Origin of the sequence: Brevundimonas balnearis, assembly GCF_042434805.1 — a bacterium.
Taxonomy (GTDB): Bacteria; Pseudomonadota; Alphaproteobacteria; order Caulobacterales; family Caulobacteraceae; genus Brevundimonas; species Brevundimonas balnearis.
This window is the reverse complement of sequence record NZ_JBHLSW010000001.1, coordinates 1-110368: the sequence shown is the minus strand read 5'-3', so window position 1 is coordinate 110368 and position 110368 is coordinate 1. Positions and strand designations below refer to the sequence as shown.

At 69.5% G+C, this 110368-nt stretch carries 114 protein-coding genes and 2 tRNA genes (1 of these 116 cut by a window edge); 76 read left to right on the top strand and 40 right to left on the bottom strand.

Going from position 1 to position 110368, the window contains the following annotated elements; translation table 11 throughout:
- From glmU to gor, 3 genes are all read left to right on the top strand, one after another.
- Nucleotides 1-280, top strand: partial view of a bifunctional UDP-N-acetylglucosamine diphosphorylase/glucosamine-1-phosphate N-acetyltransferase GlmU gene (glmU, locus tag ACFFGE_RS00580; protein ID WP_376833253.1) — the final stretch only. It extends 1064 nt beyond the left edge of the window; only the last 280 of its 1344 coding nucleotides appear in the window; the start codon falls outside the window, past its left edge; its stop codon occupies nucleotides 278-280.
- Between the two features lie 141 nt (nucleotides 281-421).
- Complete coding sequence (rpiA, locus tag ACFFGE_RS00575) at nucleotides 422-1105, top strand: ribose-5-phosphate isomerase RpiA (protein ID WP_376833251.1); 684 nt, start codon at nucleotides 422-424, stop codon at nucleotides 1103-1105.
- A 29-nt stretch (nucleotides 1106-1134) separates the two neighbouring features.
- A complete protein-coding gene (gor, locus tag ACFFGE_RS00570; RefSeq protein ID WP_376833249.1) occupies nucleotides 1135-2514 on the top strand; it encodes a glutathione-disulfide reductase in 1380 nt (459 codons plus the stop codon).
- A gap of 9 nt (nucleotides 2515-2523) precedes the next feature.
- On the opposite strand, the gene ACFFGE_RS00565 is transcribed toward gor, so the two are convergent.
- Nucleotides 2524-3780 (bottom strand): DNA polymerase IV, encoded by a 1257-nt coding sequence (locus ACFFGE_RS00565; protein ID WP_376833329.1) that lies wholly within the window; start codon nucleotides 3778-3780, stop codon nucleotides 2524-2526.
- Between the two features lie 121 nt (nucleotides 3781-3901).
- Between ACFFGE_RS00565 and ACFFGE_RS00560 the strand changes: the two genes are divergently transcribed.
- On the top strand, nucleotides 3902-4267 hold the full coding sequence (locus ACFFGE_RS00560) for a response regulator (RefSeq protein WP_446680604.1): 366 nt from the start codon (nucleotides 3902-3904) through the stop codon (nucleotides 4265-4267).
- A 3-nt stretch (nucleotides 4268-4270) separates the two neighbouring features.
- Entirely contained in the window at nucleotides 4271-5632 is a 1362-nt protein-coding gene (locus ACFFGE_RS00555; protein ID WP_376833247.1) for a PleD family two-component system response regulator, read from the top strand.
- A 74-nt stretch (nucleotides 5633-5706) separates the two neighbouring features.
- On the opposite strand, the gene rpmG is transcribed toward ACFFGE_RS00555, so the two are convergent.
- Nucleotides 5707-5874 (bottom strand): 50S ribosomal protein L33, encoded by a 168-nt coding sequence (gene rpmG, locus ACFFGE_RS00550; RefSeq protein ID WP_376833245.1) that lies wholly within the window; start codon nucleotides 5872-5874, stop codon nucleotides 5707-5709.
- A gap of 129 nt (nucleotides 5875-6003) precedes the next feature.
- On the opposite strand from rpmG, the gene ACFFGE_RS00545 reads away from it, so the two are divergent.
- Nucleotides 6004-6567 carry a hypothetical protein gene (locus ACFFGE_RS00545; RefSeq protein ID WP_376833243.1) on the top strand — a complete coding sequence of 188 codons (564 nt, stop codon included), beginning with the start codon at nucleotides 6004-6006 and terminating at the stop codon, nucleotides 6565-6567.
- Here ACFFGE_RS00545 and ACFFGE_RS00540 read toward each other — a convergent pair whose 3' ends face one another.
- A complete protein-coding gene (locus ACFFGE_RS00540; RefSeq protein WP_376833241.1) occupies nucleotides 6568-7272 on the bottom strand; it encodes an NUDIX hydrolase in 705 nt (234 codons plus the stop codon).
- A gap of 51 nt (nucleotides 7273-7323) precedes the next feature.
- On the opposite strand from ACFFGE_RS00540, the gene ACFFGE_RS00535 reads away from it, so the two are divergent.
- Nucleotides 7324-8346 carry a cupin-like domain-containing protein gene (locus ACFFGE_RS00535; RefSeq protein WP_376833239.1) on the top strand — a complete coding sequence of 341 codons (1023 nt, stop codon included), beginning with the start codon at nucleotides 7324-7326 and terminating at the stop codon, nucleotides 8344-8346.
- Between the two features lie 15 nt (nucleotides 8347-8361).
- On the opposite strand, the gene gltB is transcribed toward ACFFGE_RS00535, so the two are convergent.
- Nucleotides 8362-12855 (bottom strand): glutamate synthase large subunit, encoded by a 4494-nt coding sequence (gltB, locus tag ACFFGE_RS00530; protein ID WP_376833237.1) that lies wholly within the window; start codon nucleotides 12853-12855, stop codon nucleotides 8362-8364.
- The gene (locus tag ACFFGE_RS00525; protein ID WP_376833235.1) at nucleotides 12852-14291 is read right to left on the bottom strand and encodes an NAD(P)-dependent oxidoreductase; all 1440 of its coding nucleotides are present in this window, start codon (nucleotides 14289-14291) and stop codon (nucleotides 12852-12854) included. Before ACFFGE_RS00525 ends, gltB begins: the two co-directional genes overlap by 4 nt.
- A gap of 204 nt (nucleotides 14292-14495) precedes the next feature.
- Here ACFFGE_RS00525 and ACFFGE_RS00520 point away from each other — a divergent pair, with 204 nt between their 5' ends.
- The 4 genes from ACFFGE_RS00520 (at nucleotide 14496) to ACFFGE_RS00505 (ending at nucleotide 18473) form a co-directional block, all read left to right on the top strand.
- Nucleotides 14496-15938: an ammonium transporter gene (locus tag ACFFGE_RS00520; protein ID WP_376833233.1), complete on the top strand. Its 1443-nt coding sequence runs from the start codon at nucleotides 14496-14498 to the stop codon at nucleotides 15936-15938.
- A 93-nt stretch (nucleotides 15939-16031) separates the two neighbouring features.
- Nucleotides 16032-16712 carry a TorF family putative porin gene (locus tag ACFFGE_RS00515; protein WP_376833231.1) on the top strand — a complete coding sequence of 227 codons (681 nt, stop codon included), beginning with the start codon at nucleotides 16032-16034 and terminating at the stop codon, nucleotides 16710-16712.
- Between the two features lie 101 nt (nucleotides 16713-16813).
- Nucleotides 16814-17119, top strand: a complete 306-nt coding sequence (locus tag ACFFGE_RS00510) for an SCP2 sterol-binding domain-containing protein (RefSeq protein ID WP_376833229.1) — start codon at nucleotides 16814-16816, stop codon at nucleotides 17117-17119.
- Between the two features lie 139 nt (nucleotides 17120-17258).
- Nucleotides 17259-18473, top strand: coding sequence for an acyl-CoA dehydrogenase family protein (locus ACFFGE_RS00505; RefSeq protein ID WP_376833227.1), 1215 nt, complete (start codon nucleotides 17259-17261; stop codon nucleotides 18471-18473).
- 77 nt (nucleotides 18474-18550) lie between these two features.
- Here the strand turns inward: ACFFGE_RS00505 and ACFFGE_RS00500 are convergent, their stop codons facing one another.
- Both ACFFGE_RS00500 and ACFFGE_RS00495 read right to left on the bottom strand, forming a co-directional pair.
- Nucleotides 18551-19393: a hypothetical protein gene (locus ACFFGE_RS00500; RefSeq protein ID WP_376833225.1), complete on the bottom strand. Its 843-nt coding sequence runs from the start codon at nucleotides 19391-19393 to the stop codon at nucleotides 18551-18553.
- Nucleotides 19394-19697: 304 nt separating this feature from the next.
- Nucleotides 19698-20258, bottom strand: coding sequence for a sigma-70 family RNA polymerase sigma factor (locus ACFFGE_RS00495; protein WP_376833223.1), 561 nt, complete (start codon nucleotides 20256-20258; stop codon nucleotides 19698-19700).
- Between the two features lie 175 nt (nucleotides 20259-20433).
- Here ACFFGE_RS00495 and egtB point away from each other — a divergent pair, with 175 nt between their 5' ends.
- Nucleotides 20434-22575 (top strand): ergothioneine biosynthesis protein EgtB, encoded by a 2142-nt coding sequence (gene egtB, locus ACFFGE_RS00490; protein ID WP_376833221.1) that lies wholly within the window; start codon nucleotides 20434-20436, stop codon nucleotides 22573-22575.
- Nucleotides 22576-22635: 60 nt separating this feature from the next.
- On the opposite strand, the gene ACFFGE_RS00485 is transcribed toward egtB, so the two are convergent.
- The gene (locus ACFFGE_RS00485) at nucleotides 22636-22866 is read right to left on the bottom strand and encodes a con-10 family general stress protein (protein ID WP_376833219.1); all 231 of its coding nucleotides are present in this window, start codon (nucleotides 22864-22866) and stop codon (nucleotides 22636-22638) included.
- A 99-nt stretch (nucleotides 22867-22965) separates the two neighbouring features.
- A complete protein-coding gene (locus ACFFGE_RS00480) occupies nucleotides 22966-23127 on the bottom strand; it encodes a hypothetical protein (RefSeq protein ID WP_376833217.1) in 162 nt (53 codons plus the stop codon).
- 79 nt (nucleotides 23128-23206) lie between these two features.
- On the opposite strand from ACFFGE_RS00480, the gene ACFFGE_RS00475 reads away from it, so the two are divergent.
- Nucleotides 23207-23524, top strand: a complete 318-nt coding sequence (locus tag ACFFGE_RS00475; RefSeq protein WP_376833215.1) for a hypothetical protein — start codon at nucleotides 23207-23209, stop codon at nucleotides 23522-23524.
- Here ACFFGE_RS00475 and ACFFGE_RS00470 read toward each other — a convergent pair.
- A complete protein-coding gene (locus ACFFGE_RS00470; protein WP_376833213.1) occupies nucleotides 23521-24198 on the bottom strand; it encodes an MBL fold metallo-hydrolase in 678 nt (225 codons plus the stop codon). The genes ACFFGE_RS00475 and ACFFGE_RS00470 overlap by 4 nt on opposite strands.
- A gap of 167 nt (nucleotides 24199-24365) precedes the next feature.
- Here ACFFGE_RS00470 and tig point away from each other — a divergent pair, with 167 nt between their 5' ends.
- From tig to ACFFGE_RS00455, 3 genes are all read left to right on the top strand, one after another.
- Nucleotides 24366-25709, top strand: coding sequence for a trigger factor (gene tig, locus ACFFGE_RS00465; RefSeq protein WP_376833210.1), 1344 nt, complete (start codon nucleotides 24366-24368; stop codon nucleotides 25707-25709).
- A gap of 30 nt (nucleotides 25710-25739) precedes the next feature.
- On the top strand, nucleotides 25740-26627 hold the full coding sequence (locus tag ACFFGE_RS00460) for a hypothetical protein (protein ID WP_376833208.1): 888 nt from the start codon (nucleotides 25740-25742) through the stop codon (nucleotides 26625-26627).
- 113 nt (nucleotides 26628-26740) lie between these two features.
- Complete coding sequence (locus ACFFGE_RS00455) at nucleotides 26741-27382, top strand: ATP-dependent Clp protease proteolytic subunit (protein WP_376833206.1); 642 nt, start codon at nucleotides 26741-26743, stop codon at nucleotides 27380-27382.
- Nucleotides 27383-27389: 7 nt separating this feature from the next.
- On the opposite strand, the gene ACFFGE_RS00450 is transcribed toward ACFFGE_RS00455, so the two are convergent.
- Nucleotides 27390-28037 (bottom strand): HAD-IB family hydrolase, encoded by a 648-nt coding sequence (locus ACFFGE_RS00450; RefSeq protein ID WP_376833203.1) that lies wholly within the window; start codon nucleotides 28035-28037, stop codon nucleotides 27390-27392.
- A 189-nt stretch (nucleotides 28038-28226) separates the two neighbouring features.
- Here ACFFGE_RS00450 and clpX point away from each other — a divergent pair, with 189 nt between their 5' ends.
- From clpX to ACFFGE_RS00435, 3 genes are all read left to right on the top strand, one after another.
- Nucleotides 28227-29492 (top strand): ATP-dependent Clp protease ATP-binding subunit ClpX, encoded by a 1266-nt coding sequence (gene clpX, locus ACFFGE_RS00445; RefSeq protein WP_376833202.1) that lies wholly within the window; start codon nucleotides 28227-28229, stop codon nucleotides 29490-29492.
- A gap of 302 nt (nucleotides 29493-29794) precedes the next feature.
- Nucleotides 29795-32191, top strand: a complete 2397-nt coding sequence (lon, locus tag ACFFGE_RS00440; RefSeq protein WP_376833200.1) for an endopeptidase La — start codon at nucleotides 29795-29797, stop codon at nucleotides 32189-32191.
- Nucleotides 32192-32287: 96 nt separating this feature from the next.
- Nucleotides 32288-32364, top strand: a tRNA-Val gene (locus tag ACFFGE_RS00435).
- Nucleotides 32365-32410: 46 nt separating this feature from the next.
- On the opposite strand, the gene ACFFGE_RS00430 is transcribed toward ACFFGE_RS00435, so the two are convergent.
- On the bottom strand, nucleotides 32411-35797 hold the full coding sequence (locus ACFFGE_RS00430; protein WP_376833198.1) for an autotransporter outer membrane beta-barrel domain-containing protein: 3387 nt from the start codon (nucleotides 35795-35797) through the stop codon (nucleotides 32411-32413).
- Between the two features lie 269 nt (nucleotides 35798-36066).
- Between ACFFGE_RS00430 and ACFFGE_RS00425 the strand changes: the two genes are divergently transcribed.
- Nucleotides 36067-37311 carry a glycosyltransferase gene (locus ACFFGE_RS00425; RefSeq protein ID WP_376833196.1) on the top strand — a complete coding sequence of 415 codons (1245 nt, stop codon included), beginning with the start codon at nucleotides 36067-36069 and terminating at the stop codon, nucleotides 37309-37311.
- Between the two features lie 163 nt (nucleotides 37312-37474).
- Here ACFFGE_RS00425 and ACFFGE_RS00420 read toward each other — a convergent pair whose 3' ends face one another.
- The 4 genes from ACFFGE_RS00420 to ACFFGE_RS00405 form a co-directional block, all read right to left on the bottom strand.
- Nucleotides 37475-39196 (bottom strand): M56 family metallopeptidase, encoded by a 1722-nt coding sequence (locus ACFFGE_RS00420; protein ID WP_376833194.1) that lies wholly within the window; start codon nucleotides 39194-39196, stop codon nucleotides 37475-37477.
- On the bottom strand, nucleotides 39193-39567 hold the full coding sequence (locus ACFFGE_RS00415; protein ID WP_376833192.1) for a BlaI/MecI/CopY family transcriptional regulator: 375 nt from the start codon (nucleotides 39565-39567) through the stop codon (nucleotides 39193-39195). The genes ACFFGE_RS00420 and ACFFGE_RS00415 overlap by 4 nt, the downstream gene beginning before the upstream one ends.
- Before the next feature lie 175 nt (nucleotides 39568-39742).
- Nucleotides 39743-39819 (bottom strand) — tRNA-Asp (locus tag ACFFGE_RS00410).
- 88 nt (nucleotides 39820-39907) lie between these two features.
- On the bottom strand, nucleotides 39908-41467 hold the full coding sequence (locus ACFFGE_RS00405) for an AbgT family transporter (protein WP_376833190.1): 1560 nt from the start codon (nucleotides 41465-41467) through the stop codon (nucleotides 39908-39910).
- A gap of 192 nt (nucleotides 41468-41659) precedes the next feature.
- On the opposite strand from ACFFGE_RS00405, the gene ACFFGE_RS00400 reads away from it, so the two are divergent.
- The 29 genes from ACFFGE_RS00400 to ACFFGE_RS00260 all read left to right on the top strand — a co-directional run bounded on the left by ACFFGE_RS00400 (nucleotide 41660) and on the right by ACFFGE_RS00260 (nucleotide 64494).
- A complete protein-coding gene (locus ACFFGE_RS00400) occupies nucleotides 41660-42037 on the top strand; it encodes an NADH-quinone oxidoreductase subunit A (protein WP_376833188.1) in 378 nt (125 codons plus the stop codon).
- Nucleotides 42007-42621 (top strand): NuoB/complex I 20 kDa subunit family protein, encoded by a 615-nt coding sequence (locus ACFFGE_RS00395; RefSeq protein ID WP_376833186.1) that lies wholly within the window; start codon nucleotides 42007-42009, stop codon nucleotides 42619-42621. Before ACFFGE_RS00400 ends, ACFFGE_RS00395 begins: the two co-directional genes overlap by 31 nt.
- Nucleotides 42618-43265: an NADH-quinone oxidoreductase subunit C gene (locus tag ACFFGE_RS00390; RefSeq protein ID WP_376833184.1), complete on the top strand. Its 648-nt coding sequence runs from the start codon at nucleotides 42618-42620 to the stop codon at nucleotides 43263-43265. The genes ACFFGE_RS00395 and ACFFGE_RS00390 overlap by 4 nt, the downstream gene beginning before the upstream one ends.
- Nucleotides 43266-43271: 6 nt before the next feature.
- Nucleotides 43272-43676 carry a hypothetical protein gene (locus ACFFGE_RS00385; protein WP_376833182.1) on the top strand — a complete coding sequence of 135 codons (405 nt, stop codon included), beginning with the start codon at nucleotides 43272-43274 and terminating at the stop codon, nucleotides 43674-43676.
- A 52-nt stretch (nucleotides 43677-43728) separates the two neighbouring features.
- Complete coding sequence (locus tag ACFFGE_RS00380; protein ID WP_376833326.1) at nucleotides 43729-44943, top strand: NADH-quinone oxidoreductase subunit D; 1215 nt, start codon at nucleotides 43729-43731, stop codon at nucleotides 44941-44943.
- Nucleotides 44940-45284: a hypothetical protein gene (locus ACFFGE_RS00375; protein ID WP_376833180.1), complete on the top strand. Its 345-nt coding sequence runs from the start codon at nucleotides 44940-44942 to the stop codon at nucleotides 45282-45284. Before ACFFGE_RS00380 ends, ACFFGE_RS00375 begins: the two co-directional genes overlap by 4 nt.
- Nucleotides 45281-45943 carry an NADH-quinone oxidoreductase subunit NuoE gene (nuoE, locus tag ACFFGE_RS00370; protein WP_376833178.1) on the top strand — a complete coding sequence of 221 codons (663 nt, stop codon included), beginning with the start codon at nucleotides 45281-45283 and terminating at the stop codon, nucleotides 45941-45943. The genes ACFFGE_RS00375 and nuoE overlap by 4 nt, the downstream gene beginning before the upstream one ends.
- Nucleotides 45940-46221: a hypothetical protein gene (locus tag ACFFGE_RS00365; RefSeq protein WP_376833176.1), complete on the top strand. Its 282-nt coding sequence runs from the start codon at nucleotides 45940-45942 to the stop codon at nucleotides 46219-46221. The genes nuoE and ACFFGE_RS00365 overlap by 4 nt, the downstream gene beginning before the upstream one ends.
- Nucleotides 46222-46653: 432 nt before the next feature.
- Entirely contained in the window at nucleotides 46654-47967 is a 1314-nt protein-coding gene (gene nuoF / locus ACFFGE_RS00360) for an NADH-quinone oxidoreductase subunit NuoF (RefSeq protein ID WP_376833324.1), read from the top strand.
- A 2-nt stretch (nucleotides 47968-47969) separates the two neighbouring features.
- Nucleotides 47970-48464, top strand: coding sequence for a hypothetical protein (locus tag ACFFGE_RS00355; RefSeq protein WP_376833174.1), 495 nt, complete (start codon nucleotides 47970-47972; stop codon nucleotides 48462-48464).
- The gene (nuoG, locus tag ACFFGE_RS00350; RefSeq protein WP_376833172.1) at nucleotides 48464-50509 is read left to right on the top strand and encodes an NADH-quinone oxidoreductase subunit NuoG; all 2046 of its coding nucleotides are present in this window, start codon (nucleotides 48464-48466) and stop codon (nucleotides 50507-50509) included. Before ACFFGE_RS00355 ends, nuoG begins: the two co-directional genes overlap by 1 nt.
- Nucleotides 50510-50512: 3 nt before the next feature.
- Nucleotides 50513-51577 (top strand): NADH-quinone oxidoreductase subunit NuoH, encoded by a 1065-nt coding sequence (nuoH, locus tag ACFFGE_RS00345; protein WP_376833170.1) that lies wholly within the window; start codon nucleotides 50513-50515, stop codon nucleotides 51575-51577.
- On the top strand, nucleotides 51577-51786 hold the full coding sequence (locus ACFFGE_RS00340; RefSeq protein WP_376833168.1) for a hypothetical protein: 210 nt from the start codon (nucleotides 51577-51579) through the stop codon (nucleotides 51784-51786). The genes nuoH and ACFFGE_RS00340 overlap by 1 nt, the downstream gene beginning before the upstream one ends.
- Complete coding sequence (gene nuoI / locus ACFFGE_RS00335; RefSeq protein WP_376833166.1) at nucleotides 51786-52277, top strand: NADH-quinone oxidoreductase subunit NuoI; 492 nt, start codon at nucleotides 51786-51788, stop codon at nucleotides 52275-52277. Before ACFFGE_RS00340 ends, nuoI begins: the two co-directional genes overlap by 1 nt.
- A 239-nt stretch (nucleotides 52278-52516) precedes the next feature.
- A complete protein-coding gene (locus tag ACFFGE_RS00330; protein ID WP_376833164.1) occupies nucleotides 52517-53143 on the top strand; it encodes an NADH-quinone oxidoreductase subunit J in 627 nt (208 codons plus the stop codon).
- A complete protein-coding gene (gene nuoK / locus ACFFGE_RS00325; protein WP_376833162.1) occupies nucleotides 53143-53451 on the top strand; it encodes an NADH-quinone oxidoreductase subunit NuoK in 309 nt (102 codons plus the stop codon). The genes ACFFGE_RS00330 and nuoK overlap by 1 nt, the downstream gene beginning before the upstream one ends.
- Before the next feature lie 8 nt (nucleotides 53452-53459).
- On the top strand, nucleotides 53460-55541 hold the full coding sequence (nuoL, locus tag ACFFGE_RS00320; protein WP_376833322.1) for an NADH-quinone oxidoreductase subunit L: 2082 nt from the start codon (nucleotides 53460-53462) through the stop codon (nucleotides 55539-55541).
- Nucleotides 55542-55545: 4 nt separating this feature from the next.
- Entirely contained in the window at nucleotides 55546-57024 is a 1479-nt protein-coding gene (locus ACFFGE_RS00315; protein WP_376833160.1) for an NADH-quinone oxidoreductase subunit M, read from the top strand.
- A gap of 6 nt (nucleotides 57025-57030) precedes the next feature.
- Nucleotides 57031-58470: an NADH-quinone oxidoreductase subunit NuoN gene (gene nuoN / locus ACFFGE_RS00310; protein WP_376833158.1), complete on the top strand. Its 1440-nt coding sequence runs from the start codon at nucleotides 57031-57033 to the stop codon at nucleotides 58468-58470.
- Nucleotides 58471-58481: 11 nt separating this feature from the next.
- Entirely contained in the window at nucleotides 58482-59225 is a 744-nt protein-coding gene (locus tag ACFFGE_RS00305) for a biotin--[acetyl-CoA-carboxylase] ligase (RefSeq protein WP_376833156.1), read from the top strand.
- Between the two features lie 66 nt (nucleotides 59226-59291).
- A complete protein-coding gene (locus ACFFGE_RS00300; RefSeq protein WP_376833154.1) occupies nucleotides 59292-59504 on the top strand; it encodes an AbrB/MazE/SpoVT family DNA-binding domain-containing protein in 213 nt (70 codons plus the stop codon).
- Nucleotides 59504-59875, top strand: a complete 372-nt coding sequence (locus ACFFGE_RS00295) for a type II toxin-antitoxin system VapC family toxin (protein WP_376833152.1) — start codon at nucleotides 59504-59506, stop codon at nucleotides 59873-59875. The genes ACFFGE_RS00300 and ACFFGE_RS00295 overlap by 1 nt, the downstream gene beginning before the upstream one ends.
- Nucleotides 59876-59895: 20 nt before the next feature.
- On the top strand, nucleotides 59896-60675 hold the full coding sequence (locus tag ACFFGE_RS00290) for a type III pantothenate kinase (RefSeq protein ID WP_376833150.1): 780 nt from the start codon (nucleotides 59896-59898) through the stop codon (nucleotides 60673-60675).
- On the top strand, nucleotides 60672-62345 hold the full coding sequence (locus tag ACFFGE_RS00285; RefSeq protein WP_376833148.1) for a ribonuclease J: 1674 nt from the start codon (nucleotides 60672-60674) through the stop codon (nucleotides 62343-62345). Before ACFFGE_RS00290 ends, ACFFGE_RS00285 begins: the two co-directional genes overlap by 4 nt.
- Before the next feature lie 3 nt (nucleotides 62346-62348).
- Entirely contained in the window at nucleotides 62349-63260 is a 912-nt protein-coding gene (locus ACFFGE_RS00280; protein WP_376833146.1) for a hypothetical protein, read from the top strand.
- Between the two features lie 43 nt (nucleotides 63261-63303).
- Nucleotides 63304-63729, top strand: coding sequence for a methylmalonyl-CoA epimerase (gene mce / locus ACFFGE_RS00275; protein WP_376833144.1), 426 nt, complete (start codon nucleotides 63304-63306; stop codon nucleotides 63727-63729).
- The gene (locus tag ACFFGE_RS00270; RefSeq protein WP_376833142.1) at nucleotides 63726-63980 is read left to right on the top strand and encodes a DUF1467 family protein; all 255 of its coding nucleotides are present in this window, start codon (nucleotides 63726-63728) and stop codon (nucleotides 63978-63980) included. The genes mce and ACFFGE_RS00270 overlap by 4 nt, the downstream gene beginning before the upstream one ends.
- A gap of 91 nt (nucleotides 63981-64071) precedes the next feature.
- The gene (locus tag ACFFGE_RS00265) at nucleotides 64072-64308 is read left to right on the top strand and encodes a hypothetical protein (RefSeq protein ID WP_376833140.1); all 237 of its coding nucleotides are present in this window, start codon (nucleotides 64072-64074) and stop codon (nucleotides 64306-64308) included.
- A 9-nt stretch (nucleotides 64309-64317) separates the two neighbouring features.
- Complete coding sequence (locus ACFFGE_RS00260) at nucleotides 64318-64494, top strand: hypothetical protein (protein WP_376833138.1); 177 nt, start codon at nucleotides 64318-64320, stop codon at nucleotides 64492-64494.
- 16 nt (nucleotides 64495-64510) lie between these two features.
- Here the strand turns inward: ACFFGE_RS00260 and gatB are convergent, their stop codons facing one another.
- On the bottom strand, nucleotides 64511-66013 hold the full coding sequence (gene gatB / locus ACFFGE_RS00255) for an Asp-tRNA(Asn)/Glu-tRNA(Gln) amidotransferase subunit GatB (protein ID WP_376833136.1): 1503 nt from the start codon (nucleotides 66011-66013) through the stop codon (nucleotides 64511-64513).
- A 97-nt stretch (nucleotides 66014-66110) separates the two neighbouring features.
- Here gatB and ACFFGE_RS00250 point away from each other — a divergent pair, with 97 nt between their 5' ends.
- Nucleotides 66111-66455 carry a hypothetical protein gene (locus ACFFGE_RS00250; RefSeq protein WP_376833134.1) on the top strand — a complete coding sequence of 115 codons (345 nt, stop codon included), beginning with the start codon at nucleotides 66111-66113 and terminating at the stop codon, nucleotides 66453-66455.
- A 38-nt stretch (nucleotides 66456-66493) separates the two neighbouring features.
- Here ACFFGE_RS00250 and gatA read toward each other — a convergent pair whose 3' ends face one another.
- The 3 genes from gatA to ACFFGE_RS00235 form a co-directional block, all read right to left on the bottom strand.
- Nucleotides 66494-67972 (bottom strand): Asp-tRNA(Asn)/Glu-tRNA(Gln) amidotransferase subunit GatA, encoded by a 1479-nt coding sequence (gene gatA / locus ACFFGE_RS00245; RefSeq protein WP_376833132.1) that lies wholly within the window; start codon nucleotides 67970-67972, stop codon nucleotides 66494-66496.
- Entirely contained in the window at nucleotides 67969-68256 is a 288-nt protein-coding gene (gatC, locus tag ACFFGE_RS00240) for an Asp-tRNA(Asn)/Glu-tRNA(Gln) amidotransferase subunit GatC (protein WP_376833131.1), read from the bottom strand. The genes gatA and gatC overlap by 4 nt, the downstream gene beginning before the upstream one ends.
- 78 nt (nucleotides 68257-68334) lie before the next feature.
- Complete coding sequence (locus ACFFGE_RS00235; RefSeq protein ID WP_376833130.1) at nucleotides 68335-68859, bottom strand: hypothetical protein; 525 nt, start codon at nucleotides 68857-68859, stop codon at nucleotides 68335-68337.
- Nucleotides 68860-68937: 78 nt separating this feature from the next.
- Between ACFFGE_RS00235 and ruvX the strand changes: the two genes are divergently transcribed.
- The 4 genes from ruvX to pyrC all read left to right on the top strand — a co-directional run bounded on the left by ruvX (nucleotide 68938) and on the right by pyrC (nucleotide 72768).
- Nucleotides 68938-69402 (top strand): Holliday junction resolvase RuvX, encoded by a 465-nt coding sequence (gene ruvX / locus ACFFGE_RS00230; protein WP_376833129.1) that lies wholly within the window; start codon nucleotides 68938-68940, stop codon nucleotides 69400-69402.
- Nucleotides 69399-70319: an AEC family transporter gene (locus ACFFGE_RS00225; protein ID WP_376833128.1), complete on the top strand. Its 921-nt coding sequence runs from the start codon at nucleotides 69399-69401 to the stop codon at nucleotides 70317-70319. The genes ruvX and ACFFGE_RS00225 overlap by 4 nt, the downstream gene beginning before the upstream one ends.
- A 42-nt stretch (nucleotides 70320-70361) precedes the next feature.
- On the top strand, nucleotides 70362-71345 hold the full coding sequence (locus ACFFGE_RS00220) for an aspartate carbamoyltransferase catalytic subunit (RefSeq protein WP_376833127.1): 984 nt from the start codon (nucleotides 70362-70364) through the stop codon (nucleotides 71343-71345).
- Between the two features lie 139 nt (nucleotides 71346-71484).
- Nucleotides 71485-72768: a dihydroorotase gene (gene pyrC, locus ACFFGE_RS00215; protein WP_376833126.1), complete on the top strand. Its 1284-nt coding sequence runs from the start codon at nucleotides 71485-71487 to the stop codon at nucleotides 72766-72768.
- A 122-nt stretch (nucleotides 72769-72890) separates the two neighbouring features.
- On the opposite strand, the gene ACFFGE_RS00210 is transcribed toward pyrC, so the two are convergent.
- The gene (locus tag ACFFGE_RS00210; protein WP_376833125.1) at nucleotides 72891-73118 is read right to left on the bottom strand and encodes a hypothetical protein; all 228 of its coding nucleotides are present in this window, start codon (nucleotides 73116-73118) and stop codon (nucleotides 72891-72893) included.
- A 79-nt stretch (nucleotides 73119-73197) separates the two neighbouring features.
- Between ACFFGE_RS00210 and ACFFGE_RS00205 the strand changes: the two genes are divergently transcribed.
- The 10 genes from ACFFGE_RS00205 (at nucleotide 73198) to ACFFGE_RS00160 (ending at nucleotide 82060) form a co-directional block, all read left to right on the top strand.
- Nucleotides 73198-74196 carry a helix-turn-helix transcriptional regulator gene (locus ACFFGE_RS00205; protein WP_376833124.1) on the top strand — a complete coding sequence of 333 codons (999 nt, stop codon included), beginning with the start codon at nucleotides 73198-73200 and terminating at the stop codon, nucleotides 74194-74196.
- Nucleotides 74197-74248: 52 nt separating this feature from the next.
- Complete coding sequence (locus tag ACFFGE_RS00200) at nucleotides 74249-75694, top strand: DUF4932 domain-containing protein (RefSeq protein ID WP_376833123.1); 1446 nt, start codon at nucleotides 74249-74251, stop codon at nucleotides 75692-75694.
- A gap of 188 nt (nucleotides 75695-75882) precedes the next feature.
- Nucleotides 75883-77193 carry a replication-associated recombination protein A gene (locus ACFFGE_RS00195; protein WP_376833122.1) on the top strand — a complete coding sequence of 437 codons (1311 nt, stop codon included), beginning with the start codon at nucleotides 75883-75885 and terminating at the stop codon, nucleotides 77191-77193.
- Nucleotides 77194-77248: 55 nt separating this feature from the next.
- Entirely contained in the window at nucleotides 77249-77536 is a 288-nt protein-coding gene (locus tag ACFFGE_RS00190) for a type II toxin-antitoxin system RelE/ParE family toxin (protein ID WP_376833320.1), read from the top strand.
- On the top strand, nucleotides 77536-77832 hold the full coding sequence (locus ACFFGE_RS00185) for a HigA family addiction module antitoxin (protein ID WP_376833120.1): 297 nt from the start codon (nucleotides 77536-77538) through the stop codon (nucleotides 77830-77832). The genes ACFFGE_RS00190 and ACFFGE_RS00185 overlap by 1 nt, the downstream gene beginning before the upstream one ends.
- A 70-nt stretch (nucleotides 77833-77902) precedes the next feature.
- Nucleotides 77903-78355: a hypothetical protein gene (locus tag ACFFGE_RS00180; protein WP_376833118.1), complete on the top strand. Its 453-nt coding sequence runs from the start codon at nucleotides 77903-77905 to the stop codon at nucleotides 78353-78355.
- A 9-nt stretch (nucleotides 78356-78364) separates the two neighbouring features.
- On the top strand, nucleotides 78365-79117 hold the full coding sequence (locus ACFFGE_RS00175) for an RluA family pseudouridine synthase (RefSeq protein ID WP_376833116.1): 753 nt from the start codon (nucleotides 78365-78367) through the stop codon (nucleotides 79115-79117).
- A gap of 21 nt (nucleotides 79118-79138) precedes the next feature.
- Nucleotides 79139-79618, top strand: a complete 480-nt coding sequence (locus ACFFGE_RS00170; protein ID WP_376833114.1) for a CC0125/CC1285 family lipoprotein — start codon at nucleotides 79139-79141, stop codon at nucleotides 79616-79618.
- Nucleotides 79619-79633: 15 nt separating this feature from the next.
- A complete protein-coding gene (locus ACFFGE_RS00165; RefSeq protein ID WP_376833112.1) occupies nucleotides 79634-80374 on the top strand; it encodes an ATP12 family chaperone protein in 741 nt (246 codons plus the stop codon).
- A gap of 153 nt (nucleotides 80375-80527) precedes the next feature.
- Nucleotides 80528-82060: an acyl-CoA carboxylase subunit beta gene (locus tag ACFFGE_RS00160; protein WP_376833110.1), complete on the top strand. Its 1533-nt coding sequence runs from the start codon at nucleotides 80528-80530 to the stop codon at nucleotides 82058-82060.
- Nucleotides 82061-82221: 161 nt separating this feature from the next.
- Here the strand turns inward: ACFFGE_RS00160 and ACFFGE_RS00155 are convergent, their stop codons facing one another.
- Complete coding sequence (locus ACFFGE_RS00155; RefSeq protein ID WP_376833108.1) at nucleotides 82222-83292, bottom strand: S41 family peptidase; 1071 nt, start codon at nucleotides 83290-83292, stop codon at nucleotides 82222-82224.
- A gap of 259 nt (nucleotides 83293-83551) precedes the next feature.
- Here ACFFGE_RS00155 and ACFFGE_RS00150 point away from each other — a divergent pair, with 259 nt between their 5' ends.
- Together ACFFGE_RS00150 and ACFFGE_RS00145 are read left to right on the top strand one after the other, a co-directional pair.
- Nucleotides 83552-85219, top strand: a complete 1668-nt coding sequence (locus ACFFGE_RS00150) for a lysine--tRNA ligase (RefSeq protein WP_376833106.1) — start codon at nucleotides 83552-83554, stop codon at nucleotides 85217-85219.
- A 92-nt stretch (nucleotides 85220-85311) separates the two neighbouring features.
- Entirely contained in the window at nucleotides 85312-85785 is a 474-nt protein-coding gene (locus tag ACFFGE_RS00145) for an SH3 domain-containing protein (protein ID WP_376833104.1), read from the top strand.
- Nucleotides 85786-85828: 43 nt separating this feature from the next.
- Here the strand turns inward: ACFFGE_RS00145 and ACFFGE_RS00140 are convergent, their stop codons facing one another.
- The 6 genes from ACFFGE_RS00140 to ACFFGE_RS00115 form a co-directional block, all read right to left on the bottom strand.
- A complete protein-coding gene (locus ACFFGE_RS00140) occupies nucleotides 85829-86458 on the bottom strand; it encodes a S24 family peptidase (protein ID WP_376833102.1) in 630 nt (209 codons plus the stop codon).
- A 41-nt stretch (nucleotides 86459-86499) separates the two neighbouring features.
- The gene (locus ACFFGE_RS00135) at nucleotides 86500-86928 is read right to left on the bottom strand and encodes a hypothetical protein (RefSeq protein WP_376833100.1); all 429 of its coding nucleotides are present in this window, start codon (nucleotides 86926-86928) and stop codon (nucleotides 86500-86502) included.
- An 88-nt stretch (nucleotides 86929-87016) separates the two neighbouring features.
- Nucleotides 87017-87358 (bottom strand): hypothetical protein, encoded by a 342-nt coding sequence (locus ACFFGE_RS00130; protein ID WP_376833098.1) that lies wholly within the window; start codon nucleotides 87356-87358, stop codon nucleotides 87017-87019.
- 64 nt (nucleotides 87359-87422) lie between these two features.
- Nucleotides 87423-87770 (bottom strand): hypothetical protein, encoded by a 348-nt coding sequence (locus tag ACFFGE_RS00125; RefSeq protein WP_376833096.1) that lies wholly within the window; start codon nucleotides 87768-87770, stop codon nucleotides 87423-87425.
- Nucleotides 87771-87824: 54 nt separating this feature from the next.
- Nucleotides 87825-88223, bottom strand: coding sequence for a PaaI family thioesterase (locus ACFFGE_RS00120; RefSeq protein ID WP_376833094.1), 399 nt, complete (start codon nucleotides 88221-88223; stop codon nucleotides 87825-87827).
- Nucleotides 88220-88687 (bottom strand): PaaI family thioesterase, encoded by a 468-nt coding sequence (locus ACFFGE_RS00115; RefSeq protein ID WP_376833092.1) that lies wholly within the window; start codon nucleotides 88685-88687, stop codon nucleotides 88220-88222. The genes ACFFGE_RS00120 and ACFFGE_RS00115 overlap by 4 nt, the downstream gene beginning before the upstream one ends.
- A gap of 58 nt (nucleotides 88688-88745) precedes the next feature.
- Between ACFFGE_RS00115 and ACFFGE_RS00110 the strand changes: the two genes are divergently transcribed.
- Complete coding sequence (locus ACFFGE_RS00110; RefSeq protein WP_376833318.1) at nucleotides 88746-89777, top strand: ligase-associated DNA damage response exonuclease; 1032 nt, start codon at nucleotides 88746-88748, stop codon at nucleotides 89775-89777.
- Nucleotides 89778-89789: 12 nt separating this feature from the next.
- Here the strand turns inward: ACFFGE_RS00110 and ACFFGE_RS00105 are convergent, their stop codons facing one another.
- Nucleotides 89790-91421 carry a response regulator gene (locus ACFFGE_RS00105; protein ID WP_376833090.1) on the bottom strand — a complete coding sequence of 544 codons (1632 nt, stop codon included), beginning with the start codon at nucleotides 91419-91421 and terminating at the stop codon, nucleotides 89790-89792.
- 197 nt (nucleotides 91422-91618) lie between these two features.
- On the opposite strand from ACFFGE_RS00105, the gene queC reads away from it, so the two are divergent.
- Genes queC through ACFFGE_RS00085 form a run of 4 tightly spaced genes read left to right on the top strand, consistent with a single transcriptional unit; the run spans nucleotide 91619 to nucleotide 93802 of the window.
- A complete protein-coding gene (gene queC, locus ACFFGE_RS00100; RefSeq protein ID WP_376833088.1) occupies nucleotides 91619-92338 on the top strand; it encodes a 7-cyano-7-deazaguanine synthase QueC in 720 nt (239 codons plus the stop codon).
- Nucleotides 92335-92970: a 7-carboxy-7-deazaguanine synthase gene (queE, locus tag ACFFGE_RS00095; protein WP_376833086.1), complete on the top strand. Its 636-nt coding sequence runs from the start codon at nucleotides 92335-92337 to the stop codon at nucleotides 92968-92970. Before queC ends, queE begins: the two co-directional genes overlap by 4 nt.
- Nucleotides 92970-93338, top strand: coding sequence for a 6-pyruvoyl trahydropterin synthase family protein (locus ACFFGE_RS00090; protein WP_376833084.1), 369 nt, complete (start codon nucleotides 92970-92972; stop codon nucleotides 93336-93338). Before queE ends, ACFFGE_RS00090 begins: the two co-directional genes overlap by 1 nt.
- Before the next feature lie 35 nt (nucleotides 93339-93373).
- Nucleotides 93374-93802 carry a GNAT family N-acetyltransferase gene (locus ACFFGE_RS00085; RefSeq protein WP_376833082.1) on the top strand — a complete coding sequence of 143 codons (429 nt, stop codon included), beginning with the start codon at nucleotides 93374-93376 and terminating at the stop codon, nucleotides 93800-93802.
- Here the strand turns inward: ACFFGE_RS00085 and ACFFGE_RS00080 are convergent.
- Entirely contained in the window at nucleotides 93799-94071 is a 273-nt protein-coding gene (locus tag ACFFGE_RS00080) for a hypothetical protein (protein WP_376833080.1), read from the bottom strand. The two genes, ACFFGE_RS00085 and ACFFGE_RS00080, sit on opposite strands and share 4 nt — an antisense overlap.
- Before the next feature lie 126 nt (nucleotides 94072-94197).
- Here ACFFGE_RS00080 and ACFFGE_RS00075 point away from each other — a divergent pair, with 126 nt between their 5' ends.
- From ACFFGE_RS00075 to ACFFGE_RS00065, 3 genes are all read left to right on the top strand, one after another.
- Nucleotides 94198-95844: a M28 family metallopeptidase gene (locus ACFFGE_RS00075; protein ID WP_376833078.1), complete on the top strand. Its 1647-nt coding sequence runs from the start codon at nucleotides 94198-94200 to the stop codon at nucleotides 95842-95844.
- Between the two features lie 87 nt (nucleotides 95845-95931).
- Entirely contained in the window at nucleotides 95932-97545 is a 1614-nt protein-coding gene (locus ACFFGE_RS00070) for a M28 family peptidase (protein WP_376833076.1), read from the top strand.
- Nucleotides 97546-97582: 37 nt separating this feature from the next.
- Entirely contained in the window at nucleotides 97583-98038 is a 456-nt protein-coding gene (locus ACFFGE_RS00065) for a hypothetical protein (protein WP_376833074.1), read from the top strand.
- Nucleotides 98039-98044: 6 nt separating this feature from the next.
- On the opposite strand, the gene ychF is transcribed toward ACFFGE_RS00065, so the two are convergent.
- From ychF to ACFFGE_RS00015, 10 genes are all read right to left on the bottom strand, one after another.
- Nucleotides 98045-99139, bottom strand: a complete 1095-nt coding sequence (ychF, locus tag ACFFGE_RS00060) for a redox-regulated ATPase YchF (RefSeq protein WP_376833072.1) — start codon at nucleotides 99137-99139, stop codon at nucleotides 98045-98047.
- A gap of 58 nt (nucleotides 99140-99197) precedes the next feature.
- Nucleotides 99198-99584, bottom strand: coding sequence for a hypothetical protein (locus ACFFGE_RS00055; protein ID WP_376833070.1), 387 nt, complete (start codon nucleotides 99582-99584; stop codon nucleotides 99198-99200).
- A 56-nt stretch (nucleotides 99585-99640) separates the two neighbouring features.
- Nucleotides 99641-100105 (bottom strand): copper chaperone PCu(A)C, encoded by a 465-nt coding sequence (locus ACFFGE_RS00050; protein WP_376833068.1) that lies wholly within the window; start codon nucleotides 100103-100105, stop codon nucleotides 99641-99643.
- A gap of 11 nt (nucleotides 100106-100116) precedes the next feature.
- Complete coding sequence (locus ACFFGE_RS00045) at nucleotides 100117-101427, bottom strand: PepSY-associated TM helix domain-containing protein (protein ID WP_376833066.1); 1311 nt, start codon at nucleotides 101425-101427, stop codon at nucleotides 100117-100119.
- Nucleotides 101427-103505, bottom strand: coding sequence for a TonB-dependent receptor family protein (locus tag ACFFGE_RS00040; RefSeq protein ID WP_376833065.1), 2079 nt, complete (start codon nucleotides 103503-103505; stop codon nucleotides 101427-101429). The genes ACFFGE_RS00045 and ACFFGE_RS00040 overlap by 1 nt, the downstream gene beginning before the upstream one ends.
- Before the next feature lie 71 nt (nucleotides 103506-103576).
- A complete protein-coding gene (locus ACFFGE_RS00035) occupies nucleotides 103577-103963 on the bottom strand; it encodes a hypothetical protein (RefSeq protein WP_376833064.1) in 387 nt (128 codons plus the stop codon).
- A 55-nt stretch (nucleotides 103964-104018) separates the two neighbouring features.
- Complete coding sequence (pth, locus tag ACFFGE_RS00030; protein ID WP_376833062.1) at nucleotides 104019-104639, bottom strand: aminoacyl-tRNA hydrolase; 621 nt, start codon at nucleotides 104637-104639, stop codon at nucleotides 104019-104021.
- Nucleotides 104640-104732: 93 nt separating this feature from the next.
- A complete protein-coding gene (locus ACFFGE_RS00025; RefSeq protein ID WP_376833060.1) occupies nucleotides 104733-105365 on the bottom strand; it encodes a 50S ribosomal protein L25/general stress protein Ctc in 633 nt (210 codons plus the stop codon).
- 134 nt (nucleotides 105366-105499) lie between these two features.
- On the bottom strand, nucleotides 105500-106603 hold the full coding sequence (locus tag ACFFGE_RS00020) for a hypothetical protein (RefSeq protein ID WP_376833058.1): 1104 nt from the start codon (nucleotides 106601-106603) through the stop codon (nucleotides 105500-105502).
- An 84-nt stretch (nucleotides 106604-106687) separates the two neighbouring features.
- Nucleotides 106688-107623, bottom strand: coding sequence for a ribose-phosphate pyrophosphokinase (locus ACFFGE_RS00015; RefSeq protein ID WP_376833056.1), 936 nt, complete (start codon nucleotides 107621-107623; stop codon nucleotides 106688-106690).
- A gap of 162 nt (nucleotides 107624-107785) precedes the next feature.
- Between ACFFGE_RS00015 and ACFFGE_RS00010 the strand changes: the two genes are divergently transcribed.
- Both ACFFGE_RS00010 and recN read left to right on the top strand, forming a co-directional pair.
- Entirely contained in the window at nucleotides 107786-108640 is an 855-nt protein-coding gene (locus ACFFGE_RS00010; protein ID WP_376833317.1) for an outer membrane protein assembly factor BamD, read from the top strand.
- 39 nt (nucleotides 108641-108679) lie between these two features.
- Nucleotides 108680-110368, top strand: a 1689-nt coding sequence (gene recN / locus ACFFGE_RS00005) for a DNA repair protein RecN (RefSeq protein WP_376833054.1), incomplete at its 3' end; no start/stop codon positions are given.

The following is a 110368-nucleotide window of genomic DNA, read 5'->3' as shown; positions in this document are numbered from 1 at the left end:
GGAGGGGGCCAACGTCGGCGCCGGCACGATCTTCTGCAACTACGACGGCTTCAACAAGCACAGGACCGAGGTGGGCGCGGGGGCCTTCATCGGCTCCAACACGGCTCTGGTGGCGCCGGTGACGGTGGGGGCGGGGGCGATGACGGGCTCCGGCTCTGTGATCACCGAGGACGTGCCCGACGGCGCCCTGGCGCTGGGTCGGGCGCGGCAGGAGCTGCGACCCGGCTGGGCCGAGCGCTTCATGCAGGCGATGCGCGCCCGGAAGGCGGCAAAGCCATGATCCTCCCCCGACGCGCAGCTTCGGGGGAGGGGGACCACGCGAAGCGTGGTGGAGGGGGCGACCGCAACCTCCCGTGCTTCCGGTTTGCCCCCTCCACCCCTTCGGGGTCTCCCTCCCCCGCTGCGCCGGGGAGGAATGGACATGTCTGACCTCCAGAAAAAGCACGCCGGCGAGGCCGCCGCCGCGCGGGTCGAGCCCGGCATGATCGTCGGCCTGGGCACCGGCTCGACGGCCGCCTGGTTCGTGAAGGCGCTGGCGGCGCGGGGCCTGGCGGACCTGCGCTGCGTGCCGACGTCGGAGGCGACGGCGGATCTGGCGCGCGAGCTTGGGCTGACGCTGTCGACGCTGGAGGACACGCCGCGTATCGACCTGACGATCGACGGCGCCGACGAGGTCGGGCCGGGGCTGGCCCTGATCAAGGGCGGCGGCGCGGCCCTGCTGCGCGAGAAGCTGGTGTGGGAGGCCTCGGCGCGCTGCATCGTCATCGCCGACAGCGCCAAGGTGGTGAAGACGCTCGGCGCCTTCCCCCTGCCGATCGAGGTGGTGGCGTTCGGGCACAAGACCACCGCCAACCGCATCGCCGACGTCCTGGCCGACCATGAGATCGCCATGCCCGCGCGCCTGCGCCAGGCCGAGCGCGGCATCGTCCGCACCGACGGCGGCAATGTCATCTATGACGCCAGGTGCGGGGCCATACACGACCCGGTCCGTCTGGCCGACGACCTGAAACTGATCACCGGCGTCGTCGAGCACGGCCTGTTCCTCGACCTGGCCGACGAGGCGATCATCGGCTTGGATTCCGGCGTCGACGTTCTACATCCCTGAGCCCGATCACCGCCCAAGCGGAGCCCGCCATGGCCGACTACGACTACGATCTCTTCGTCATCGGCGCGGGTTCGGGGGGCGTGCGGGCGGCGCGGCTGACGGCGCTGGACGGCAAGCGGGTGGCCATCGCCGAGGAGCACCGGGTCGGCGGCACCTGCGTGATCCGCGGCTGCGTGCCCAAGAAGTTCATGGTCATGGCCTCGGACTTCGCCCACCAGTTCGAGACGGCCAAGGGCTACGGCTGGACCGTCGACGCCAGCTTCGACTGGAAGGGCTTCATCGAGACCAAGGACGTGGAGATCGCCCGGCTGTCGGGCATCTACGCCGCCAACCTCGGCAAGGCGGGGGTCGAGCTGATCCACGGCCGCGCGGTGCTGAAGGACGCCCACACCGTCGAGATCGTGGGCAAGGACCCGACGATCACCGCCGAGCGCATCCTCATCGCCACCGGCGGGCGTCCCTGGATCCCCGAGGGCCTGCCGGGGATCGAGCACGCGATCACCTCGGAGGAAGCCTTCCACCTGCCGGAACTGCCGAAGCGCATCCTGATCGCCGGCGGCGGCTATATCGCCGTGGAGTTCGCCGGCATTTTCGCCGGGCTGGGGGTCGAGACGACCCTGGTCTATCGCGGGCCGAACATCCTGCGCGGCTTCGACGACGACGTGCGCGCGCATCTGGCCGACGAGATCGAGAAGCGCGGCATCCGCGTGGTGCTGGCCACCCAGCATGACCGGATCGAGAAGACCGAGGCCGGGCTGCTGAACGTGCTCGACAACGGCCTGGAGATCGAGACCGACGTGGTGATGTTCGCCACCGGCCGCGTGCCGCACGTGAAGGGCCTGGGCCTCGAGACCGCCGGCGTCGAGCTGACGGAGCAGGGGGCGATCAAGGTCGACGAGTTCTCGCGGACGACGGCGGAGAACATCTGGGCCATCGGCGACGTCACCGACCGGATGAACCTGACGCCCGTCGCCATCCGCGAGGCCGTGGCGTTCCACCAGACCGTCTATCGCGACACCCCGACCAGCTTCGACTACGAGGCCGTGGCCACCGCCGTGTTCAGCCAGCCGCCGGTCGGCACGGTCGGGCTGTCCGAGGCCGAGGCGCGCCGCGCGTGCCGCAAGGGGGTCGACGTCTATCTGACCCGCTTCCGCCCGATGAAGTACGCCTTCACCGGCTCCGACGAGCGGATGCTGATGAAGCTGGTGGTGGACGCGGACACCCAGAGGGTGGTGGGCGTACACATCGTGGGGCCGGACGCGCCGGAGATCATCCAGGTCGCCGCGATCGCCGTGAAGGCGGGCCTGACCAAACAGCAGTGGGACGCCACCTGCGCGGTGCATCCCACGGTCGCCGAGGAGCTGGTCACCCTGCGCGAGAAGCAGAGGCCGACCGAGATGGCGGGCTAGCGCTTCAGGCTAGCGCTTGAGGGCCCGCCCCGACACCACGGCCGCGTCGCCAAATCGGGCGCGCAGGGCGTCGATGGCGGTCTCGGTCTTCAGCGCCCGGGCTTCCTCGCTCTCGAACAGGCTAAAGGGCGCGTCCTCGGCGTCCATCACATCCATCATGCCGACGCCGATCAGGCGGTAGGGGCGGCCCAGTTCAGGCTTCAGCAGGCCGGCCGCGGCGGCGAACAGGCCGCGCGCCGTCTGCACGGGTTCGGCCAGGGTCTGGCGCCGGGTGACGATGCGGAAGTCGGTGCGCCGCAGCTTCAGCTGCACGGTGCGGGACGCCAGACCGGAGCGGCGCGCCTTGGCCGCCAGCTTCTCGCACAGCCGCCAGAGCTCGGCCTCGAGCGCCGTCTGCTCGGTCAGGTCCTCGTTGAAGGTGGTCTCGGCGCTCATGCCGCGCCGGTCATGGTCCGGATCGACCGCGCGGCCGTCGCGACCGTGGGCGAGGTCCCACAGGCGCAGGCCCCATTCGCCATAGCGGCGCACCAGGTCCTTGGGATCGGCGCGGGCCAGGTCTCCGACCGTGTCGAAGCCGTCGCTGCGGAGCGCCTTGCCGAAGACCGGGCCGACCCCCGGCAGGATCGTGACGGCTTTCGGGGCCAGGAAGCCTTTCGCCTCGGCCGCGCCGATGACCGAGAAGCCGCGCGGCTTGTCCAGTTCCGAGGCCACCTTCGCCAGGAAGCGGTTCGGCGCCAGCCCGATGGAGACGGTCAGGCCGGTCTCCTGTTCAATGTGCTTCTGGAACCGGATCAGCTGCAGCGCCGCCGGCCCGCCGTTCAGGCGCTCGGTGCCCGACAGGTCCGCCCACGCCTCGTCCAGCGACAGCGGCTGGATCAGGGGGGTCAGCCGCCCCAGCGCCCCGAGGATGCGCCGGCTCTCGGCCGAGTACTTGGCGAAATCCGGCTTGACCACCACCGCGTCCGGACAGGCCTTGAGCGCCTTGAACATCGGCTGGGCCGACCCGACGCCGTACAGGCGCGCGATGTAGCAGGCGGTGGTCACCACCCCCCGACGTCCGCCGCCCACGATCACCGGCTTGTCGCGCAGCTCCGGCCGGTCGCGCTTCTCCACCGAGGCGTAGAAGGCGTCGCAGTCCATGTGGGCGATGGCGAGCGTGTCGAGCTCGTCGTGGGCGACGACCCGCGGCGACCCGCACGCGGGGCAGCGCAGGGGCGACGGTCGTTCCGGCGCCGTCCAGAAGCACTCCATGCAGATGGCCTTCATGCCGGGCGCGGCCATGCTTCACGTCAACTTAAAGAATGTCGGTCCATGTTCCGACGCAACGAACAGGTGAGAGCCCGGCCGGCGGCGTGAAAGCCCCTGTCGTCGGGCGGTCCAGGTGATGATGTCGAAGAAGGTCCTCATCGTCGAGGATAACGAGCTGAACATGAAGCTCTTTCATGATCTGCTCGACTCGCAGGGCTACGAGACCCTTCAGACCCGCGAGGGCATGCAGGCGCTCGCCCTGGCGCGCCAGCACCGGCCGGACCTGATCCTGATGGACATCCAGCTGCCCGAGATCTCCGGCCTGGAGGTCACGCGCTGGCTGAAGGAGGACGAGGAACTGTCGCACATTCCCGTCGTCGCTGTGACCGCCTTCGCCATGAAGGGCGACGAGGAGCGCATCCGTCAGGGGGGCTGCGAGGCCTACATCTCCAAGCCGATCTCGATCAGCTATTTCCTGGACACGGTTCGTAAGCACCTGGGGTAGGCCATGACCGCGCGTATCCTTGTGGTCGACGATGTTCCGGCGAACGTCCGCCTGCTCGAGGCGAAGCTGACGCTGGACTACTACGACGTCCTGACCGCCGCGGACGGACCCACGGCGCTGCGGATCGCCAAGGCCGAGCTGCCCGACATCGTGCTGCTGGACGTCATGATGCCCGGCATGGACGGCTTCGAGGTGTCGCGCCGGTTGAAGGCCGATCCCGTGACCCGGCATATCCCGGTCATCCTGGTGACGGCGCTCGACGGCCGCGAGGACCGGATCCAGGGGCTGGAGGCCGGGGCCGACGACTTCCTGACCAAGCCCATCGACGACGTGGTGCTGATGGCGCGCGTGCGTTCGATGATCCGGCTCAAGGCGGCGATGGACGAGCTGCGCGAACGCGAGGAGAGCGGTCGCCGGCTGGGACTGGCCGAGGGGGTGGGGCGGCTCCGCTCGTCGGGCGCGCGGGTGCTGGTGGTGGACGACAATCCGCAACAGGCCAACCGCCTTCTCGCCGAGCTGGGCGGCGAACACCGGGTGGTTCACGAGTCCGATCCCAATGCGGCCCTGATGACCTGCCGCGGCCCGGTGGACCTGCTGATCGTCAACGCGGCGGCCGACAGCTTCGACGGCCTGAGGCTGGCGGCGCAGGTGCGGTCGCAGGAGGCGTCGCGAAACCTCGCGATCCTGGCCATCGTCGATCCGGGCGAGCGCGCGCGGATGCTGAAGGCGCTGGAGCTCGGCGTGAACGACATCCTGTCGCGCCCGGTCGATCAGCAGGAGCTGGCCGCGCGGGTGCGGACCCAGGTCAAGCGCAAGCGCTACGCCGACTTCCTGCGGGAGAAGCTGGACTTCAGCCTGGAGATGGCGGTCACCGACCCGCTGACCGGGCTGCACAACCGCCGCTACATGACCAGCCAGCTGCAGGCCCTGCTGCAGCGGGCCAACCACGGTGGCGAGCCGGTGGCGGCGCTGCTGCTGGACATCGACCACTTCAAGGGCGTGAACGACGGCTTCGGCCACGACGCGGGCGACGAGGTCCTGCGCGAGTTCGGGGTTCGGCTGGCGACCAATGTCCGGGCGGTCGATCTGCCCTGTCGCCTGGGCGGCGAGGAGTTCGTCGTCCTCATGCCGGGCATCCGGCTGGAGGACGCCGGCCGAATCGCCGAGCGCATCCGCATGAACGTGGAGGCCGCGCCGTTCCGCATCCTGGGCGGACAGGAGCTCCTGCCGATCACCGTCTCGATCGGCGTGGCGGCCTCGGTCGCGCCGCACGAGACGCCGGAAAGCCTGCTCAAGCGCGCCGACGACGGGGTCTATGAGGCCAAGTCGCGCGGCCGCAACGTGGTCGTCGCCCGCGCGGCCTGAGCCAAAGCCTTAGCCTGAAACGCAAAACGCCCGGCCGAGGCCGGGCGTCGGATCGGTCAGGCGGTTGAAACGCCTTACTTGATCTTGCCTTCCTTGAACTCGACGTGCTTGCGCGCGACCGGGTCGTACTTCCGCACGACCATCTTCTCGGTCATGGTCCGGGCGTTCTTCTTGGTGACGTAGAAGAAGCCGGTGTCGGCCGTGGAGTTCAGACGGATCTTGATGGAAGCCGGTTTGGCCATCGGAATTGCCTTTGCGACGGCGAAAGCCGCTTGAAACGAGAGGCCGGGAAAATACTCAGGACGCCCGTGAAGTCAACGGGCGACGCACAGACTTGCGCGCGGCCGCTCGGACTGGGTTAGGCTCCGGGCATGAACCGTACGCTCGTCAGCCTTGTCGCCGCCGCCGCCGTCACCTCGGCCTGCGTCTCGACGCCGAGGGTCGCCCCATCCCACGACGCCTTCATGGCCAACCTCAACGCCCTGTGCGGGCAGCGATTCGAGGGGCGGGTCACCACGACCGACCCCGCCGACGCCGCCTTCGCCTCGTCGCGGCTGCTCATGCATGTTCGCGACTGTTCGCCCACGGAGGTGCGGATCCCGTTCTGGGTCGGCGAGGACCGCAGCCGCACCTGGGTGATCACCCGCGAGCCCCACGGCCTGACGCTGAAGCACGATCACCGGGACCCGCAGGGTCAGCCGACGGGCCTGCACTGGTATGGCGGCGACACCGAGGGGCCCGGCGCCGCTGAGCGGCAGACCTTTCCGGTCGACGACTTCTCGGTGGAGCTGTTCACCGCCAATGACGCCGCCGTCTCGGTGACGAACGTCTGGGCGATGGAGGTGCGGCCGGGCGAGACCTTCGTCTACGAACTGACGCGGCCGAACCGCCACTTCCGCGTGGAGTTTGACCTGACGCGGCCGGTGGCGGAGTGATCAGTCGTAGCTGACCTGGTGCCGGCCGTGCAGCCAGCGCACGAAGGGCAGGGGCCGGTCGGCCGACTCGTGCCGCGCCGCGACCTCCTTCAGCACGAAGCGGGTGATGGCCGGCAGGTCCTGCCCCGCCGCCTGGTCCAGGGGCAGCCAGGCGATCTCGTCCAGCTCGCCCGACGCTTCGCCCCGCGCCATCAGACTCTCGCCGTCGGCCATGAAGAAGCGGGCGTCGAACCGGCGCGGGCGGCCCGGCGGAGTGATGGCGCGGGCGATATAGGACAGGGCCGCCAGGTCGGGCAGGGCGCCCGCCCGCCGGAACTCGCGCCACGGCCCCGCGACGGACGCGGCGGGCGCGGGCCGGCCCAGGATCAGCCCGGTCTCCTCGAAGGTCTCGCGCACCGCCGCCAGCGCCAGGGCGCGGGCGCGCCGGGCCGGAAGCTCCCGCTCCAGCCGCTCGGCGGTGGCGGCGCTCAGTTCCGTGGCGGCCGCGGCCCCTAAGTCCGCCCGCTCCACCCGCCCGCCGGGAAAGACCCACTTCGAGGCCATGAAGACATGCCCCGGCGCGCGGCGGCCCATCAGCACCTCGGCCGAACCGGACCGGCGGCGGACCAGGATCAGCGTCGCGGCGTCCTTCGGTCGCGCGCGGGCGCCGGTGCGCGGGGCGTCCTCAAGGTCCTGGCGGGCGTCGAAGGGCGAGGGATCGCGCATGCGTCCACCTATGTCGTGACGGTGGGGCGGGTCCAGCCTAGACTCGCCGTCATGACGTCGCTTCCTCCGCCCAAGCCCTTGCCGCGCCTGAAGGGCGTCGACCGCGCCCGGTTCGAAGCCGAGGTGGTTCCGGCCGGCCGGCCGGTGGTGCTGGAGGGGCTGGTCGCCGACTGGCCGGCCGTGGCGGCGGCGCGGACGCCGGGGGGCTTGCGCGACTATCTGTCGGGACTGGACGCCGGCCGCCCGGTCAACGCCTTCCGGGCGTCGCCGGAGATCGAGGGGCGCTACGGCTACTCCGAGGACCTGAAGGGGCGCAACCACACGCCGGTACAGGTGCCGCTGAAGGCGCTGCTGGACGAGCTGCTGGCGCTCGCCGAGGTCGAGCGGCCCGCCTCGATCTATGCGGGCGGCGTGCCGGCGCCCAGCCATCTCCCGGGATTGGTCGAGGCCAACCCCATGCTGCTGCTGGACCCCGCCGCGGAGCGGCTGACGTCGCTCTGGATCGGCAACCGGTCGACGACGGCCACCCATTGGGACCTGCCCCAGAATCTGGCCTGCGTGGTCGCCGGGCGGCGGAGGTTCACCCTCTTCCCGACCGGACAGGTCGCGAACCTCTATGTCGGACCGCTGGACTTCACCCTGGCGGGCCAGCCGATCAGCCTTGTGGACATCGATGCGCCGGACCTCGAGCGCTTCCCCCGCTTCGCCGAAGCCTGGGCGGAGGCCGAGCAGGCGGTGCTGGAGCCCGGCGACGCCGTCTATGTGCCCAGCCTGTGGTTCCACAATGTGAAGTCGCTGGATCCGATCGGGGCGATGGTGAACTTCTGGTGGCGCGACGGGCCGGAGTGGCTGACCACGCCGATGTTCACCCTGTTCCACGCGCTCCTGACCCTGCGCGATCTGCCCGAGCGCGAGCGGGCGGCGTGGCGGGTCTTCTTCGACCACTACATCTTCCAGACCGGCGGCGAGCCGATGGCGCATATCCCGGAGGACGCGCGGGGCGTGTTCGGCGCCTCGACGCCGGAGCGGCGGGCGCAGCTGAAGGCCATGCTGGCCCGGCCGCTGAGCCGATAAGCTCAGGTCCGCGGCTCAGGCCCGCTTGAGCGCCTGCGCCTCGGCGGCTTCCCTCGGCAGGATGCGCACGAAGCGGCGCTGGGCCTCGGTCCATCCCTCCAGCAGGCGCCGCGCGAGGGGAGAGCCCGTCGCGTCCGCATGTCGCTCCAGAAGCGCGCGCAGCCGGGCCGCCGCCTCGCCATGGACCGGCAGGCTCGTCACCGCCTCGGCGTTCAGGTGCGTCTCCAGGTCCGGCTGGTCCGCCAGGATGAAGGCCTCGCCGCCTGACATGCCCGCGCCGAAATTCCATCCGACCCGGCCCAGCACCACGACCGCGCCGCCGGTCATGTATTCGCAGCCGTGGGCCCCCACGCCCTCGACAACGGCCTCAGCGCCCGAGTTGCGGACGGCGAACCGCTCGCCCGCCACGCCCGAGGCGAACAGCACGCCCGAGGTCGCGCCATAGAGCGCGGTATTGCCGACGATCGCCTGACCCGGCCGCCAGGTCGTGGGCCGGATGATCAGATGCGCCCCCGACAGGCCCTTGCCGACATAGTCGTTGGCCTCGCCGTCGAGCTCGATCCGCAGCCCCTTCATGCCCCAGGCGGCCATCGACTGGCCGGCCGAGCCCCGGAGCGCCAGGGTCAGCTGGCCGTCGGGCAGCGTGTTCCCGAAACGGCGCACGATATGGGACGAGGTCCGCGTGCCGATCGCACGCTGGGTGTTCCTGACCGAATAGGTCAGCTGCATCTTCTCGCCGCGTTCCAGCAGCGGCGCGGCGTCGCGCACGATCAGGGCGTCCAGGGTGTCGGGCACGGCGTTGCGCGCCGTCTCCGGTCCGCGCTGGGCGTTCAGTTGGCCGCCGACCCGAACCAGCAGGGGGTTCAGGTCCAGGTCGTCCAGATGCGACGAGCCGCGCGAGACCTGACGTAACAGGTCGGTCCGCCCGACCGCCTCGTCCAGCGACTTCAGGCCCAGCGAGGCCAGCACCTCGCGCGTCTCCTCGGCGATGAAGGTGAACAGGTTCACCACCTTGTCGGGCGTGCCCGTGAACATGGCGCGCAGCCGCTCGTCCTGCACGCAGACGCCGACGGGGCAGGTGTTGGAATGGCACTGGCGCACCATCAGGCAGCCGACGGCGATCAGGCTGGCGGTTCCGATGCCGAACTCCTCGGCGCCCAGAAGCGCCGCGATCACCACGTCGCGCCCGGTGCGGATGCCGCCGTCGGTGCGCAGGCGCACATGGTTCCTCAGGCCGTTCAGGCTGAGCACCTGATGGGCCTCGGCCAGACCCATCTCCCACGGCATGCCGGCGTGCTTGATCGAGCCCATGGCCGAGGCCCCGGTGCCGCCGTTGTGGCCGGAGATCAGGATCACGTCCGCCTTGGCCTTGGCCACGCCCGCGGCCACCGCGCCGATGCCGGAGGAGGCGACCAGCTTCACCGTCACCCGCGCGTCCGGGTTGATCTGCTTCAGGTCGTAGATGAGCTGGGCCAGATCCTCGATCGAATAGATGTCGTGGTGCGGCGGCGGGCTGATCAGGCCCACGCCCGGCGTCGAGTGACGCATGCGGGCGATGAACTCGGTGACCTTGAAGCCGGGCAGCTGGCCGCCTTCGCCGGGCTTGGCGCCCTGGGCCACCTTGATCTCGATCTCGCGGCACTGGTTCAGATACTCGGCCGTGACGCCGAAGCGGCCGGACGCCACCTGCTTGACCGCGCTGTTCGGATTGTCGCCGTTGGCGCGGGTGACGTAGCGCTCGGGGTCCTCGCCGCCCTCGCCGGAGACCGAGCGGGCGCCGATCCGGTTCATGGCGATGTTCAGCGTCTCGTGCGCCTCGGGGCTCAACGCGCCCAGGCTCATGCCCGGCGTGACGAAGCGCTTGCGGATTTCGTTGACGCTCTCGACCTCGTCGATCTGGGCCGGCTGGGCGACCTCGCGGAAGTCCAGCAGATCGCGCAGGAAGGTCGACGGCTGCTCGCGGACGCGGCGGGAATAGGCCTTGAAGCGCTTGTAGTCGTTGCGGGTCGTGGCGTCCTGCAAGCGGTGGATGGTCTCGGCGTCCCAGGCGTGGCTCTCCTGCCCCGCGCGGATGCGGTGCGCGCCGCCGATCGGCAGACGGACCCGGTCCTCGGCCCAGGCGCGGGCGTTCTGGCGCACCGCCTTCTCCTCCAGCCCGGTCAGGCCGATGCCGGAGATGCGCGAGGTCATGCCGGGGAAGAACTCCGCCGCCAGCGAACGCGACAGGCCCAGCGCCTCGAACTCATAGCCCCCGCGATAGGCCGAGATGACCGAGATGCCCTTCTTGGCCAGGATCTTCATCAGGCCCGCCTCGATGGCGTGCTTGTAGTTCAGGCAGACGTCGCGAAGCGTGAGTCCCGGATAGCGCCCGGCCTCCAGCCGCGCCTGGAAGGTCTCCTGCGCCAGCCAGGCGTTGACCGCCGTCGCGCCGCAGCCGACCAGAACCGCGAAGCCGTGCGAATCCAGCGTCTCCGACGTCCGCACCACGATGGACACGAACGACCGCAGGCCTTCGTCCACCAATCGCGAATGCACCGCCGCCACCGCCAGGATCATCGGGATCAGGGGCTTGCCGGGCCCCGACCGCTCGTCGGTCAGGACCAGCAGCCCGGCGCCGGCGCGCGCCTGCTCCGACGCCTCGCGCCCGATGCGGTCCAGCGCCGCCTCCAGCGTCCGGCCCGGAGGGGCCGCGGGCTCGGGCGCGTCGAAGGCGCAGTCGATGACGGCGACGCCCCCCGCGCCCACCTGATCCAGCATGCGCTCGTACATGCCGGTCGTCAGCACCGGGCTGTCCAGCACGAAGACCCGCGTCTGGGTCTCGTCCTGGGCCAGGATGTTGCCGAGGTTCTTGAACCGGGTCTTCAGGCTCATCGCCCCGGCTTCGCGGAGCGAGTCGATGGGCGGGTTGGTCACCTGGGCGAAGGCCTGGCGGAAGTAATGGCTGAACGGGCGGTCGATCTCCGACAGCACGGTCGGGGGGGCGTCGTCGCCCATGGAGCCGACGGCTTCCTTGCCGGAGGTCGCCATCGGGTCCAGCAGGGACTCTATGTCCTCCTCGGTCCAGCCGACGGCTAGCTGGGCGCGGGTCAGGGCCTCGCCCGACAGGCGGCGCGGCTCGTCGCCGGGGCCGACGCGGGCCTCCAGCTCGACCATGTTGCCGAGCCATTCGCGATAGGGGTGATCCTCCGCCAGACGGTCGACCAGCTCGAACTCGTCGTAGAAGCGGCCGGCCTCCAGATCGACGGCGACCATGCGTCCGGGGCCGATGTGCAGGCGCTGCTCGATGCGCTCCTCGGCGACGCCGGTCATGCCGGCCTCCGAGCCGCAGATCAGCAGGCCGTCGACGGTGCGCGCCAGCCGGAGGGGACGCAGGCCGTTGCGATCCTTGCCCGCCACCACCCAGCGGCCGTCGGTGGCGCAGACCGCCGCCGGACCGTCCCACGGCTCCATCACGGCGTTGCAGTACTCATAGAGCGCCTGATGCTCGGGCTTCATCACCCCTTCGACCCGCGCCTCGGGGATCAGCAGCGCCTTGACCATGGGGGCGGGGCGGCCGGCGTGGACCAGCACCTCGAACACGTTGTCGAGCGCCGCCGAATCCGAGCCGGAGGCCTGGATCACCGGCTTCACGGACGCCTGGTCCTCGCCAAAGGCGTCGGCGGCCATGCGGATCTCGTGGCTCTTCATCCAGTTCGCGTTGCCGCGCAGCGTGTTGATCTCGCCGTTGTGGGCCAACATCCGGAACGGCTGGGCCAGGCGCCACTCGGGGAAGGTGTTCGTCGAATAGCGCTGGTGGAACAGCGCCACGTTGGCCGTCACCCGCGGGTCCAGCAGGTCGGGGTAATACTCGTCCAGCGCCTCGGCGAGCATCATGCCCTTGTAGATCACCGACCGGGCCGACAGGGAGCAGATGTAGAAATCCGACAGGCCCTTGGCCTGGGCGCGCTTCTCGATCCGGCGGCGCACCAGATAGAGCCGGCGCTCCAGCGCCTCGCCGGTCAGGCCTTCGGGCGCGGCCAGCATGACCTGCTCGACCTCCGGACGCGTGGCGGCGGCGCGCGCGCCCAGCGCTTCGATATGGTGGGGCACCTGGCGCCAGCCGTAGAGGTAGAAGCCCGCCTTCAGCACCTCGCCCTCGACGATGGTGCGGGCCCGCTCCTGCGCGCCCAGGTCGAGGCGGGGCAGGAAGACCATGCCGACGCAGATCGGCGTGGCGCGCGGCTCATGGCCGGTGTCGCGCACCTGGGCCTCGAAGAAGGCCTGGGGCAGGCCGATCAGGATGCCGGCCCCGTCGCCGGACTTGCCGTCGGCGTCGACCGCCCCCCGGTGGAAGATGGCCTTCAAAGCCTTCAGCGCCAGCTCGACCACTTCGCGGCGCGGCGCGCCGTCGATGGCGGCGACCAGGCCGACCCCGCAGGCGTCGTGCTCCGAGGCCGGGTCATAGGCGTGGGCGTCGATCAGGGTCTGGCGCGCGGCCGCGTAGGCGGCGGGGTCGAAGGCGTCGGTCATGCCGCGACCCTTCCAGAAGCGCGCGCGCGAAGCCAGGCGTCGATCTCGGCCGCAGCGTCCTGACCGTCGCGCACGGCCCAGACCACCAGGGACGCGCCGCGCACGATGTCGCCGGCGGCGAACACGCCTTCGAGCGTGGTGGCCTTGGTGCGGCGCGCGGTGCGGATCGTGCCCCATTCGGTCAGGGCCAGGTCGGAGCTGTCGAACAGGGCCGGCAGGTCCTCCGGCTCGAAGCCCAGCGCCTCGATCACCAGGTCGGCCGGCGTCTCGAAGTCGCCCCCCTGCACCTCCTCGACCGTCCAGCGGCCGTCCGCGTCCTGGGCGGCCAGGGCCATGCGCGCGGCGCGCACTCCGGTCACGCCGTCCGCGCCGCCCAGCACCGCGCGGGGGGCGGCCAGCCATTCGAAGCGGACGCCTTCCTCCTCGGCGTTGGCGACCTCGCGGGCGCTGCCGGGCATGTTGGCGCGGTCGCGGCGATAGAGGCAGGTGACCGTGGCCGCGCCCTGGCGCACGGCGGTGCGGACGCAGTCCATGGCCGTGTCCCCGCCGCCGATGACCACCACGCGCTTGCCCTGGGCATTCAGCCGCCCGTCGTCGAAGGCGGGCACGGCGTCGCCGAAGCCCTTGCGATTGGAGGCGATCAGATAGTCGAGCGCCGGAATCACCCCCTGCGAGCCGCAGCCGGGGGCCGTCAGCCGCCGGGCCTGGTAGACGCCGGTGGCGACCAGCACCGCGTCGTGCCGCGCGCGCAACTCGGCGAAGGCGAGGTCGCGCCCGATCTCGACGCCCAGTTCGAACGTCACGCCGCCGGCGGCCAGCCGGTCCAGCCGCCTCTGCACGACGTGCTTCTCCAGCTTGAAGCCGGGGATGCCGTAGGTCAGCAGCCCGCCCGCGCGATCGTGTCGATCATAGACGGTCACCGCATAGCCGGCGGCGCGCAGCCGGTCGGCGGCCGCCAGCCCTGCCGGTCCCGCGCCGACGACGCCCACCGACTGTCCCCGCTCGACCCTCGGCGCGATCGGCGTGACCCAGCCGTTCTCGAACGCCATGTCGCCGAGCCAGCGTTCTACCGAACCGATCGTGACGGTGTCCCAGCCGGACTGCTCCAGGGTGCACGACCCTTCGCACAGACGATCCTGGGGGCACACCCGGCCGCAGATCTCGGGCATGGCGCTGGTCGCCTCGGCCTGGGCCCAGGCTTCCTCGGCGCGTCCCTCGGCGGCGAGGCGCAGCCAATCGGGAATGTTGTTCTCCAGCGGACAGCCCGACTGGCAGAAGGGCACCCCGCACTGGGCGCAGCGGCTGGACTGGCTCTGGGCGACCTGTTCCGCGAAGCCGCTGTAGATCTCCCCGAAGTCGGCCACGCGCTCGGCCGCCGACGCCTTGACGGGGCCTGCGTGCGGCACGAGCACGAACTTCTGGTTGGCGTCGGCCAAGGCGGCGCCCCTTCTGCGGACGGACGAAAATGCGGGGACGATGACCTTAGGGCCTTCGCGCGCGCGGCGCAAGAAACTTGCCCTTGATGGGGCGGCGGAGACGCTCCGTGCACGAAAAATGCGTCGAACCACGTTCTGGGACTTGCCAGTCACGAAAATGAGGTAAACAGTTCGCAACTGCGAGATAGCAAGGGGGATACGTGCATGTCGCAGTTCTTGAACCGACTTCCAGGCGCGCTGGCGCTCTGTCTTCTCACCCTGGCGCTGTTCTGGGCGGGCGGGGCCTTCGCCCAGGAGGCGCCGGCCGCGCCGACGGTGGCGGAGGCGGCGCCTGCCGAAGCCGCTGCCGCACCGCCCGCGGAACCCGAGGCGGCGCCTGAGCCGGCGCTTCTGGCCCATCAGGCGGTCGCCGAGGTGGACGGCGCCGCGAGCGCCTGGATCCTGACCTCGACCGCGCTGGTCCTGCTGATGACGCTGCCGGGCCTGGCGCTGTTCTACGGCGGCATGGTGCGGCGCAAGAACGTGATCGCCACCATCACCCAGTCTCTGGGCGTCGCCTCCGTCGTCACGCTCGCCTGGTTCGCCGTCGGCTACAGCCTGTCGTTCGGCGTGGGCGAGGCGGCTTTCGGCTTCTCCGACGAACAGGTGCAGTCGGTCATCGGCAGCCTGGACGCCGCCTTCCTGAACGGCGTGACGATGGAGACGGCCTATGCGGCCGCGCCGGGCCTGCCGGAGTATCTCTGGATCGCCTTCCAGCTGACCTTCGCCATCATCACGCCCGCCCTGGTCACCGGCGCCTTCGCCGAGCGGATCAAATATTCGGCCCTGCTGCTGTTCACCGCGCTGTGGTCGGTCTTCGTCTACGCGCCCATCTGCCACTGGGTGTGGGGCGGGGGCTTCCTGGGGTCGGCCGGCGTGCTGGACTTCGCGGGCGGCGCCGTCGTGCACGTCAACTCCGGCGTGGCGGGGCTGGTCTGCGCCATCTTCCTGGGCGCCCGCAAGGGTTACGGGGCCGAGCCGATCGTGGCGCACAACCCCGTCCTGACCATGATCGGCGCCAGCTTGCTGCTGGTCGGGTGGATCGGCTTCAACGCCGGCTCGGCCTGGGCGGCGGACGCCGTCGCCGGGGTGGCGCTGCTGAACACCATCATCGCCGCCATGGCCGCCTCCCTGACCTGGAAGATCGTCGAGGTAATCGAGAAGCGGAAGCCTTCGCTGATCGGCGTCCTGTCGGGTCTGGTCGCGGGTCTGGTGGCCATCACCCCCGCCGCCGGATTCGTCGATCCCAAGGGCGCGATCATCATCGGCGCGGCGGCCGGTCCGGTCTGCTACGCCGCCTCGGTCTGGATCAAGAAGCTGCTGCGCTACGACGACAGCCTGGACGCCTTCGGGATCCACGGCGCGGGCGGCCTGCTGGGCGCCCTGCTGACCGGCGTCTTCGCCACCACCGCCATCAACGGCGTGTCGGAAGGCGCCAACGTCGGGAACCAGGCGCTCGGTCTGGCCTTCACCGTGGCGTGGAGCGCGGTCGCCACCTTCGTCATCCTGGTGATCTGCAAGTTCACCACGGGCCTGCGCGTCAGCGAGGCCCAGGAGGAGGACGGCCTGGACACCCACCTGCACGGCGAGGCGCTGGAGCACGCCTGACATCGAAACCCCGGCGGCGGCCGGTCGCGCCGCTCCCGGATCAACCGGACCCCGGTCCTCCCCGACGCGGGGTCATCAAGAGGGGATAAGCTGATGAAGTTCTTCAAGTACGCCGCCGTGACGGCCGGCGCTCTCATGACGATGGCCGGCGCCGCCGCCGCCCAGGACGTGGACGTGGCGTTCAACGTCGCCGCCACCACCGACTATGTGTTCCGGGGGTTCAGCCAGACCGACAGCGAGCCGGCGATCCAGGGCGGCGTCGACGCCACCATCGGCTCCTTCTACGTCGGGGCCTGGGCCTCGAACGTCGAGTTCTTCGACGACACCGACGGCGAGATCGACCTCTACGGCGGCTATCGCACGGAAGCCGCGGGCTACGCCCTGGACTTCGGCGTGGTCGGCTACTTCTACCCCGGCGGGCCGGGCGCTTCCGACTACGACTATCTGGAGTTCAAGGCGGCCGCGTCGCGCGCGGTCGGCCCGGCCACGTTCGGGGCGGTGGTGTTCTACTCGCCCGACTTCTTCGGCGCGGCGGACGAGGAGGCGGTCTATGTCGAGGGCAACCTCGCCTGGGCCCTCGACTCCAAGTGGACCGTGTCGGGGGCGCTGGGCCACCAGACGCTGGACGTTTCGGACGACTACACCACCTGGAACGTCGGGGCCGGCTACGCCTTCACCGACAATCTCGTCGGCGACCTGCGGTATCACGACACCGACGTCGACACGCCGTTCAGCGACGAGCGCGTCGTGGCCACCCTGAAGGTCCTGTTCTGATCGACCGTCGCGGCGCCGAGGTTTCCGCAAGGTGATCTTGGCGCCGTCCGACGACCGGGTTAGGCGTTCGCTCCCACCTTCCTCCCTCAGGAGAGACGCGAATGGCCGACCTGGCTTCCGTGACCGACCACATCCGCAGCGCCGTCGGCGACAACTCCGGTCTGGGCAAGACCGTGAAGATCGACCTGGGCGACACCGGCAAGATCTTCATCGACGGCGCGTCCGTCCCGAACTCGGTGACCAACGAGGACAAGCCGGCCGACGCCACCGTGCGGATCAGCTGGGATGACTTCATCGCCCTGTCCGAGGGTCGGCTGGACCCGATGATGGCCTTCATGCAGGGCAAGCTGAAGATCGACGGCGACATGATGATCGCCCAGAAGCTCGCGCCGCTGCTCAAGCGCTGACGATCATTCCTCCCCCTACCGGGGGAGGTGGCGCGACGCAGAGCGTCGCGACGGAGGGGGCTCTTTGCGGGCTCGGTGCATGAGGGATCCCCCTCCACCGCTTCGCGGTCCCCCTCCCCCTATGGGGGAGGATTACACGATGGAATTCCAGCACTCCGACCGCGGCCTTCACTGGCAGGAGCGGGTCACGCGTTTCCTGGAGGACAAGGTCCTGCCGCGCGCGGCGGACTATCACGCCGAGGTCCACGCCGATCCGTCCCGCCAGCCCCCAACCATGGAGGCGATGAAGGCCGAGGCGCGCGAGGCGGGTCTGTGGAACATGTTCCTGCCTGGGGATCACGGCGCCGGGCTGACGAACCTGGAATACGCGCCGCTGGCCGAGGCCATGGGCAAGGCGGGCCTGTGGACGCCCGAGGTGTTCAACTGCAACGCGCCCGACACCGGCAATATGGAAGTGCTCCATATGTACGGGAACGCCGAGCAGCAGGCGCGCTGGCTGACGCCGCTGATGGCCGGCGAAATCCGCTCCGCCTTCCTGATGACCGAGCCGGAGGTGGCCTCGTCCGACGCCACCAACATCCAGACCCGCATAGAGCGCGACGGCGACCACTACGTCATCAACGGCCGCAAGTGGTGGTCGACCAACATGGCGCATCCGAACGTCGCGGTGACCATCGTCATGGGCAAGACCGATCCGGACGCGGCGACCCACCAGCAGCAGAGCCAGATCATCGTGCCGGTGGACACGCCCGGCTTCCGCGTCGAGCGCATGCTGAAGGTGTTCGGCTACGATGAACTGCCGATCGGCCATGCCGAGGTCGTGCTCGACAATGTCCGGGTGCCGGTGGAGAACCTGATCGCGGGCGAGGGCCGGGGCTTCGAGATCGCGCAGGGTCGCCTTGGGCCGGGCCGCATCCACCACTGCATGCGCGTGATCGGCTGCGCCGAGCGGGCGTTGGAGCTGATGTGCCAGAGGCTGCTGAGCCGCACGGCCTTCAGGAAGCAGATCGCCGAGCATTCGGTCTGGGAGCAGCGCGTCGCCGAGGCGCGCACCAACATCGAGATGTGCCGCCTGATGGTGCTGAAGGCCGCCTGGATGATCGACCAGGCCGGGGCCAAGAACGCCAAGTCCGAGATCGCCCAGATCAAGGTGGCGGCGCCCCGCATGGCGCTGCGGGTCATCGACGACGCGATCCAGGCCTTCGGCGGCGCGGGCGTGTCGCCGGACACGCCGCTCGCCGAGCTCTACGCCACGGTGCGGACGCTGCGCATCGCGGACGGCCCCGACGAGGTCCACAACCGCACCATCGCGCGTCTGGAGTACGCCAAGCACGGCGGCCGGCCGGTGCGCTGAAAGCGCAAAACGGGGCCGGCGAGAACCGACCCCGTTCCGCATGATCCGGCGCTGAAGGTCGCCGGAGGCCGTCGACGTCAGCGCTTCTTGTCGCCCGCCGTGTCCGTGTCGTCGTCGCGCGCCGCCTCGTTCAGGTCCGACTTGCCCTTGCCACCGTCCGCCACGTCCTGCACGCCCGAGGCGGACAGATTGTTGCGGGCCGCGTCGCCGCCGCGGCTGCTGCGCCAGGTGTCGAAATCCGACGAGAACCGCTGACGGCGCTCATCACGCCAGCTGCGGTAGTCGTCGTCGAAGCCGCGCATCTGGTTCTCGCGCCAGTGCAGATAGTCCGGTTCGAACTCGTGGTGGCGGCCGTGCTGCTGATCCCGGGGGCCCTGAGAATAGGTGCCGCCGGAGCCCTGGCGGATGGAGCGCTGGTCTTGTTGGCTCCAGATTTGCGAACCCGGCGCGGCGCCGGCGGAGCCGCCCTGACTGTACTGGCCATAGCCTTCGCCAAGACCCTGGCTGTAGCTCTGATCATATCCGCCCCGGCTGTAACCGCCGTCGCGGTACCCTTGGCCGAAGCGGCCCTGCTGTTGGCGATCGTCGTCGCCATAGCTGCGGCCCATGCTGGATGACTGTCCGCCGTAACCGCTGTAGCCGCCGTAGTCGGACTGGCCCTGCATCCCGCCATAGCCGCCGTGCGAGGGGCCGCCGTAAAGTTGCGACCCCTGGGCCGTCTGGCCGTAGCCGGCGGAGCCCCACTCGCCCTGTCGGCCGCCGCTCATGGCCGGGTGCACGCCGCCGCGACCGCGGTCCTGATCCTGCCAGCTGCGACGCTCCTGGTCGCGGTCGTGGCTTGGGTCACGCGACATCTGGCGATCGTCGTTCCAGTCACGCTCGCGATCGTGTTCGGACCGGTTTCGAAAGGGATTCTGCATTGAAGCCTCCTTGCAAAAGACCGAAATCCAACCCGGCCCCGATCGCGGTCGTTCCGCCTTCACGCCTTCGTGTCGCAGGTGTGTGTCCGTGACAGACGCAGAGCCGGGCGCGAGCTAAGGTGAGCAACGGGAGACCTCGCGCCGTGGCCAGAAAATCCGCCCAGACCCGCTCCGGATCGCCGCCGCCGAGGTCGGTCGACGAGGCGTTGCGCGTCGGGTTTGAAGCCGTCGAGCAAGCGCCGGCGCCGGATCATCTGGTGCAGCTGGTCAATCGGCTCTCGGGGCGGCTCGGGGATCCGCGCAGTTAGGCGCGATCCGACGGGCGCTCCACGTCCAGGACCCGCGCCAGGCGGTTGCGCGCGCGGTTCACGCGGCTCTTGATCGTCCCCAAGGCGCAGCCGGAAATCTCGGCCGCCTCCTCGTAGGAAAGTCCTGCGGCGCCGACCATGACGATCGCTTCGCGGTGATCGGGGGGCAGCTCGTTCAGGGCGGCCTGGAGCGACGACAGTTCGCAGGTCCACTCCTGGTTGGGCTGCGAGGTCAGCGTCTCGGCGTAGTGGCCGTCCTCATCCGAGACCTCGCGCTTGCGCTTGCCGACGGCGGTGTACCAGGTGTTGCGCAGGATGGTGAAAAGCCAGGCCCGCAGGTTCGTGCCGGGGGTGAACTTGTCGCGGTTCGACCAGGCCTTGATCAAGGTTTCCTGCACCAGATCATCGGCGTCGGACGCATTGCGCGACAGCGACCAGGCGAAGGCGCGAAGCGGGGGGATCATCTCCACCACGTCGTTGCGCCACTGGCGGTCCGAAATCCGGATCACCTCGCCGTCTTCGCGCGTCATGGCGGGCACGGCTTGAGGGGTACGCATACGGGTCTCGCGATTGAGGGAAGTGCGGCGATCAGCCCCACGCCCTCAGGTCAACGCGAGCATCAATCGGCCGTTCCTAAGTCGCTTGGCCGACACAGGGCCGCCTTCACGAAACCGTCAGCCAAGCTTGGCGTTCTATCCGATAGTCTTTGTGAGGGTCGTCGAAGGGGGCGTCATGAACCATCTGGCCAAGGTGGAGGCGCTGCCTTCCCGGGAGGCGATGCGCTACCGCGACGTACGCGCGGCGATGCCCAGGCTGGCCGAAACGCTGTCGCCCGAGGACCTTCTGGCGCAATCCATGCCCGACGCCAGCCCAGGCAAGTGGCACCTGGGGCATACGAGCTGGTTCTTCGAGGCGATGATCCTGGCGCGGCAGGACGGCTATGAGCCGGTCGATCCCCGGCTGCAGACGCTGTTCAACTCCTACTACGAAGCGCTGGGCGAGCGGGTGGCGCGGCCGGAGCGCAGACTGATCACGCGGCCCTCGGTCGCCGAGGTGTTGGCGTATCGCGCGGAGATCGACCGCCGGATGCTCAAGCGGTTGGAGGAGGGACTCGAGCCGGGAGTCGAGACCTACCTGTTCGAGCTCGGCCTGCACCACGACCAGCAGCATCAGGAGCTGTTCCTGTCGGACCTGCTCCACCTGATGTCCCGCTCGCCGCTCGACCCGGCGGCCTATCCCGAGGAGCCGCGTCCGGCGGGCCGACGCCCGCCCCGTGAAGGCCTGTCCGACTGGGTCGCGTTCGACGGAGGTCTGGTGGATGTCGGGGCGGACGACGCCGGCTTCGCGTTCGACAACGAAGGTCCGCGACATCGCGTCTGGCTGGAGCCCTACGAGCTGGCGTCGGGTCTGGTCACGAACGGCGACTGGCTGCGCTTCATCGACGACGCCGGCTACGAGAGGCATGAGCTCTGGCTGTCCGACGGCTGGGCGGCGGTGAAGGCGGAGGGCTGGACCGCGCCGGCGTACTGGCGCCGGGAGGCCGACGGCTGGAGCGTGATGACGCTGGCCGGCCGCGTGTCCGTCGATCCCGACCGGCCCGTGCGCCACGTCAGCTTCTACGAGGCGGACGCCTACGCCCGCTGGGCCGGGGCCCGGCTGCCGACCGAAGCGGAGTGGGAGCACGCCGCGACCGCCGCCGGCGACCGCGTCGCCGACCTGTTCGGCGAAGTCTGGCAATGGACGGCCAGCGCCTATGCGCCTTACCCGGGTTTCGCGCCCACCCCGGGCACGGCGTCGGAGTACAACGGCAAGTTCATGGCCAATCAGGTGGTGCTGCGCGGCTCCGCCTTCGCGACGCCGCGCGGGCACGAGCGGGCCAGCTATCGCAACTTCTACTATCCTCACCAGCGCTGGGCCTTCACGGGGGTCAGGCTGGCTCGCAACGCCGCGGCCGGCGACGCCGCCTTCGCGCGTGAACTGCGCGACGGACTGACCCGGACACCGAAGCGGACCTCGCCGAAGTGGTTCTACGATGCGCGGGGTTCGGAGCTGTTCGAGCAGATCACCCGCCTGCCGGAGTACTATCCGACCCGTCAGGAGCTGGGCCTGCTGCGCGCGGCGGCGCCGGCGCTGGCGGAGGCCATGGGCCCCGGCGCGGTGCTCGTCGAATACGGCTCCGGCGCCAGCGAGAAAACGCGCCTGGTCCTCGACGCGGCGCGCGACCTCGCCGCCTATGTGCCGATCGACATCAGCCCCAGCGCTCTGGAAGGCGCGGAGACGCGGCTGGCGGCGGCCTATCCGGGGCTGAAGGTGCTGCCGGTGGTCGGAGACTTCCTGTCGCTGGAGTGGCTGCCGGACGACACGCCGGCGGGCCGCCGCGTCGGATTCTTCCCCGGCTCCACCATCGGCAATCTGGAGGCGGACGAGCAGGTCGCCTTCATGCGTTCCGCGCGCGCGCTGCTGGGGGAGGGGGCGATGTTCATCCTCGGCGTCGATCTGATCAAGGATGAGCGCACCCTGGTGGCGGCCTATGACGACGCCCAGGGCGTCACCGCGGCTTTCAACCTCAACCTGATCGCCCGCATGCGCGACGACCTCGGTCTCGCGGTCGATCCCGCCGATTTCCGTCATGTGGCGTTGTGGAACCCCGACAGGGCGCGGATCGAGATGCATCTCGAGGCCGTCCGGCCGCTGGCCTTCCGGATCGACGGCGCCGAGGTGCGGTTCGAGGCGGGCGAACGACTGCACACCGAAAGCTCGCACAAGTTCGACGGGGCCATGATCGAGCGCCTGGCCCAGGCGTCGGGCTGGCGGCTGGACCGCGTGATCGAAAGCGAGGCGCCCAAGGTCGCGCTGGCGCTGCTCAGGGCCTGATCCGGACAAGCGAAAGGCGGCCGGGGCGTCCCCGACCGCCTTTCCCGGTTTCGGTAGCGATCAGCCGCGGGCTTCGCCGTCTGTATCCGTCTTTCCGCGAGCGCCGTGAGAGGCTTCGCCGCCCTTGCGCCCCGCCTGGGCCGCCAGGTTGCGGTCCTGGGAGAAGCTGCGCTTCTCGCTCGGCACGCTGGCGCCGCCCTTTCGGGCGATCTCGCGCTGACGCGCCGGATCCATCGAGGCGAAGCCCCGTTTCGACACGCCGGACGCACGGGGAGTTTGGCTGTCGGCCATTCCTGGACCCTTTCCTCGGCCACTGTTGCATTGATCAGCAAACCCCCTGAAACGGCGCCGGTTCCGCAGATGCCGCCGTTTCACAAGGGGTTGAGCGGATCAGCCGGGATCCTGGGGCGAGCGGATCGGGGAGGTCGGGTCCGGGGTGGGCGGCGGCAGCTCGTCCGGCGCCTCGGACGGCACGGCTTCGGGCGCGCCGGGATCCGGTTCGTCGATTTCGGGGCTCTCGAGCGGCGGCGCGAAAGGGTCGGTGTGGGTCATGTCGATGGCCTCCTGTGGGAGGGCAACGGCCCACGCGCTCGGGCGTTCACCGCAGGCCCCCACCCTGTACGGAGTTCCCATGACCTACACCGATCCCACCGCCACCCCCTATGATCGCGACGACATCGTCGAGGCCGACGATCTGGCCCGTCCGTCGCCCGAACCCGCGAGCTTCGAGCGCGACGTCTATGAAGAGGACGTGGCCATTCAGCCGGCCGCGGGCGCCGAAACGCCGCGCTCGGTCCGGGCCGCCCTGCGCGAGGACGCCCGCAGGGGCTTCGACTGGGCCGACATGAAGGTCGAGAGCGCGCGCGAGCGCATCCGCGAGAAGCCGGAGAAGGCCCTGCTCTATGGTCTGGGTCTCGGCCTGATCGTCGGGCTTTACCTGCGGCGCTAGCCCCGGCCCAGGACGCGGTCGGCGACGAAGGCGTTGTCGCGCCGCTCCTGGCCGAAGGTCGAGGCCGGCCCGTGGCCCGGCACGAACGTCACATCGTCGCCGAGCGGCCACAGCTTTGTGACGATGGCGTTCAGCAGGGCCGCGTGGTCGCTCCGCGGGAAGTCCGTGCGGCCGATCGAGCCGCGGAACAGCACGTCTCCGACCTGGGCGAAGCGGTTGGCGGCGTTGAAGAAGATCACATGGCCCGGCGTGTGCCCGGGACAGTGCCGCACCCGCCACTCCGTCTCGCCCAGAGTGAGCGTGTCCCCCTCATCCAGCCAGCGGGTCGGGGTGAAGCCCCGCGCCTCGGGCATCCCGTAGGTCCTGCCCTGGGCCTCGATGCCGTCGATCCAGAACTGGTCGGCGGGATGCGGCCCGATGATGTCGACGCCGGTCTTCTCCTGCATCTCGGCGGCGCCGCCCGCGTGGTCGAGGTGGCCGTGGGTGATCCAGATCGCGTCGATCGTCAGACCCCGCCGCCCGACCTCAGCGAGGATCGCGTCGACCCCGCCGCCCGGATCGATCACCGCGCACCGGTTCGTGGTTTTGCACCAGACAACGGTGCAGTTCTGCTGAAGCGGCGTGACGGGCGTGACGAAGACGCCGAGCGAGGCGGGTGAGGCGGTCATGGGCATGAGATAGCCGCTGCCGCCGTCGCGCGGAACCTCGCGTTGACCTTCGCGGTCGTTCTCGACATAAGGGCGGGCTTCGAGGCGCCGCCTCCCCGCCGGGGGCGGCCCTTGTGCTTTCTTGAAATCCGCGCGCCGCCGAGATGGCCGCCCCAGAGCGTCAGACCCCCACCATGCAAGTCGTCGAAAAGTCGAACGAAGGCCTGAGCCGCGTGATCGCGGTCACCATCCCCGCGGACGAGTTGAACGCCAAGCTCGAGACCCGGCTGAAGGAAGTGGCCCCGCAGGTGCGTCTGAAGGGCTTCCGCCCGGGCAAGGTGCCGGTCTCGCACGTCAAGAAGACCTTCGGCCGCGATCTGATGGGCGAGATCGTCAACGCCGAGCTCAACGCCTCCAGCCAGAAGGCGCTGGACGAGGCCAAGGTGCGTCCTGCGGCGCCGGCGGAGATGAAGATGGTCAGCGACCTGGACAAGGTCGTCGCCGGCGAAGCGGACCTCGCCTACGAGATGTCGCTGGAGGTGATGCCGGACTTCACGCCCGTCGACCCGAAGACGCTGAAGCTGATCCGCCCGACCTACGAGGCGTCGGACGCCGACCTTGACGAGGCGCTGAAGGAACTGGCCGGTCAGGCCAAGTCCTACGAGGACAAGGGCGGCAAGGCCCCCAAGGCCGCCGACGGCGACCAGGTCGTGATCGATTTCGTGGGCAAGATCGACGGCGAGGCGTTCGAGGGCGGCTCGGCCGAGGACGCCGCCGTGGTCATCGGCTCCAACACCTTCATCCCGGGCTTCGAAGAGCAGCTGAAGGGCGTGAAGGTCGGCGAGGAGAAGACGCTCGAGGTCACCTTCCCGGAAAACTACCAGGCCGCGCATCTGGCCGGTAAGGCCGCGACCTTCGACGTCAAGGTCAAGGCCGTGAAGGTCGCCAAGGACGCCGAGATCAACGACGAGTTCGCCACGCGTCTGGGCCTGGAATCGCTGGACAAGCTGAAGGACCTGCTGCGCCAGAACCTGAACCAGCAGTACGCCGGCGCCGCCCGCTTCAAGCTGAAGCGCGCCCTGCTGGACCAGCTTGACGAGAAGCACGACTTCCCCCTGCCGCCCAAGATGGTCGAGGCCGAGTTCGAGGGCATCTGGCGCCAGGTCGAGGCCGACAAGGCCGCCGGCCGCCTGCCTGAGGAGGACGCCAAGAAGTCCGAGAAGAAGCTGAAGGAAGAGTACCGCAAGATCGCCGAGCGCCGCGTGCGCCTGGGTCTGGTGCTCGCCGAGATCGGCCGCGCCAACAACGTCGGCGTGTCGGACCAGGAACTGAACCAGGCCATCATGGCCGAGGCCCGCAACTATCCGGGTCAGGAGCGGGCGGTGCTGGACTTCTACCGCCAGAACCCGGGCGCCGCCGCCCAGATGCGCGCCCCGATCTATGAGGAGAAGGTCTGCGAGATGATCTTCGGCATGGCCGAGGTCACCGAGACGCCGATCTCCAAGGAAGACCTCCTCAGGGACGAAGACGAGGCTTAAGGTCGTCGCGTCGCCAAGGGAGATCGGGGCATGAATGGACTGCTGGTCGCGGCCGTAATGGCCGCCATGGCCTCTGGATCCGGTCAGGAGGCCGCCCCGCAGGAGCCGCAGACGCCGGCGACCAGCGTCGAGGAGGTGGTCGTCGAGGGGCGCCGACTTGAAGAGACCGTCCGCGCGTTCGTCGACGAGGTCGCCGCGCCGCCGCCCGGACGACGGCTGGCGCGCTGGGACCGCGAGATCTGCGTCGGCGCCGCCAATCTGCAACCCGCCTACGCCCAGTTCATGATCGACCGGATCGCGACGGCGGCGGTCCAGGTGGGCCTGACCTCCGGTGAGCCCGGGTGTCGCCCCGACATCATGGTGATCGGTTCGGACGACGCGGACGCCCTGGCGACGCGACTGGTGGCGGACAATCCCCAGGGCTTCCGGCCCGCCCGCAGCGGGACCGACATGGGCGAGGAGGCGCTGGAGGCCTTCGTCAACTCGGACGCGCCCGTCCGGTGGTGGCACATCAGCCTTCCGGTGTCGGTGGACACCGGCGATCCGGCGATCACCCTGCAGGGCGAGGACATCGCCACCGTCACGGTGCGCGACGCCTCGCGTCTGCGGTCCAACGTGCGCGAGGACCTGGCGCGCGTCGTGGTCATCCTGGACGTCACGCGGATCGGGCGGGTCAACTTCGGCGCGCTCAGCGACTATGTGGCGATGGTGGCCCTGGCCCAGCTGGACCCCCAGGCGGAGACGACCGGCTACGACACGGTGCTGAACCTCTTCGCCCAGCCGACGCTGACGGGGATGACCGCCTGGGACCGGGACTATCTGACGGCGCTCTACGCCGCGCCCAGGGACCGGCTGCGCGCCAACCAGCAGATTCGCGACCTCATCCGCGGCATGGCGGTCCCGTCCGAGACGGACTGAGCCGGGCCGCCCGGGACCGGCGCTTGCGCCGGCCGCGTCGGGACGCGATATCAGGACGAGGCGGTCGGCCGACAGAGTCGGCGCGCCGCATTTTCGCATTCCGAGAAGGCCTCATGCGCGATCCGATCGACAACCTGACCATGAACCTCGTGCCGATGGTGGTGGAGCAATCCAGCCGCGGCGAGCGGGCCTTCGACATCTTCTCGCGGCTGCTGCGCGAGCGGATCATCTTCCTGACCGGCCCGGTCGAGGACGGCATGGCGTCGCTGATCTGCGCCCAGCTGCTGTTCCTGGAGTCGGAGAACCCGAAGAAGGAAATCTCCATGTACATCAACAGCCCGGGCGGCGTGGTGACGTCCGGGCTCGCGATCTACGACACCATGCAGTACATCAAGTCGCCGGTGACGACGGTGTGCATGGGCATGGCCGCGTCCATGGGCTCGCTGCTGCTGACCGCCGGCGCGGAGGGCCAGCGCGTCGCCCTGCCGAACGCGCGGATCATGGTGCACCAGCCTTCGGGCGGCTTCCGGGGTCAGGCCTCCGACATCGAGCGGCATGCCGAGGACATCATCAAGACCAAGCGCCGCCTGAACGAGATTTACGTCAAGCACACCGGCCGGACGTATGAGGAGGTCGAGCGGACGCTGGACCGCGACTACTTCATGAACGCCGACGAGGCGAAGGCCTGGGGCATCGTCGATCACGTCTACGACAAGCGTGAGCAGGCCGACGACGACGGCGTGAAGACGGTCTGATCAGGCTCTAGGGCTTCTCTCGAAACACCCTGAATCCCGGCTGGTCCGCGATCGCCAGCATCTCCGTATCGCCGGAGGTGTCGCCGTAGGCCGCGACCAGCCGGACGTCCGGTCCGTAGACCGCGCGCAGGCGACGCACCTTCTCCTCGCCCCGGCAGTTGGGGCCGGCGAAGGCGCCGGTGACCCGCCCGGCCCCATCGAACACCAGCGGCGTGCCGAGCAGGGCCTCGGCGCCCAGCCGTCGGGCGAAGGGCGCCACGGTGGTTTCGGGGCTCGCCGTGACGATCACCCGGTGCGCGCCCTCGGCCCCCCAGCGGGCCCAGGCCTCGAGGGCGTCCGGCCGCATCAGCTTCGCCCACCGCTTCGCCGCGAAGGCCTCGGCCTCGCGTTCCAGTTCGGAGCGCTCGATCCCGGAAAGGAACTCCCGCACCGCGGCCGCCTTGATCCGCTCTCGGTCCCGGTCCCGCGCATAGGTCGCGAGCGCCGGGGTCAGCCGCGCCAACCCTCTGGCCCAGCGCCGCTTTCCCGCATGCCAGCGCAGGAAGGCGGTGAAGCTGTCCCGGACCGTCAGGGTGCCGTCGAAGTCGAAGGCGACGATGGCGCCCTCCTTGCTCGGGCTCTGGCGAAGTTCCTTCTCAGCCCCCATGTCAGCCATTCGCCGCAATCCACATCCAACCTTCAGATCTCCCGCCCGAGGTCCCGAGTCGCAGGACATCGGGGTTGTGGTCGCGGGATGGATGGGTGATTGTCATTTTTTGAAGACCTGTGCGCCCAGTATGGGAAGGAAACGCACGGGAAGCGCGTTCCGCTTCGTTGGAATCGGGCGCGGGAGTGAGAAGGGTCGATGACCAAAGCAGCCGGCACGGACGCCAAGAGCACCCTCTACTGCAGCTTCTGCGGCAAGAGCCAGCATGAGGTGCGCAAGCTCATCGCCGGACCGACGGTGTTCATCTGCGATGAATGCGTCGAGCTGTGCATGGACATCATCCGCGAGGAGCACAAGATCTCCTTCAAGGCGTCCAAGGACGGGGTCCCCACGCCCAAGGAGATCCGCGAGGTCCTGGACGACTATGTGATCGGTCAGCACCACGCCAAGAAGGTCCTCTCGGTCGCGGTCCACAACCACTACAAGCGCCTGAACCACGCGACGAAGAACAACGACGTCGAGCTGGCCAAGTCGAACATCATGCTGATCGGGCCGACCGGCTCGGGCAAGACGCTGCTGGCCCAGACGCTCGCGCGCATCATCGACGTGCCCTTCACCATGGCCGACGCCACGACCCTGACCGAGGCCGGTTATGTGGGCGAGGACGTCGAGAACATCATCCTGAAGCTGCTCCAGGCGTCGGACTACAACGTCGAGCGGGCCCAGCGCGGCATCGTCTACATCGATGAGATCGATAAGATCAGCCGCAAGTCCGACAACCCCTCGATCACCCGCGACGTCTCGGGCGAGGGCGTGCAGCAGGCGCTGCTGAAGATCATGGAGGGCACCGTCGCCTCCGTGCCGCCCCAGGGCGGACGTAAGCACCCGCAGCAGGAGTTCCTGCAGGTCGACACCTCCAACATCCTGTTCATCGTCGGCGGCGCCTTCGCGGGCCTCGAGAAGGTGATCTCCGCGCGCGGCGTGGGGGCCTCCATCGGCTTCGGCGCCAAGGTCAAGGACGTGGACGAGCGCCGCACCGGCGAAATCCTCAAGGGCGTGGAGCCCGACGACCTGATGCGATTCGGCCTGATCCCGGAGTTCATCGGCCGTCTGCCCGTCCTGGCGACGCTTGAGGACCTGGACGAGGTGGCGCTGGTCAAGATCCTGACCGAGCCGAAGAACGCCCTGGTCAAGCAGTACAAGCGCCTGTTCGAGATGGAGAACGTCGGCCTGACGTTCACCGACGACGCCCTGTCGGCGATCGCCAAGAAGGCGATCACGAGGAAGACCGGCGCGCGCGGCCTGCGTTCGATCATGGAGGGCATCCTGCTCGAGACCATGTTCGAACTGCCCAGCTACGAGGGCGTCGAGGAAGTGGTGGTCAACGCCGAGGTGGTGGAAGGCCGCGCCCAGCCGCTGGTCATCTACTCCGAGAACAAGAAGAAGGCCGACGGCGCCGCCTGACGCGGTCGGGTGCGACGATCCGGTCACAGGTCATCAGGGGTCGGAACGTGCGCCTTCCGGCCCCTTCTTCACGCCTCAGCGCGTCGCGCCTGGCGGTGACGCTGGCCGATCGTTGCGGCGTTCGTCCGTCCACCGGTGTTTTCAGCCCCCGGGACCGTGACGCTTGAACGTCCCGGGCGACGCGCCACATAGTCCTTAACAAGGCCGCCGAAGAGGCGGGCGTGGCGGAAGTTCCGGGCCAGGTGTCCGACGCGACCGCTCATGCGGGCCGGCGATCCCCAATGGCCCCGGAGATACGCATCATGTCCGAGTCCCGTACCCTTCCCGTCCTGCCCCTTCGCGACATCGTCGTCTTCCCGCACATGGTCGTGCCGTTGTTCGTCGGTCGCGAGAAGTCGGTGAAGGCGCTCGACGAGATCATGCGCGGCGAGAAGCAGATCCTGCTGGCCACGCAGAAGAACAGCGTCGACGACGATCCCGCGCCGGGCGACATCTACACCACCGGCGTCCTGGCCACCGTGCTGCAGCTGCTGAAGCTGCCCGACGGCACCGTGAAGGTGCTGGTCGAGGGCAAGGAGCGCGCCCGGCTGCTGCGCTTCACCGACCGCGCCGACTATTTCGAGGCCGAGGCCGAACCCATCGCCGACGAGGACGGCGACGCGTCGGAGGCCGAGGCGATGATGCGCGCGGTCGTCGAGCAGTTCGAGAACTACGTCAAGCTGAACAAGAAGGTGCCGCCCGAAGCCCTGTCGGCGATCCCCCAGATCACCGACGCGTCCAAGCTCGCCGACTCCGTCGCCGCGCACCTGTCGGTCAAGATCGCCGACAAGCAGGGGCTGCTGGAGACCATCGCCGTGCCGCGCCGGCTGGAGAAGGTCTACGGCCTGATGGAGGGCGAGATCAGCGTCCTGCAGGTCGAGAAGAAGATCCGCAGCCGCGTGAAGCGGCAGATGGAGAAGACCCAGCGCGAGTACTATCTGAACGAGCAGATGAAGGCGATCCAGCGCGAGCTGGGCGAGCAGGACGATCAGCGCGACGAGCTGATGGAGCTCGAAAAGCGCATCCGCAAGACGAAGCTCTCCAAGGAAGCCCGCACCAAGGCCGAGGCGGAGCTGAAGAAGCTGCGCAACATGAGCCCGATGTCGGCCGAGTCGACGGTGGTGCGGAACTATCTGGACTGGCTGCTGTCGATCCCCTGGGGCAAGGCCAAGTCCAAGCCCATCGACCTCAGCAAGGCCGAGGACATCCTCGAGGAGGATCACTTCGGGCTGGAGAAGGTCAAGGAGCGGATCATCGAGTATCTGGCCGTCCAGGCGCGGACCAACTCGCTGAAAGGCCCGATCCTGTGCCTCGTCGGACCGCCCGGCGTGGGCAAGACGTCGCTGGCCAAGTCCATCGCCAAGGCCACCGGACGGGAATACGTGCGCATGTCCCTGGGCGGGGTGCGTGACGAGGCCGAGATCCGCGGTCACCGCCGGACCTACATCGGCTCCATGCCCGGCAAGATCATCCAGTCGATGAAGAAGGCGAAGACCACCAACGCCTTCGTGCTGCTGGACGAGATCGACAAGCTGGGCGCCGACTGGCGTGGCGACCCGTCCTCGGCCCTGTTGGAGGTGCTGGATCCCGCCCAGAACTCGACCTTCGGCGACCACTATCTGGAGGTCGACTACGACCTGTCCCAGGTGATGTTCGTGACCACGGCCAACAGCCTGAACATGCCCCAGCCGCTCTTGGACCGCATGGAGATCATCCAGGTCTCGGGCTACACCGAGGATGAGAAGGTCGAGATCGCCAAGCGGCACGTCCTGCCCAAGCTCTTGAAGGATCATGGGCTGAAGGACGGCGAGCTGGTCGTGCCGGACGACATGATCCGCGACCTGATCCGCTACTACACCCGCGAAGCCGGCGTTCGTTCGCTGGAGCGGGCGCTGGGCGGGCTGGCGCGGAAAGCCGTGCGCGAGATGGCCAAGACCGGCGAGACCGCGATCACGGTCGATGAGGCCAAGCTGGCTGAGTACGCGGGCGTGCGGAAGTACCGTTACGGCGAGACGGACGCCGAGGACCAGGTCGGCATCGTCACCGGCTTGGCCTGGACCCAGTTCGGCGGCGACATCCTGACCATCGAGGCGATCAAGATGCCGGGCCGCGGCCGTATGACCGTGACCGGCAACCTGAAGGAGGTGATGAAGGAGTCGATCTCCGCCGCCGCCTCCTACGTCCGGGCCCGCTCGCTGGCGTTCGGTGTGAAGCCGCCGGTGTTCGAGAAGACCGACATCCACGTGCACGTGCCGGACGGCGCGACGCCCAAGGACGGTCCCTCGGCCGGCGTGGCCATGACGGTGGCCATGGTCTCGGTCCTGACCGGGATCCCGGTGCGCAAGGACATCGCCATGACCGGCGAGATCACCCTGCGCGGCCGCGTCACCGCCATCGGCGGCCTGAAGGAAAAGCTGCTCGCGGCGCTCCGCTCGGGCGTGAAGACGGTGCTGATCCCGCAGGAGAACGAGAAGGACCTCGCGGACGTGCCCGACAACGTCAAGGAGGGGCTGGAGATCGTGCCGGTCTCCACCGCCGACGAGGCGCTGAAGTGGGCCCTGACCGGCTCGTTGACGCCGGTGGAATGGGACGAGGCCGCCGAACCTCTGCCCGCGCCGCCGCCGATCGAGGACAGCGGCACGGTCCCGGCCACGCACTGAGGCCGGAGGCCGAAATGAGAAACGGCCGGGGCTCGCCCCGGCCGTTTTGCTTTGCGCCTTGATCAGCTCGGCGGGGGAGGGCACACCGGCCGTCGCGGGCGGCTAGCTCAGCTGGTCAGAGCACCTCGTTTACACCGAGGGGGTCGGGGGTTCGAACCCCTCGCCGCCCACCATCCTCCTTCGCGACTGGCGGCGCTTCGGAGGACAGTCCTCAGGACGTTAGAAGCGGAAGGTGGCGCGCAGCAGCAGGCTGTAGCGGACGTAGTCCTCGATCGACTCGGCGTCGGCCTGGATGGTCAGCAGGCCCAGGTCGTTGCCGATGCCCAGTCGGAAGCCGAGGATCGGCCCGCCGCCCTCGATGGCGCCGTTGGCCAGCAGGAACTGCTGCGTGCCGCCCGAGAACCGGCCGACGGTCTCGCCGGAGTCCACCGACAGATACTGACGCCAGCCGACGCGCAGCTCCGGACGGATCCAGCCGTCGCGGCCCAGGCGCGTTCCGATGTTCATCGCCGCGGTGGCCGAGAAGATGTGTCCCGAGCGGTCGTCCACGATCAGGTCGAAGCCGTCGCCGGCGCCGTCCTCCTCGTAGCCGTCCTCCTGCAGCCAGAAGTACTCGGCGTAGACCTCCGGACGCAGCTCGAACCGGCCGATGTCGCGGCGGTAGGAGAAGCCCCCGGCGGCCGCCAGGGTGTAGCCGTTCCAGTCGGCTTCGGTCTCGAGGTTCAGGCCCTCGCCCACGATCTCGCGGGTGGAGTCCATGAAGGCGTATCCCGCCGCCGCCCGGGCCCAGGTCGTCCAGTACTGGCCCTGCGCGCGCCAGTAGAGTCCGAGCTCGATCAGGCTCGCCGCCAGGTTCTCTTCGGCGGCCGCCTCCGGGTCTTCGATGTCCGAGGACGTGAAGGCGACGCTGACGCCGACGTTGCCGAAGCCGGTGCCGCGCTCATAGCCGCCGGCGACGCCGAAGCCCTCGGACCGGAAGCCGTAGCTGTCGGTCTTGTCCTTGTCGGCGTAGAAGTTGATCTCCTGCAGCCAGGCGCTGCTCTCACCGGCCGAGAGCACCTCGTTGCGGCCGGTCAGCGCGCGGGTGACGGCGTCGACGCCGCTGGCCAGCGACATCAGGGCGCCGCCGCCGTGTTCGGGCAGCATCTGCTCGTAAAGGTCGATCAGACCTTCTCGGTCGGTCTGGTCGAGGAAGGCCGCCTGCAGGGACTCGTTCAGGCCCAGCGCTTCATAGAGGGCATCGTAGATTCCCGCCTCGGAGCCGATCAGTTCGAGCTCTTCGGCGGTCTTGCGCCGTACGTCGACGAAGATCTGGTCTGCCGTGGTCGAGACGCCCGTCTCGATGTTGTAGATGTAGGACGAGTTGCTCTCCACATCGCCGAAGTCGATGGCTCCGGCCTGCAGATCGGTCGCCTGCACCAGAACCAGGCGCTGGGTGCCCTGGACCAGCGAGCTGAATCGCGCGCCGAGCTGGGCGCCGCTCGCGAACTGAGCCGTGCCGGACACGTTCAGACCGCCGCTGCTGGTGGCGGGATCCACCGTCACGAGCAGCGTCCCGTCGGCGCCGACGTTCAGGTTGCTGAGGTTGAGCGTGGTGCTCTGGCGGGCGTCGAGCACGCCGTCGGCGATGGTGATGTCCAGCAGGGCGTCGCTGTCGGACAGGGCTCCGCTGACGGTCGCGCCGCCGCTGATCAGCAGCCGATCCAGACCGGCGCCGAAGCTGATGTCGCCGTTGACCGACCCGTCGCGCACGTCCAGCGTGTCCGCGCCCGAGCCGAACAGGATGGCGCCGCTGATGATCGGCTCGCGATCGTTCGGCACGCCGTCGTTGTCGTCGTCGTTGTCGTCGTCGTCTTCCGCGTCGGGGATGCCGTCGCCGTCGTCGTCGGTGTCCTCGAAGTCCGGCGTACCGTCGCCGTCGAAGTCGGTCAGATAGTCGACGCTGGCGTCGCCGATCTGGAGCACCGAGACCCCGGCGGTCGATGCCGAGACGTCGATCGCCACCGCTTGGCCCGTCACTTCCTCGTCGCCTGGGTCCAGATTGTCGTCATCGTCGTCGAGATCGTCGTCGTTCGCCACGATCTGCGCGAAGATGATGCCCGAGTTGGTGATCTGTCCGAGGCTGCCGCTCAAATCGCGAATGCCGTAGGCGTTGGACGCCTCGCCGGACACGCCGCCGCCGATGGTGCCCCTGTTCTCGACGGCGGGCAGGGCGGCCCCCGACTGGATCAGCAGGCCGGTGGCGTTGAAGGCCCCTTCCGAAATGGTGGTCGCGTTGATCGTCTGGGTGTTGACCAGCCGCGGCGTGGCGGCCCCTGTCGTCAGGCGCAGCGCCGCCGCGTCCGCCTCGTAGGCCGTGCTGGAGATCGAGCCTTCGTTGAGGACCCCTCCGGCGATCTGGACCGCTTGGCCGGCGCCCAGCTGCACCGCCGTCGCGGCCACGCCGTCATAGACGCCCAGCGCGGTGACCGAGCCTCGGTTGATCAGGCCGTAGTCGAGGTCGCCCGTCCCCACCGTGCCGACGTTCGTGGCCTCGGTGCTGGAGCCGATCAGCAGGGCGGGAGCGCCGCCGTAGGTCGTGATCGAGGCGTTGCGTTCCTCGGTGTCGATGACCCCGTCGCCGTCGCGGTCGGTATCCTCGGAATTGATGGTCCCGTCGCCGTCGTCGTCTTCGTCGCCGTTCTCGACGCCGTCGCCGTCGGCGTCCGCCTCGATCCCGCCGAGGTAGGTGGGAGCGATGTCGAGCAGGATGCCGCCGCCGACATCGCCGGCGATCCGCACGGCGGGCCCGCCCTGCAACAGGTCGTCCTCGTCCAGATCCTCGAGGTAGAGATCCTCGTCCCGCACCTCGAAGTCGAGCGCGGCGATCGGCCGTTGCGTGTAGCGATACCCCGTTGAGGCGACGGAGCCCTGGATGGTGACGCGTCCGGTCACGTCCCCGTCGATGGCCGCGCCCACCGCGTTTCGGCCGTTGGCAGAGGTGTTGGCCCCGATCGTCACGGACTCGACGCGCCCCGTGGTGCGGATGCCGAAGCTGTCGTCGCCGATGACCGACACGGAGCCGCGCGTCTCGAGGCGGCCGTCCAGATCGCGGTCGATCAGGATGCCGGCGGAATTGTTGCCCTCGACGGAGATCGAGCCGCTGTTCTCGACGATCACGTCGCCGACATAGGTCCCGGTCCCGGCGATGCGCACGCCGTAGCGGTTCTGCCCCTGGGCGAGCGGACCGTCGAGGTCGCCGTCGTCGTCGGTGTCCTCGTAGCTGTCGAGAGTGTCGGTGATGCGGATCGTGCCGCCGACCGTGATGTCGCCCGCGCCGCCGGCCACCGCGTCGATGCCGACGGCGCCGTCGGCCGCCCGCTCCATGACGATCTGCGAGCCGCTGTCGAGGTCGACCGAGTTGGCCGAGTCGATCGTGATGGCGGAGCCGGTGTTAAGCGTGATCGTGCCGCCGCTGGCGAGCCGGATGTTGTCCGGCGTGGATCCGGTCGCGTTCGAGGTACGGATCGCCGTCGTACGGTTCGTCGAGATGACCACCTCGGCGTGCGCCCCGGCGGCGGCCATGAGCGGAGCGAGCGCCGCCGCGGTCGCGAGGAGGATACGCATTCGGAAACAACCCTTCAGGTGACATGCACGCCGGGCGTCGACGGCCCTCCCGGAGCGTCAGCCGACCTGACCCAACTTTCGCGAATTTGAGGCGAATGCAAGGCCAAACCCCACCTACCGTCGCTCACCGGAGCTGTCCACACCGAGCTTGAGCTTAACGTGGCGGGGGCGTAGGGGCGTGGACGATGGCCGCCCGCAAATCCGCTTCTCGCATCCGATCCCGCGCTTCGACCGTTAGGGAGCGCGACGACGCCATCACGACCGAACGCATGTTGACCTACGAAGCGCTGGAAACCGAACTCTGGCCCATCCCCGGCCGCGCCGAGGAGGTGGCGACCACGCTGCGCGCCGTGACCGCCTCGCATGACGAGTCGCGCCCTCGTCTGGTCGACACGACGATGCTCTACGCGCCCCGCTCCGGCGGGGTGAAGCGGTACCTGACCTCCAAGAAGGCCTGGCTGACCGCCCACAGGCCCGGCGTGAGCCACGGGCTGATCGTCCCGGGCGCCCGGCACCGCGTCGCGGCGGACGGCACTCTGCACCTGCACGCGGCCAAGCTGCCGTTCGGCGACGGCTATCGCTGGCCGACGTCCGTGCGCCGCTGGAGCGCCTGGGTGTCGGCCATGCGCCCGGCGGTGATCGAGGCGGGCGATCCCTACACCCCCGGGCAGGCGGCGCTGGAGGCCGGGCAGCGCGTCGGCTGTCCGGTGGTCGGTTTCTGCCATTCCGATCCGGCGGCGCTGGCGGCGCTGCATCTGGGCGAGTGGGCCAAAAAGCCGGTCGAGAAGCGCTGGGCGAAACTTTTCAAGCAGTTCGACCGCGTCGTGTCGCCCAGCCGCTACATCGCGCGACGCCTGGAGGAAGCGGGCGTGGCCGACATCGTCATCCGTCCGCTGGGGGTGGAGGTCGACACCTTCCGCCCGGACCGCGCGGACCGAGAGGGCCTGCGGCGCCAGCTGAACCTGCCGTCCGACGCGCGCCTGCTCTGCTTCGCGGGGCGGCCGGCGCGGGAGAAGAACGTCGACGTCCTGATCGACGCCGTTCAGAAGCTGGGCGCGCCGTACCATCTCGTGCTTGTGGGGGCGGGGCAGGGCCTGCCCCAGGAAGACCGGGTGATCAGCCTTCCCTACGAACGCGATCCGAAGGCCGTGGCGCGCATCATCGCCAGCTGCGACGCCTTCGTGCACGCCAACGACAAGGAGCCGTTCGGCCTCATCGTCCTGGAGGCGATGGCCTGCGGCGTGCCCGTGGTCGGCGTCAACGCCGGCGGGGTGGCCGAGACGGTCGACGACGGCGTCGGGCAGCTGGCGGTCAGCGCCGACCCTGACGATTACGCGGAGGCGATCAGCGCCCTCTTCGAGCGGGACCTCGCGTCGCTCGGCGCGGCCGCGCGGGTCAAGACCCTCGAACAGTTCGCCTGGAACCGCGTGTTCGAGGGCCTTTGCATGGTCTATGGCGAGGTTTCGGGACAGCGCGCCTTCGTCGAACCGACCGAGGCCCTCGCGGTGCATTGAGCGAACGGGGGCCTAGACCGAAATCGGTTTAGTTGGACGCAGTCCAACTGGGCTCAGATTTCGGTCCAGTTTTGAGTGAGAGCCTGATTCACGACTCAAGTGGATTCGCTTCGCGATTCCACTTGAGTCGATCAGGCTCTAAGCCCCCGCCGCCGGGACAGGCTCAGCCCGCCCGGCGCGCCTCCGCCCGCATCTGAGCGGCGCCCCGCTCCATCTGGTCGGCGCCGTCGAGCATCCGGGGAATCGCGTCCAGCAGCTGGTCGTCCGTCACGGTCCGGCCCTCGTCCCGCGCACGCTCGATCTGACGGGCGCGATAGGCGGGATCGCGCAGACGCTCCGCTTCCGATCGCATCTGCCGGGCTCCGCGCTCCATCTCGTCGGCGCCTCGGGTCATCTGGACGCGGGCGTCCGCCATGGCGCGCCGGGCCTGCTCGCGGGCCGCGATGGCGTCGGCGCGGGCCGCGACGCCTCGGGCGCGCGCCTCGGCGGCGGCGGCGTGGAGGCGGCCGGCCTCGCGATAGGCCTCGCCGTGCCCGGCGGCGCGGTGGGCGTGAGCGGCGCGGGCCTGGGCCCTGGCCTCCGCGGCGGACGCCCGCGCCTGACTCCGGGCGAGGCTCGCATCGGCCTGGGCCTGCCGTGCGAGTTCCCTCGCCTCGCGAGCCGCCTGCCGGGCGGCCTCCATCTCGCGCCGTTCGTCTTCGGTCATCGGACGCCGCACGCCGTCCTGTTCCACGACATAGGCTCCGCCCTCGTCCACGAAGTAGCGCACGGCGCCGCCGTCAGGCGCGCTCGGCGGCGCGGGCGGCGCGGGCGGCGCGGGCGGCGCCGGAGGGCCCTGGGGCCGCGGCGGCGCGGGCGGGGCGACGGGGGCCAGCGCGGCGATGACGGCGGCGGAGGGGGGCGCCGGGGGCGCGGGCGGCGCGAATCCGCCCGGCCCCCGCGACAACTCCAGGGCGGCCAGAGGGGTGGCGACGACCAGCAGGGCGCCGACGGCGGCGGCGACGGCCCAGGGCCGGGACGGGGCGGGAGATGCGTTCGACATGACGACCTTGATCCTTTCAGCGAGAGAGCGGGCCGGGCCGGTCATGCCGGCGGCGGCGCCATGGGCGGGGTGAGGGCGGGCGAGGCGGGCGGCGCCGAGCAGGGTGCGGGCGTAGAGTTCGCGATCGATCCGGCGCACGACCATCTCGTCGACCGCCTGCTCCGACAGCGCCTCCAGCCGGCGCGCCAGGCTCCAGACCAGCGGGTGGAACCAGAAGAGGGCCAGGACCAGCCGGGCCAGGACCAGGAACGGCCAGTCGCCCCGCCGGATGTGCGCGAGTTCGTGCGCGAGGATGGCCTCGGCCTGTTCCGGCCGCGCCAGCTGCGCCGGTCCGATCAGGATCCGGCCGGGCGACAGGCCCCAGCTCAGCGGCGTCGCGACATCGGCCGACACGCGCAGGCTGGGCCGGCGGCGAAGCGAAAGGCGCCGCAGCGCGGCCAGCCAGGCCGGGTCCCGCACCCGCGCCGCGCGCCGGTCCCAGCGGCCGAGCGCGGCCACGCCGAGGGCGAACCGGCCCGCAAGCGCAAGAGCGCCCAGGGCCCAGACACCGAGCACCAGCTCCGACCTTGAGCTCGGCACGACGACGTCGGAGGGGTCCACCGCCACCCGGATGTCCGTGGACGGCACCTCGAAGGTGTGGGGCCGTCCCGCCGCCGGGACCTCGAGCCGGAGGTCCGGCCCGACCAGCGCGACCGCCGGCAGGGCCAGAAGGACGAGCACGGCCGCGCGCAGGACGATCACCCGCTCGGCCGCGGGGCGCCCGCGCGCCAGGGCGACGATCCCAAGCGCGAAGCCCAGGATCGCGGTCGCCTTGGCCACCAGCATGATCAGGGCCGGGATCACGACGCCCGCTCCTTGGCTTCATCGATGGCCCGCTCCAGAGCGGCGAGCTCCTCGGGCTTGAGGGCGCGGGTCATGCCGAGCAGCGCGGTCGCCGCGCTCGCCGCCGATCCGTTGAAGAATGTGTCGATCACGCGTGACAGGGCCCCGGCGGCGACGGTCTCGGCGTCCTGGACCGGCGCGTAGAGGTTGGAGCCGGCGCCCGGGCGGCGACGCACCAGACCCTTGGCCTCCAGCCGCGACAGCAGCGTTCTTACGGCGGAATCGCTCAGAGGGTCGGGCAGGGCTTGGCGGACATCCCCGGCGGACGCCTCGCCCAGACGGCACAGCACCTCGAACACGTCGCGTTCGCGACGGGGCAGAGTCTCGATCATGACGGCCCTCGCTACAAATGTAGCGCTACGTTTGTAGCGAATGAGGGCGGGAATGTGGCTGGATTGATGAAATCGCGGAAAGGCGGCGTGCCGATCGAGACAGCGGCCCAGGGCGTTTCAGCTTGCTTTCGAGGGGGAAAGGCGGTGCGCCACCTCTTCGATCCGACGAAGACGGTGGCGCGAGTGACGGGGCTCGAACCCGCGACCTCCGGCGTGACAGGCCGGCACTCTAACCAACTGAGCTACACCCGCGTTTCCCGTGGCGGAGCGGCGAACCGGCCCGCAGCGAGGGGCGTCGTTTAGGCGGGGGCGCCTGAGCCTGTCAAGCGCCCCCGACCAACTATTGCGCTGGCGCCGCCTGAACCGCGGCGCGGGCCTCGTTCAGGTCGTAGTGAACCGTCTCGCCGCCGCCCAGCGGCAGGTCGAGGAACACCCACGCGCCGGTCATGATGGCCCCGCCGATCAGGAAGAAGAAGGAGTAGGGCAGCATCGTCGCCATCAGATTGCCGACCCCGAAGCCCGGCACCCAGCGCTGGCAGAAGCCGAGGATCAGCGGGAAGTAGACCATCAGCGGCGTGATGATGTTCGTGACCGAGTCGCCCATGCGATAGGCGGCGGTCGCCATCTCGGGGCTGATGCCCAGCAGCATCAGCATCGGCACCATGACGGGCGCCATCGCCGCCCACTTGGCCGAGGCCGAGCCGATGAAAATGTTCACCGTCGCCGCCAGCAGCACGATCGCGATCAGCAACTGCCAAGCCGGCAGGCCGCTCGCGCTCAGTTGCTCCGCGCCGAGGATGGCCAGGATCACGCCCAGATTCGACCAGTTGAACATGGCCACGAAGTGCGCCGCGACGAAGGCCAGTACGATGTAGGGCGCCATCACCGCCATGGATTCGGTGAGCATCTTCACCAGGTGCCGGTGATCCTTGAGCGTCCTCGCCGCCACGCCGAAGGCGACCCCGGTCGCCAGGAACAGCACGAAGAAGCCGGCCACCAGCGACTGGTAGAACGGGGTCATCCGCTCGGTCGGTTCCGCGGTCAGATCGACCAGTGGCGGATTCGGCGAAACGCTCATCGCGGTCCAGGCGCCGATGACCAGCAGCGCCGCCAGACCGGCCCACCACAGGCCGCGCTTCTCCTCGCGCGACAGCTCGGAATCGCTCAGCTGGACCGGCGCGTCCGCCGTCGGCTGCCAAGGGCCCAGGCGCGGCTCGATGATCCGGTCGGTCACGAACCAGGCCAACGGCACGAATACGACCGTCATGGCGACGATGAAGTACCAGTTGCCGGCGATGTTCGCGGTCCAGTCCGGCTGAATCAGCCGCGCGGCCGGTTCGGTCAGGCCAAGGAGCAGCGCATCGAGGTGACCGGGGAACAGGTTGGCCGAGAATCCGCCCGACACCGCCGCGAAGCCGGCGGCGATGCCCGCGACCGGGTGACGGCCGGCGGCCGCGAAGACCAGGCCCGCCAGCGGGACCAGCACCACATAGCCGGCGTCCGAAGCGTGGTTCGAGACGATGCCCACGAAGACGACGATCGGGGTCAGCAGCGCCTTGGGAGCCCGACGGATGCCGGCGCGCATGGCGGCGGAGAACAGGCCGGTGCGTTCCGCGACCCCGGCTCCCAGCATGACGACGAGCACATAGCCCAGCGGGGCGAACCCGGTCAGCGTCTTGGGCATGTCGACGAACAGTCGCCGCAGGTTCTCGCTGGACAGCAGGCTCTGCGCCGCCACCGCTTGGCCGTCCACCGGGTTGACGGCGCTCAGCCCATAGGCCGCCGCCGCCACGCTGCCGATCACCAGGAAGCCGATGAACCAGACGAAGATGAAGACCGGATCGGGCAGACGGTTGCCCGCCTTCTCCACGAATCCCAGAATCCCGTTGCCGATCCCCACACGCCTCTCCCGCGCTTTTTGCTGACCAGCTCGTATAAGGAGCCACGACGGCTCGGCTTTGCAAGCGGCAAGGCGCCGAAACTTGCGAGCGGATCGCAAGAAAAACCTTTCGACGCATGGGTTTGAACGGGGCGGGGAGTAGGTCTAGAAAGCGCCGAATCCGCCGCCTCCCCGGCGGCTCAAGGCATCCCGATGACCGAATTCCTGCTCGACTATCTGCCGATCGTGATCTTCCTGGGGATCGCGGCGGTTCTGGGTCTGCTGTTCGTGGTCGCCGCCTTCGTGCTGGCCCCGAAGAACCCGGACACCGAAAAGCTGTCCGCCTACGAGTGCGGCTTCAACGCCTTCGACGACGCGCGGATGAAGTTCGACGTGCGGTTCTATCTGGTCTCGATCCTCTTCATCATCTTCGACCTCGAGGTCGCCTTCCTGTTCCCCTGGGCCGTGTCGATGTTCGACCTGAGCCGTGAAGGCATGGTCTTCGCCTTCTGGTCGATGATGGCGTTCCTGGGCGTGCTGACGGTCGGGTTCCTCTACGAGTGGAAGAAGGGCGCGCTGGAATGGGAGTGATCACCCCCAAGATCGAGGGGCCGACCTCGGCGCTGACGCCCTACGGCGAGGGCGCGCGCTCGACGGTCCAGGGCTATGACCCCGCCGTCCACGACAAGTTCTTCGAGGCGGTCAACACCGAGCTGGCCGAGCACGGCTTCCTGACGGCGGCGCTGGACGACGTCATCACCTGGGCGCGCACGGGCTCCTTGATGTGGATGACGTTCGGCCTGGCCTGCTGCGCGGTGGAGATGATCCAGGCCTCGATGCCGCGCTTCGACCTGGAGCGCTTCGGCATGGCCCCGCGCGCCAGCCCGCGCCAGTCCGACCTGATGATCGTCGCCGGCACCCTGACCAACAAGATGGCTCCGGCGCTGCGCAAGGTCTATGACCAGATGCCCGACCCGCGCTATGTCGTGTCGATGGGCAGCTGCGCCAACGGCGGCGGCTACTACCACTACAGCTACAGCGTCGTGCGCGGCTGCGACCGGGTCGTGCCGGTCGACGTCTATGTGCCCGGCTGTCCGCCGACCGCCGAGGCGCTGATCTACGGCCTGCTGCAGCTGCAGAAGAAGATCCGTCGCACGGGGACCATCGAGCGATGAACGCGCTGGAGCGGATCGCGGCGACCGAGGCCGCGCTGACCCCGCTGGGGACCGAGATGGTGGCCGAGCTGGGCGTCGAGGCCCAGGTGGCGTTCGGCGAACTGACGTTGGTCGCGCCGCGCGAGCGGATCGTCGAGGTTCTGGGCGCGCTGAAGGACCGCTTCGGCTTCCAGCAGCTGCTGGACGTGTGCGGCGCCGACTATCCCGACCGCGCCGAGCGGTTCGAGGTGGTCTACCACCTGCTGTCGCTGACCCGGAACGTGCGGGTGCGGGTCAAGGTGGCGACCGACGAGGTCCAGCCGGTGCCCAGCGTCATCGGCGTCTATCCGTCCGCCGAATGGTTCGAGCGCGAGGCGTTCGACATGTACGGCATGCTGTTCTCCGGCCATCCGGACCTGCGCCGCCTGCTGACCGACTACGGCTTCGAGGGGCATCCGCTGCGCAAGGACTTCCCGATGACCGGCTATGTCGAGGTCCGCTACGACGAGGAGCAGAAGCGCGTGGTCTATGAGCCCGTGCGTCTGCAGCAGGAGTTCCGCAACTTCGATTTCCTGTCCCCCTGGGAAGGGGCTGAGTACCCGGCGCCGGTGTTGCCGGGCGATGAGAAGGCTCAGCCGGGCGAACCGCCCAAGCACAAGGGATGATCGGCCATGAACCGCACCGCCGCCCGGTCCGCCGCCTCGTTCTTCCTGGTGACCTTCTCGACGGCCTTTCTGTTCACGCTGGGCGCGCGGCTGACCGGCTGGTTCACGCGCGCGCCGGAGGTGGAGCAGGGGCAGCTGCAGGCGCTGGGCGTGGCGATCATGATCGCGGTGGTGTGCCTGGCGGTCGGCGCGGGCATCCGCAGGCTGTCGGCGGGGGAGCTTCAGAGCGCGCTGCTGGGGGCGTCGGCGGTGCTCCTGTCGACGCCGCTGGCGATCGCGGTGCTGACGGGCGACTGGGAGATTTCGACGGCGGCCGTCTCCGGCATGGGCGTCCTGACGCTCGCGCTCGGCTGGCTGGTGGCGCTGACGCGGCGCAAGGCGTCGCTGGACGAGGACCTCGCTGATGGCTGACGGCGCCAAGACCCCCGTGACCCCGACCACCGACGTCGACGCCTTCGCCGACATGCCGCTGGACACGCGCAGCGAGCACGCCCGCGCGCTCGACGACCGCAAGTTCACCATCAACTTCGGCCCCCAGCACCCGGCCGCCCACGGCGTGCTGCGGCTGGTGCTGGAGCTCGACGGCGAGGTCGTGACCCGCGTCGATCCGCATATCGGCCTGCTGCATCGCGGCACCGAGAAGCTGATGGAGGCGCGCACCTACCTCCAGAACGTGCCGTACTTCGACCGGCTGGACTACGTCTCGCCGATGAACCAGGAGCACGCCTTCTGCCTGGCCATCGAGCGCCTGCTGGGCATCGACGTGCCTTATCGGGCCCAGCTGATCCGCGTGCTCTACAGCGAGATCGGGCGGATCCTGTCGCACCTGCTGAACGTGACGACCCAGGCCATGGACGTCGGCGCCCTGACACCGCCGCTCTGGGGCTTCGAGGAGCGCGAGAAGCTGATGGTGTTCTACGAGCGCGCCTCGGGCGCTCGCCTGCACGCCAACTATTTCCGGCCGGGCGGCGTGCACCAGGATCTGTCCGCCGACCTGATCGACGACATCGACCGGTGGTGCAAGACCTTCCCGGCGGCGCTCAAGGACATCGAGAGCCTCGTCACCGAGAACCGCATCTTCAAGCAGCGCAACGTCGACATCGGCGTGGTGTCCAAGGAGCAGGCGCTGGCCTGGGGCTTCTCGGGCGTGATGCTGCGCGGCTCCGACATCGCCTGGGACCTGCGCAAGTCGCAGCCCTACGAGTGCTACGCCGACCTGGAGTTCGACGTCATCGTCGGCAAGAACGGCGACTGCTGGGACCGCTACCTCGTCCGCGTCGAGGAGATGAAGCAGTCGGTGCGGATCATGGAGCAGTGCATCCACCGGCTGCGCAACTACGTCGGCGCGCCCGTGATGGTCGAGGACAACAAGATCGTCCCGCCGCGCCGGGCCGAGATGAAGCGCTCGATGGAGGCGCTGATCCATCACTTCAAGCTCTATACCGAGGGCTTCCGCACGCCCGAGGGCGAGGTCTATGCGGCCGTCGAGGCGCCGAAGGGCGAGTTCGGCGTCTATCTGGTGTCCGACGGCACCAACAAGCCGTACCGCTGCAAGATCTCCGCGCCCGGCTTCCGCCACCTGCAGGCGATGGACTGGATGAACCGCGGCCACATGCTGGCCGACGTCTCCGCCATCCTGGGGTCGCTCGACATCGTGTTCGGGGAGGTGGACCGGTGACGGCGCTGCTGGCCGACATCCTGTTCTGGGCCGTGGTGGCGATCGTCGTGGCCGCGTTCGTCGGCGTTCTCCTGCTCGCCGCGATCACGGGTCCGAGGGCTCGCCGCCACCCCGAGGGCTGGCGAGGCGCGGTCCGCGACGACCTGATCGTCACGGGGCCCATCGCGCCGTTCCTCGTCATCGTGGTGATCGGGGCCCTCGAGCCCGCGCTGCGGGATCAGGCCTGGTGGACCGGCGCGATGTTCTCCATCGCCGGCGCGGGGCTCCTGGCCCAATGGCTGCCGGTCGTTCGCCGCGCGCGCGCGCGCATCGTCGCCCTTCAGAGGTATCCGTCGCAATGAGCGTCCGTCGTCTCGCCAAGGAACAGCCGGCGACCTTCGCCTTCTCGAAGGCGACCAGGGCCAAGGCCGACTGGTGGATCGCCAAGTATCCGGCCGACCGCCGCCAGTCGGCGGTGATCCCGATCCTGTGGCTGGTGCAGAAGCAGGAGGGCTGGGTCTCCGAGCCCGCGATCCGCGCGATCGCCGAACTCTTGGGCATGCCCTACATCCGGGTGCTGGAGGTGGCGACCTTCTACACCATGTTCATGCTGGAGCCGGTCGGCACGACCGCCCTGATCCAGGTGTGCGGCACCACCCCGTGCATGCTGCGGGGCTCGGGCGACCTGATGAAGGTCTGCAAGGACAAGATCGGGCCGAAGGACAGGCTCAGCGCCGACGGCCGCTTCACCTGGCAGGAGGTCGAGTGCCTGGGCGCCTGCGTCAACGCGCCGATGGCCCAGATCAACGACTACTATTTCGAGGACCTGACGCCGGAAACGCTGGCCCAGATCATCGACGACTTCGCGGCGGGCAAGACGCCGAAGCCGGGCACCTACGTCGAACGCACCAATTCGGCGCCGGCCGGCGGTCCGCTGACCCTGACCGATCCGAAGCTCTATGACGGCTCGGCGGCCAAGCCGATCAAGAAGCTCCCGAACGCGGAGCCGGTGACGGGATGACGCCTCCCGACCTCAGCACCGAGGACGGCCGCGCCGCCTATCGGCGCGAGCTGCGCCGCGTCGGCTGGCGCTGGCGCTGGGGCGGGCTCGCCCTGATCGTGATCGCCGCCCTGTGGGTCGCGGCGGCGCGCGACGGCGGCCAGGCCTGGGCCGAGCAGGGCGTCGTGGTCGCCTACGGCCTCTTGGCCGCGGGCTGGGTCTTGGTCATCTCGTCGATCGCCATGCGCACCCGCCATCACCGTCGCCGTATGGCGGAGCTCGACGGAGCGGCGCGATGATCGGTTCAGGCGAAACGTCGCGCGCCCTTCGCACGCGCGCGGCATCATCTGCGGGTCTGACGGAAACCGGACGTTGGGGGCGGCGTCATGAGTTCGGATTCAAGGCGGCGAGGGGCCGGACGTCTGGCCCAGGCGGCGCGCCAGGCGGGCGTGTTCCTGGCCAATCTGGCGGGGGCCACGTCCCTGTCGCTCGGCGGGGCCCAGGCGCAAGCCCAGCAGCCGCCGCAACCTTCGTCCCGGGCGCCCGCCGCGCCCCTGTCGCCGACCCCGTCCTCCGGATCGCCTGATGCGCCAAGCCAAGCTCCCCAGAAACCCAGCCCCGGCGACCGGACGCCGGTCGTCAACGAACGCGAGACCCGCGACCGTCGAAGCGAGCTGTCTCGCCCGCGTGGCCGCGGCCTGGGCGGCGGCGGACGTTCAGGAGACGGCCCGATGATCGGCATGCTGGAAGACAAGGACCGCATCTTCACCAACCTCTACGGCCTGCACGACTGGAGCCTGGAGGGCGCCCGCAAGCGCGGCTGCTGGAACGCCACGCCGGACATGCTGGCCATGGGCCGCGACTGGATCATCGCCCAGGTGAAGAACTCCGGGCTGCGCGGACGCGGCGGCGCGGGCTTCTCGACCGGTCTGAAGTGGTCCTTCATGCCCAAGGAGGTGAAGGACCGGCCGCACTACCTCGTGGTCAACGCCGACGAGTCCGAGCCCGGCACCTGCAAGGACCGGGAGATCATGCGCCATGATCCCCACCTGCTGATCGAGGGCTGCCTGATCGCCAGCTTCGCCATGCAGGCCCACGCCTGCTACATCTATCTGCGCGGCGAGTACGTTCGCGAGCGCGAGGTGCTCGAGGAGGCGGTCAAACAGGCCTATGAGGCCCGCCTGATCGGCAAGAACAACATCCACGGCTGGGATTTCGACGTCTACGTCCACCACGGCGCCGGCGCCTACATCTGCGGCGAGGAGACGGCGCTGCTGGAAAGCCTGGAGGGCAAGAAGGGCCAGCCGCGCCTGAAGCCGCCGTTCCCGGCGGGCGCGGGCCTGTACGGCTGTCCGACCACGGTGAACAACGTCGAGTCGATCGCGGTCGTGGGCACGATCCTGCGGCGCGGGGCGGACTGGTTCGCGGGCTTCGGCCGGCCGAACAACACCGGCACCAAGCTGATGTGCATCTCGGGCCACGTGAACACGCCCTGCAACGTGGAAGAGTCCATGTCGATTCCGCTGCGTCAGCTGCTGGAGGAGCACTGCGGCGGCGTGCGGGGCGGCTGGGGCAACCTGAAGGCCGTGATCCCGGGCGGCTCGTCGGTGCCGCTGATCACGGCCGAGATGGCCGAGACGGCGCTGATGGACTTCGACTCCTTGCGCGAGATGCGCTCGGGGCTGGGCACCGCGGCGGTCATCGTCATGGACCAGTCGACCGACCTGGTGAAGGCGATCGCCCGCATCAGCTACTTCTACAAGCACGAGAGCTGCGGCCAGTGCACCCCGTGCCGCGAGGGCACCGGCTGGATGTGGCGCGTGCTGGAGCGGATGGCGGTGGGCGAGGCGGATCCGTCGGAGATCGACCTCCTGCTGGACGTCGCCGGCCAGGTCGAGGGCCACACCATCTGCGCGCTGGGCGACGCCGCCGCCTGGCCGGTGCAGGGCCTGATCCGGCACTTCCGCCACGAGATCGAGGACCGCATCGCCCAGTACCGCAGCCGCCGCGCCAACTTCGCCGGCCACGCGATCGCGGCGGAGTGAGCATGAGTCTGCGCCTGTCCCTCATCGGTCTGTCCGCCCTGGCGCTCGCCGCCTGCGGCCAGGGCGCGCCTCAGCCGGACGCGTCGGAGGCGGCCAGCGCCGGCCAGCCGACGTCGGACGCGGTCGCGGTCGCGCCGGCCGAGCTGACGGCGGCGGACCTGCGCCGGGTCTGCCGCGCGGGGCTGGCGGCCATTCACGGCCAGCAGGTCGCGGACGTGCAGATCGAGGGGCTGGACGGCCGGGTGGTGCGCGCCTCCTGGCGGGCGCCGGTCGACGGCGGACGCATGTTCGCAGAGTGCCGCGTCGAGGGCGACGTGATCAGCTGGCGGCCCACCGGCCTGCCGGACCCGGCGCAGGAGCGCTGGATGGACACCGCCGAGGACCCGGTCGTGCGCTATGTGCTGCGCGGCGAAGAGATCGAAGTGAACCAGACGTTCCCCGACGGGACGAGCGAACAGGCGATGCTCGCCGTTCGCGCTGACGAAGAGGCCCGCTGATGCCCATCGCCAAGGTCAACGGCGTCGAGACCGAGTTCGAGCCCGGCATGACCGTGCTGCAGGTCGCCGAGCGCGCGGGCCATGAGATTCCGCGCTTCTGCTATCACGAGCGCCTGTCGATCGCCGGCAACTGCCGCATGTGCCTGGTCGAGGTGAAGCCGGGGCCGCCCAAGCCGCAGGCCAGCTGTGCGCTTCCGGCCGCCGAGGGCCAGGAGATCTTCACCGACACGCCCATGGTGAAGAAGGCCCGCGAAGGGGTGATGGAGTTCCTGCTCATCAACCACCCGCTGGACTGCCCGATCTGTGACCAGGGCGGCGAGTGCGACCTGCAGGACCAGGCCATGGGCTATGGCCGCGACGGCTCGCGCTACGCCGAGAACAAGCGCGCCGTCGAAGAAAAGAACATGGGCCCGACGGTGAAGACCTTCATGACGCGATGCATCCAGTGCACGCGCTGCGTTCGCTTCATCTCGGAGGTCGCGGGCGTTCCGGACATCGGCATGATCTCCCGCGGCGAGGACGCTGAGATCACGACCTACCTCGAGAAGAACATCGATTCCGAGCTGTCCGGCAACGTCAACGACCTGTGCCCGGTGGGCGCCCTGACCCACCGGCCGTGGCAGTTCCACTATCGCCCGTGGGAGCTGAAGAAGACCGAGACCATCGACGTGATGGACGCGCTGGGCTCCAACATCCGCGCCGACAGCCGGGGCGCGGAGGTGATGCGGATCCTGCCGCGGGTGCACGAGGGCATCAATGAGGAGTGGCTGGCCGACCGCAGCCGCTATGTGGTGGACGGGCTGAACGTGCGTCGCCTCGACCGCCCGTGGCTGCGCGAGGACGGCAAGCTGCGCCCCGCCACCTGGGCCGAGGCGCTGGACGCCGTGGCCGCGAAGCTGAAGGCGGCGAGCCCTGACCGGATCGGCGTCGTCGCCGGCGACCTGCAGGACGCGGAATCGATGAAGGCGGCGCTGGACCTGTTCCGGGCGCTGGGCTCGCCCAACACCGACTGCCGCCAGGACGGCTCGATCCTCGGCGCCGGCCCGCGCGAGGGCTGGCTGTTCAACAGCGGCCTCGCCGGCGTGGAGCAGGCGGACGCCATCCTGCTGATCGGCACGAACCCGCGTCTGGAGGCGCCGCTGCTGAACGCGCGCATCCGCAAGGCCTGGCTGACCGGGAAGACGCGGGTCGGCCTGATCGGCGAGCGGGCGGAGCTGACCTACGACTATGACTTCCTGGGTCACGGCTCGAAGACCCTGTCGCGCCTTCCCAAGGCCGCGGCCGACGCGCTTGGTCAGGCCGAGCGGCCGATGATCATCGTCGGCGCGGGCGTCCTGGCGGGGCCGGACGGTCCCGCGACCCTCAACGCCGTCGCGCGCCTGGCGGCCAAGCTCGGCGTGGTCAAGGACGGCTGGAACGGCTTCAACGTGCTGCATACGGCCGCCAGCCGCGTCGGCGGCCTGGACATGGGCTTCGTCCCCAGCGAGGGCGGCCTGTCGGCCGTCGACATGGTCAAGAAGGGCGCGCTGGACGTGCTGTTCCTGATGGGGGCCGACGAGATCGACGCCTCGGCGTCGGGCGCGTTCAAGATCTATCTGGGCAGCCACGGCGACCGGGGCGCACACGGCGCGGACGTCATCCTGCCGGCCGCGGCCTGGACCGAGAAGCCAGGCCTCTACGTCAACACCGAGGGCCGGGTGCAGATGGCCGAGCGGGTGGTCTTCCCCAAGGGCGATGCCAAGGAGGACTGGGCCATCCTGCGCGCCCTGTCCGAACGCGTCGGCCACACGCTGCCCTACGACAACCTGGACCAGCTGCGGACCCGGCTGATGGCGGATCACCCGACCTTCGGCCGCGTCGACTATCTGGCGCCGGCCCAGGGCTTCAAGGTCGAAGCCCTTGGACAGAAAGGCGAACTGGGCGATGTGGCGTTCCGCTCGCCGATCACCGACCCCTACCTGATGAACCCGATCCAGCGCGCCAGCGCGACGATGGCCGAGCTGAGCGCCCAGCGCTCGCAGCCGGCCCTGCTGGCGGCGGAGTAAGCCATGGACTTCTGGACCACCCCCCTCGGCTGGACCCTGATCACCACCGGCGGCATCCTGCTGGTGACGGTCGGCATCCTGATCTCGCTGGCCTTCCTGCTGCTCGCGGACCGCAAGATCTGGGCGGGCGTGCAGCTGCGCAAAGGGCCGAACGTCGTCGGCCCCTTCGGCCTGCTTCAGTCGTTCGCGGACTTCTTCAAGTTCGTGCTGAAGGAGGTCGTGATCCCGGCCGGGGCCGACAAGGCGGTGTTCCTCCTGGCGCCGCTGATCACCTTCATCCTGGCCTTCATCGCGTGGGCGGTGGTGCCGTTCGCGCCGGGCTGGGTCATCTCCGACCTGAACGTCGGCATCCTCTACATCTTCGCGATCAGCTCGCTGGGCGTCTACGGCATCATCATGGGCGGGTGGGCTTCGAACTCGAAGTACCCGTTCCTGGGGTCGCTGCGGTCCGCCGCGCAGATGGTGTCGTACGAGGTCTCCATCGGCCTGGTGATCATCAATGTGATCCTGCTCGCCGGCACCATGAACCTGACCGCCATCGTGACGGAGCAGGGGGGCTGGATCTGGAACTGGTTCGCCTTCGGCGGCGGGGCCGACACCTGGCCCACCGTGCTGATCATGTTCCCGATGGCGATCATCTTCTTCATCTCGGCGCTGGCCGAGACGAACCGCCCGCCGTTCGACCTGCCCGAGGCCGAGTCCGAGCTCGTGGCCGGCTATCAGGTGGAGTACAGCTCCACCCCGTACCTGCTGTTCATGATCGGCGAATACGCCAACATCGTCTTCATGTGCGCCATGATCAGCCTGCTGTTCTTCGGCGGCTGGCATCCGGGCTTCCCCACCGACTTCCTCGAAGCCTGGCCGGAATTCTGGGCCAACCTGTTCTATTTCCTGGTGTTCGCCTCCAAGATCGTCTTCTGGTTCGTGATGATCGCGATGGTGAAGGCCTTCGTGCCCCGCTACCGCTACGACCAGCTGATGCGACTGGGCTGGAAGATCTTCCTGCCGACCTCGCTGGTGGCCGTGGCCGCGGTCTCGGCCTGGCGCGTGTTCGTGGTGGGGGCGTGATGCGCGTCGTCGCCCTCCTGATCGCCGCTCTTTCGCTCACGGCCTGCGCGCCGGCCTATGAGGCCATGCCGCAGAGCTCCTACCAGTGGGAGCGCCGCCAGCAGGAAATCGAGTACCGCGAGGCCGAGCGCCGGCGCCTGTGCGCCATGATGGACAAGACCACCGAACGCTACGAGCGCGACTGCACGCGCCCCGGAGACCCCGACTGATGTTCACCCGTATCGTCCAGGCGACCAAGGGCGCGATGATGCTGGACGTCATCGGCGCCATCGGCCTGTCCGTGAAGTACATGCTCAGGCCCAAGGCCACCGTGAACTATCCGTTCGAGCGCAACCCCCTGTCGCCGCGCTTCCGCGGCGAGCACGCGCTGCGCCGCTATCCGAACGGCGAGGAGCGCTGCATCGCCTGCAAGCTGTGCGAGGCCATCTGCCCGGCCCAGGCGATCACCATCGAGTCCGAGCCGCGCCCGGACGGCAGCCGCCGCACGACCCGCTACGACATCGACATGGTCAAGTGCATCTACTGCGGCCTGTGCCAGGAGGCCTGCCCGGTGGACGCGATCGTCGAGGGGCCGAACCAGGAGTTCTCCACCGACACGCGTGAGGAGCTCTACTACAACAAGGAGCGCCTGCTCGCGAACGGCGATCGCTGGGAGCGGGTGATCGCGAAGAATCTGGAACTCGACGCGCCGTATCGGTGAGGAACCCTCTCCCGGCGGGAGAGGGCTTGAGGCTCGCAGAGCGCAGCGATGCGCGAAGCCGAAAGGGTGAGGGGTTGCCCTCCGAAGGCCTTTCGACCTAGCCCCTCACCCTTTCGCGCAGGTCCGATCGCCCGGGCGGGCTCTCGGGCGCTCAAGCCCTCTCCCACAGGGAGAGGGAAGTGGCTAATAAGCGCGGCGATCGCGTCGCGAGGACGAAAAAAGGGGGCTTGGTCCCGGACATGTTGCAAGGCCTGGCCTTCTATCTGCTGGCGGCGACCGCCGTCCTGTCGGCCTTCCTCGTCGTCATGGCGCGGAACCCGGTGCACAGCGTGCTGTGGTTGATCCTGGCGTTCTTCTCGTCGGCGGGGCTGTTCGTCCTGCTGGGCGCTGAGTTCCTGGCGATGCTGCTGGTCGTGGTCTACGTCGGCGCGGTCGCGGTGCTGTTCCTGTTCGTGGTCATGATGCTGGACGTCGACTTCGTGCGGCTGCGCGAGGGCTTCGCCAAATACCTGCCGTTCGGCGGGATCATCGCCGGGGTGCTGCTGGCCGAGATGATCGTGGTATCCTTGGCGGTGGTGCAGGGCGGGGCGGCCCGCGACGCGGTCGGCCCGGTCGCGCCGACGCCGGAGATGACCAACATCGAGGCCATCGGCCGGGTGCTCTACACGGACTACGTCTACTTCTTCCAGGCGGCCGGGATCGTTCTGCTGATCGCCATGATCGGCGCCATCACCCTGACGCTGCGCCACAAGCCGCACATCCGTCGCCAGAACCCGGGCGACCAGGTCAACCGCGACCGCAAGAAGGCCATCGAGGTGCGCACCCCCGCGATCGGCTCCGGCGTCCGTCCCGAGGAGCTGCTCTGATGGAAATCGGCCTCGCCCACTATCTGGCGGTCGGCGCCATGCTGTTCACCATCGGGGTGTTCGGCATCTTCGTGAACCGCAAGAACGTCATCATCATCCTGATGTCGATCGAGCTGATCCTGCTCGCGGTGAACATCAACTTCGTCGCCTTTTCGGCCTACCTCAACGAGGTGTCCGGTCAGATCATGGCGATGTTCGTCCTGACCGTCGCGGCGGCCGAGGCCGCGATCGGCCTGGCCATCCTCGTGACCTTCTTCAGGAACCGCGGCGACATCGCGGTTGACGACGCCTCGGTGATGAAGGGCTGACCGTGACCATCGAACTTCTCGTCACCCTCGGGGTCTTCGCGCCGCTTCTGGGCGCGGCCGTCGCCGGCCTGACCGGCCGCCGGATCGGGAACATCGCCAGCCAGGCGGTGACCACGGGCCTCCTGTTCTTCTCGTGCGCGGTCGCCTGGACCGTCTTCAGCCAGTGGACCTGGGGCGGGCTGGAGCCCTTCACCGTGACGCTGGCGCCCTTCATCAACGTCGGCGACTTCCAGTCGAACTGGGCCATCCGCATCGACGGCCTGTCGGCGGTGATGCTGATCGTGGTGACGACGGTCTCGGCGCTCGTCCACCTGTATTCCTGGGGCTACATGGCCGAGGACGACAGCCGGCCGCGCTTCTTCGCCTATCTGTCGCTGTTCACCTTCGCCATGCTGGCGCTGGTCACGGCCGCGGACTTCATGCAGCTGTTCTTCGGCTGGGAGGGCGTGGGCCTGGCGTCCTATCTGCTGATCGGCTTCTGGTACAAGAAGCCGACCGCGTCCGCCGCCGCCATCAAGGCCTTCGTCGTCAACCGGGTCGGCGACTTCGGCTTCGCGCTCGGCATCATGACGGTCTTCTGGATGTTCGGCACGATCCAGTTCGCCGAGCTGTTCCCGCTGATCGCCGACCGCGCGGGCGAGGGCTGGAGCTTCCTGGGCCAGACCTGGTCGGCGCTGGATCTGGCGGCGTTCCTGCTGTTCATCGGCGCCATGGGCAAGTCGGCCCAGTTCTTCCTGCACACCTGGCTGCCGGACGCGATGGAGGGCCCGACGCCGGTGTCGGCCCTGATCCACGCGGCCACCATGGTGACGGCGGGCGTCTACATGGTCTGCCTGCTCAGCCCGCTGTTCGAATACGCCCCGGTGGCGGCCCAGATCGTGGCCATCGTGGGCGCGGTGACGGCCCTGTTCGCCGCGACCGTCGGCCTGACCCAGAACGACATCAAGCGGGTCATCGCCTATTCGACCTGTTCGCAGCTCGGCTACATGTTCTTCGCCGCCGGCGTCGGCGCCTATCAGGCGGCGATGTTCCACCTGTTCACCCACGCCTTCTTCAAGGCCCTCTTGTTCCTGGGCGCCGGCTCGGTGATCCACGGCATGCACCACGAGCAGGACATGCGGAACATGGGCGGCCTGGCCAAGCTGCTGCCCGTCACCTACGCGGTCATGATGATCGGCACGATCGCCATCACCGGCCTGGGCGTGCCCGAGCTGAAGTGGGGCTTCGCCGGCTTCTATTCGAAGGACTCGATCCTGGAGAGCGCCTTCGCCGCCGGCGCCGACAATCCGGTGGGCATGTTCGCCTTCTTCGTCGGCCTCTTCGCCGCGGGCCTGACCGCCTACTATTCGTGGCGGCTGATCTTCATGACCTTCCACAACAAGCCGGTGTGGAAGGACGGCCATGCCCACGCCCACGACGACCACGCGTCGGACGCCCAGCTGGAGACCCATTCCGAGCCGGACGTCTCCCATGCCCATCATGACGCGCATCACGACGACCACGGCCACCACCACGGCCCGCTGAAGCCGCACGAGAGCCCGTGGGTGATGCTGGTCCCGCTGCTGATCCTGTCGGTGGGCGCGATCGCCTCGGGCTTCGCCTTCTACGATCAGTTCGTCGGCTACCACGAGCACGAGTTCTGGCGCGGGGCGATCTACACCGCCGAGCACAACCACGTGCTGCACGACAGCCACGAGGTCCCGACCTGGGTGCTGTGGGCGCCGCTGTTCGTCTCGACGGCGGGCACGCTCATCGCGATCTGGTTCTATGTGGTGAAGGAAGGGCTGGCGCGGCGCATGGCCGAGCGCGGCGGGCCGCTGCACACTTTCCTCTACAACAAGTGGTACTTCGACGAGGTCTACGACTTCGTGTTCGTGCGGGGCGCCAAGGCGCTGGGCGACTTGTTCTGGAAGGTCGGCGACGTGAAGATCATCGACGGCCTGGGGCCGAACGGCGCGGCCTGGACCTCGCTGAAGTCCGCCGGCTGGCTGTCGAAGCTGCAGTCCGGCTACGTCTATCACTATGCGTTCGTGATGCTGCTGGGGGTGGCGGGTCTGCTCGCCTTCGCCATCACCACGTGGGGAGCCTGATCCCGTGCCTCACATCCTGAGCATCGTCACCTTCCTGCCGCTGGTCGGGGCCGCGCTGGTCCTGGCCGCCCGGTTGGCCTCCAAGGGCGGGGCCGACGGCGCGGCGCGCTGGATCACCCTGATCACGACCCTGGCCACCCTGGCCGTCTCGGTCGTCATGCTGGCCGGCTTCGACGCCTCGAACCCGGGCTACCAGTTCGTCGAGCGCTACCTGTGGTTCGCCGGCGCCCAGTATCACCTGGGCGTGGACGGCATCTCGATCCTGTTCGTGGTGCTGACCGCCTTCCTGATGCCGCTGTGCATCCTGGCCAGCTGGACCACCATCAAGGACCGGGTGGTCGAATACATGATCGCCTTCCTGGTGCTGGAGACGCTGGTGATCGGCGTCTTCACGGCGCTGGACCTGTTCCTGTTTTACATCTTCTTCGAGGGCACCCTCGTCCCGATGTTCATCATCATCGGGGTGTGGGGCGGGGCGAACCGCATCTACGCGGCCTACAAGTTCTTCCTCTACACCCTGCTGGGAAGCGTGCTCATGCTGCTGGCCATGCTGTGGATGGCCTATGAGACCGGCACCACCAGCATCCCGGCGCTGAAGACCTACGCCTTCGACCCCTATGTGCAGCCCTTCCTGTGGCTGGCCTTCTTCGCCTCCTTCGCGGTGAAGATGCCGATGTGGCCGGTGCACACCTGGCTGCCGGACGCCCACGTGCAGGCGCCCACGGCGGGCTCGGTCATCCTGGCGGGCATCCTGCTGAAGCTCGGCGGCTACGGCTTCCTGCTGTTCAACGTGCCGATGTTCCCGGACGCGTCCGAGACCTTCCGGCCGCTGGTGTTCGCCCTGTCGGTGATCGCCATCGTCTACACCTCGCTGGTCGCGTTCCGGCAGACGGACATCAAGAAGCTGATCGCCTATTCGTCGGTGGCGCACATGGGCTTCGTCACCATGGGCATCTTCGCCGGCAACGACACCGGCGTGCAGGGCGCGGTGTTCCAGATGATCAGCCACGGCCTGATCTCGGGCGCGCTCTTCCTGTGCGTCGGCGTCGTCTACGACCGGATGCACACCCGCGAGATCGCCTTCTACGGCGGCCTGACCAGCCGGATGCCCTGGTACGCGGCGATCTTCCTGCTGTTCACCATGGCCAATGTGGGCCTGCCCGGCACCTCGGGCTTCATCGGCGAGATCCTGACGATGACGGGCGCCTATGAGGTCTCCACCTGGACCGCCTTCGTCGCGGCCCTGGGGGTGATCGTCTCGGCCGTCTATGCGCTGACGCTCTATCGCAACGTCATGTTCGGCGAGATCGTGAACCCGAAGCTCAAGACCATCGCCGACATCGACACGCGGGAGCTGGTGACCTTCCTGCCCCTGATCGTCGGCACCGTCTGGCTGGGCGTGCAGCCCGGCGTGGTGCTGGACGTGACCGCCGCCTCGGTCGAGGCCCTGACGACCACCTATCGCGCCGCGATCGGCGGGTGAGAGACCATGCCTGACCTGTCCCAAGCCCTCCCGCTCGCCGCCTCGGAGCTGACGCTCGCCCTCGGGGCCATGGTGCTGCTGATGCTCGGCGCCTTCATCGGCGAGAAGTCCGCGCGGCTGATCTCGATCCTGTCGGTGGCGCTGCTGATCGCGGCCGCCGCCATCGCCGCCTATGTGCCGCTCGGCTCGGCCTTCGACGGCGCCTTCGTGTCCGACCGGTTCGCGATCTACGCCAAGGTGCTGATCTATCTGGCCAGCGCGGTCGCCGTGGTGCTGGGCGGCGGCTGGATGCAGCGCGAGCGCATCGCCCGCTTCGAGTTCCCGATCCTGATCGTGCTGGCGGCCGTCGGCATGGCGATGATGGCGTCCTCCGGCGACCTGATCTCGCTCTACATCGGCGTGGAGCTCCACTCGCTGGCGCTCTATGTGCTCGCCGCCTTCCACCGCGACGACGCGCGCGCGTCCGAGGCGGGTCTGAAGTATTTCGTCCTGGGCGCCCTGTCGTCGGGCCTGCTGCTCTACGGCTCCAGCCTGATCTACGGCTTCGCGGGCTCCATGCGGTTCGAGGACATCGCTGCGGTCGCCACCGCCGATCCGGCCCCCGGGCTGGTGTTCGGCCTGGTGTTCCTGATCTGCGGCCTGGCGTTCAAGGTCTCGGCCGCGCCGTTCCACATGTGGACGCCGGACGTCTACGAGGGCGCGCCGACGCCGGTCGTGGCCCTGTTCGCCACCGCGCCCAAGGTCGCGGCCATGGTCCTGTTCGCCCGCGCCATGCAGCTGGGCTTCGGCGAGGCCCAGAGCGCCTGGTCCCAGGTTCTGATCCTGATCTGCCTGGCCAGCTTCGCGGTCGGCGCGATCGGGGGCCTGGCGCAGCGGGACATCCAGCGCCTGCTCGCCTATTCGTCCATCGCCAACATCGGCTACGCCCTGCTCGGCATCGTCGCGGGCACCGAAGCGGGCCTGCAGGCCATGCTGATCTTCATGACGCTGTACGTCGTCGACCAGTTCGGCTTCTTCGCCGTGCTGCTCAGCCTGTCGAGGAACGGCAGGCCGATCCGCACGATCCAGGATCTGGCGGGGCTGAAGAAGACCCGGCCGGTGACCGCCATCGCCCTGACGGTGCTGTCGCTGTCGGTGCTGGGGATGCCGCCGTTCTCGGGCTTCTGGGGCAAGTACTACGTCTTCGGCGCCGCCGCCGACGCCGGCTACTGGCAGGTCGCCGCGGCCGGTCTGGTCGCCTCGGTCGTGGCCGCCTTCTACTATCTGCGCATCATCAAGGTGATGTGGTTCGACCCGGCGCCCGAGGACCAGGCCGCGACCGACCAGAGCCCGGTCGAGGCCCGCTTCACCGCATGGGCCGCCGCCGCCTTCGCCTTCCCGCTGGTGATCGTCGGCCTGACCTGGCTCGAGCCCCTGGCGCGCACCGCCGCTTCGGGCCTGGGTTGACGGTCGAGGTCGTGACCGAAGGCGTCTGGTTCGACGAGATCGATTCGACCAACGCCGAGGCGCGGCGTCGCGCCGAGGGCGGCGAGACCGGCCCGCTCTGGCTGGCGGCGCGGCGGCAGACCGCCGGGCGCGGTCGGCGCGGCCGGGCCTGGGAGAGCGACACGGGCAATCTGTTCGCCACCCTGCTGACCACCACGCGGCGTCCGGCCGGGGAGGCGGCGCAGGCCAGCTTCCTGGCGGCCCTGGCGGTGGCGGAGCTGCTGGACGCCTTCGCCGCCGAGGGCGCGGTGACGATCAAATGGCCCAACGACGTCCTGCTGGCCGGGCGGAAGGCTTCGGGCATCCTGCTGGAATCCGGCGGGCGCGCCGACGGCGGCCTGTGGCTGGCGGTCGGCATCGGCGTGAACCTGGCCCATGCGCCGGAGGGGACGGAGCGACCGGCGACCGCGCTGGCGCGGCATCTGCGCCCCGACATCGCCTATCCCCCGCCCCCGGAGATCGCGCTGGAGCTGCTCGCCGAGCGGTTCGCCGCCTGGAGCGAGCGCTGGGACCGGTACGGCTTCGAGCCGGTGCTGGACGCCTGGCGTCGCCGTGCGCCGGGACTGGACGGCCCGTGCGTGGCGCGGCTGTCGACCGAGACCCTCAGCGGCGTCGCCGACGGGGTCGAGCCGGACGGGTCGCTGCGTCTGAGGCTGCCGGACGGCTCCCTGAAGCTTATATCGGCGGGCGACGTGTTCTTCGGGGAGGCCGCTTGAGGCCTTGCGACCGCCGGCCATGAGGCGCATCTTACGATCTGCCGATCGATCGAACCGAGTAAGGCGATGTCCAGCACCACGACCCTGTCGTCCAAGTTCCAGATTTCCGTTCCCAAGGAAGTTCGTGAAGAGCTGGGTTGGAAGGCGGGTCAGAGGTTCGCCTTCATTCCGAAAGGCAAGAGCGTCGTCCTGGTGCCGGTGCCGGAGTTGAAGGATCTGTTCGGCATGGCCAAGGGCGCCGACCCGAGCGGCTATCGAGATCGTAACGACCGCTACTGATGCGGCTTGTCGATACGTCCGCCTGGATCGAGTTCCTGATCGGCACGCCGACGGGGGCTCGAGTGCGACCTGCCATGCCGGAGGTGGAAGACTGGCTAGCTCCCACCATGGTCCAGCTCGAGTTGACGAAATGGCTTATGCGGAATCGGCCAGAGTTGCTGGAGCCGACAATCGCGCTCAGCCGCATCTGTGTGATCGCGCCGATGACGATGCGGATCGCGCTGATCGCCGCAGAGACTTGCGTCAAGCACAAGCTGGCCACGGCGGACGCGGTGATCTATGCCACCGCCCAGGAGCACGGGGCCGAGTTGCTGACCTGCGACGCCCATTTCCGCGATCTGCCGGGCGTGATCCTGATCGATAAGGCCTGACGAGACCCACGGACCACCGCATGCTTCTGGCCATCGAGCAGGGCAACACCAACACGCTGTTCGCCGTCCACGACGGCGCCGACTGGATCGCCCAGTGGCGCACGGCGACGGAGTCGAGCCGCACCGCCGACGAATACGCCGTCTGGCTGACCCAGCTTCTGTCGATGCGGGGGCTGGAGCTCGGCGCCCTGGACAGCTGCATCATCTCCAGCGTGGTGCCGCAGTCGATCTTCAACCTCAGGAACCTGTCGCGGCGCTATCTGAACGTCGAGCCCCTGGTGATCGGCGAGAACGTCGAGCTGGGCATCCCCGTGCGGATCGCCAAGCCGAGCGAGGCCGGCGCCGACCGGCTGGTCAACGCCGTCGGCGCGCACCTGGCCTATCCGGGCGACCTGATCGTGATCGATTCCGGCACGGCCACGACCTTCGACGTGGTCGCCGCCGACGGCGCCTTCGAGGGCGGGATCATCGCGCCGGGCGTCAACCTCAGCCTTCAGGCTCTGCACGAGGCCGCCGCCATGCTGCCGCGCATCGCCATCCAGCGCCCGCCGACCGTGATCGGCAAGGATACGGTGACGAACATGCAGTCCGGCGTCTTCTGGGGCTACATCGCCCTGATCGAGGGGCTGGTGGCGCGCATCAAGGCCGAATGGGGCAAGCCCATGACGGTGATCGGAACCGGCGGCGTGGTCAGCCTGTTCGAAGGCGCCACCGACAGCATCGACCGGTTCGATCCGGACCTGACCATCCGCGGCCTGCTCGAAATCCGGCGCCGCAATCCCCACATCGGGCGGACATGACAAAGCAAACGAACGACGAACTCGTCTTCCTGCCGCTGGGCGGGTCGGACGAGGTCGGTATGAACCTGAATCTCTACGGTTTCGGGCCGCGGCACGCGCGCCAGTGGATCGTGGTCGACGTGGGCGTGACCTTCGGCGACCTGTCGACGCCGGGCGTCGACGTGATCACGCCGGACCCGGCCTTCCTGGAGGGCGAGGACCTTCTGGGCATCGTCCTGACCCACGCGCATGAAGACCACATCGGGGCGCTGGCCTGGCTTTGGCCGCGCATGAAGGCGCCGGTCTATGCGACGCCCTTCACCGCCTTCCTGATCCGCGAGAAGCTGCGTGATCAGAACCTCCTGGACGAGGTGGAGATCATCGAGGTCCCGCTGGGCGGCCGCATCGAGCTGGGGCCGTTCCAGATCGATCTGGTCAGCCTGACCCACTCGATCCCTGAGCCGAACGGCCTGGCGATCCGCACCCCCGCCGGCCTGGTGCTGCACACCGGCGACTGGAAGCTGGACCCCGATCCGATCACCGGAGAGGTCACGGATGCGGCGGCCCTGACGGCGCTCGGCGACGAGGGCGTCCTGGCGATGGTGTGCGATTCCACAAACGTCTTCGTCGAGGGCCGCGCCGGCTCCGAGGGCACGGTGCGCGAGGCGCTGGCCGAGCTGATCGGCTCGCTGAAGGGCCGGGTCGCCGTGGGCTGTTTCGCCTCCAACGTGGCGCGGATGGACAGCGTCTGCCGCGCCGCGGAAGCCGCCGGGCGGCGCGTGGCCCTGGCGGGCCGGTCGATGCACCGCATCACCTCCGCGGCCAAGTCGGTCGGCCTGATGAAGGATCTTCAGCCGTTCCTGACCGATCAGGAGGCGCGCGACTGGCCGGCCGACCAGATCCTGTATCTCTGCACCGGCAGCCAGGGCGAGCCGCGCGCGGCGCTGTCGCGGGTGGCCGACGGCACCCACCCCTATGTGAAGCTGGGACGCGGCGACCACTGTATCTTCTCGTCGCGCCAGATCCCGGGCAACGAACTGGCCATCGGCGCGCTGCAGGACCGGCTGTCGGATCGCGGGGTGCGCATCTACACCGAGAAGGACCATCCGGGCATCCACGTCTCGGGCCACCCGTGCCGCGAGGAGCTGCGCGAGATGTACCGCTGGATCCGGCCGCGCATCGCGGTGCCGACCCACGGGGTGCGCCGCTTCCTGGTGGAGCACGCCAATCTGGCGCAGGACCTGGGAATCACCGAGACGGTCGCCCCGCGCAACGGCGACATGGTGCGCCTGTGGCCCGGCAAGGCGTCGGTGATCGACGAGGTTCCGGCCGGGCGCCTCTACGTCGACGGCGGCCGCCTTGTGACCGAGGAGGGCGAGGCGATCCGCGAGCGGCGCCACGCCTCAACCAACGGGGTGCTGGTGGTCAGCTTCGCCATGGACCGGCGCGGCAAGATCGTGTCGGACATCGACGTGCGCGGCATCGGCCTGCCGGGCGACGACGAAAGCCCGCTCGGCGATGCGCTGGACGAACTCGCAGAGCGCGTGGAACAGGCGGTCCGCAACCTCAAGGGCGAGGCGCTGGAGGACGAGCTGGTCATCGAACAGGCCGTCGCCCGCGCGCTGAAGAAGGCCAGCCAGCGCATCTGGGACCGCCGCCCGATCGTCGAGACCATCGTGCTTAGGCTGTAGGTCATGGCCGGGCGCGAGCGGTTCGGCCGCATTCTCCATCGCGTCCGTCACGCCAAGCATCCCTGGACGGGGTGGCGCCGTCTCGCGGTCATCGCGGCGGAGGGCCTCGCCGGGCTCGTGCTGCTGTTCGCCGTGGTGAACCTGGCGCTCAGCCTGTCCACCTTCCGGGGCGACGATCCCGCAGGACGCATGGCGCACGAGCTGAAGGCGCTGTGGCACAGTCCGCTGGACGGCGAGCGCGTGAGCGCCGACGCCTTCGCCGACATCTATCCGGAGCTCGGCCCGCGCCCGAGCGCCGAGCGGATCCGCGCCTATCTGGCGGCCGAGGCCGAGGACGGGGAGTTCCTGTTCGACCACGCCATGGCCGACCACATCCTGCAGCGGTTCGGCCGCATCGACGCGCGCACCGTGCCGCCGGGCGTGTACGTCGGGGCCCACGCGCTGGGACCGGACGGACCGCCGTTCGTCCCCGTGACCAAATATCTGGCGCACTACCTGCTGTTTCCCCGTCACGCCTACATCCTGGTGGTGCCCGAGGCGGGCGGGGCGGTGGCCTATTCGGCCAGCACGGCGGGCAAGCTGCGACACCGCATCGACCGGCCCAATCTGCTGCGGGCGGAGGCGCGGCCCTACGACTACGCGGCCTACGACTTCCCAAGCTCGGGACAGGCGCTGCACGAGATGACGCTGGTGGCGACCGCGCCCGGCGATGTCCGGGATGTGGCCCGCCGGCTCGACGCCGCGATCCGGCGGCTGGAGACGACCGAGGTCGCCTACGGGCTGATGGCGCCGAACTCGAACACCGTGGTGGGCTGCGTGCTGGAGGCGGCGGGCGAGATCACGCCGGGGGACCGCGCCTCCATGCTGCTGGCGCTGCGCGCGCCGGGCTTCGGCGCCGGCTGCGACGAGGATTGAGCGCCGCATCGACAGCCGCCTCCGGCCGCGCTAGGCCCGGACCATGATCGGAAGTCTGAACCACGTCGGCGTCGCCACGCCGTCGATCGAAGCCTCGCTGGCCATGTACCGCGACCTGCTGGGCGCCACGCGCGCGCGCGCGCCGTTCGACCTGCCGGCGCAGGGGGTGCGGGTCTGCTTCATCGACCTGCCGAACAGCCAGATCGAGCTGATCGAGCCGCTGGGCGAGGACAGCCCGATCCACGGCTTCCTGGCCAAGAACCCGAAGGGCGGCCAGCACCACGTCTGTTTCGAGGTCGAGGACATCCTCGCCGCCCGCGACGCGCTGCGCGCCAAGGGCGCGACGATCCTGGGAACCGGAGAGCCGCGCATCGGGGCCCACGGCACGCCCATTCTGTTCGTTCATCCCCAGGACATGGGCGGGGTGCTGGTGGAGTTGATGGAGACGCCGAAGGAGGGCGCGCAATGATGCCGGTCGGATGGTTCACGGCGACGGCGATCTTCCTCGTCGTCTGGTGGGTGGTGCTGTTCGCCGTCCTGCCCCTCGGCATGGATCAGAAGGATCGCGAGATCCCGACCGACGGCGCCCAGTGGGGCGCGCCGGCCGATCCGCAGCTGAAGAAGAAGTTCCTGACCACCACCTGGATCGCGGCCGTCGTCTGGGTCCTGATCATGGTCATCCTGGCGACCGGCATGATCCCGCTGCCGAGCGTGGGGTGAGTCTCGCGTCGTGCGGCGTGTCGGCGTGGACGATGGTTCTTGACGTGGCCTGACGTGAAGACCTCAATCACGGGTCCCGGAGGCGCCTGCGATGCCGTACGAAGCCAAGACCAAGCCGACGCCCGTCTCGCCCGAGGCCTTCATCGACAGCGTCGATCACCCCGGCCGGCGGGAGGACGCCCAAGCCGTGCTGGCGCTGTTGGCCGAGGCGACGGGCCACCCGCCCGTCATGTGGGGGCCGTCGATCATCGGGTTCGGCAAGTACCGCTACACCTACGACAGCGGCCATTCCGGCGAGGCGCCGCTGGCGGGCTTCTCGCCGCGGTAGGCCAATCTGGTGCTCTACATGGCGGCCTATGACGAGGCGCGCGACGACTTCCTGAGCCGGCTCGGCAAGCACAAGTCGGGCAAGGGCTGCATCTATCTGAACCGGCTCGCGGACGTGGACACGGAGGTCGTCGCCGAGATGGCCCGCTGGAGCATGAAGACGCTCAAGGAGCGCCACCCCGACTGAACCGGCGGACCGGGCCTCAGACCCCCAGCTTCGCCTTCAGGATCTCGTTGACCGCCGCCGGGTTGGCTTTGCCGCCGGTGGCCTTCATCACCTGTCCGACGAACCAGCCCAGCGCCTGGGGCTTGTCCTTCACCGCCTCGGCCTTGTCCGGATTGGCGGCGATGATCTCGTCGACGGCCTTTTCGATGGCCCCCGTGTCGGTGACCTGTTTCAGGCCGTGCTTTTCGACCACCTCGGCCGGCGAGCCCTCGCCGTTCCAGACGTGGTCGAAGACTTCCTTGGCGATCTTGGACGAGATGACGTTGGTCTCGATCAGCTCGACCAGCTGGGCCACATGGGCGGCGGGCAGGGGGTTGTCGTCGAAGTCGCGCCCTTCGGCCGCCAAGCGCGCGGAGACCTCGTTCGTCACCCAGTTGGCGACCAGCTTGGCGTCGCGCCCTTTCGCGGCGGCCTCGAAGTAGTCGGCCTTGGCCTGTTCCGAGATCAGCACGCCGGCGTCGTACTGCGACAGGCCGTAGTCGGCCATGAAGCGGCGGCGCTTGTCGTCGGGCAGCTCTGGCAGGGACGCCTTGATCTCCTCGATCCAGGCCTGTTCCAGCTCCAGCGGCAGCAGGTCGGGATCGGGGAAGTAGCGATAGTCGTGCGCCTCCTCCTTGGAGCGCATGGACCGGGTCTCGCCCTTGTTCGGGTCGAACAGGCGGGTCTCCTGATCGATCTTGCCGCCGTCCTCCAGGATCTCGATCTGGCGCCGCGCCTCATACTGGATCGCCTGAGAAATGAAGCGGAAGCTGTTGACGTTCTTGATCTCACAGCGCGTACCCAGGTGGCCGAAGTCGCCGGTCTCGCGGTACGTCTCGTACTGCCCGGGACGGCACACGGACACGTTCACGTCGGCGCGCAGATTGCCCTTCTCCATGTCGCCGTCGCAGGTGCCGAGATAGATCAGGATGGTGCGCAGCTTCTTCAGATACGCCACCGCCTCGTCGGGGCTGCGCATGTCCGGGCGCGACACGATCTCCATCAGGGCGGTGCCCGCGCGGTTCAGATCGACGTAGCTCTCGGTCGGCGACAGGTCGTGGATCAGCTTGCCCGCGTCCTGTTCCAGGTGCAGCCGCTCGATCCGCACCTCGAAGAACGAGCCGTCGTCCCGCTCCACCTCGACCACGCCCTCGCCGACGATGGGGTGGTACAGCTGGCTGATTTGATAGCCGGTGGGCAGGTCCGGATAGAAATAGTTCTTCCGGTCGAACTGGCTCTTCAGGTTGATCCGCGCGCGCAGGCCCAGGCCCGACCGCACCGCCTGCTCGACGCAGAAGCGGTTCAGCGTCGGCAGCATGCCGGGGAAGCCCGCATCGACCAGCGACACCTGCTCGTTCGGGCCGGCGCCGAAGCCGACGGCCGCGCCGGAGAACAGCTTGGCCCTCGACGCCACCTGGGCGTGGACCTCCAGGCCCAGAACCAGTTCCCAGGGGCCCGTGCGGCCTTCGATGACATAGCGGGGGGCGGCGGCGTCGGTCATGGGCCGTGTCTAGCTTCGCGCGGGCGGGAGGGAAAGATTCTGTCGTGACGCGGTCACGATTTCGGGCTCATGTGCGGCTTCATCTTTGGAGACCGCCATGTTCAAGACCGCTCTCGCCGCCGCCCTGCTGTTCGCCGCCCCGGCCGTCGCCCAGGACGCGCCCGCCGCGGGGGCCCACGACGATCACGCCGGCCACGGCGATCACGCCGCGCACGCCGAGGCACAGGCTGAGGCCGAGCTGACCATCGACAGCCCGATCCGCGACCTGCTCGCCAACGAAGCCACCGCCGCGGTGCTCGAGAAGCACATGCCGGGCGTCGCCCAGCATCCCGCCCGCGCCCAGTTCGAGGCCATGACCCTGAAGCAGGTCCAGCCCTTCTCCCAGGGCATGATCACCGATGCGATGATCGAGGCCATCGACGCCGACCTGAAGGCGCTTTGATAGAAGTCATCCCTCTCCCCGGGGAGAGGGATACTTACTCACCACCACCGCTCCGGCCGGGCCGTGAACCCGGCCGCGTCTTCCAGCGCCTCGGCGACACGGAACACCGTCGCCTCGTCCAGCGCCTTGCCGATGACCTGAAGGCCCAGCGGCAGGCCGCGGGAGTCCAGCCCCGCCGGCACCGAGACGCCCGGCAGGCCGGCCAGGTTCGCGGTCACCGTGAAGACGTCGTTCAGGTACATCGTCACCGGGTCGATCTGCTTGTCGCCGATCGCGAAGGCGGCCGACGGCGTCGACGGCGTCAGGATCGCGTCCACCTGGCCCCAGACCTTGTCGAAGTCCTCGGCGATGCGGCGGCGCACCTTCAGCGCCCGGACATAGTAGGCGTCGTAGAATCCGGCCGACAGCACATAGGCGCCGATGGTCAGGCGGCGCTGGACCTCCTTGCCGAAGCCCTCGGCGCGGGTGGTCTCATAGAGGTCGGTCAGGCTGGCCGCCTTGTCCGCCCGGTGGCCGAACCGCATGCCGTCATAGCGCGCCAGGTTCGACGAGGCCTCGGCCGGGGCCACGATGTAATAGGTCGGCAGGGCGTATTTGGTGTGCGGCAGGCTGATCTCGACGATCTCGGCGCCCGCGGCCTTCAGCCACTCCACGCCCTTGTCCCACAGCGCCTGAATCTCGGCGGGCATGCCGTCCACGACGTATTCGCGGGGCACGCCGATCTTCAGCCCCTTCACGCCCTGACCGAGGCTGGCGGTCCAGTCCGGGGTCTCCACGTCCAGACTGGTGGAGTCCTTCGGATCAAACGAGCACATGGAGCGCAGCAGGATGGCCGCGTCCTCGACCGTCTTGGTGATGGGCCCCGCCTGATCGAGTGAGCTGGCGAAGGCCACCATGCCGTAGCGGCTGGCCCGGCCGTAGGTCGGCTTGATCCCGACGGTGCCGGTGAAGGCCGCCGGCTGGCGGATCGAGCCGCCCGTGTCCGATGCGGTGGCCGCCAGGCACAGGTCCGCCGCCACGGCGCTGGCCGAGCCGCCCGAGCTGCCGCCCGGTGTCAGGTCTGCGTTGGATGTCTTTGACTTCCATGGGTTCTTCACCGGCCCGAAGGCCGAGGTCTCGTTGGACGAGCCCATGGCGAACTCGTCCATGTTCAGCTTGCCCAGCATCACCGCCCCGTCGCGCCAAAGGTTCGCGGTGACGGTCGATTCATAGGGCGGGACGAAGCCCTTCAGCATGTTGGAGCCGGCCGTCGTCTGCACCCCGTCGGTGCAGAACAGGTCCTTGATCCCCAGCGGCGCGCCTTCCAGCGCCCCGGCCTCGCCCCTGGCCAGCCGCGCGTCCGATGCGCGGGCCATCTCCAGCGCCCTGTCGGCGGTGACCTCGACATAGGCGTTCAGCGTCGGATTGGCCGCCTCGATGGTCGTCAGGAACGCCCCGGTGAGCTCTTCCGAGGAGAACTGGCGCGCCTTGAGCCCGTCCAGCGCGGCCTTGAGGGTGAGGGAGGTCAGTTCGCTCATTCCACCACCTTCGGCACGACGAAGAAGCCGTCGGCGGACTTCGGCGCGTTGGACAGGACCGCGTCCACCTTGGTGCCGTCGGTGACGATGTCGTCGCGCAGGCGCAGCGGCTGGCGCACGTTCGAGGTCATGGGCTCCACGCCCTCGACGTCGACCTCGTTCAGTTGCTCGATCCAGGCCATGATGCCGTTCAGCTCGGCCGCCAGCGGCTCGAGCCGATCCTCGGGAGTCTTGATGCGGGCGAGGTGGGCGACGCGCCTCACCGTCGCGGCGTCGATGGCCATCGGGCGCTCCGGACGTTTCGGGAACTCAAGCGGCCGGGATTAGCGCTCGAACGTCGGGCTCACAAGGGTCGGCGTCCGTTACTCGGCCGCCGGCGGGCTGGCCTCGGCGGGATCGGCCGCGGGGGTGACCGTGATCGTCTGCGGCGGCGCGCCGTCGGCCCCGGGGGTCCAACCGACGATCAGCCGACGTTCTGCGCCCACGATCTGGCCGGAGTCCCCGTCGACCGCGCTCTCGCGAATCTCCAGGTCGATCCGCCCGGGGGCGACGCCCAGAACCTCGAAACTTTCGAAATCGCCGATCCGGAACACCCGCCAGCCGTCAGCCGTGCTCTCGAAGAAGGCGACGAAGGTGTACAGGCCGTTGACCGCCGGGTCGCCCTGGGCGGTGCCGAACACCTTGGCGTTCTGGTCCTCGATCGCGTGCAGCTGAACCACCGTCGCCGCGGCCTGGAGCCACGTCGCCTCATCCACCTCCACCGTCGTCGGCTCGCCGGCGGGCGTCAGGGCGGCGGGCGGGCCGGCCGGGGCCGTATCCTCGGCGCCGCGGTCGCACGCAGCCAGAACGCCGGCGGCCAGCAGGATGGCGAGCGTGGGTCGGATCATGCGACGAGTCCCCGAATGTTCGTGCAGGCGGCCATGCTCGCCTTTGACAGCGTCGAACGCAACGCCTAGCGGGCAGGCGTGCCCGTCATCGACCTTCAGGACCTCGCCGCCCACACGCCGCCGAACACGCCGTGGTTCGGGCTGGATCTGGGTGAGACGACGATCGGCGTGGCCGCGTCCGACGCCACCCGCATGATCGCCAGCCCGCTTCAGACGATCCGGAAGACGAAGTTCACGCCCGACGCCGAGCGCCTGTTCGCCATGATGGACGAGCGTCGCGCCTCCGCGCTCGTCATCGGCCTGCCGGTCAATATGGACGGGAGCGAGGGGCCGCGCGCCCAGTCCGCCCGCGCCTTCGCCCGCAACCTGGAGCGCCTGCGGCCCGTGATCTGCGCCTTCTGGGACGAGCGGCTGTCCACGGCGGGGGTGGAGCGTTTCCTGATCGAGGAGCTGGACCTGACCCGCAAGCGCCGCGCGGGCGTCGTGGATCGCACGGCGGCCGCCTGGATTCTCCAGGGGGCGTTGGATCGCCTCAGAGGATGAGCGGCGTCCTGAACGGCGTCCTGCCGGTCTTCGGCCTGATCGCCCTGGGCTGGCTGTTGCGACGCGGCGCCTTTCTGGAGGAAAGCGGGTGGCGTGCGGTCGAGCGGCTGTCCTATTTCGTCCTTTACCCCAGCTTCCTGATCCCGGCCGTGTGGGGCGCGGACTTCGGCGCGGGCGCCGCCGGGCCCGTCGCGGCCTCGACCGTCGGCGTGACCATGGCCTTCGCGATCGCGGCACTCCTGGCCCGGCCCCTGATCCGGCTGGACGGTCCCGGCTTCACCAGCGTGTTTCAGGGCGTGATCCGGTGGAACGGCTTCGTCTTCCTGCCGGTGGCGACCGGGGTGCTGGGGCCGGAGAGCGTCGGGCTGGCGGCCCTGGCCTTCGGCATCCTGGCGCCGGCGGTCAACGTCGTGTGCGTGCTGGTCCTGACCCGCTGGGGCGCGGGCCAGGCGGGCTCGCTCGGCGGCGCCCTGACCTCCCTGGCCCGCAATCCCATCATCCTGTCCTGCGCGGCGGGCGCGCTTCTGAACCTGTCGGGCCTTGAGCCGTCGGGCCCGGTCGCGGGCCTGATCCGTCTGACCGGGGAGGCGGCGGTGCCGCTGGGGCTTCTGGTGGTGGGCGCTGGCCTCAGCTTCACCCACGCGGCCGGCCGCCCGGTCACGCTGGGCGCCATAGCGCTCATCAAGCTCGTCGCCCTGCCGGTCGGCATGGTCCTGGTCTGCGGCTGGCTGGGCGGAGACCGCACGGCGCAAGGGGTCGCCCTTCTGGCCGGCGCCTCGCCCGGCGCGGCCGCCGCCTATGTGATGGCGCGTCAGATGGGCGGCGACGCGCCCCTGATGGCCGGCTCCATCGCCTTCACCACGGTCGGCAGCGCGATCACCATTCCGCTGCTGCTGATCGCGTTCGGCTACGCCTGACGGCTTCCCTCCGGCGGCGGACCTGCCTATAGCGGGGCTTTGATGACCTCCTCCGCCGCCCTCGACGACACGATCCGCGCGCGCCTGGTCCCGTTTCCGAAGCCCCACTTCCTCTCGGCCGCCGACCTGAACCCCTATGCGGCGGGCCAGCTGCTGGACCTCGCCGACGCCTTCGTCGAGCTGAACCGGCAGTCGTCCAAGGGCGTCGAAATCCTGCGCGGCCACACGGTCGTGAACCTGTTCTTCGAGAACTCGACCCGGACCAGCTCCTCGTTCGAGATCGCCGCCAAGCGGCTGGGCGCGGACGTCGTGTCCATGCCTGTGCAGGCGTCTTCGGTGGCCAAGGGCGAGACCTTGATCGACACCGCCGTGACCCTGAACGCCATGCGTCCCGACATCCTGGTGGTGCGCCACTCGGCGTCCGGGGCCGCGGCGCTGCTGTCGCAGAAGGTCGGCTGCGCGGTCGTCAACGCCGGCGACGGGCGTCACGAGCACCCGACCCAGGCGCTTCTGGACCTCCTGTCCCTGCGCCGGGCGTTCGGCGATGTCGGCGGGCTGACGGTGGCCATCTGCGGCGACGTGGCCCACAGCCGGGTCGCCCGGTCCAACGTCGCCCTTCTGTCGATGATGGGGGCCCGCGTGCGCCTGATCGGGCCGCCCACGCTGGTGCCCGGCGACGCCGACCGCTGGGGCTGCGAAGTGTTCCACGACATGCGCGAGGGTCTGTCCGGCTGCGACGTCGTCATGATGCTCAGGCTTCAGCTGGAGCGGATGACCGGATCGCTCGCCCCCTCCACCCGAGAATACTTCCGCTTCTACGGCCTGGACCGCGAGAAGCTGGCCTGGGCCAAGCCGGGCGCCCGTGTCATGCACCCCGGCCCCATGAACCGGGGAGTCGAGATCGACTCCGACGTCGCCGACGACCTGTCGGTCTCGCTTATCCAGGACCAGGTCGAGATGGGCGTCGCCGCCCGCATGGCCGTGCTCGCGGCCCTGGCGGAGAAGAGGGAAGGGGACACGCCATGATCCTCCCCCGTTCTTCACGGGGGAGGGGGACCGCGAAGCGGTGGAGGGGGCGACCCCAGACGCCGGCGCTTGAACTCGCCCCCTCCACCATGCTGCGCAAGGTCCCCCTCCCCCGCTTCGCTGGGGAGGAGCAGGCCCTATGACCCCCTTCGCCATTCTCAACACCCGCCTGCTCGACCCGGCTTCGGGCTACGACGGCCCCGGCGCGGTGCTGGTCGAGGACGGCCGCATCAAGGACGTCCTGCGCGGCTCGGGCGCCGCCGCACCGGACGGCGTTCAGGTCGTAGACGCCGAGGGCCTTTGCCTTTCCCCCGGCCTCATCGACATCCGCGTCAAGACCGGCGAGCCGGGGGCCGAACCGAAAGAGACGCTGAAGTCCGCCGCCCTCGCCGCCGCGGCGGGCGGGGTCACCACCATCGTGGTCCAGCCCGACACCGACCCGGCCGTCGATGACCCGGCCATGATCGACTTCATCCAGCGCCGGGGCGCGGCGCTGAACCTCGTCAACGTCCGCGCCGCCGGGGCCGCGACCCAGAAGCTGGAAGGCCGCCGCATGGCCGAGATCGGCCTGATGGACGAGGCGGGCGCGCTCTACTTCACCGACGCGGACAAGGTCATCGCCGACAGCCGCACCCTGATGCGGGTGATGAGCTACGCCACCGCCTTCAACGCCCTGATCGCCCATCGCCCGGCCGAGCCTTGGCTGAGCGAGGGTGCGGTCGCCACCTCCGGCGAGCTGGCCACGCGGCTGGGCCTGTCCGCCGTGCCCGCCATCGCCGAGCGGATGCAGCTGGAGCGAGACCTCGCCCTCGTCGAACAGACCGGGGTGCGTTTCCTCGCCGACCAGATCTCCACCGCCGGCGCGCTGGACGTTCTGGCCCGCGCCCGCGCCAAGGGGCTCGAGGTCGCGGCGTCCGTGTCGATCAATCACCTCAGCTTCAACGAGCTGGACATCGGCGACTACCGCACCTTCTACCGGCTGGACCCGCCGCTCCGCGCCGAGGCCGACCGGCTGGCGATGATCGAGGCGGTGCGCGACGGTCTGATCGACGTCATCACCTCCGCCCACGCCCCCGCGCCGGCCGAGGACAAGCGCCGCCCCTTCGCCGAGGCCGCGCCGGGGGCAGTGGGTCTAGAGACCCTGCTTCCCGCCGCCCTGATGCTGCACCACGAGCACGGTCTGGAACTGCTGGACGTGCTGCGCCCCCTCACCGAAGGGCCCGCGTCGCTGCTGGGTCTGGAGGCCGGGGTCCTCAGCCCCGGCGCCCCCGCCGACCTGATCCTGTTCGATCCGGGCGCGCCGGTGCGCATCGACGCCGACGCCCTGCGCTCCAAGTCCAAGAACTCGCCCTTCGACGGCCGGGTGCTTCAGGGCCGGGTCGCCCGCACCTTCGTCGCGGGCCGCGAGGTCTTCCGGGCTTAGACCGAAATCGGTTCAGTTGGACGCATGTCCAACTGGGCTCAGATTTCGGTCCGACTTGAGTGAGAGCCTGATTCACGACGAAAGCGGAATCGCGAAGCGACTCCACTTAAGCCGATCAGGCTCTAGGCGGCCATCCGCAGGTCTTCGACGGGCGCGTGGAACTCGTCCCACAGGGCGTCCTCGTCGGTGTAGCGGTTCAGGGCGGCGGCGGAGATCACGTCCACCACCTGTTCCTCCAGCCGGTCCCAGATGATCGACAGGTCCTGACAGCCCTCGGCCTCGCACGGCACGATCAGGTAACGCTGGGCGGCGACGGCGGCCAAAGGGGCGAGGGGTGCGGGAGAAAACATCTTGTGGGCTCCATCGATCGGCGACTTGTCGATGAGGCCACTCTGATGCAGCATTGCGTCAGAAGCGGACGTAGCAAACATGCGGCACGACAAGGCGGCCATGGTGATCGAGCTGGCCCGGCGGATGGCCGCCAGCGCCGAGGGCCTGACCCTGACCGAAATGGCGTCCGAGATGGGCGTCGGCCGCCGCACGGTCGAGCGCATGCGCGACGCGGTGCTCGCCCTCTATCCCGCCGCCGAGGAGGTGTCCGACCCGCCGACCAAGCGCTGGCGCATCCGGGGCGGCCTGTCCGCCTTCGAACAGGCGCCGACCGCCGAGGAGCTGCTGGAGCTGACCAAGGCGGCCCAGGCCCTGCGTCTCGCCGGCGAACCGGCCCGCGCCCAGGCGCTGGAGAGCCTGGAGCGCAAGATCAAGTCGGCCACCCGCTCCACGGCCCTGAATCGTCTGGCTCCCGATCTCGAGGCGCTGGTCCGAGCCGAGACCATCGCCGTGCAGGCGGGGCCGCGCCCGTCGGCCGACGAAGCCATGCTGGCCGCCATTCGGGGCGCGATCCTGGCCGAGCGGCCGCTGGACTTCACCTACAGCCGCCCGGGGGCCGAGGCCCGACGGCGCAGCGTCGCCCCGTGCGGCCTGATGTTCGGCCGCGCCAACTATCTCGTCGCCGCGGACCGAGAGAGCGGCCGCATCCAGACCTTCCGCCTCGACCGAATGAGCGCGGTCGCGGCCGGGGAGGGCAGCGCCCGCCCGCCCGCCGGCTTCGATCTGTCGGCCTTCGCCAACCGCTCCTTCGGCATCTATCAGGACGAGGTCGAGGAGGTGGTCCTGCGGGTCACGCCGGACGGCGCGGCCGAGGCCCGCGCCTGGCGCTGGCACCCCACCCAGACGCTGATGGACCTCCCGGACGGCGGCGTCGAGGTGCGCTTCACCGCCTCCGGCATGCGCGAACTGGCCTGGCATCTGTTCACCTGGGGCGAGCAGGTCGAGATCGTCGCGCCACAGCGGCTGAAGGCGGTCATGGCGGGCGAACTCGCCGCCGCCCGCCGGGCCCTGGATCGCGCCGAGGCTGGCGCCGACTGAGCCCAGACTGCTACGCTTGCCGCGCGTGCACTCGGCTCTTTCGGAGGCATCCATGTCCCCTTCTCTCGTTTCGCGCCTGGTGGTCCTCGTAGGCCTGACCGCCTTGCCCGCGTTCGCGCAGTCGCCCGACATGGCGCTCGAGGCGCAGCGGCCCCGGGTTCAGATCGAGATCGGCGGCGAAGGCGTGGGCGGCTGGGAGGTCGATCCCGTGAACTATCCCCGGCAGCTCAACCTGCCGGTCTCCGGCGACGCCCCGACCGCGATCTGCTTCGTCCAGGACGATCGGCGCGCCTGTGCGGATTTCACCCCGGGTCAGTCCCGGACGCTCGAGATCACCTATGGCGAGGCGGTGATCCGCTCGGTCATCACCGCCGTCAGCGATGGTCCCGCCGCCGTCTTCGATGACGCCTACCAGGCGGCCCATCGCGGCCGGACGGTGATCGAGGTTCCAGAGGTCTATGAGCTGGTCAACATCGCCATCTCCCTGGCCCCCGCCGCGGCGGACGACGAGGATCTGATCTATCAGGCGAGCGATTATCGTCGGGCGGTGCGAGAGCATTTCTCCGCCCACGCCGACCATCCCCTGATCGCCCGCATCGACGCCGCCCTGCGCGAGAATCCCGAGAACTACTTCTTGATCAAGATGAACGGCTACGCCTTCGTCTTCGACGAGGCCGGGGCGATCGTGCAGAGCCCCGTGTACGACCGTACGGGCTTCGAGGGCTCTTACCAGAACCCGGTCCGGTCATTGCTGGCCGACCTGAACGACTTCGCCCGCGTCAGCGGCTTTCGCGACTTCTACGCCGCCCACCGGGACGTCTACGCCCGGCAGATCGCCTTCTTCGAGACCGAGGCGGGCGTGGCCCGCATCAACACCTGGCTGATGGAGCGCTTCCCGTCGGTGCCGCCCTACGACGGCATCAAGATCATCTTCTCGCCGCTGGTCGCCTACAATCAGTCCCTGACGACCATCGAGGCCGACGGCTACCGCGAGCTGCAGCCTCACGTGAACTATCCGTACGACGTTCCGCGCGGAACGTCGCCCGAGGCTGGGGCGGTGCAGCGGTCCGCGATCCTCTTCACCGAAATGAACCACGGCTACATCAATCCCACGGCGGAGCCCTATCGCGAGCGCATCGCGGCGGCTCTGGCGGATCGAAGCGTCTGGGCCGACGACAGCCTCGCGGCGGGGTCGTATGTCGGACCGCAGCAGCTGTTCAACGAGTACATGAACTGGGGTCTGGTGAGCCTCTATTTCGCGGATCTGATGGACGAGGCGGACTTCGCGCGGGCCCATCCCCTCATCGTCGCAAACCAGCGCGACGGACGAGGGATGCGGCGCTTCGCCGAGTTCGACGCCGAACTGCTCCGCCTGTATCGCGCCCGACCCGAGGGCGGCACGATCGAGGCGCTGTATCCAGACATCATCGCCTGGTTCGAGGCCGAGGGGGCGAGGGCCGAGGCGGCGCGACTCCGTCCGTCCGACGAAGGGTCCTAGACCGAAGTCGGTTCAGGGGACGCAAGTCTAACTGGGTCCGGATTTCGGTCCAGTTTCAGCGCGAGCCCGACCCACGCCTCAGTCTGAATTGCGAAGCGTTCCGCGTGAGCCGAACAGGCTCCGGGAGAACTGACCTCCGGCTCCATGCTGCGCTTGGCGCGGCGTGACGAGAGCGCCTACCTAGGCGCATGAGCGATCTGTTCGAAGCCTCGGGCGTGACGCCGCCAGAGCCCGCTGGGGCCCGTCCTCTCGCCGACCGTCTGCGCCCGACCCGGCTGGACGAGGTGGTGGGCCAGGATCACCTGCTGGGCGAGGGCGGCCCTATCCGGCGGATGGTGGAGGCCGGCCGTTTGGGCTCCATGATCCTGTGGGGTCCGCCCGGCACCGGCAAGACGACGATCGCGCGCCTGCTGGCCCAGGCGGCGGGCTATCAGTTCCAGCAGATCTCGGCCGTCTTCTCCGGCGTCGCGGACCTGAAGAAGGCGTTCGAGGCCGCCCGCGCCCGCCGTGCGACGGGCCAGACGACGCTGCTGTTCGTCGACGAGATCCACCGCCTCAACCGCGCCCAGCAGGACGGCTTCCTGCCGTTCGTGGAGGAGGGGATCGTCACCCTGGTCGGCGCCACGACCGAGAACCCGTCGTTCGAGCTGAACGGGGCGCTGCTCTCGCGGGCCCAGGTGTTCGTGCTGCGGCGGCTGGACGAGCCGGCGCTGGATCAACTGTTGATCAAGGCCGAGGCGCATATCGGCCGCCCCGCGCCGCTGACGCCGGAGGCGCGTCAGTCCCTCATCGCCATGGCCGACGGCGACGGGCGCTATCTGCTGACCATGGCCGAGGCGCTGTTCGACCTGTCGCGGGAAGGCGAGGCCTACGACCCGCAGGCGCTCGCCGCCGTGCTGCAGAAGCGCGCTCCCGCCTACGACAAGAGCCGGGAGGAGCACTACAACCTCATCTCCGCGCTGCATAAGTCGGTGCGGGGCTCCGACCCGGACGCCGCGCTCTATTGGCTCGCCCGCATGCTTCAGGGCGGCGAGGACCCGCTCTATCTGGCCCGCCGCATCGTGCGGATGGCCGTGGAGGACATCGGCGAGGCCGATCCCCTGTCCATCCTCGTCGCCAACGCGGCGAAGGATGCGTACGACTTCCTGGGCAGTCCCGAGGGCGAGCTGGCGCTGGCACAGGCGGTGGTGCATCTCGCCACCGCGCCCAAGTCGGTCGGGGTCTACGAGGCCTACAAGGCCGCCTCGAGGGCCGCGCGGGAGACCGGTTCGCTCATGCCGCCCGCCCACATCCGCAACGCGCCGACCAGGCTGATGAAGGACCTCGGCTACGGCAAAGGCTATCAGTATGATCCCGACACGCCCGAGGGATTCTCCGGCGCGAACTACTTCCCGGACGGCATGGAGCGCTGCGTCTTCTACGCGCCGAAGGGGGAGGGGCACGAGGCCAAGATCAGGGAGCGCCTGGCCCGCTGGGCCGAGCTCCGCGCGGCGAAGTGATCCGAAGTGTAAACCGTCACTTGACGGGCGACATCGCCGACGCTACAGTTTGTCGGTGGATGTCGAAACGATCCGCCACAAGTCGCTGAGGACGTTCGCCGAGACGGGACGAACCAAAGGCCTGCCGGCTGATCTCCTGCCTCGGATCCGCAATATGATCGCTTATCTGGCGGCCATCGAAACCGTCGAGGAACTGCTGATCCCGCCGAACTTCAGGGCGCACCTGCTCACTGGCGACCGGAAGGGAACCTGGTCGCTCACCCTGACGCGCAACTGGCGCATGACGTTTCGGGTCAATGCCGCCAATGCCATCGAAGACCTCGACCTGGAGGATTATCACTGATGTCGATCAAGCTTCACTCCAGCCACGCCGTCCATCCGGGCCTGTGGCTCGCCGAAGAAATCGTGACGCCGCGCGGCCTGACCGTGACCGCCCTGGCCGAGGCTCTGGGCGTCACGCGCCAAGCTCTCAGCCAGTTGCTGAACGGCCGGGCCGGCCTGTCGGCCGAGATGGCCATCCGCTTCGAGAAGGCGTTTGGTCTAAAGGCGGAGACGCTGGTGCGAATGCAGGCGGCCTACGATCTGGCGGCCGCGCGCGGTGGATCGGACCGGATCAGGGTTCATCCAATCGCCCCCTGACCCATCCTGAACTTGCCGCGACCGCCCATCGGCGTATCGTCCCTCTCGTCATTATCTTGGGAGGGATCAGATGACGGATACGATGGCGGCCGCGCCCGCGGCCAGGACACCTTGGCACCTCTGGCTGGTCGGCGTGCTCGCCGTGTTGTGGAACGGCTTCGGCGCCTACGACTACATCATGACCAACACCCAGGGGGCGACCTACATGGCCTCCATGGGCATGACCGAGGCGCAGATCGCCTATTTCAACGACATGCCGACCTGGATGACCGCCGCCTGGGCGCTCGGCGTCTGGGGCGCGTTCGCCGGCTCGGTCCTGCTGCTGCTCAGGATGAAGTGGGCGTTCCACGCCTTCGCCATCTCGCTTCTGGGACTGCTCGGCAGCTGGATCTACAGCCTCACCAATGACGGGTTCGAGATCATGGGCGCGGCCGGCCTGGGCATGTCCGCCTTCATCACGCTGGTGGCCCTGGCGCTGGTCTACTACGCCCACCGGATGACGAAGGCGGGCGTCCTCCGCTAAAGGCGGCGGGTGAAGACCCGCCCGCCCGTCCAGCTTTCGCCCGAGGAGACCGCCGCCGTCCGGTCGTGGGTCGTCCACGAGGATGCGGCGGTCATCGCCTTCGACAAGCCCTCCGGCCTGTCCAGCCAGGGCGGTCGCATCCGCGCGCACACCCTGCACGACCTGCTGTGGGCCTTCGCCCGGTCGAACGGCAAGCGGCCCGAGCTGGTCCACCGGCTGGACCGCGACACCTCCGGCGTCATCCTCGCCGCGAAGACCAAGCCGGCGGCGGGGTTCCTCGGCAAGGCCATCCAGGCGCGACAGGTGAAGAAGACCTATCTCGCCCTCATCGCCGCCGCCCCCGAGCCGCCGCAGGGCCGCATCGACGTCCCCCTCGTCCGCGAGGAGATCGGGCGCGAGAGCTATATGCGCGTGGCCGCCCCCGACGCGCCGGGCGCCCAGGCCGCGACCAGTCTGTACCGCACGGTCTGCGCCGACGACCTCGGCGCCCTGGTCGAACTCAGCCCCGTCACCGGCCGCATGCACCAGCTCAGGGTCCACATGGCCTCCATCGGCCGGCCGCTGGTCGGTGACGTCCGCTACGGCGGCGCCCTGACCTTCGCGGGCGTCGCCGCGCCGCGCCTCATGCTGCATGCGTCACAACTGGACTTTCCCCACCCCGACGGCGGGCGCAGGATCGTCTCGGCCCCGCTCCCTGAGGACTTCCGCCGCCTTCTCGGCGCGGCCGGTCTTCCGGGAACCGACGGCCGTCCAGACGCTTAAGCTCGGCAAGGAGATATGCCCATGCGCGCCGCCCTCATCGCCGTATCCGCCCTGTCGCTCGCGGCCTGCGCCAGCCTTCAGCCCTACGGCCCCCAGACCGCGCCGGGCGCGCAGGGCTTCGCCGAGCAGCGGATCGAGGGCGACCGCTACCGCGTCACCTACAACGGCGTCGGCGCGCCCGGCCCGGTCGCCGACCTGGCGCTGCGCCGCGCGGCCGAGCTGACGCTGCAATCGGGCGGCGACTGGTTCGAGGTGACCCAGCGCTACATCGACGGCCGCCTGGACAGCTCCGGCGGCGTGCGCCCCTCCGTGTCGGTCGGCGCCAGCTCGGGCCGTTACGGCGGTTACTCCGCGTCCGGCGTCGGGGTCGGCGTCGGCCTGAACTTCTCCAGCCCCGGCCCGACCTCCACGACTCTCGAGATCCTCATCGGCCGGGGTCCGCGCCCGGACCGTCGCGAGGCCTATGACGCCCGCGAGGTGCTGCGCGCGCTCGGCGGCTGATCTATAGGGCGCGCCATGACCGACCGCGCGCCGCCCCGCTTCACCGAGTTCGCCCCCGACAAGCCCCGCCGCTTCTGGACCGTGGCCGACGTCGCGCCCCACGCGCGCGGCTTCGCCGTGACCCTGGACGGCCGCACGCCCAAGTCCCCCGCCAAGGCCGACCTGGTCCTGCCGACCGAGGCCTTGGCCCGCCTGTGCGCCGACGAATGGAACGCGGTGGCCGAGCTGATCGAGCCCGCGACCATGCCCGCCACGCGCCTGGCCTTCACCGCCATCGACCGCATCCCGCAGGCGCGCGAGGCCACGGCGGACGAGATCGCCGCCTACGCCGGCTCCGACGCCCTGTGCTACCTCGCCGACAGCCCCTCCAGTCTGGTGGAGCGCCAGGCGCGCGCGTGGTCCCCTTGGCGCGACTGGGCCGCCCGCGAGCTGGGCGTCGCCTTGGAGCCGGCCGAGGGGATCGTGCACCGGCCCCAGTCGCCCGAGGCGCTCGCCCGGGTCCGTGACCTGGCGCTTCAGCTCGACGACTTCGTCCTGGCGGGCCTGGGCATGGCCACGCCGCTCCTGGGCTCCGCCATCCTGGCGCTGGCGCTTCAGCGCGGCGCGCTCCCCGCCGACACGGCCTTCGACCTCAGCCGCCTCGACGAAGCTCATCAGGAAAGCCAGTGGGGCGTCGACGCCGAGGCCGCCGCCCGCACCGCCGCCCGCCGCGACGAGGCCCGGCTGCTGGAGCGGTGGTTCACCGCCCTCCGATGACCCTTCTCCCCTTGCGGGAGAAGGTGGCAGGCGAAGCCTGACGGATTAGGGGCCGCGCTTAGCCCTCCGAGAAACCCCTCATCCGACCTCGCTCTGCTCGGCCACCTTCTCCCGCAAGGGGAGAAGGGCTAAGCGATTGTTGAGGAGGCCCCCATGCAAGACATCCTGGAACAGCTCGAAGCCCGCCGCGCGGCGGCCCGTCTCGGCGGCGGCGAGACGCGCATCGCCGCCCAGCACGCCAAGGGCAAGCTGACCGCGCGCGAGCGCATCGACGTCCTGCTGGACGAGGGCTCGTTCGAGGAGACCGACATGTTCGTGGAGCACCGCTCCCACGACTTCGGGATGGAGAAGCAGCGCATCCCCGGCGACGGCGTGGTCACGGGCCGGGGCACCATCGGCGGCCGGCTGGTCTATGTCTTCTCCAAGGATTTCACGGTCTTCGGCGGCTCCCTGTCGGGCGCCCACGCGGCCAAGATCGTCAAGCTTCAGACCATGGCCCTGACCAACGGCGCCCCCATCATCGGCCTGTTCGACGCCGGCGGCGCCCGCATCCAGGAGGGCGTCGAGAGCCTGGCGGGTTACGCCGACATCTTCCTTCAGAACACCCTGGCGTCGGGCGTCATCCCCCAGATCAGCGTCATCATGGGCCCCTGCGCCGGCGGCGACGTGTATTCGCCCGCCATCACCGACTTCATCTTCATGGTGAAGGACACCTCCTACATGTACGTGACCGGCCCGGACGTGGTGAAGACGGTCACCAACGAGGTGGTCAGCCACGAGGACCTGGGCGGCGCCTCGGTGCACAGCAAGAAGTCCGGCGTGTCCGACGGCGCCTTCGACAACGATCTGGAGGCGCTGGCCGAGGTGCGCCGCCTGATCGGCTTCCTGCCCCTGTCGAACCGCGAGAAGCCCCCGATCCGCGAAAGCTACGACGACCCCGACCGGGACGAGCCCTCGCTCGACACCCTGGTCCCGGACAATCCGAACCAGCCCTATGACATGAAGGAGCTGATCCTGAAGGTCGTGGACGAGGCCGATTTCTTCGAGATCTCAGCCGACTACGCCAGGAACATCGTCTGCGGCTTCGGCCGCCTGGACGGCCAGACCGTCGGCGTCGTCGCCAACCAGCCCCAGGTGCTGGCCGGCGTGCTCGACATCGACTCCAGCCGCAAGGCCGCCCGCTTCGTCCGCTTCTGCGACGCCTTCGGCATTCCGCTGGTGACCTTCGTCGACGTGCCCGGCTTCATGCCCGGCACGCGCCAGGAGTACGGCGGCCTGATCAAGCACGGCGCCAAGCTCCTTTTCGCCTACGCCGAGGCCACGGTGCCCAAGCTGACCGTCATCACGCGAAAGGCCTATGGCGGCGCCTATGACGTGATGAGCTCCAAGCACCTGCGCGGCGACGTCAACTACGCCTGGCCCACCGCCGAGATCGCCGTCATGGGCGCCAAGGGCGCGGTCGAGATCATCTTCCGCAAGGAAGCCGGCGACCCCGAGGCCCTGGCGGCGCGGGAGGCCGAGTACAAGGACCGCTTCGCCAACCCCTTCGTCGCCGCCCGCCTGGGCTACATCGACGACGTCATCATGCCCCACGGCACGCGGCGCCGCCTGATCAAGGCGCTACGGACGCTGAAGGGGAAGACGCAGAGCAATCCGTGGAAGAAGCACGATAATATTCCGCTGTGATCGGCGGAAGCGGCCCCTCCTTTCCTTCTCCCCTGTCACGAAGGGTGAGGCGTGTCCGCCCGCTGAGCTGTGGCGAAGGGAGGCGATTGCGGGCCCAGAGGACGAGCAGGGGCAGGCCTTCAGTTCATCCCTTCTCGACAAGGGGAGAAGCAAAGCCGTGCTCAGCCTCCCAACCCCGCCAGCCCCTCCTCGGCGATGGCCCTGCGCAGCCCGTCCGCATCCCGCAACACGGCCTCGAGCGCCAGCCGGCGGGCCACGTCCAGCGCCTGGTCCGCGGGCGCCTCCACGTCCGGACGTACGCCGACGCCCTCCCAGTTCGCGCCGGTCACCGTGTTGGTCACCACCTGCATGGGGATGAAGGCGGCGAAGCCTTCGGCCAGGGGGCGAAAGCCGCCGGGGGTGGCGGCGCCATAGGTGGCCTGGCCCACCAGAGTCGCGCGGCCCATCGCCTGGAGGTCATAGGCGAATTCCTCCGCGCCGGACCCGGTCTCGCCGTCGATCAGCACATAGACCGGGCGCGAGGCATAGGCGGGATCGCGCGGTTCGGCGACGAACACGCGGCCCTGCGCGGGGCCCGCCGGATCGACCAGCCGCACCGTGGGCGTGGGCTGGTCGACCAGATGGCCGATCACGGCGGCGACCCCCGCCGGCTCCCCGCCCGGCGCGCCGCGCACGTCGATGATCAGGGCGCTGGTGTCCGCCAGCATCCCCATCGCCGCCGCCAGCTTCTGGGCGAAGGGCGGCGCGTCCATGAACCGCGTGATCCTCAGGTACCCGACATTTCCGTCCAGCCAGCGCACGTCCGGGATCTCCGCGCCGCGCAGCCGCATCTCCTCGTGGAAGGCGGCGATCTCCTCGGGCGGCGGCGGTCCCTCGCGGAAGGTGGCCAGGATCTCGGGGCCCATGTAGCGGACGCGGAAATGGCGGTCGTTCACCACCGGCGCGACCCGCGCGTCGATAAGCTCCAGAAGGCCGGCCGCGGTGCGGGCGTCGTCGAACTCGCCCCTGTCCTGCATGGCCTCGATCTCGCGCGCGGCGACGGCGCCCCGGTCGGGAAAGGCGAAGCGCTCGCGCAGCACCTGGCCCAGCGCGTCGATAACGGCGCGGCTCTGCTCGGCGCTCAGGGTCACGCTCGCCGGGTCGGGCGGCGGTCCCGGCTGGGCCCGCGCCGCCGCCGGCGTCAGGGCGAGCGCGATCACGGCCGCGCACAGGGCCGAAAGGCGTCGGATCATGGATGGTCTCCCCTCGTGGTCTGAGAGTGAGAGGCGGCCAGGCCGCCGTTCGGATGCGGGCGGCGCGAGATTTTGCGGGCCGGGGCAGGGCGCCACGCCTTCCCCTTCCGGAGGCGTGGTAGGCTCCTTCCGTCGGTCGTTCCGTCGCACGGGTTTTGAGAGTTTCGAGACGATAGAGACGCATGTTCCGACCGTCTCAAAACCGCTTCCCGGCCTGTCTCCATTGACCCGGGGCGTTCGTCGCCGCAAAGCCTGACCCATGCTGACCCATCTCGTCGATCGCGCCTTCGCCGCGCGCGCCTGGCCGTTCGAACAGGCCCGCAACCTGCTGACCCATGTGCTGGCCAAGCGCCTTCCGGAGGGCGAGCGTCAGAAGGCCCGCGCCCTGATCGAGGCGGGCAGGACCGACGAGGCGCTGAAGACCTGGCCCGAACTGGCCCGGCCCGTTGTGCTGGAGACCGGCTACGGCCCGTCAGGCCTGCCGCACATGGGCACCTTCGGCGAGGTGGCGCGCACGACCATGGTGCGCACCGCCTTCCGCGCCCTGACCGGCGATCGCTGGCCGACGCGCCTGATCGCCTTCTCCGACGACATGGACGGGCTCAGGAAGGTCCCGGACGGCATCCCCAACCCCGACATGCTGAGGGAGGACCTGGGCAAGCCCCTGACCGTCGTGCGCGACCCGTTCGGGACCCACGACAGCTTCGGGCGGCACAACAACGCCCGGCTGCGCGCCTTCCTGGACGGCTTCGGCTTCGACTACGAGTTCCTGTCGTCCACCGACTGCTACCGCTCGGGCATGTTCGATGCGACCCTGCTGACCCTGCTCGAGCGCTTCGACGACGTTCAGGCCATCATGCTGCCGACGCTGGGCCCCGACCGGCGCGCCACCTATTCGCCCTTCCTGCCGGTCAGCCCCACGACCGGCCGCGTGCTGCAGGTCCCGACGCTGGAGCGGAACGTGTCCAAGGGCACGATCGTGTTCGAGGACGAGGACGGCGCGCGCGTCGAGGTCCTCGTCACCGGCGGCCATGTGAAGCTGCAGTGGAAGCCCGACTGGGCCATGCGCTGGACCGCGCTCGACGTCGACTACGAGATGTCGGGCAAGGACCTGATCGACTCGGTCAAGGTGTCGTCGAAGGTCTGCCGCGCGCTCGGCGGCGTGCCGCCCGAGGGCTTCAACTTCGAACTGTTCCTCGACGAGCACGGGCAGAAGATCTCCAAGTCCAAGGGCAACGGCCTGACCATGGAGCAGTGGCTGCGCTACGGCGCGCCGGAGAGCCTGAGCTGGTACATGTTCCAGTCGCCGAAGTCGGCCAAGAAGCTGCACTTCGACGTCATCCCGCGCGCCACCGACGACTATCTGCAGCACATCGAGATGTATCCGGCCCAGGAGCCGGAGAAGCAGATCGACAACCCGGTCTGGTCGATCCACGCCGGCGACCCGCCGCGGCAGGCGTCGCCGGTGTCGTTCGCGCTCCTGCTGAACCTGGTCGGCGTCGCCAACGCCTCGGACAAGGCGGCGCTGTGGGCCTACTTCGCCCGCTACCTGCCCGGCGCGACCGCCGACAGCGAGCCGCTGCTGGACCGGCTGATGGGCTATGCGCTCAACTACTACGAGGACTTCGTGAAGCCCGCGAAGGCCTATCGCGCCCCGACGGACAAGGAGAAGGCGGCCCTGCTGGACCTCGCCGCGCGGCTCAGGACGCTGCCCGAGACGGCGGACGGCGAGACGATCCAGAACGAGGTCTATGCGGTCGGCAAGGACCACGGGTTCGAGCCGCTCAGGGCCTGGTTCGCGGCGCTCTATGAGGTGCTGCTGGGCCAGACCCAGGGGCCGCGCTTCGGCTCCTTCGCCGCCATCTACGGCCTGCCCCAGACCATCGCCCTGATCGAGGCCGGCGCGGAGGGGCGGCTGGCCGCATGAAGATGAACCGCGCCTAACCGCCGCGCTGGCGGAGCCTTCAGCTTGGGCGGCGCATTCTCCCGTCATCGACAACGAAAGGACAGGAGACCGTCATGTCGAAATCCGTTTCCGCCGCCCTGGCCTCGACCGCGCTCGCGGCGTCCATGCTGATCGCCGCGCCCGCGCCGGCGCTGGCCCAGCAGGCCAACGGCATCACCAACTGCGACGCCCCGGGCGGCCGCCAGCGCGCCGGCGCCCTGATCGGCGCGGTCATCGGCGGCCTGGCCGGCAGCCAGGTGTCCGACAATGAGCGGACCCTGGGCGCGGTGGTCGGCGCCGGCGCGGGCGCCGCGGCCGGCTCCTACATCGGCTGCAACCAGCAGCGGGCCCGCGCCGCCGCCCAGCCGCGCGGCGACATGTACCGCGCCACCTCGAACCTGCGCATCCGCTCGGGTCCGGGCACCAACTACCGCCAGGTCGGCAGCCTGAGCGCGGGCCAGGGCTTCACCGCCACGGGCTCGCAGGGCGAGTGGGTCCAGATCGCCGGCGGCGGCTGGGTCAACGCCAACTACGTCACCTACTACTGATCCGAAGGTCGGGGCCGCTCCTAAAAGGGGGGCGGCCCTTTCCTTACTGGCTGACCCAGAGGATGCGGGCCATCCAGTCGATCCGCGCCTTGGGCACGATCCGTGGCGGATAGGCCGGATTGATCGACAGCAGCGTCACCGATCGCCCGGCCTGCCCGCCCAGTTCCTTGGCCATCACCTCGCCGTCGCGCGTGCGGACCACGACCCGGTCGCCCTTGCGAACCCGGGTCTCCGCCCGGTCGACGATGACCTTGTCGCCCTCGCGATAGAGGGGGGTCATAGAATCGCCGACGATCCTCAGGCTGAACAGCGTCTCTCGGGGCGCCGGCAGGTCCGTCGCGTCCCAGTCGCCGGCCGGCAGGCCCGCGTCGTCGAAGAACCCGTCCAGACCGGCCTGCGCCATCCCCAGCAGGGGCGCGGTGGGAGTGGGGCCTGCGTCCTTCGCCAGCGCCGCGAACTCTCCCAGGCTGACGCCGGTCGCCTGAAGCACCGCCATCAGGCTCTCGGTCGAGGGCCAGCGCGGACGGCCCGAGGGGCCGGGCCCGGTGCGCTTCGACAGGTTGAAGGCCGTGGGATCGAGGCCGGCCCGCTTCGCCAGGGCCGAAGCGCTCAGACCCTCGCGCCGGGCGAGGGCGTCAAGAGCGGTCCAGAGCTGGGTGTGGTTGAGCGGCATGGCGAATCCGTGATTCGCCCCGAGGCTATAGGAATTTCAGCCTATTCCAAGCCGGCCGCCCGGCGTTCCTGCCAGGTCCAGAAGGTGCCCAGCGCGATGGCCACCAGGATGCCGATGCTGGCCAGGTTCTGGATCGCATAGAAGGAGGCGGCCGGCGGACGGACGTCGACAGCCATCATGACATGGCTAAGCACCGGCAAGAGTTGAAGCGCAGCGGCCCAAACGGGCCACGTGTTCGCCGATTTCCATGACAAACCGCAGAAAACGATCAGCACGAATACGTCGATGCCAAACAGTATTGGCGCATTGTTGTACAAGCCGATGTCGTCCTGCAGCAGTAGCGTCGCAAACCAGGCGAGCAGATAGGCTCCGGCTCCAAATCGCTCCGGATCCTGCCCCTTGATGAAAGCGAAAGCGGATACGCTCACCATCAGCGCGGCGCCGACCTGGGCATAAAGGGTGTCGAACAAGGAATCGCCCCCGCGAGTGAACGCAGGGGCGACCTTACCCTAGAAGCTAAGGACCTCGAAACAGGGAGGGTGTTAGCTTACCGCGAATTTAGGCAACGCGAGTAAGTTGCGCCCATTCGATCGGGCGGCCATCTTCCGGCGGCTTGTTGACCGGACCGGCGGCGTAGACGCCCCAGCCCATGCGACGGTGATCCTTGGCCATCTCGGTATGCGAGGCCGTGATGGCTTCGCGGGCCTCGCTCAGGGCGGCCAGCGATTCCATGGCCTTGGCCTGCGCGCCGGCGCCGACGGTCGCGGCGACCGACAGCTCGGTGCGCGCGGCGATCATCGCCTGGACCAGGGTCGTGGCCTTGACGATCGCGGCGTCCACGGCCGCTTCGGCCGCATACAGATCGCTGGCCAGACCAGCGACGACTTCACTCTTTTCCACGCTAAGCCCTCCTTAATGGGTAAAGGAAGTCTTAACATATGCGTCTGGTCCCGGGAAGCCCTCTTTACTTTTCGTTAACTTCGACGGGTCGGCAGTATCCCGGACCCGGCCGTTCGTCGTCAGGTTTGTCGACCGGGCCGGATGCAAGTGCTTCAAGTCCAAGAGACTTCGCCAGCGCCCCGAGCACCCGATGCGCGGCGGCGAGCTCGCCCCGCGCCGAGGCGAGGGCGGCGACCGAGGCCGCCGAGGCGCTGAACGCGGACTGGGCGACGGTGGCCGAGAGGTACGCGTCTCGACGCGCCTCGGGCAGCATGGCGGTCAGGGTCGCCGCCTCCGCCAGGGCGACGTCGATCGCCCTCTCGGCGGCGTAGAGCTGTTCGGCGAGGCGCAGGCCGATGGTTTCGCGGGTCATCGAGCGTTCCTCCGTTAGGAGGCGCATTGATCCTCAAGATTCAGCCGAACGCAACTACAAGTCGTCTCCATCAACTAGAAAGTGCGCCTGAAGGCGGGCGATCGGGCTGGTCGGATCGTCCTGCCAGGCTTCGCATTCGACGTGGACCACCCGTCGACCCGCCTTCCTGATGATCGCGCGAGCATGAACGTCCACAGGTCGCCCGCTCCTCAGATAGGCGACCGTGACGTTGATCGGACGCGGCAGCCGATCGCGCGGAAACAGGACGGCGACCTGACCGACCGCCGTCAGCTCCATCAGCGCGGCGGTCGAACCTCCGTGGAGCGCGGGCAGCAGCGGATTGCCGATCAACCGATCATGGAACGGCATGGTCACGGTCAGCTCGGAGCCCGCGAGATGCTGTCTGAGCCCCAGGAAGCGAGCGTACGGGGCGGCGTCCAGGGGCGCGGTCATCGCCCATCCCTCGTCCGTAGATTGGCGCCGAGACGGTCCCCGCCGTCACGGGTTCGGATATAGGTCGACTGGGCGGCCGCCACGGGATCCTCGACGGTCGCGTCGAAGGCCCAGGCCCTCACGAAGGCGATAGAAGGCGTCACCCGGTAGCACCGCGCCTCGGCGATCAGGTCACGGCCCGGCTCCGCCGCCCGCATGTAATCCACCCTGAGGTCCAGGGTCGCGATCGGTTCGAACGCGTCGAGCGCGGTCCAGACCGCCAATCCGCCCACATGATCGAGCAGGGTCGTCACCAGACCGCCGGACAGGACCCCGGACTTCGGGTCCCCGACGAGGTCGTCACGATAGGGTACGCGCAGCCGCACGCGCTCCTCGATACGGCCGTCGAACACGAAGCCCAGCGCGTGGGTATGGGCGGCCGCCGAGGCGAGCTGCGGCAGCAGGGGGTCGATGGCGGCGGTCATGGGACTCCTGGCGGCGGCCCGTCTTCACGAGCGATCCGACGGCGACCATATGTGGGTCATGGCCCGTCCGGAAGACCTGCTGCGCCCCATGCCCAAGGGCCTCTACTGCGAGCCTGGCGACTTCTATATCGATCCGGTCGAACCGGTGGACCGCGCGGTGATCACCCACGGCCATGCGGACCACGCCCGACCCGGCCACGGCGTGGTCGTGGCGACGCCGCAGACGCTGGCCGTCATGGCCGAGCGTTACGGGCCTGACTTCGCCGGTCGGGCCGAGCCGCTCGCCTTCGGCGAGACGGTCGTGCGCGGAGGCGTCGAGGTGGCCTTCGCGCCCGCCGGCCACGTGCTCGGGTCCGCTCAGGCGATCGTGCGCGGCCTCGGTCAGAAGATCGTGGTCTCGGGAGACTACAAGCGTCGCGCCGATCCGACGTGCCTCCCGTTCGAGCCGATCGCGTGCGACGTGTTCATCACCGAGGCGACCTTCGGCCTTCCGGTCTTCCGGCATCCGGACGCGACGGCGGAGGCGAACCGTCTTCTGGCGTCGGTCAGGCAGTTTCCGGACCGGACCCATCTGGTCGGCGCCTATGCGCTCGGCAAGGCGCAGCGGGTGATCAGTCTGCTGCGGCTCGCCGGCTGGGATCGACCGATCTACGTCCACGGCGCGCTGGAGCGTCTCAACGCCCTTTACCAGCGCGAGGGCGTGGCGCTGGGCGAGCTTCGGCCCGCCACCGGCCTCAGGGCCGGCGCCTCGGCGGGCGAAATCGTGCTGGCCCCGCCCAGCGCGACCCAGGACCGCTGGTCGCGGCGGTTCGCGGACCCGGTGGTGGCCTTCGCCTCCGGGTGGATGGGCGTCCGCGCCCGCGCGCGACAGCGCGGCGCGGAGCTGCCGCTGATCATCTCGGACCACGCCGACTGGGACGAGCTGGTCCAGACCATAGCGGAGGTTGATCCGGGCGAGGTCTGGATCACCCACGGACGGGAGGAGGGCTTGTTGCGCTGGTGCGAGCTGAGCGGGCGCTCCGCGCGCGCGCTTCGACTGGTGGGCTATGACGATGAGGACGTGGACGGCGTGGGCGAGGGCGCGCCCTGACTCCGACCCGCGTCAGGCGACGGATCGAAAGGATCGGACCGGCGGGGCGTCCCCCGCGACGTCCTGCGCATGGGACTCCAGCGCCATGTTCATGGCCATGCGCAGCCGTTCGGGCTTGATGGGCTTCTCGACCACGGCGGCCATGCCGATGGACAGATAATGCTTGGCGTCGTCGGGGTCGGCGTTGGCCGTGAGCGCGAGGATCGGCGTGCGGCCGGCGTCGCCGCCCAGAGCCCGTATGGCGTTGGTGGCCGCCACCCCGTCCATGCGCGGCATCTTGATGTCCATGAGGATCAGATCGAAGCCGCGTTCCTGAACGATATCCAGCGCTTCCTGGCCGTCCTCGGCGGTCTCTGAGGTGCAGCCGAACATCTCGCACAGAGCCTGGGCGACGACGCGGTTGGTCGCGTTGTCGTCCACGATCAGGACGTGGGGTTGAGACTGAAGATGAAGTTCGGAGAGCTCCGCCACGTTGGACGGCGCCTCCTGTTCCAGCTGGGCTCGTGAGGCATTGATCGCGAAGTGGAAGGTGGCGCCGCGACCGGGATTGTTCTCGGCCCAGATGCGGCCGTCGAGCGCCTCGATGATCTGGCGGCAGATCGACAGCCCCAGACCGGCCCCGTCGGGGCCGGAGCCGTGAACGAACGGCTCGAAGATGGCGTCCAGCCGCGTAGGGTCGATGCCGGGACCGTCGTCGCGCACCCGACCCTCGATGATGACGGTCTCGCCCTCGGCGTGAGCCTTCAGGCTGGCCTCGACGACGCCGTTCTGGGCGAACTTCAGCGCGTTGCCGATCAGGTTGTTGAAGACCTGCTTGATGCGGACGCCGTCGACCAGAGCGGCCAGTTCGGTGTCGCCCTCATAGGCGCCGAGGAAAGAAATCTGATCCTGCGACGCGCGAGGCTCCCACATGGACTGGATATCGTCCATCAGCCCGCGCAGCCGCGTCGGCTGGCGGTCGATCTCCAGCTCGCCGGCCTCGGCGCGGGAGAGGTCCAGGGCGTCCTGCAGGATGCGCAGGAGCGTCTCGGAGGAGTCCACGATCGTGCGGACGTGCGCCTGGGCGGCCTCGTTGAGCGGCTGCCGGCGCAGCAGCTCCGCGACAGCCAGCACGCCGTTCATCGGCGTGCGAAGCTCGTGGCTCATGATCGCGAGGAACTGGCTCTTGGCTCGGGCCGAGGCGAGCGCCTGGGTGCGCGTGTCCTGCAGCACCCGCGCCTGCTCGGCGAGCTCGGCGTTCTGGACCCGCTGGCGCTCGTGCGAGGCCTTGAGGAGCGACAGAGCCGTGCCGACCCCCCAGTAGCGGCCCTCGCGGGTGACGATGAAGCCGCGGGTCAGGGCGGCGGGTCCGCCCTTCAGCATGATGTCGCAGAAGACGTCGATGGCGACGCCGGCTTCGACGACGGCGGGTTCGGCGTCCATGATCTGCGTCACCGGACGGTGCGCGTACAGGGCATGACCGAACGGCCCGGCGATCTTCAGCAGGAAGGCGTTGCGCTCGATCAGGCCGAGCGGCTGACCGTCATCGACGACCGGAATGACCAGAGTGTCCGGCGCATCCTGGAAACGGGCGAAAATGACCGATCCCGGGGTGTCGGGCGACACGGGATCGACGCGTTCCGTCAGAACTTCGATGGTCGGCATACTGGCCGTTACTCCGTTTCCGCTGTGGACAATGCGCTGAAACGGTTTGCGGAAGCGTAAACGCGGAAATGGCCGTTACTCGGCTGATATCCGGAAGTTTTGCGTCCGGTCGGCAGGCGGTGTATGCACCCGCCGTCATCCGCAGCGTCCCGATCCTTCCGCATGCGCGCGGCCCGTTGGCCGACCGCAGGTTCAGCATGAGCGATTTCCGATCCCAGACATCCGAAGGGGCGCTCGTCCTCTTCTCCGGCGGCCAGGACAGCGCGACCTGCCTGGCCTGGGCGCTCGCGCGTCATGCACGGGTGGAGACCGTCGGCTTCGACTACGGCCAGCGCCACGCGGTCGAACTCGAGGCGCGGCTGCGTGTTCGCGAGGGCATGGCGTCGGCCTTGCCGCACCTCGCCGACCGCCTGGGTCCGGACCACATGGTGGATCTGACGGGCTACGGCCGTATCGCGGAGAGCGCCCTGACGGCCGAGCGCGAGATCGAGATGGGCGCGCGCGGGCTGCCGACGACCTTCGTGCCGGGCCGCAACCTGATCTTCCTCGTCGCGGCGGCGGCGCTCGCCGACCGACGCGGGCTTGGCGTGCTCGTCGGCGGCATGTGCGAAACGGACTTCTCCGGCTATCCCGACTGTCGACGCGACACCATTGACGCCATGGAGCGGGCCCTGACCCTGGGTCTTGAGCGCCCCACGCCGATCGCGACGCCGCTGATGCGCCTGACGAAGGCCCAGACGTGGGCGCTGGCGCATGAGTTGGGCGGCGACGCCCTGGTGGAGCTGATCGTCGAGGACAGCCACACCTGCTATCGCGGCGACCGCACCCGGCGTCACGCCTGGGGCTATGGCTGCGGCGACTGCCCCGCCTGCGAGCTGCGCGCCCAGGGCTGGGCCGACTGGACAGCCGGCCGATGAGTTATGCGGTCAAGGAGACCTTCCTGACGATCCAGGGGGAGGGGGGCCAGGCCGGTCGTCCCGCCGTCTTCCTGCGCTTCGCCGGCTGCAACCTGTGGAGCGGGCGGGAAGCGGATCGCGCCAGGGCGGTGTGCAGCTTCTGCGACACCGATTTCGTGGGCGTCGACGGCGATGGGGGCGGCCGCTTCGAGACGGCCGACATGCTGGCCGACCATGTCGCGGGGAAATGGATCGGCCGCGACGGCGATCCTAGGCTGGTCGTCTGCACCGGCGGGGAGCCTCTCCTGCAGCTGGACGCCGCCCTGATCGCCGCGTTGAAGGCGAGGGGGTTCGAGATCGCGGTGGAGACCAACGGCACGATCGCCGCGCCCGACGGGATTGACTGGATCTGCGTCAGCCCGAAGGCCGACGCCCCGGTGGTGCAGACGTCCGGACAGGAGCTGAAGCTGGTCTATCCGCAGGCGCTCGCCCTGCCGGATCGGTTCGAGGGGCTGAGCTTCGAACGTTTCTGGCTGCAGCCGATGGACGGCCCCGCCCAGCGCGAGAACATGGCGGCGGCGATCGACTACTGCCTCGCCCACCCCAGATGGCGCCTCAGCGTCCAGACCCACAAGTACATCGGCGTGCGATGATGCCCACCTTCGAGATCACCAAACAGGCGACGTTCGACGCCGCCCATCACTTCCCGAACGAGCCCGAGGGAAGCATCTATCGCCGCATCCACGGCCATTCCTTCACCGTGGCCGCCACGGTGCGGGCCGAGGCGCTGGACCCCGAGCACGGCTGGGTGGCGGACCTGGGGGCGCTGGAGCGGGACCTGAAGGCCGCGGCCGGGCGCCTGGATCACGGCATGCTGAACGAGCACGCCGGTCTGGAGCTGCCCAGCCTCGAAAACCTGTGCCTCTGGTTCGCCGAGCAGTTGAAGGGCGACTGGCCCGGCCTGTGCCGGATCGAGGTGGCGCGCCCGACGATCCACGAGCGTTGCGTGCTGAGTCTGTGAGGGTCGGAGCCTACCGGGTTGGGGATGAGGGTCAGATGGCGGCGGTCTATCGCGCCGCCGTCGAGGTCACCGGCGCCCTCGACTACAGCCCGGCCCAGGTCCGGGCCTGGCGAGACCAGGGCCCGGACGCCGACCGACTGCGGGCGCGCATGGCCGATGGCCGAAAGGCCTGGGTCGCCATCGATCCTCAGGACCGCGTCGTCGGGTTCACGGACCTGGAGCCCGACGGCCATATCGACTTCCTCTACGTCCACCCGCAGGCGAAGGGGCGCGGCGTCGCGGGGGCGCTCCTTGACCGGCTGGAGGCGGAAGCGCGCGCCGCTGGTCTGCGGCGCTTGTTCGTGGAAGCCAGCGAGGCGGCGCGGCGGGCGCTCCTGAAGCGTGGATACGCCGTGTTCGCGCGCCGCGACTTCGAAGTGGAGGGCACGCCCATCCACAACTACGCGATGGAGAAACGGCTCTAGCAGTCGCGCCCCTGGCGCTGACGCTGCTCGCAGCGGCGCTGTTCGCGTTCCCACTCGCGCTGCTCGCGTTCGCGGCGGGCGCGGGTCTCCTCGTCCGAGGTGGTGACGGCGTCCACGCCCGCGCCGACCACGGCCCCAGTGGCCTTGGCCGCGCCGCCGACCACGGCCCCGGCCGCGCCGACCGCGGCGCCGACGACGCAGCCCTGAAGCAGCAGGCTGCCGAGAACCGCACCGGCGGCGATCGATACGGTTCGGATGCGGATGGTCATGCGAATCTCCCTCTCCACAACCTTCATGCTCAACCATGAACAAGGCCTGAGCGCGGCGCCGCATCGACACGACGGACATGGCCTTCTAGGGTCCCGCCGGCAAGAATTCACCGAGGAGTCCGCCGCATGCGTCTGGCCGTTCGCCGCTTGTCCCTGATCGCCGCCGCCCTGATGACGGTCTCCGGCCCCGCGCTGGCCCAGTCCGCGTTCGACGCCGAGCGCCTGACGAACAACATCCGAGAGCTGTCGGACGACTCGTTCGAGGGGCGGGGCATCGGCACGCCCGCGGAGGACAAGGTCATCGCCTTCATGAGCGAACGGTTCGCGGCGGCCGGCTTCGAGCCGGGCGGCGTCGACGGCGGCTGGACCCAGCCGGTCGAGCTGACCCGGTTCGCCGTATCGAACCCGACGGCCACCCTCAGCGTCGGCGACTGGAGCCTGCCGCTGCGCCAGGGGCAGGAGACGGTGATCTCGACCCGGCGCCCGGGTGAGAGGGTCGAGCTTCAGGACGCCGAGCTGGTCTTCGTCGGTTACGGCATCCGCGCGCCGGAAAGGAACTGGGACGATTTCAAGGGCCAGGACCTGAGCGGGAAAATCCTCGTGGTCCTGGTCAACGACGCCGACTTCGAGGCGCCGGAGCTGGACACCTTCGGCGGCCGCGCCATGACCTACTACGGCCGCTGGACCTACAAATACGAGGAAGCCGCGCGGCAGGGCGCGGCCGGCGTCCTGATCATTCATGAGACCGCCCCCGCCTCCTATGGCTGGACGACGGTGGCCAACTCCTGGACCGGACCCCAGTTCGACATCGTGCGCCAGAATGCGGAGGCCGAGCGCGTGCCGCTGGAGTCGTGGATCCAGCGTGATGTGGCGGTCCAGCTGTTCGAGCGCGCCGGCCTCGATTTCGAGGCCCTCAAGGTCGCCGCACGCTCGGCGGACTTCCAGCCGGTGCCGATCCCCGGCGCGACGCTGGACGCGGGATTCGACGTGGAGACCTCGCGCATCCAGACCCACAACATCCTGGCGCGCCTGCCCGGAACGACGCACCCGGACGAGACCATCCTCTACACCGCCCACTGGGACCACATCGGCATCGGCGAGCCGGACGCGAACGGCGACGCCATCTTCAACGGCGCGGTGGACAACGCGTCGGGCACCGCCGCCCTGATCGAGATCGCCCACGCCTACGCCGCCGCGCCCCGCCCCGAGCGGTCGATCGTGCTGATCGGCTTCACGGCGGAGGAAAGCGGGCTTCTCGGCTCGGAGTACTACGCCGCCAATCCGATCTATCCGCTGGAGACCACCGTCGGCGGGTTCAACATGGACGCCGCCAACGTCTATGGCCGGGTCACCGGCATGGGCGTGACGGGCTATGGCCAGTCCGACTTCGACGACCGCGTAGTGGCGCTGGTGGAGGGGCAGGGCCGTCGGATCGTGCCGGACGCCAACCCCTCGGCCGGGACCTACTTCCGCTCGGACCACTTCCCGCTGGCGAAGCGCGGCGTGCCGATGGCGTACATGCGCGGGGCCGGCGATTTCCGCGACGAGCCCATCGCCGACCGGATCGCCCGCCGCGACAGCTATACGGCCAATCGCTACCACCAGGCCGATGACGAGTGGTCCGCCGACTGGGACCTGTCGGGCCAGCTGGAGGATCTGGAGGTCTACTTCCGGGCCGGGCTGGAGCTGGCCAACAGCCGCGAGTGGCCGCAGTGGCGCCCCACCTCCGAGTTCCGCGTCGCCCGGGAAGCCTCGGCCGCGCAGCGGGACTGACCTGTCGGAGGATGACGAAAACTTAACGTGCGGGGCGAGCGCGCCGATCTAGGCTTCCGGCTGAACCGATCCAGAGGCAAGCCCCGCATGTTCCGTCGTTTTTCCGCCGTCTGCGCCGTGGCGCTGCTCGCCGCCGCCGGGGCCGCCCAGGCCCAGGAGTTCTCCGCGCAGCGCCTGTCGGACGGCGTGCGGGAGATTTCCGACGACAGCTTCGAGGGCCGCTACCCCGGCACGCCGGGCGAGCGGAAGACGCTGGAGTGGCTGCAGGCGCAGTACGAGGCGATCGGCCTGGAGCCGGGCGGGCCTGACGGCCAGTGGCTGCAGCCGGTCGATCTGCGCCGCTATACGCCGGTGCGCGACTTCACCGCGACCTGGACCGGACCCGACGGACAGACCCGCGTCCTAGCCAAGGGCGAGGATCTGAACCTGCGCGCGGCGACGAATGACGGGCGAGCCGACGTCGCGGGGGCCGAGCTGGTGTTCGCCGGGTTCGGCATCGTCGCGCCCGAACGCGGCTGGGACGACTACAAGGACACGGACGTCCGGGGAAAGGTGGTCCTGCTCCTTCCCGGCGAGCCCGACGGCGATCTGTTCAACGGCGAGTACCCGACCGTCTACAACGCGGGATGGTGGAAGGCTCGGGACGCCTTCGCGCGCGGCGCCGTGGGCGTCATCACGCTTCAGCCCCAGCTCGCCGGCGGCCGCTTCGCCGACGCCCAGAGGACCTTCCAGCCCGGCGGCGCCGACGTCGAATTCACCGCGGACCTGCTGCGGCCGGCCGCGGCGGCGCTGTTCAGCGCGGCGTCGCTGGACATGGAGGTCCTGATCGCGGCCGCCGAGGCGGGCGGCGACTTCCGGGCGACGCCGCTCACGGGCGTGCGCTTCACGGCGTCGGCGGAGGAGTCCGTCGATGTGCTGCGGACGCACAATCTGCTCGCCCGCATCCCGGGCGCCGAGCGGCCCGAAGAGACCATCATATTCTCCGCCCACTGGGACCACGTCGGCCTGAACAATCACGGCCGCCAGCAGGTGCCCGAGGGCGAGGACAATGTCTGGAACGGCGCCTGGGACAACGCCTCCGGCACGGTCGCCCTGGTCGAGATGGCCCGCGAGCTGAAGGCCGCCGGGCCCGCCGAGCGCAGCTTCGTCTTCGCCCACATGGCGGCCGAGGAGATGGGCCTGCTCGGGGCGTGGGCCTACGCCGCCGACCCGGTGTATCCGATCGAGACGACGGTGGCGGACCTCAACATCGACATGCTGCCCCTGTCCCCGCCCACCCGCGACCTGCCGATCTTCGGCTTCGGCCAGAACGAGTTGGAGGACGACCTGGCGCGCCTCGCCGAGGCGGAGGGTCGATACCTGACCGACGACGGCCAGCCGGAGCAGGGCTTCTACTATCGTTCCGACCACCTGCCGTTCGCCGTCGCCGGCGTCCCGGCCCTTATGCCGTGGCACGGCGTCGACTACGACGAGGGCGGCAGGGCGGTGGGCCAGCCGGCCTATGAGGCCATGTGGGCCGAGCGTTACCACCGCGCGGCCGACGAATGGTCGCCGGAGCTCGACTTCTCGTCGGGCGTCGAGACCCTGACGCTGATGTATCGCCTGGCCTGGGATCTCGCGAACAGCGAGCGCTGGCCCGGCTGGAAGCCCAACAGCGAGTTCGGGGCGATCCGCGCGCGCACGGACGACGCCCGCCGCTGATCGAGAACCGCCGGCGCGCGCGAGGCGTTAGGGGGCCATGCGCCGCCTGATCCTTCTCGTCCCGTGCCTCCTGACCGCCTGCGACCAAGGCGGCGATCCGCTGGCGCCGCGTCCGGAGCCTGCCCCGTCGCCCGAGGTCGCCTCGCCGCCGCCCGCCAAGGTGGAGGGGCTGCCCGGCGCCGGGCCCGCCAACTTCGTCGGACGCTGGGCCGCGGACGTGCGCTGGTGCGCCGCGCCGGGCGGCGACGGCCGACCCATCGAGATCACGACGACCCGGTTCCTGGGCTATGAGAACAGTTGCGACATCACCGCGATCGCCCAGGCGGACGACGCCTACGACGCCAGCCTGCGCTGCGAGGCCGAGGGGCAGGTCAACGAGGAACGTGTCCGCATGGCCGTGCGGGGCGACGTCATGACCTTGACCTATCTCGATCGTGGCGGGGACCCGGTTCAGCTCAACAAGTGCACCACGCTGGCGGAGACGCCGGGCTGAGGCCGATCAGCTGAACAGGAAGTGCATCACGTCGCCGTCCTTGACGACGTAGCTCTTGCCCTCGGCGCGCAGCTTGCCGGCCTCGCGCGCCCGCGCCTCGCCCTTCAGCGCGACGTAGTCGTCGTAGGCGACGGTTTCAGCGCGGATGAAACCTTTCTCGAAGTCGGTGTGGATCACCCCGGCCGCCTGCGGCGCGGTGGCGCCCACCGGGATGGTCCAGGCGCGCGCCTCCTTCGGGCCCACGGTGAAGTAGGTCTGTAGGCCCAGCAGCTGATACGCCCCGCGGATCAGTCGGTTCAGCCCCGGCTCCTCGAGCCCGAGCGTCTCGAGGAACTCCTTCTGCTCGGCGTCGTCCAGCACGGCGATCTCGGACTCGATCTGGGCGGAGATGACGACGGTCTCGGCGCCGTCGGCGCGCGCGCGCTCGGCGACCCTGGCGGACAGGTCGTTGCCCTCGGCCGCCGACGCCTCCTCGACGTTGGCCACGTAGAGGGCGGGCAGCGAGGTCAGCAGCTGCAGCATGTCCCAGGCCTTCCGGTCCTCCTTGGCGACCTCGGCCAGGCGCGCGGGCTTGCCGGCGTTCAGCTGGGCCAGGGCCAGATCGATCAGCTTCAGGTTAAGCTGGCTGTCCTTGTCGCCGCCCTTGGCGCGCTTCTCGACCTGTACCCGGCGCCGCTCCAGGCTTTCGAGATCCGCCAGCATCAGCTCGGTCTCGATGATCTCCAGGTCGGCGATCGGATCGATGCGGTCCTCGACGTGGGTGATGTCGTCGTCGATGAAGCAGCGGGCCACGAAGGCGATGGCGTCGCAGTCCCGGATGTTCGCCAGGAACTGGTTGCCCAGCCCCTCGCCCTTGGACGCCCCGCGCACCAGGCCGGCCACGTCCACGAAGGTGATGCGGGCGGGGATGATCTCCTTCGACCCCGCGATCTCGGCCAGCACGTCCAGACGGGCTTCCGGGACCGCCACGTCGCCGGTGTTCGGCTCGATGGTGCAGAACGGATAGTTGGCGGCCTGCGCCGCCGCCGTCTTGGTCAGGGCGTTGAACAGGGTGGACTTGCCGACGTTCGGCAGGCCGACGATCGCGACTTTCAGGGCCATGACTCTTTTTTGGGGATTGCTTCGGAGCGCAGGGCTTTAGCCGGTCGAAGGCGGCTTGTCAGCGTCGGCTTCCCACGCCGGTCCACGGGCGCACCTCGCAAACCGCGTCCCCGTAGTCGAGCCCGTGATCGCCGACCTTCCGGATGACCTGATCCAGCCACCCCGTCTGACGGTCGTAGAGCCGAAACATCTCCCACTCGTCCTCTCCGGCGGAGAAACGGTACGACAGCTCCAGCCAGCGGCCGTGGTCCACGACCGGAGCGCATCGCGGATTGCCCCGCCGACACGCCGTCGCCGCCTCCAGATCGACCGAGAACAAGTGGTCCTCCTGGTCACGCAGGATGCCGGCGTCGGCGAACTCGCGACAGGACAGGTCGAAGCGAGGCCCGTCGTCGAGCGTCTGAGCCGCCACGAGCGCCAGCGCCAGGATCGGGGACATCGCCATCTTCGCCTCCGTTGTCGAGGCGAAGGTGCCGACGAAGGCGACGCTTGACCAGAGGCTCAGTGCGCGGCGCCGCCGGCGGCCGCAGGCTCCCCGGCTCGGGCGATCACCTCCAGCGGCTCTGCTCCCTCGAAGGTCAGGGTCAGGGGCACGTCATCCCCGGTTTGGAGCGGCCCCGCCACGCCGAACAACATCAGGTGGGACCCGCCGGGACGGAGCTCGACGGACCGACCGGCTGGCAGAGGGAGCCCGTCGGCCATCTCGCCCATCCGCATCATGCCGTCTTCGGTGGTCATCTCGTGGATCTGCGCGTCGGCGGCGATGGGGCTGGACACGGCCACGAGGCGGTCGTCACCGCGGGCGGTGAGCGTCAGGTAGCAGGCGGTGACGTCCCGACCAGCCGGAACGGGGCGACAGACGGCGTCGATGACCTCCACCGTCGTGGGGGCGGAGCCCTCCGGGCCGACTTGCCCGCACGCCGAGAGCAGCATGGCGGCGGAGGCGGAAAGCAGAAGCGTTCTCATGGTGAAGTCCTTCATCGGGCGACCGCCGGACGCAGGCGGGTCCACAGGCGGTCGATCAGAACGGCGGCGACGAGGCTCAGCCCCGTCAGAGGATAGAGGATGGCCAGCGGCAGCACGATTCCCAGCACCGCGACCCGTGCGCGCGGTCCGGGCGGCGCGACGGGAGCGGCGAGGCGACCCTTCGGCCGCCTCTTCCACCACATGACCATGGCGCTGACGCCGAGGACCCAGACGGCGATGCAGCCGGTCAGCATGATCAACCGGTTGATCTGGCCGTACTGGGTCCCCTGGTGGGTCAGGACGCCCCATTCGAAGGCCCGCGCCCCCCAGCCGTACTGGTCGAAGCGGATGTCGCCGATCAGCCGCCCGTCGGACTCCAGATAGAGGGTGCGGCCGTCCTCGACCCGGGTGTTCTGATGGGCCAGGACCACCGCCTGCCCGGGCGAGGAGGGCAGGGTGATGCGATAGGGGTTGGCCAGGCCCTGCGCTTCGGCCTGCGCCACTGCGGCGTCCAGATCGACCGCGCCCGGCGTGGCGTCCAGGGTTTCGCCCTGCAAGGTCCAGCCGACCCCGCGCGGAGCTTCGTGACCCGCATGCTCCCAGCTGGAGGCGACCGGGGGCGGCGGGCGTCCGAGTCCGGCGGTTCTCATCGCCCCAAGCACCGTATCTCCCCAGACCGCCGACCACGGCATTCCGGTGAAGGCCAGGAAGAAGATCACGCCGCCCGCGAAGACGCCGGTGATCGCGTGGACGTCCCTCCAGAAGGGCCGTCGGGCGGGGTCCCGCGCCGTCAAGCTGACGACGCCGACACCCCGGGCGCGGGGCCACCACAGATAAAGCCCGGTCGCGACCAGGATCATCGCCCAGCCCGCCACGATCTCGATCAGGATGTTCGCCCAGCCGCCGAGGATCGAGAGGCTATGGATGCGCTTGAAGGTCTCTGACAGGGGCGGCCCGGCCGTTCCCTGCACCTCACCGTCGTAGGGGTCGATGAAGACCGTCCTCTCCGGACCTTCGGGCGGCCGCATGGCGACCTCCACCGCCCGGTCGGCCCGCGACGGCACGAGGACCGCCACGGGTTCGCCGGGCAGGGCCTCCCGCGCCGCCGTCAGCCACCGCTCCGCCGGCACACGCTCAGGACCAGCAGCGACGGCGGCGATCCCCCGCCGCTCGGCGTCGTCGATCTCGGCCTTGAACAGATACAGGCCGCCGGTCAGCGCCAGCAGCATGAGGAAGGGCAGGACCAGAAGCCCCGAATAGAAATGCCAGCGCCAGACGACGCGATAGGCGTCCGACAGGATGACGTCCTTGAACCGGGCCATCAGCGGGCGAGCCTCACGCCGATGAATGCGGACGCGCCTTCGCCGGGCCAGAAGACGGACGTCGAGGCCACGCGCGCGTCCGTCACCGCGTTGAAGTTCGAGACGTAGCGCTCATCCAGGATGTTGCGGGCGTCGACGAAGATGTCCGTCCTCGCATTCAACCGCCATCCGAGACTGAGGTTCATGACCGTGTAGCCCGGGGCCTCGAGCGTGTTGGCGTAATCGACCCAGGTGTCCGACGGGGTCCATTCGACCTGTGGCGCGATGAAGAAGCCCGAGGGATCGCTGTAGCGCAGCTCAGCCCGGTACAGATGCGGCGGGATCAGCGGCAGGTCGTTGTCGCCATAGACCCGGTCGCCTTCGAAGAAGAAGTCCGAATAGGTATAGGTCTGCCGCAGCCGCCAGCGGTCCGCGAAACGCCAGTCCAGCGCCGCCTCCAGTCCCTGGTGCACCGTGGGTCCGGCGTTGAACGTCGCCGCCGGAACGCCCAGGGCCGGATTGACGACGAAGTTCAGAAGCTCGTTGTCGAGCTCCGCGCGATAGATCGTGGCGTCCCAGGTGAAGGGCCCTCGCCGCCCCCGCAAGCCCGCCTCATAGGTCCAGGCCTCCTGTGGCTCCAGAGGGGTGAACCCGGCCGCCGTGGGCGACAGGGCTCCGAAGTTCGGCGGCTCCACCGAACGGGTGGCGTTCGCGTACGCCTGATCCCCGGCCTCGTTCTCCCAAAGCAGGCCGAGCCGGGGCGCGAACCACTCATAATCCTCGCCGAGCGCTTGGGCGAATGTCCCCGCGACGCCGGGAAGCGCGAAGCGCTCGTAGTCCCGCTCCGCCCGGCCCCAGGCGCCGCCCGCCACCAGCGCCAGCTGATCCGTGGCGAAGAGGCGGCCCTCGGCGAAGACGTCCAGGGCCTGGGCGTTCTGCCGGGCCTTGGCGGTCGGGGCCCCGCTGGAGCCGCGAACATTGACGAACTGCAGGGCGTCGAGGTCGCCCGAGCGATACCAGGCCCCGCCGAAGGCGTCCGCGCGCAGCCCGAACAGCGAGCCTTCCCAGTCCAGCCGGCCGAAGGCGCCGTAGTTGCGGCTCTGCTGGTCGATGACCTGGAAGATCGGATGGTGCAGGTCCTTCCAGGTCCCGTAGACCGAACCCTCGAACAGCAGGGCGGGCGACAGGCGCCAGCGCGTCAAGAGGGTGGTGCGGACAGAGGCGTAGTCCCGCTGGTAGGCGTTCGCGACATTGGCGGGGGCGGCCGTCACCGGCGTGTTCAGGGCCTGGTCCAGTGTCAGCGACCCTGGGATGTCCTGGTGAATGTAGGCGCCCTGTATGATCAGGCGCGCCTCGCGGTCCTCGCCGAAGCTCCGGCCGAGGTTGAGGGTGACATACTGCTGCTGCCCCTCGGAATTCTGACGCCAGCCGTCGCTCGTCGCCCCGGTGACGCCGAGAAAGCCGTCCCAGGCGCCGCGTTCGCCCGCGACCTCGGCGTGCAGCCTCGCCGTGCGCCAGGAGCCGTAGTCGGCGCGGATCACGACGGAGTCGGGCGAGGTGCGTCCGTTGGGCGTCACCAGGTTCACTGCCCCGCCCAGCAGGGCCCCGCCGAAGCGCAGGGCGTTGCCGCCCTTGTAGACCTCGGTGTAGCGCGCCAGCAGGGGATCGACCATCTGCACGTCGCCGAAGCCGTCGGCCTCGTTGAATGGGATCCCGTCCTGCGACACGAATAGGCCGCGCAGGTGGTTGGCGTTGCCGATGCCCGAGCCGCGGATGGCGATGCGGACATCGCCGCCCCATTTCTTCTGGGCGTAGACGCCGGGCACGTCGCGCAGGACGTCGGCGATGTTCGGGGCGTAGCGGCTTTGAAGGCTCTCAGCCGAAACGACGGCGACGGCCCCTGGCGTGCGGGACAGGCGGGCCCGCGCCTGGGCGACGACGGGCGGGTCTTCGGGGTCGCGACGGCCGGTGACGATGATGCTGTCCACGGTGGTGACGGCGCGCTCGTCGGCGGGGCTCGTCGGAGTCTGGGCATGGGCGGGAACGCTCGCGGCGGCGAGCAGCAGCGCCAGGGGCGCCGCGGAGGCTTGGAGGTTCATTTGAAGGTGTCCTGAAGTCGAAATCGGTCAGGCGCGCGTCGGCGAGGCGGCGCGCGCGGCGAGGTTCGGCTTCAGGCGTGGGGTGGAGCGGTCGACGGCGGGCGTGGCGGCGCGCGCGCAGGGGGTAGGCGGTCAACGCGCCGCAAGACGGCGAAGGTCGCCGGCCGCGGCCTGATCGGCGGGGCGGGCTGTGGCGGCGGCGGCGCGGGCAGGGCGGCGACGGCCGCCATGACGCAGGCGGCGCACTTCAGCGCGGCCAGATCTTCAGCGCGCCGCTCGCCGTTCGCGCCCACCTGGATCGTGCGCGGCCCTTCGGCCGAGCACAGCACGATGGGCCGATCGTGACGCGCTGACGCGGCGACCGCCGACGGCAGCAGCGCGCCGAACACGAGCGCGAAGGTCGCGGCGAGGAACGCCAGCGCGCGCAGGATCGGAACGGGCTTGGCCGGAACGGTCACAGGTTCCTGCTACGCGACCCGACCGAGCCGTGCAACGGTCACGCGGTCGCGGTGATCAGAGTTCGCCGCGCGCGGCCTGGCGGGGGCTGAACTTGGGCGCGGGGGCGAGCCGCAGCACCTCGGCCTGATACCGCTCGTCGTCGCCCGCGAGCGCGAACGGCAGGGCGTCGGCGCAGGCGTTCAGCAGCGCCTCCACCCACGGCTGGTCCGCCTTGTGAAAGTCAGACAGCACATGGCCGTGCACCAGATGCTTCTCGCCGGGATGCCCCACACCCAGGCGCGCCCGACGGAAATCGGGGCCCAGCTGGCTGATCAGGGACCGGACGCCGTTCTGGCCGGCCGCGCCGCCGCCCAGCTTCATGCGGAAGCGGCCCGGGGCCAGGTCGATCTCGTCGTGGAACACGATCACGTCCGACGGCGGGATCTTGTAGAAGCGCGCCGCCTCGCCGACCGCTCGGCCGCTCTCGTTCATATAGGTCTGGGGCTTCATCAGGAGCACACGGACCGCGCCCTTGGCGGTCGGAACCTCGCCCTCCGACACCACCGACTGGAACTTCGCCCGCTCGGCCCCGAACGACCAGCGCCGCGCGATGGCGTCGGCGGCCATGAAGCCGATGTTGTGACGGTTCTTCTCGTACTTCGCCCCGGGATTGCCGAGGCCGGCGATGATGATCATGACGTCCTTCTGGCCAAGCCCGGGGCCCCGGACAAGAAAAACCCCGCCGCGGCGCGCCGGGCGGGGCTGATCTGTTGGACCTCCGAAGCCCTATCAGGCCTCGGCGGCGTCCTCGGCGGCGCCGTCGCCCTGGGCGGCCTCGTCGGCGGCTTCGGCCTTGGCGGCGGAGGAGACCTTGATGGTCGCGATCACGAAGTCGCGGTCGGTGATGGTCGGGGCCGCGCCTTCCGGCAGCGCGATGTCAGACATGCGGATGGTGTCGCCCATCTGACGCTCGGCGAGATCGACGACCAGTTCTTCGGGGATGCGGTCGGCGCGCACCAGGATCTCGACGTCGTGGCGCACGATCTCGAGCGAGCCGCCCTGACGGTTGAACGGGGCGTCTTCCAGGTTCTTGAAGTGGACCGGGATGGCGATCTTGACCGGGGCGGTTTCGTCGACGCGCATCAGGTCGAAGTGCACCGGGCGATCCGACACCGGGTCGAACTGCACGTCCTTGGCGATGACCGGCTGGGTCTCGTCGCCGTACTTCAGGGTCACCAGGTGGCCCAGCAGCTTGCCGGTGTAGAGCGACTTCTTGAAGTCCTTCTCATTCACCGAGATCGCGACGGGGGCCTTGTCGCCGCCGTACAGGATGCCCGGCACCGCGCCGGCGCGACGGGCGGCGCGGGCGCCGCCGGTGCCCACGCCCGAGCGGACGTCGACGTTCAGGATGATCTCGGCCATCTGGCTGCCTCAAACAACGAAACCGCCGCGCCGGACCGTGGCCCGCGCGGCGGGGGGTTCTGCCCCTGAAATCAAGAGCGCGCGCTATTACACGCTTCGCCCCCGGCGCGCAACCGGGCCGACGAGACGGGAGCTTACTCCTCCGGCGTGGACGCCACCGCGTTGGTGGACGCCGCCGCCGCCTCCGCGGCCACCGGCGTGACCGTCGGCTCTTCGGCCGTCATCACGGGCGCCGTCGCGAGCCCGCCGCCCGTGTTCTGGGCCTGGCAGGCCGAGAGGTCGCGCACGATGTGCCGGCCCAGGCAGAACATGTCCTCATAGCTGGGGCGCGCAGCCGCCAGGCACTGGAACAGCATCAGCTTGGACATGCTGAGGCAGAACTCGCTGTTGGTCTCCACCGACAGCGCCTCGGTGTAGGTGCGATAGTCGTCGCCCCCGGCCCCGAGCGCGGCGAGCGCGGCGATCGCCAGGGCGTTGATCACGGCCGGCGTGTAGGGCGGCGGCAGGTCCGAGCCTTCCACGGCGATGCCTGCGCCGGCCATGCCTTCTCCTGACAGGGCCGCCGCCAGCAGCCGCGCCGATTCGTCGGTCGCCGGCGCCATGGTCTGGAGCGAGAGGGCCTTGGCCGACTCAAGGCGCTCCTCGCGGTTCGTGATGTGCTGCACCGCCCAGCGTCGCCGCGGATCCTGCCGCTCCTGGATGGTGTAGGCGTCCTCCTCGATGGCCATGCCGATCGCGCTGAGCTGGGCCGACTGCCGGCCGATGGAGGCGGCGATCAGGCCGGCCGCGTCGGCCGCGCCCGGCAGTTGAGCGGCGTAGGCGGGGTTCTCGATGATGCGGTTGACGATGTCGCGACGCTGGTCCGGATCGACCGCGAACTCCCGCACGCCGGCGACGAAGCCGTCCGACTGCAACGCCAGGATGGCGCCGTAGGCGATCATGCCGCGCGACAGCTGCACCGGATCGTAGGCGGCGCCGCGTCGGATGGAGGCCTGGATCGCTTCGGCGTCCTGGAAGCCGCCGGGCTGGATCGTGCCCATCTCGCGCACGAAGGCGACATAGATGGCGGCGGCGTCGGCCACGCCCTGGTTCAGCGCCACGGGCGGCGGCGGCGGCGGCGGCGCGGGCGCCGGCTCGGGGGCGGGCGGTTCCGGCGTCGAACAGGCGGCCAGGACGGCGGCGGCGGCGGTCAGGGCGATGACGGTCGCGCGCGGCGTCCGGACAAAGGCCAAGGCCATGGATGAACCCCACTCACAACGGAAGGATCGGTGCTCGATCGGACTGAGCGGCTTTATACAGCGGCTCTGTGTCTTTTCCGACGGTTAATCGAACAGCTTGGAGACCGATTCCTCGTTTGCGATCCGACGGATGGCCTCGCCGATGAGCGGTGCGACGGAAACAGAACGGATTTTCGCGCAGTTCAGAACTTCGTGAGGCTGTTCGATGGAGTCGGTGATGACCAGTTCCTTCAGCGGGCCGTCGGTGATGCGTTGCACCGCCGGACCCGACAGGACTCCGTGGCTGATGTAGGCGGAGACCTCGGTCGCGCCCTGGTCCATGAGGGCCTTGGCGGCGTTCACCAGGGTGCCGCCCGAATCCACGATGTCGTCGAACAGGATGCAGCGGCGACCCTCGACGTCGCCGATGATGTTCATGACCTCGCTCTCCCCGGCCTTGGGCCGGCGCTTGTCGACGATCGCCAGATCGGCGTCCAGGCGGCTGGCCAGCGAGCGGGCGCGCACGACGCCGCCGACGTCCGGCGAGACGATCATCAGGTCGTCGCCCCGCGGATAGTGTTCCTTGATGTCCTGGGCGAGCACCGGGGTGGCGACGAGGTTGTCTGTGGGAATGTCGAAGAAGCCCTGGATCTGCCCGGCGTGCAGATCCATCGTCAGCACCCGGTCGGCCCCCGCGCGGGTGATGAGGTTGGCGACCAGCTTGGCCGAGATCGGGGTGCGGCCGCCGGTCTTCCGGTCCTGTCGCGCATACCCGAAGTAGGGCATGACCGCCGTGATCCGCTTGGCCGAGGCGCGCACCAGGGCGTCGGTGATGATCAGCAGCTCCATCAGGTTGTCGTTGGCCGGATAGCTGGTCGACTGGATGATGAAGACGTCCTCGCCGCGGACGTTCTCCTCGATCACGGCGAAGACCTCGTTGTCGGCGAAGCGCTTCACCTGGGCGCGCGTCAGGGGCATGTCGAGGTGGTCCGCGATGGCCAGGGCGAGCGTTCGGTTGGCGTTGCCGGACAGGAGCTTCATGGCCGCGTCATCCTTTCGCCCTCATCGGGACTTCAATGGTTGGCGCGCCTTACCGCAGCGCGAAGGCGCGCATCAAGGGCGCATGCCGCGTTGGCGGCGACGCCGGGCCGGTGCTAGACAGCGCTGATCGCTGCTCCGCGTAATGAGGTCGCCTTGCCGCTCCTGCCGCAAAAATCCGCCGCCGCGCGTCGGCCCGTTCAGGTCGCCGCCTGCGTCGCGCTCGCCGCATTGACGCTGTCGGCCTGCGCCGGTCGCGCCGACCGTCCGCGCCTGGCCTATGAGGAGCGCCCCGTGGAGGCGCTTTACAACACCGGCTATCAGCGGCTGGAGCAGCGCCGCTGGCGCGACGCGGTCGACTACTTCCAGGAGGTCGAACGCCAGCACCCCTATTCGGAGTGGGCGCGACGGGCGATCCTGATGCAGGTCCACGCCCACTATGAAGCCGGGGACTACACCGACGCCATCGCGGCGGCGGACCGGTTCATCCAGCTGTTCCCGGGCAGCCCCTCGGCCGCCTACGCCTTCTACATGCGCGCGGTTTGCAACTTCGAGCAGATCGTGGACGTGGGCCGCGACCAAGCCTACGCCCAGAACGCGCTCGCTGGATTGAGGGACGTGGCGCGCCGGTACCCGGACTCGCCCTACGCCCGAGACGCCCTGGTCAAGATCGACATGGTCAACGACCAGCTGGCGGGCAAGGAGATGGAGATCGGCCGCTACTATCAGCGGGACAATCAGCTGCTGGCCGCGGCGAACCGCTACAAGGCCGTGATCGACAATCCGGACTTCCAGCGCACGTCGCACACGGCCGAGGCGCTATATCGGCTGGTCGAGGTCTATCTGCAGCTCGGGCTGAAGGACGAGGCGACGCGCAACGGCGCGGTCCTGGGGTTCAACTATCCGGGCAGCCGCTGGTACCAGGACGCCTATGTGCTGCTGACGAACGAGGGCGCCCGCCCGGACGTGGAGCCCGAAGGCGAGCGCGAGAGCTGGCTGAGGCGAATCATCCCCGGCTGAGGCGCGCCGCCTGAGCCCGAATCCGGCTAGACCGCCGCCATGCTGACGAGCCTGTCCATCCGCGACGTGGTGCTGGTCGACGCGCTGGACCTCGAGGTCGCGGCGGGCCTCACCGTGCTGACCGGCGAGACCGGGGCGGGCAAGTCGATCATCCTGGACGCGCTGGGTCTGGCGCTCGGCGGCCGGGCCGAGGCCGGGCTGGTGCGCGCGGGCGCCCGGCAGGCGGTCGCCGCCGCAGAGTTCTCGGCCGTGGACGACGCGGACCTCGCGGCCCTGCTGGTCGAGCGGGGACTGGAGGTGCAGGCCGGCGAGCCGCTGATCCTGCGACGCGTGCTGGGGGCCGACGGGCGCAGCCGGGCCTTCGTCAACGACCAGCCCATCGGCGTCGGCGTGCTGCGCGAGATCGGCGCCCGGCTGGTCGAGGTGCACGGCCAGCACGAGACCGTCGGCCTGCTGGACTGGAAGACCCATCGCGCCCTGCTGGACGCCTACGGCGGCCACGAGAGCCACCTGGCGGCCGTGGCGGCGCAGGCCGAGGCGCTGAAGGCCGCCGAGGCGAGGCTGGAGGCGTTGCGGGCCGATGCGCGCGACGCGGCGGCGCGGGCCGAGGAGCTGAGCCTGAACCTGGCGGAGCTGGACGCGCTGGACCCGCGCCCGGACGAGGAGACGGAGCTCGCCGGAGAGCGCGCCGTGCTGGGGGCGGCGGAGAAGGCGCTGGCGGACCTGGCCTCGGCGCGGGACAGCCTGGGCGGCGACAAGTTGAGCCAGCGGCTGGCGGCGGCGCTCAGGGCCGTTGAGCATGCGCGGCAGCGGGCAGGGCAGGCGGGGGTCGAGCCGGACCATCCGGTCCTGGCGCGGCTAGCCTCGGCGGCGGAGGCGATCGACCGGACGCTGGTCGAGGCGACCGAGGCCGTGGCCGCGGTGGACGCCGCGGCCGACGCCTTCGAGTTCGAGCCCGGACGGCTGGACAAGGCCGAGGAGCGGCTGTTCGCGCTGCGGGCCGCGGCGCGCAAGCTGAACAGCACGGTCGAGCATCTGCCGACGCTACGGGCGCGGTTCCGCGAGCAGCTGCGGCTGATCGAGGACGGGGCCGACGCCCTGGTCGCGGCCGAGCGCGAGGCGGTGCAGGCGCGCGAGGCCTATGACGCGGTCGCGTCGCTGCTGACCTCGGCGCGGGAGGCGGCCGGCGAGCGCCTGGCGGCGGCGGTGATGGGCGAACTGGGGCCGCTGAAGCTGGACCGGGCGCGGTTCCGGGTGCGGCTGGAGCCGGTGGCCGAGGACCGGCGCGGGCCGCAGGGCCGCGAGACGGCGCGGTTCGAGGCGGCCACGAACGCCGGTACCGACTTCGGCCCGCTGGACGCCATAGCGTCGGGCGGCGAGCTGGCGCGCTTCGCCCTGGCCATGAAGGCGGCCCTGGCCAGCCGCGAGGGACAGCGCCAGCCGGTTATGATCTTCGACGAGGTGGACCAGGGCGTGGGCGGCGCGGTGGCGGAAGCCGTGGGCGAACGGCTGAAGCGCCTGGCGTCGGGCGCGCAGGTGCTGGTGGTGACCCACAGCCCCCAGGTCGCCTCGCGCGGGCACGCCCACTGGAAGGTCCGCAAGGCGGACGCCGACGGGGTGACCACCACGACCGTCGACGCGCTGGACGACGCCCGCCGCCGGGAGGAGATCGCCCGGATGCTGGCGGGCGCCGAGATCACCGACGCGGCGCGGGCGGCGGCGGCGGCG

Coding starts and splice junctions, on each gene's coding strand:
- rpiA (WP_376833251.1), top strand. CDS start 422: ATGTCTGACCTCCAGAAAAAGCACGCCGGCGAGGCCGCCGCCGCGCGG.
- gor (WP_376833249.1), top strand. CDS start 1,135: ATGGCCGACTACGACTACGATCTCTTCGTCATCGGCGCGGGTTCGGGG.
- ACFFGE_RS00565 (WP_376833329.1), bottom strand. CDS start 3,780: ATGAAGGCCATCTGCATGGAGTGCTTCTGGACGGCGCCGGAACGACCG.
- ACFFGE_RS00560 (WP_446680604.1), top strand. CDS start 3,902: ATGTCGAAGAAGGTCCTCATCGTCGAGGATAACGAGCTGAACATGAAG.
- ACFFGE_RS00555 (WP_376833247.1), top strand. CDS start 4,271: ATGACCGCGCGTATCCTTGTGGTCGACGATGTTCCGGCGAACGTCCGC.
- rpmG (WP_376833245.1), bottom strand. CDS start 5,874: ATGGCCAAACCGGCTTCCATCAAGATCCGTCTGAACTCCACGGCCGAC.
- ACFFGE_RS00545 (WP_376833243.1), top strand. CDS start 6,004: ATGAACCGTACGCTCGTCAGCCTTGTCGCCGCCGCCGCCGTCACCTCG.
- ACFFGE_RS00540 (WP_376833241.1), bottom strand. CDS start 7,272: ATGCGCGATCCCTCGCCCTTCGACGCCCGCCAGGACCTTGAGGACGCC.
- ACFFGE_RS00535 (WP_376833239.1), top strand. CDS start 7,324: ATGACGTCGCTTCCTCCGCCCAAGCCCTTGCCGCGCCTGAAGGGCGTC.
- gltB (WP_376833237.1), bottom strand. CDS start 12,855: ATGACCGACGCCTTCGACCCCGCCGCCTACGCGGCCGCGCGCCAGACC.
- ACFFGE_RS00520 (WP_376833233.1), top strand. CDS start 14,496: ATGTCGCAGTTCTTGAACCGACTTCCAGGCGCGCTGGCGCTCTGTCTT.
- ACFFGE_RS00515 (WP_376833231.1), top strand. CDS start 16,032: ATGAAGTTCTTCAAGTACGCCGCCGTGACGGCCGGCGCTCTCATGACG.
- ACFFGE_RS00510 (WP_376833229.1), top strand. CDS start 16,814: ATGGCCGACCTGGCTTCCGTGACCGACCACATCCGCAGCGCCGTCGGC.
- ACFFGE_RS00505 (WP_376833227.1), top strand. CDS start 17,259: ATGGAATTCCAGCACTCCGACCGCGGCCTTCACTGGCAGGAGCGGGTC.
- ACFFGE_RS00500 (WP_376833225.1), bottom strand. CDS start 19,393: ATGCAGAATCCCTTTCGAAACCGGTCCGAACACGATCGCGAGCGTGAC.
- ACFFGE_RS00495 (WP_376833223.1), bottom strand. CDS start 20,258: ATGCGTACCCCTCAAGCCGTGCCCGCCATGACGCGCGAAGACGGCGAG.
- egtB (WP_376833221.1), top strand. CDS start 20,434: ATGAACCATCTGGCCAAGGTGGAGGCGCTGCCTTCCCGGGAGGCGATG.
- ACFFGE_RS00485 (WP_376833219.1), bottom strand. CDS start 22,866: ATGGCCGACAGCCAAACTCCCCGTGCGTCCGGCGTGTCGAAACGGGGC.
- ACFFGE_RS00480 (WP_376833217.1), bottom strand. CDS start 23,127: ATGACCCACACCGACCCTTTCGCGCCGCCGCTCGAGAGCCCCGAAATC.
- ACFFGE_RS00475 (WP_376833215.1), top strand. CDS start 23,207: ATGACCTACACCGATCCCACCGCCACCCCCTATGATCGCGACGACATC.
- ACFFGE_RS00470 (WP_376833213.1), bottom strand. CDS start 24,198: ATGCCCATGACCGCCTCACCCGCCTCGCTCGGCGTCTTCGTCACGCCC.
- tig (WP_376833210.1), top strand. CDS start 24,366: ATGCAAGTCGTCGAAAAGTCGAACGAAGGCCTGAGCCGCGTGATCGCG.
- ACFFGE_RS00460 (WP_376833208.1), top strand. CDS start 25,740: ATGAATGGACTGCTGGTCGCGGCCGTAATGGCCGCCATGGCCTCTGGA.
- ACFFGE_RS00455 (WP_376833206.1), top strand. CDS start 26,741: ATGCGCGATCCGATCGACAACCTGACCATGAACCTCGTGCCGATGGTG.
- ACFFGE_RS00450 (WP_376833203.1), bottom strand. CDS start 28,037: ATGGCTGACATGGGGGCTGAGAAGGAACTTCGCCAGAGCCCGAGCAAG.
- clpX (WP_376833202.1), top strand. CDS start 28,227: ATGACCAAAGCAGCCGGCACGGACGCCAAGAGCACCCTCTACTGCAGC.
- lon (WP_376833200.1), top strand. CDS start 29,795: ATGTCCGAGTCCCGTACCCTTCCCGTCCTGCCCCTTCGCGACATCGTC.
- ACFFGE_RS00430 (WP_376833198.1), bottom strand. CDS start 35,797: ATGCGTATCCTCCTCGCGACCGCGGCGGCGCTCGCTCCGCTCATGGCC.
- ACFFGE_RS00425 (WP_376833196.1), top strand. CDS start 36,067: ATGTTGACCTACGAAGCGCTGGAAACCGAACTCTGGCCCATCCCCGGC.
- ACFFGE_RS00415 (WP_376833192.1), bottom strand. CDS start 39,567: ATGATCGAGACTCTGCCCCGTCGCGAACGCGACGTGTTCGAGGTGCTG.
- ACFFGE_RS00400 (WP_376833188.1), top strand. CDS start 41,660: ATGACCGAATTCCTGCTCGACTATCTGCCGATCGTGATCTTCCTGGGG.
- ACFFGE_RS00390 (WP_376833184.1), top strand. CDS start 42,618: ATGAACGCGCTGGAGCGGATCGCGGCGACCGAGGCCGCGCTGACCCCG.
- ACFFGE_RS00385 (WP_376833182.1), top strand. CDS start 43,272: ATGAACCGCACCGCCGCCCGGTCCGCCGCCTCGTTCTTCCTGGTGACC.
- ACFFGE_RS00380 (WP_376833326.1), top strand. CDS start 43,729: ATGCCGCTGGACACGCGCAGCGAGCACGCCCGCGCGCTCGACGACCGC.
- nuoE (WP_376833178.1), top strand. CDS start 45,281: ATGAGCGTCCGTCGTCTCGCCAAGGAACAGCCGGCGACCTTCGCCTTC.
- ACFFGE_RS00365 (WP_376833176.1), top strand. CDS start 45,940: ATGACGCCTCCCGACCTCAGCACCGAGGACGGCCGCGCCGCCTATCGG.
- nuoF (WP_376833324.1), top strand. CDS start 46,654: ATGATCGGCATGCTGGAAGACAAGGACCGCATCTTCACCAACCTCTAC.
- ACFFGE_RS00355 (WP_376833174.1), top strand. CDS start 47,970: ATGAGTCTGCGCCTGTCCCTCATCGGTCTGTCCGCCCTGGCGCTCGCC.
- nuoG (WP_376833172.1), top strand. CDS start 48,464: ATGCCCATCGCCAAGGTCAACGGCGTCGAGACCGAGTTCGAGCCCGGC.
- nuoH (WP_376833170.1), top strand. CDS start 50,513: ATGGACTTCTGGACCACCCCCCTCGGCTGGACCCTGATCACCACCGGC.
- ACFFGE_RS00340 (WP_376833168.1), top strand. CDS start 51,577: ATGCGCGTCGTCGCCCTCCTGATCGCCGCTCTTTCGCTCACGGCCTGC.
- nuoI (WP_376833166.1), top strand. CDS start 51,786: ATGTTCACCCGTATCGTCCAGGCGACCAAGGGCGCGATGATGCTGGAC.
- ACFFGE_RS00330 (WP_376833164.1), top strand. CDS start 52,517: ATGTTGCAAGGCCTGGCCTTCTATCTGCTGGCGGCGACCGCCGTCCTG.
- nuoK (WP_376833162.1), top strand. CDS start 53,143: ATGGAAATCGGCCTCGCCCACTATCTGGCGGTCGGCGCCATGCTGTTC.
- nuoN (WP_376833158.1), top strand. CDS start 57,031: ATGCCTGACCTGTCCCAAGCCCTCCCGCTCGCCGCCTCGGAGCTGACG.
- ACFFGE_RS00300 (WP_376833154.1), top strand. CDS start 59,292: ATGTCCAGCACCACGACCCTGTCGTCCAAGTTCCAGATTTCCGTTCCC.
- ACFFGE_RS00295 (WP_376833152.1), top strand. CDS start 59,504: ATGCGGCTTGTCGATACGTCCGCCTGGATCGAGTTCCTGATCGGCACG.
- ACFFGE_RS00290 (WP_376833150.1), top strand. CDS start 59,896: ATGCTTCTGGCCATCGAGCAGGGCAACACCAACACGCTGTTCGCCGTC.
- ACFFGE_RS00285 (WP_376833148.1), top strand. CDS start 60,672: ATGACAAAGCAAACGAACGACGAACTCGTCTTCCTGCCGCTGGGCGGG.
- ACFFGE_RS00280 (WP_376833146.1), top strand. CDS start 62,349: ATGGCCGGGCGCGAGCGGTTCGGCCGCATTCTCCATCGCGTCCGTCAC.
- mce (WP_376833144.1), top strand. CDS start 63,304: ATGATCGGAAGTCTGAACCACGTCGGCGTCGCCACGCCGTCGATCGAA.
- ACFFGE_RS00270 (WP_376833142.1), top strand. CDS start 63,726: ATGATGCCGGTCGGATGGTTCACGGCGACGGCGATCTTCCTCGTCGTC.
- ACFFGE_RS00265 (WP_376833140.1), top strand. CDS start 64,072: ATGCCGTACGAAGCCAAGACCAAGCCGACGCCCGTCTCGCCCGAGGCC.
- gatB (WP_376833136.1), bottom strand. CDS start 66,013: ATGACCGACGCCGCCGCCCCCCGCTATGTCATCGAAGGCCGCACGGGC.
- ACFFGE_RS00250 (WP_376833134.1), top strand. CDS start 66,111: ATGTTCAAGACCGCTCTCGCCGCCGCCCTGCTGTTCGCCGCCCCGGCC.
- gatA (WP_376833132.1), bottom strand. CDS start 67,972: ATGAGCGAACTGACCTCCCTCACCCTCAAGGCCGCGCTGGACGGGCTC.
- gatC (WP_376833131.1), bottom strand. CDS start 68,256: ATGGCCATCGACGCCGCGACGGTGAGGCGCGTCGCCCACCTCGCCCGC.
- ACFFGE_RS00235 (WP_376833130.1), bottom strand. CDS start 68,859: ATGATCCGACCCACGCTCGCCATCCTGCTGGCCGCCGGCGTTCTGGCT.
- ACFFGE_RS00225 (WP_376833128.1), top strand. CDS start 69,399: ATGAGCGGCGTCCTGAACGGCGTCCTGCCGGTCTTCGGCCTGATCGCC.
- ACFFGE_RS00220 (WP_376833127.1), top strand. CDS start 70,362: ATGACCTCCTCCGCCGCCCTCGACGACACGATCCGCGCGCGCCTGGTC.
- pyrC (WP_376833126.1), top strand. CDS start 71,485: ATGACCCCCTTCGCCATTCTCAACACCCGCCTGCTCGACCCGGCTTCG.
- ACFFGE_RS00210 (WP_376833125.1), bottom strand. CDS start 73,118: ATGTTTTCTCCCGCACCCCTCGCCCCTTTGGCCGCCGTCGCCGCCCAG.
- ACFFGE_RS00205 (WP_376833124.1), top strand. CDS start 73,198: ATGCGGCACGACAAGGCGGCCATGGTGATCGAGCTGGCCCGGCGGATG.
- ACFFGE_RS00200 (WP_376833123.1), top strand. CDS start 74,249: ATGTCCCCTTCTCTCGTTTCGCGCCTGGTGGTCCTCGTAGGCCTGACC.
- ACFFGE_RS00195 (WP_376833122.1), top strand. CDS start 75,883: ATGAGCGATCTGTTCGAAGCCTCGGGCGTGACGCCGCCAGAGCCCGCT.
- ACFFGE_RS00185 (WP_376833120.1), top strand. CDS start 77,536: ATGTCGATCAAGCTTCACTCCAGCCACGCCGTCCATCCGGGCCTGTGG.
- ACFFGE_RS00180 (WP_376833118.1), top strand. CDS start 77,903: ATGACGGATACGATGGCGGCCGCGCCCGCGGCCAGGACACCTTGGCAC.
- ACFFGE_RS00170 (WP_376833114.1), top strand. CDS start 79,139: ATGCGCGCCGCCCTCATCGCCGTATCCGCCCTGTCGCTCGCGGCCTGC.
- ACFFGE_RS00165 (WP_376833112.1), top strand. CDS start 79,634: ATGACCGACCGCGCGCCGCCCCGCTTCACCGAGTTCGCCCCCGACAAG.
- ACFFGE_RS00160 (WP_376833110.1), top strand. CDS start 80,528: ATGCAAGACATCCTGGAACAGCTCGAAGCCCGCCGCGCGGCGGCCCGT.
- ACFFGE_RS00155 (WP_376833108.1), bottom strand. CDS start 83,292: ATGATCCGACGCCTTTCGGCCCTGTGCGCGGCCGTGATCGCGCTCGCC.
- ACFFGE_RS00150 (WP_376833106.1), top strand. CDS start 83,552: ATGCTGACCCATCTCGTCGATCGCGCCTTCGCCGCGCGCGCCTGGCCG.
- ACFFGE_RS00145 (WP_376833104.1), top strand. CDS start 85,312: ATGTCGAAATCCGTTTCCGCCGCCCTGGCCTCGACCGCGCTCGCGGCG.
- ACFFGE_RS00140 (WP_376833102.1), bottom strand. CDS start 86,458: ATGCCGCTCAACCACACCCAGCTCTGGACCGCTCTTGACGCCCTCGCC.
- ACFFGE_RS00125 (WP_376833096.1), bottom strand. CDS start 87,770: ATGACCCGCGAAACCATCGGCCTGCGCCTCGCCGAACAGCTCTACGCC.
- ACFFGE_RS00120 (WP_376833094.1), bottom strand. CDS start 88,223: ATGACCGCGCCCCTGGACGCCGCCCCGTACGCTCGCTTCCTGGGGCTC.
- ACFFGE_RS00115 (WP_376833092.1), bottom strand. CDS start 88,687: ATGACCGCCGCCATCGACCCCCTGCTGCCGCAGCTCGCCTCGGCGGCC.
- ACFFGE_RS00110 (WP_376833318.1), top strand. CDS start 88,746: ATGGCCCGTCCGGAAGACCTGCTGCGCCCCATGCCCAAGGGCCTCTAC.
- ACFFGE_RS00105 (WP_376833090.1), bottom strand. CDS start 91,421: ATGCCGACCATCGAAGTTCTGACGGAACGCGTCGATCCCGTGTCGCCC.
- queC (WP_376833088.1), top strand. CDS start 91,619: ATGAGCGATTTCCGATCCCAGACATCCGAAGGGGCGCTCGTCCTCTTC.
- queE (WP_376833086.1), top strand. CDS start 92,335: ATGAGTTATGCGGTCAAGGAGACCTTCCTGACGATCCAGGGGGAGGGG.
- ACFFGE_RS00090 (WP_376833084.1), top strand. CDS start 92,970: ATGCCCACCTTCGAGATCACCAAACAGGCGACGTTCGACGCCGCCCAT.
- ACFFGE_RS00085 (WP_376833082.1), top strand. CDS start 93,374: ATGGCGGCGGTCTATCGCGCCGCCGTCGAGGTCACCGGCGCCCTCGAC.
- ACFFGE_RS00080 (WP_376833080.1), bottom strand. CDS start 94,071: ATGACCATCCGCATCCGAACCGTATCGATCGCCGCCGGTGCGGTTCTC.
- ACFFGE_RS00075 (WP_376833078.1), top strand. CDS start 94,198: ATGCGTCTGGCCGTTCGCCGCTTGTCCCTGATCGCCGCCGCCCTGATG.
- ACFFGE_RS00070 (WP_376833076.1), top strand. CDS start 95,932: ATGTTCCGTCGTTTTTCCGCCGTCTGCGCCGTGGCGCTGCTCGCCGCC.
- ACFFGE_RS00065 (WP_376833074.1), top strand. CDS start 97,583: ATGCGCCGCCTGATCCTTCTCGTCCCGTGCCTCCTGACCGCCTGCGAC.
- ychF (WP_376833072.1), bottom strand. CDS start 99,139: ATGGCCCTGAAAGTCGCGATCGTCGGCCTGCCGAACGTCGGCAAGTCC.
- ACFFGE_RS00055 (WP_376833070.1), bottom strand. CDS start 99,584: ATGGCGATGTCCCCGATCCTGGCGCTGGCGCTCGTGGCGGCTCAGACG.
- ACFFGE_RS00050 (WP_376833068.1), bottom strand. CDS start 100,105: ATGAGAACGCTTCTGCTTTCCGCCTCCGCCGCCATGCTGCTCTCGGCG.
- ACFFGE_RS00045 (WP_376833066.1), bottom strand. CDS start 101,427: ATGGCCCGGTTCAAGGACGTCATCCTGTCGGACGCCTATCGCGTCGTC.
- ACFFGE_RS00040 (WP_376833065.1), bottom strand. CDS start 103,505: ATGAACCTCCAAGCCTCCGCGGCGCCCCTGGCGCTGCTGCTCGCCGCC.
- pth (WP_376833062.1), bottom strand. CDS start 104,639: ATGATCATCATCGCCGGCCTCGGCAATCCCGGGGCGAAGTACGAGAAG.
- ACFFGE_RS00025 (WP_376833060.1), bottom strand. CDS start 105,365: ATGGCCGAGATCATCCTGAACGTCGACGTCCGCTCGGGCGTGGGCACC.
- ACFFGE_RS00020 (WP_376833058.1), bottom strand. CDS start 106,603: ATGGCCTTGGCCTTTGTCCGGACGCCGCGCGCGACCGTCATCGCCCTG.
- ACFFGE_RS00015 (WP_376833056.1), bottom strand. CDS start 107,623: ATGAAGCTCCTGTCCGGCAACGCCAACCGAACGCTCGCCCTGGCCATC.